At 54.6% G+C, this 115,343-nt stretch carries 112 protein-coding genes and 1 pseudogene (1 of these 113 running past the window's edge); 100 read left to right on the top strand and 13 right to left on the bottom strand.

Going from position 1 to position 115,343, the window contains the following annotated elements; translation table 11 throughout:
• Positions 1 to 57: 57 nt before the first annotated feature.
• The 55 genes from rimP to AAFN83_RS06110 all read left to right on the top strand — a co-directional run bounded on the left by rimP (position 58) and on the right by AAFN83_RS06110 (position 55,528).
• Positions 58 to 516 carry a ribosome maturation factor RimP gene (gene rimP, locus AAFN83_RS06375; RefSeq protein ID WP_347767967.1) on the top strand — a complete coding sequence of 153 codons (459 nt, stop codon included), beginning with the start codon at positions 58 to 60 and terminating at the stop codon, positions 514 to 516.
• 45 nt (positions 517 to 561) lie between these two features.
• Positions 562 to 1,659, top strand: coding sequence for a transcription termination factor NusA (gene nusA / locus AAFN83_RS06370; RefSeq protein ID WP_347768264.1), 1,098 nt, complete (start codon positions 562 to 564; stop codon positions 1,657 to 1,659).
• Positions 1,660 to 1,711: 52 nt separating this feature from the next.
• Positions 1,712 to 2,029: an RNase P modulator RnpM gene (rnpM, locus tag AAFN83_RS06365; protein WP_347767965.1), complete on the top strand. Its 318-nt coding sequence runs from the start codon at positions 1,712 to 1,714 to the stop codon at positions 2,027 to 2,029.
• Positions 2,019 to 2,348 (top strand): L7Ae/L30e/S12e/Gadd45 family ribosomal protein, encoded by a 330-nt coding sequence (locus AAFN83_RS06360; protein WP_347767964.1) that lies wholly within the window; start codon positions 2,019 to 2,021, stop codon positions 2,346 to 2,348. Before rnpM ends, AAFN83_RS06360 begins: the two co-directional genes overlap by 11 nt.
• A 179-nt stretch (positions 2,349 to 2,527) precedes the next feature.
• Complete coding sequence (locus AAFN83_RS22115; RefSeq protein WP_481810489.1) at positions 2,528 to 3,490, top strand: hypothetical protein; 963 nt, start codon at positions 2,528 to 2,530, stop codon at positions 3,488 to 3,490.
• Between the two features lie 92 nt (positions 3,491 to 3,582).
• Positions 3,583 to 5,475, top strand: a complete 1,893-nt coding sequence (gene infB / locus AAFN83_RS22110) for a translation initiation factor IF-2 (protein WP_481810488.1) — start codon at positions 3,583 to 3,585, stop codon at positions 5,473 to 5,475.
• Positions 5,476 to 5,482: 7 nt separating this feature from the next.
• Positions 5,483 to 5,839 (top strand): 30S ribosome-binding factor RbfA, encoded by a 357-nt coding sequence (rbfA, locus tag AAFN83_RS06350; protein ID WP_347767962.1) that lies wholly within the window; start codon positions 5,483 to 5,485, stop codon positions 5,837 to 5,839.
• The gene (locus AAFN83_RS06345; RefSeq protein WP_347767961.1) at positions 5,836 to 6,825 is read left to right on the top strand and encodes a DHH family phosphoesterase; all 990 of its coding nucleotides are present in this window, start codon (positions 5,836 to 5,838) and stop codon (positions 6,823 to 6,825) included. Before rbfA ends, AAFN83_RS06345 begins: the two co-directional genes overlap by 4 nt.
• A complete protein-coding gene (gene truB / locus AAFN83_RS06340; protein ID WP_347767960.1) occupies positions 6,816 to 7,769 on the top strand; it encodes a tRNA pseudouridine(55) synthase TruB in 954 nt (317 codons plus the stop codon). The genes AAFN83_RS06345 and truB overlap by 10 nt, the downstream gene beginning before the upstream one ends.
• Before the next feature lie 77 nt (positions 7,770 to 7,846).
• Complete coding sequence (locus AAFN83_RS06335; RefSeq protein ID WP_347767959.1) at positions 7,847 to 8,788, top strand: bifunctional riboflavin kinase/FAD synthetase; 942 nt, start codon at positions 7,847 to 7,849, stop codon at positions 8,786 to 8,788.
• 127 nt (positions 8,789 to 8,915) lie between these two features.
• Entirely contained in the window at positions 8,916 to 9,185 is a 270-nt protein-coding gene (gene rpsO / locus AAFN83_RS06330) for a 30S ribosomal protein S15 (protein WP_347767958.1), read from the top strand.
• A 435-nt stretch (positions 9,186 to 9,620) separates the two neighbouring features.
• On the top strand, positions 9,621 to 11,795 hold the full coding sequence (gene pnp / locus AAFN83_RS06325; RefSeq protein WP_347767957.1) for a polyribonucleotide nucleotidyltransferase: 2,175 nt from the start codon (positions 9,621 to 9,623) through the stop codon (positions 11,793 to 11,795).
• 173 nt (positions 11,796 to 11,968) lie between these two features.
• The gene (locus tag AAFN83_RS06320; protein WP_347767956.1) at positions 11,969 to 13,060 is read left to right on the top strand and encodes a polysaccharide deacetylase family protein; all 1,092 of its coding nucleotides are present in this window, start codon (positions 11,969 to 11,971) and stop codon (positions 13,058 to 13,060) included.
• Positions 13,057 to 14,322, top strand: a complete 1,266-nt coding sequence (locus AAFN83_RS06315) for a M16 family metallopeptidase (RefSeq protein WP_347767955.1) — start codon at positions 13,057 to 13,059, stop codon at positions 14,320 to 14,322. The genes AAFN83_RS06320 and AAFN83_RS06315 overlap by 4 nt, the downstream gene beginning before the upstream one ends.
• Entirely contained in the window at positions 14,300 to 14,749 is a 450-nt protein-coding gene (gene dut, locus AAFN83_RS06310; protein ID WP_347767954.1) for a dUTP diphosphatase, read from the top strand. The genes AAFN83_RS06315 and dut overlap by 23 nt, the downstream gene beginning before the upstream one ends.
• Before the next feature lie 373 nt (positions 14,750 to 15,122).
• Positions 15,123 to 16,988, top strand: a complete 1,866-nt coding sequence (locus AAFN83_RS06305) for an LTA synthase family protein (protein WP_347767953.1) — start codon at positions 15,123 to 15,125, stop codon at positions 16,986 to 16,988.
• Between the two features lie 173 nt (positions 16,989 to 17,161).
• Entirely contained in the window at positions 17,162 to 18,061 is a 900-nt protein-coding gene (dpsA, locus tag AAFN83_RS06300; RefSeq protein ID WP_347767952.1) for a dipicolinate synthase subunit DpsA, read from the top strand.
• Positions 18,058 to 18,648, top strand: a complete 591-nt coding sequence (locus tag AAFN83_RS06295) for a dipicolinate synthase subunit B (protein ID WP_347767951.1) — start codon at positions 18,058 to 18,060, stop codon at positions 18,646 to 18,648. Before dpsA ends, AAFN83_RS06295 begins: the two co-directional genes overlap by 4 nt.
• A 54-nt stretch (positions 18,649 to 18,702) precedes the next feature.
• A complete protein-coding gene (locus AAFN83_RS06290; protein ID WP_347767950.1) occupies positions 18,703 to 19,740 on the top strand; it encodes an aspartate-semialdehyde dehydrogenase in 1,038 nt (345 codons plus the stop codon).
• A gap of 72 nt (positions 19,741 to 19,812) precedes the next feature.
• Positions 19,813 to 21,027: an aspartate kinase gene (gene dapG, locus AAFN83_RS06285; protein WP_347767949.1), complete on the top strand. Its 1,215-nt coding sequence runs from the start codon at positions 19,813 to 19,815 to the stop codon at positions 21,025 to 21,027.
• 20 nt (positions 21,028 to 21,047) lie between these two features.
• Positions 21,048 to 21,938, top strand: a complete 891-nt coding sequence (gene dapA, locus AAFN83_RS06280) for a 4-hydroxy-tetrahydrodipicolinate synthase (RefSeq protein ID WP_347767948.1) — start codon at positions 21,048 to 21,050, stop codon at positions 21,936 to 21,938.
• Positions 21,939 to 22,192: 254 nt separating this feature from the next.
• Positions 22,193 to 23,869, top strand: a complete 1,677-nt coding sequence (locus AAFN83_RS06275; RefSeq protein ID WP_347767947.1) for a ribonuclease J — start codon at positions 22,193 to 22,195, stop codon at positions 23,867 to 23,869.
• A gap of 148 nt (positions 23,870 to 24,017) precedes the next feature.
• On the top strand, positions 24,018 to 24,743 hold the full coding sequence (locus tag AAFN83_RS06270; RefSeq protein ID WP_481810487.1) for a ClpP family protease: 726 nt from the start codon (positions 24,018 to 24,020) through the stop codon (positions 24,741 to 24,743).
• Positions 24,740 to 24,970 (top strand): YlzJ-like family protein, encoded by a 231-nt coding sequence (locus AAFN83_RS06265; protein WP_347767944.1) that lies wholly within the window; start codon positions 24,740 to 24,742, stop codon positions 24,968 to 24,970. The genes AAFN83_RS06270 and AAFN83_RS06265 overlap by 4 nt, the downstream gene beginning before the upstream one ends.
• Before the next feature lie 68 nt (positions 24,971 to 25,038).
• Positions 25,039 to 27,573, top strand: a complete 2,535-nt coding sequence (locus AAFN83_RS06260) for an FtsK/SpoIIIE family DNA translocase (RefSeq protein WP_347767943.1) — start codon at positions 25,039 to 25,041, stop codon at positions 27,571 to 27,573.
• 174 nt (positions 27,574 to 27,747) lie between these two features.
• Positions 27,748 to 28,560, top strand: a complete 813-nt coding sequence (gene sleB / locus AAFN83_RS06255) for a spore cortex-lytic enzyme (RefSeq protein ID WP_347767942.1) — start codon at positions 27,748 to 27,750, stop codon at positions 28,558 to 28,560.
• Between the two features lie 115 nt (positions 28,561 to 28,675).
• Positions 28,676 to 29,959 carry an EF-P 5-aminopentanol modification-associated protein YfmF gene (gene yfmF, locus AAFN83_RS06250; RefSeq protein ID WP_347767941.1) on the top strand — a complete coding sequence of 428 codons (1,284 nt, stop codon included), beginning with the start codon at positions 28,676 to 28,678 and terminating at the stop codon, positions 29,957 to 29,959.
• A gap of 3 nt (positions 29,960 to 29,962) precedes the next feature.
• Entirely contained in the window at positions 29,963 to 31,249 is a 1,287-nt protein-coding gene (yfmH, locus tag AAFN83_RS06245) for an EF-P 5-aminopentanol modification-associated protein YfmH (protein ID WP_347767940.1), read from the top strand.
• On the top strand, positions 31,246 to 31,998 hold the full coding sequence (ymfI, locus tag AAFN83_RS06240) for an elongation factor P 5-aminopentanone reductase (protein WP_347767939.1): 753 nt from the start codon (positions 31,246 to 31,248) through the stop codon (positions 31,996 to 31,998). Before yfmH ends, ymfI begins: the two co-directional genes overlap by 4 nt.
• Before the next feature lie 114 nt (positions 31,999 to 32,112).
• Entirely contained in the window at positions 32,113 to 32,370 is a 258-nt protein-coding gene (locus AAFN83_RS06235) for a DUF3243 domain-containing protein (RefSeq protein WP_347767938.1), read from the top strand.
• A 180-nt stretch (positions 32,371 to 32,550) separates the two neighbouring features.
• Positions 32,551 to 33,309, top strand: coding sequence for a DUF3388 domain-containing protein (locus AAFN83_RS06230; protein ID WP_347767937.1), 759 nt, complete (start codon positions 32,551 to 32,553; stop codon positions 33,307 to 33,309).
• Between the two features lie 129 nt (positions 33,310 to 33,438).
• The gene (locus AAFN83_RS06225; protein ID WP_347767936.1) at positions 33,439 to 34,323 is read left to right on the top strand and encodes a helix-turn-helix domain-containing protein; all 885 of its coding nucleotides are present in this window, start codon (positions 33,439 to 33,441) and stop codon (positions 34,321 to 34,323) included.
• A gap of 11 nt (positions 34,324 to 34,334) precedes the next feature.
• Positions 34,335 to 34,826 carry a YajQ family cyclic di-GMP-binding protein gene (locus AAFN83_RS06220; protein WP_347767935.1) on the top strand — a complete coding sequence of 164 codons (492 nt, stop codon included), beginning with the start codon at positions 34,335 to 34,337 and terminating at the stop codon, positions 34,824 to 34,826.
• 130 nt (positions 34,827 to 34,956) lie between these two features.
• Positions 34,957 to 36,285 (top strand): 30S ribosomal protein S12 methylthiotransferase RimO, encoded by a 1,329-nt coding sequence (gene rimO / locus AAFN83_RS06215; RefSeq protein WP_347767933.1) that lies wholly within the window; start codon positions 34,957 to 34,959, stop codon positions 36,283 to 36,285.
• On the top strand, positions 36,282 to 36,863 hold the full coding sequence (gene pgsA / locus AAFN83_RS06210) for a CDP-diacylglycerol--glycerol-3-phosphate 3-phosphatidyltransferase (protein ID WP_347767931.1): 582 nt from the start codon (positions 36,282 to 36,284) through the stop codon (positions 36,861 to 36,863). The genes rimO and pgsA overlap by 4 nt, the downstream gene beginning before the upstream one ends.
• Positions 36,864 to 36,967: 104 nt before the next feature.
• Entirely contained in the window at positions 36,968 to 38,221 is a 1,254-nt protein-coding gene (locus AAFN83_RS06205; RefSeq protein WP_347767930.1) for a competence/damage-inducible protein A, read from the top strand.
• Positions 38,222 to 38,240: 19 nt separating this feature from the next.
• Positions 38,241 to 39,122, top strand: a complete 882-nt coding sequence (locus tag AAFN83_RS06200) for a PhzF family phenazine biosynthesis isomerase (protein WP_347767928.1) — start codon at positions 38,241 to 38,243, stop codon at positions 39,120 to 39,122.
• Between the two features lie 217 nt (positions 39,123 to 39,339).
• Entirely contained in the window at positions 39,340 to 40,392 is a 1,053-nt protein-coding gene (gene recA, locus AAFN83_RS06195) for a recombinase RecA (RefSeq protein WP_347767927.1), read from the top strand.
• Between the two features lie 127 nt (positions 40,393 to 40,519).
• Complete coding sequence (locus AAFN83_RS06190) at positions 40,520 to 41,254, top strand: RecX family transcriptional regulator (RefSeq protein WP_347767926.1); 735 nt, start codon at positions 40,520 to 40,522, stop codon at positions 41,252 to 41,254.
• Positions 41,255 to 41,543: 289 nt separating this feature from the next.
• Positions 41,544 to 43,085, top strand: a complete 1,542-nt coding sequence (gene rny / locus AAFN83_RS06185) for a ribonuclease Y (protein ID WP_481810486.1) — start codon at positions 41,544 to 41,546, stop codon at positions 43,083 to 43,085.
• A gap of 80 nt (positions 43,086 to 43,165) precedes the next feature.
• Positions 43,166 to 43,963 (top strand): TIGR00282 family metallophosphoesterase, encoded by a 798-nt coding sequence (locus AAFN83_RS06180; protein WP_347767923.1) that lies wholly within the window; start codon positions 43,166 to 43,168, stop codon positions 43,961 to 43,963.
• 81 nt (positions 43,964 to 44,044) lie between these two features.
• Positions 44,045 to 44,305, top strand: a complete 261-nt coding sequence (locus tag AAFN83_RS06175) for a stage V sporulation protein S (RefSeq protein ID WP_006286829.1) — start codon at positions 44,045 to 44,047, stop codon at positions 44,303 to 44,305.
• A gap of 310 nt (positions 44,306 to 44,615) precedes the next feature.
• Complete coding sequence (locus AAFN83_RS06170; RefSeq protein WP_347767920.1) at positions 44,616 to 46,364, top strand: 2-oxoacid:acceptor oxidoreductase subunit alpha; 1,749 nt, start codon at positions 44,616 to 44,618, stop codon at positions 46,362 to 46,364.
• Entirely contained in the window at positions 46,352 to 47,218 is an 867-nt protein-coding gene (locus tag AAFN83_RS06165) for a 2-oxoacid:ferredoxin oxidoreductase subunit beta (RefSeq protein ID WP_347767918.1), read from the top strand. Before AAFN83_RS06170 ends, AAFN83_RS06165 begins: the two co-directional genes overlap by 13 nt.
• Positions 47,219 to 47,469: 251 nt before the next feature.
• Positions 47,470 to 48,039, top strand: a complete 570-nt coding sequence (gene pduL / locus AAFN83_RS06160) for a phosphate propanoyltransferase (RefSeq protein ID WP_347767917.1) — start codon at positions 47,470 to 47,472, stop codon at positions 48,037 to 48,039.
• Between the two features lie 224 nt (positions 48,040 to 48,263).
• The gene (miaB, locus tag AAFN83_RS06155; protein WP_347767915.1) at positions 48,264 to 49,817 is read left to right on the top strand and encodes a tRNA (N6-isopentenyl adenosine(37)-C2)-methylthiotransferase MiaB; all 1,554 of its coding nucleotides are present in this window, start codon (positions 48,264 to 48,266) and stop codon (positions 49,815 to 49,817) included.
• Entirely contained in the window at positions 49,810 to 50,205 is a 396-nt protein-coding gene (locus AAFN83_RS06150; RefSeq protein WP_347767913.1) for a YlbF/YmcA family competence regulator, read from the top strand. Before miaB ends, AAFN83_RS06150 begins: the two co-directional genes overlap by 8 nt.
• Before the next feature lie 151 nt (positions 50,206 to 50,356).
• On the top strand, positions 50,357 to 51,163 hold the full coding sequence (locus tag AAFN83_RS06145) for a hypothetical protein (protein WP_347767911.1): 807 nt from the start codon (positions 50,357 to 50,359) through the stop codon (positions 51,161 to 51,163).
• Between the two features lie 89 nt (positions 51,164 to 51,252).
• Positions 51,253 to 51,804: an RNA polymerase sigma factor SigY gene (gene sigY / locus AAFN83_RS06140; protein ID WP_347767909.1), complete on the top strand. Its 552-nt coding sequence runs from the start codon at positions 51,253 to 51,255 to the stop codon at positions 51,802 to 51,804.
• The gene (locus AAFN83_RS06135; RefSeq protein ID WP_347767908.1) at positions 51,788 to 52,171 is read left to right on the top strand and encodes a YxlC family protein; all 384 of its coding nucleotides are present in this window, start codon (positions 51,788 to 51,790) and stop codon (positions 52,169 to 52,171) included. The genes sigY and AAFN83_RS06135 overlap by 17 nt, the downstream gene beginning before the upstream one ends.
• Complete coding sequence (locus AAFN83_RS06130) at positions 52,168 to 52,440, top strand: sigmaY antisigma factor component (protein WP_347767906.1); 273 nt, start codon at positions 52,168 to 52,170, stop codon at positions 52,438 to 52,440. The genes AAFN83_RS06135 and AAFN83_RS06130 overlap by 4 nt, the downstream gene beginning before the upstream one ends.
• Before the next feature lie 13 nt (positions 52,441 to 52,453).
• The gene (locus AAFN83_RS06125) at positions 52,454 to 52,669 is read left to right on the top strand and encodes a PLD nuclease N-terminal domain-containing protein (protein ID WP_347767904.1); all 216 of its coding nucleotides are present in this window, start codon (positions 52,454 to 52,456) and stop codon (positions 52,667 to 52,669) included.
• The gene (locus AAFN83_RS06120) at positions 52,669 to 53,583 is read left to right on the top strand and encodes an ABC transporter ATP-binding protein (protein WP_347767903.1); all 915 of its coding nucleotides are present in this window, start codon (positions 52,669 to 52,671) and stop codon (positions 53,581 to 53,583) included. The genes AAFN83_RS06125 and AAFN83_RS06120 overlap by 1 nt, the downstream gene beginning before the upstream one ends.
• Complete coding sequence (locus tag AAFN83_RS06115; protein WP_347767902.1) at positions 53,580 to 54,377, top strand: ABC transporter permease; 798 nt, start codon at positions 53,580 to 53,582, stop codon at positions 54,375 to 54,377. Before AAFN83_RS06120 ends, AAFN83_RS06115 begins: the two co-directional genes overlap by 4 nt.
• Positions 54,378 to 54,478: 101 nt before the next feature.
• Positions 54,479 to 55,528, top strand: coding sequence for a hypothetical protein (locus AAFN83_RS06110; RefSeq protein ID WP_347767901.1), 1,050 nt, complete (start codon positions 54,479 to 54,481; stop codon positions 55,526 to 55,528).
• Here AAFN83_RS06110 and AAFN83_RS06105 read toward each other — a convergent pair.
• Entirely contained in the window at positions 55,500 to 56,051 is a 552-nt protein-coding gene (locus AAFN83_RS06105) for a GNAT family N-acetyltransferase (RefSeq protein ID WP_347767900.1), read from the bottom strand. The two genes, AAFN83_RS06110 and AAFN83_RS06105, sit on opposite strands and share 29 nt — an antisense overlap.
• Before the next feature lie 31 nt (positions 56,052 to 56,082).
• Positions 56,083 to 56,982, bottom strand: coding sequence for a DMT family transporter (locus AAFN83_RS06100; RefSeq protein ID WP_481810485.1), 900 nt, complete (start codon positions 56,980 to 56,982; stop codon positions 56,083 to 56,085).
• A gap of 488 nt (positions 56,983 to 57,470) precedes the next feature.
• On the opposite strand from AAFN83_RS06100, the gene AAFN83_RS06095 reads away from it, so the two are divergent.
• Positions 57,471 to 58,133, top strand: coding sequence for an SGNH/GDSL hydrolase family protein (locus AAFN83_RS06095; protein ID WP_347767896.1), 663 nt, complete (start codon positions 57,471 to 57,473; stop codon positions 58,131 to 58,133).
• Between the two features lie 361 nt (positions 58,134 to 58,494).
• Positions 58,495 to 58,890 (top strand): immunity 22 family protein, encoded by a 396-nt coding sequence (locus AAFN83_RS06090; RefSeq protein ID WP_347767894.1) that lies wholly within the window; start codon positions 58,495 to 58,497, stop codon positions 58,888 to 58,890.
• Positions 58,891 to 59,294: 404 nt separating this feature from the next.
• Here the strand turns inward: AAFN83_RS06090 and AAFN83_RS06085 are convergent, their stop codons facing one another.
• Positions 59,295 to 60,587: an MFS transporter gene (locus AAFN83_RS06085; RefSeq protein WP_347767893.1), complete on the bottom strand. Its 1,293-nt coding sequence runs from the start codon at positions 60,585 to 60,587 to the stop codon at positions 59,295 to 59,297.
• A 170-nt stretch (positions 60,588 to 60,757) separates the two neighbouring features.
• On the bottom strand, positions 60,758 to 61,837 hold the full coding sequence (xerS, locus tag AAFN83_RS06080; RefSeq protein WP_347767892.1) for a tyrosine recombinase XerS: 1,080 nt from the start codon (positions 61,835 to 61,837) through the stop codon (positions 60,758 to 60,760).
• A gap of 155 nt (positions 61,838 to 61,992) precedes the next feature.
• Here xerS and AAFN83_RS06075 point away from each other — a divergent pair, with 155 nt between their 5' ends.
• Positions 61,993 to 63,201, top strand: a complete 1,209-nt coding sequence (locus AAFN83_RS06075; RefSeq protein ID WP_347767891.1) for a CapA family protein — start codon at positions 61,993 to 61,995, stop codon at positions 63,199 to 63,201.
• 160 nt (positions 63,202 to 63,361) lie between these two features.
• On the opposite strand, the gene AAFN83_RS06070 is transcribed toward AAFN83_RS06075, so the two are convergent.
• On the bottom strand, positions 63,362 to 63,619 hold the full coding sequence (locus AAFN83_RS06070) for a GlsB/YeaQ/YmgE family stress response membrane protein (RefSeq protein WP_347767889.1): 258 nt from the start codon (positions 63,617 to 63,619) through the stop codon (positions 63,362 to 63,364).
• 339 nt (positions 63,620 to 63,958) lie between these two features.
• Positions 63,959 to 65,935 carry a stalk domain-containing protein gene (locus AAFN83_RS06065; RefSeq protein WP_347767888.1) on the bottom strand — a complete coding sequence of 659 codons (1,977 nt, stop codon included), beginning with the start codon at positions 65,933 to 65,935 and terminating at the stop codon, positions 63,959 to 63,961.
• A 163-nt stretch (positions 65,936 to 66,098) separates the two neighbouring features.
• Here AAFN83_RS06065 and hrpB point away from each other — a divergent pair, with 163 nt between their 5' ends.
• The 14 genes from hrpB (at position 66,099) to AAFN83_RS05995 (ending at position 77,879) form a co-directional block, all read left to right on the top strand.
• Positions 66,099 to 68,621 (top strand): ATP-dependent helicase HrpB, encoded by a 2,523-nt coding sequence (gene hrpB / locus AAFN83_RS06060; protein ID WP_347767887.1) that lies wholly within the window; start codon positions 66,099 to 66,101, stop codon positions 68,619 to 68,621.
• Between the two features lie 41 nt (positions 68,622 to 68,662).
• Positions 68,663 to 69,484: an AraC family transcriptional regulator gene (locus AAFN83_RS06055; protein WP_347767886.1), complete on the top strand. Its 822-nt coding sequence runs from the start codon at positions 68,663 to 68,665 to the stop codon at positions 69,482 to 69,484.
• A gap of 37 nt (positions 69,485 to 69,521) precedes the next feature.
• Positions 69,522 to 70,151: a DUF1694 domain-containing protein gene (locus AAFN83_RS06050; protein WP_347767884.1), complete on the top strand. Its 630-nt coding sequence runs from the start codon at positions 69,522 to 69,524 to the stop codon at positions 70,149 to 70,151.
• Positions 70,152 to 70,428: 277 nt separating this feature from the next.
• Positions 70,429 to 70,701, top strand: a complete 273-nt coding sequence (locus AAFN83_RS06045) for a hypothetical protein (RefSeq protein WP_347767883.1) — start codon at positions 70,429 to 70,431, stop codon at positions 70,699 to 70,701.
• A 161-nt stretch (positions 70,702 to 70,862) separates the two neighbouring features.
• The gene (locus AAFN83_RS06040; RefSeq protein ID WP_347767882.1) at positions 70,863 to 71,663 is read left to right on the top strand and encodes an RcpC/CpaB family pilus assembly protein; all 801 of its coding nucleotides are present in this window, start codon (positions 70,863 to 70,865) and stop codon (positions 71,661 to 71,663) included.
• A complete protein-coding gene (locus tag AAFN83_RS06035) occupies positions 71,660 to 72,880 on the top strand; it encodes a CpaE/TadZ family protein (RefSeq protein ID WP_347767880.1) in 1,221 nt (406 codons plus the stop codon). Before AAFN83_RS06040 ends, AAFN83_RS06035 begins: the two co-directional genes overlap by 4 nt.
• Before the next feature lie 23 nt (positions 72,881 to 72,903).
• A complete protein-coding gene (locus AAFN83_RS06030; RefSeq protein WP_347767879.1) occupies positions 72,904 to 74,328 on the top strand; it encodes an ATPase, T2SS/T4P/T4SS family in 1,425 nt (474 codons plus the stop codon).
• Positions 74,318 to 75,310: a type II secretion system F family protein gene (locus AAFN83_RS06025; RefSeq protein ID WP_347767878.1), complete on the top strand. Its 993-nt coding sequence runs from the start codon at positions 74,318 to 74,320 to the stop codon at positions 75,308 to 75,310. The genes AAFN83_RS06030 and AAFN83_RS06025 overlap by 11 nt, the downstream gene beginning before the upstream one ends.
• A gap of 31 nt (positions 75,311 to 75,341) precedes the next feature.
• Positions 75,342 to 76,265 (top strand): hypothetical protein, encoded by a 924-nt coding sequence (locus tag AAFN83_RS06020; protein ID WP_347767877.1) that lies wholly within the window; start codon positions 75,342 to 75,344, stop codon positions 76,263 to 76,265.
• Positions 76,266 to 76,296: 31 nt separating this feature from the next.
• A complete protein-coding gene (locus AAFN83_RS06015; RefSeq protein ID WP_347767875.1) occupies positions 76,297 to 76,437 on the top strand; it encodes a hypothetical protein in 141 nt (46 codons plus the stop codon).
• A gap of 37 nt (positions 76,438 to 76,474) precedes the next feature.
• Positions 76,475 to 76,651: a hypothetical protein gene (locus AAFN83_RS06010; RefSeq protein WP_347767873.1), complete on the top strand. Its 177-nt coding sequence runs from the start codon at positions 76,475 to 76,477 to the stop codon at positions 76,649 to 76,651.
• On the top strand, positions 76,652 to 76,807 hold the full coding sequence (locus AAFN83_RS06005) for a hypothetical protein (RefSeq protein ID WP_347767872.1): 156 nt from the start codon (positions 76,652 to 76,654) through the stop codon (positions 76,805 to 76,807). It abuts the gene before it with no gap.
• A 77-nt stretch (positions 76,808 to 76,884) separates the two neighbouring features.
• Positions 76,885 to 77,307 (top strand): hypothetical protein, encoded by a 423-nt coding sequence (locus AAFN83_RS06000; protein ID WP_347767871.1) that lies wholly within the window; start codon positions 76,885 to 76,887, stop codon positions 77,305 to 77,307.
• Positions 77,304 to 77,879 carry a hypothetical protein gene (locus AAFN83_RS05995; protein ID WP_347767870.1) on the top strand — a complete coding sequence of 192 codons (576 nt, stop codon included), beginning with the start codon at positions 77,304 to 77,306 and terminating at the stop codon, positions 77,877 to 77,879. Before AAFN83_RS06000 ends, AAFN83_RS05995 begins: the two co-directional genes overlap by 4 nt.
• A gap of 72 nt (positions 77,880 to 77,951) precedes the next feature.
• Here the strand turns inward: AAFN83_RS05995 and AAFN83_RS05990 are convergent, their stop codons facing one another.
• Positions 77,952 to 78,938, bottom strand: coding sequence for a DMT family transporter (locus tag AAFN83_RS05990; RefSeq protein WP_347767869.1), 987 nt, complete (start codon positions 78,936 to 78,938; stop codon positions 77,952 to 77,954).
• Positions 78,939 to 79,161: 223 nt separating this feature from the next.
• Here AAFN83_RS05990 and AAFN83_RS05985 point away from each other — a divergent pair, with 223 nt between their 5' ends.
• Entirely contained in the window at positions 79,162 to 81,825 is a 2,664-nt protein-coding gene (locus AAFN83_RS05985) for a calcium-translocating P-type ATPase, SERCA-type (RefSeq protein ID WP_347767868.1), read from the top strand.
• Between the two features lie 197 nt (positions 81,826 to 82,022).
• Here the strand turns inward: AAFN83_RS05985 and AAFN83_RS05980 are convergent, their stop codons facing one another.
• The 4 genes from AAFN83_RS05980 to AAFN83_RS05965 all read right to left on the bottom strand — a co-directional run bounded on the left by AAFN83_RS05980 (position 82,023) and on the right by AAFN83_RS05965 (position 91,399).
• Complete coding sequence (locus AAFN83_RS05980; RefSeq protein ID WP_347767866.1) at positions 82,023 to 82,649, bottom strand: hypothetical protein; 627 nt, start codon at positions 82,647 to 82,649, stop codon at positions 82,023 to 82,025.
• A 31-nt stretch (positions 82,650 to 82,680) separates the two neighbouring features.
• Entirely contained in the window at positions 82,681 to 89,016 is a 6,336-nt protein-coding gene (locus AAFN83_RS05975; RefSeq protein ID WP_347767865.1) for an RHS repeat-associated core domain-containing protein, read from the bottom strand.
• A gap of 33 nt (positions 89,017 to 89,049) precedes the next feature.
• Entirely contained in the window at positions 89,050 to 90,258 is a 1,209-nt protein-coding gene (locus tag AAFN83_RS05970) for a fibronectin type III domain-containing protein (protein WP_347767864.1), read from the bottom strand.
• Between the two features lie 346 nt (positions 90,259 to 90,604).
• Positions 90,605 to 91,399, bottom strand: a complete 795-nt coding sequence (locus tag AAFN83_RS05965) for a fibronectin type III domain-containing protein (protein ID WP_347767862.1) — start codon at positions 91,397 to 91,399, stop codon at positions 90,605 to 90,607.
• A 323-nt stretch (positions 91,400 to 91,722) separates the two neighbouring features.
• On the opposite strand from AAFN83_RS05965, the gene AAFN83_RS05960 reads away from it, so the two are divergent.
• The 15 genes and pseudogenes from AAFN83_RS05960 (at position 91,723) to AAFN83_RS05890 (ending at position 103,188) form a co-directional block, all read left to right on the top strand.
• Positions 91,723 to 92,751, top strand: coding sequence for a phosphotransferase enzyme family protein (locus tag AAFN83_RS05960; RefSeq protein WP_347767861.1), 1,029 nt, complete (start codon positions 91,723 to 91,725; stop codon positions 92,749 to 92,751).
• A 125-nt stretch (positions 92,752 to 92,876) separates the two neighbouring features.
• Complete coding sequence (locus tag AAFN83_RS05955) at positions 92,877 to 93,425, top strand: GNAT family N-acetyltransferase (RefSeq protein WP_347767860.1); 549 nt, start codon at positions 92,877 to 92,879, stop codon at positions 93,423 to 93,425.
• 3 nt (positions 93,426 to 93,428) lie between these two features.
• Entirely contained in the window at positions 93,429 to 93,875 is a 447-nt protein-coding gene (locus tag AAFN83_RS05950; RefSeq protein ID WP_347767858.1) for an aminoacyl-tRNA deacylase, read from the top strand.
• 53 nt (positions 93,876 to 93,928) lie between these two features.
• A complete protein-coding gene (locus AAFN83_RS05945) occupies positions 93,929 to 94,894 on the top strand; it encodes an MBL fold metallo-hydrolase (protein ID WP_347767856.1) in 966 nt (321 codons plus the stop codon).
• A complete protein-coding gene (locus AAFN83_RS05940) occupies positions 94,872 to 95,462 on the top strand; it encodes a YdcF family protein (RefSeq protein ID WP_347767855.1) in 591 nt (196 codons plus the stop codon). Before AAFN83_RS05945 ends, AAFN83_RS05940 begins: the two co-directional genes overlap by 23 nt.
• Positions 95,463 to 95,479: 17 nt before the next feature.
• On the top strand, positions 95,480 to 96,295 hold the full coding sequence (locus tag AAFN83_RS05935; protein ID WP_347767854.1) for a GNAT family N-acetyltransferase: 816 nt from the start codon (positions 95,480 to 95,482) through the stop codon (positions 96,293 to 96,295).
• 24 nt (positions 96,296 to 96,319) lie between these two features.
• The gene (locus tag AAFN83_RS05930; RefSeq protein WP_347767852.1) at positions 96,320 to 96,892 is read left to right on the top strand and encodes a GNAT family N-acetyltransferase; all 573 of its coding nucleotides are present in this window, start codon (positions 96,320 to 96,322) and stop codon (positions 96,890 to 96,892) included.
• Positions 96,893 to 97,076: 184 nt separating this feature from the next.
• Positions 97,077 to 97,457: pseudogene (locus AAFN83_RS05925) on the top strand (VOC family protein); the annotation flags it as partial.
• A complete protein-coding gene (locus AAFN83_RS05920) occupies positions 97,434 to 97,988 on the top strand; it encodes a GNAT family N-acetyltransferase (protein WP_347768263.1) in 555 nt (184 codons plus the stop codon). The pseudogene AAFN83_RS05925 and the gene AAFN83_RS05920, both read left to right, overlap by 24 nt.
• Before the next feature lie 65 nt (positions 97,989 to 98,053).
• Positions 98,054 to 98,317 (top strand): hypothetical protein, encoded by a 264-nt coding sequence (locus AAFN83_RS05915; RefSeq protein ID WP_347767851.1) that lies wholly within the window; start codon positions 98,054 to 98,056, stop codon positions 98,315 to 98,317.
• Positions 98,318 to 98,353: 36 nt separating this feature from the next.
• The gene (locus AAFN83_RS05910; protein WP_347767850.1) at positions 98,354 to 99,295 is read left to right on the top strand and encodes an MBL fold metallo-hydrolase; all 942 of its coding nucleotides are present in this window, start codon (positions 98,354 to 98,356) and stop codon (positions 99,293 to 99,295) included.
• Positions 99,296 to 99,308: 13 nt separating this feature from the next.
• Positions 99,309 to 100,151, top strand: coding sequence for a type II pantothenate kinase (coaW, locus tag AAFN83_RS05905; protein ID WP_347767848.1), 843 nt, complete (start codon positions 99,309 to 99,311; stop codon positions 100,149 to 100,151).
• Positions 100,152 to 100,260: 109 nt separating this feature from the next.
• Entirely contained in the window at positions 100,261 to 101,199 is a 939-nt protein-coding gene (locus tag AAFN83_RS05900) for a metallophosphoesterase family protein (protein ID WP_347767847.1), read from the top strand.
• A gap of 51 nt (positions 101,200 to 101,250) precedes the next feature.
• A complete protein-coding gene (locus tag AAFN83_RS05895) occupies positions 101,251 to 102,216 on the top strand; it encodes an MBL fold metallo-hydrolase (protein WP_347767845.1) in 966 nt (321 codons plus the stop codon).
• 87 nt (positions 102,217 to 102,303) lie between these two features.
• A complete protein-coding gene (locus AAFN83_RS05890; RefSeq protein ID WP_347767844.1) occupies positions 102,304 to 103,188 on the top strand; it encodes a PPK2 family polyphosphate kinase in 885 nt (294 codons plus the stop codon).
• A 119-nt stretch (positions 103,189 to 103,307) separates the two neighbouring features.
• On the opposite strand, the gene AAFN83_RS05885 is transcribed toward AAFN83_RS05890, so the two are convergent.
• Positions 103,308 to 104,462, bottom strand: a complete 1,155-nt coding sequence (locus tag AAFN83_RS05885; protein WP_347767842.1) for a conserved virulence factor C family protein — start codon at positions 104,460 to 104,462, stop codon at positions 103,308 to 103,310.
• Positions 104,463 to 104,719: 257 nt separating this feature from the next.
• On the opposite strand from AAFN83_RS05885, the gene AAFN83_RS05880 reads away from it, so the two are divergent.
• Positions 104,720 to 105,259 (top strand): hypothetical protein, encoded by a 540-nt coding sequence (locus tag AAFN83_RS05880; protein ID WP_347767841.1) that lies wholly within the window; start codon positions 104,720 to 104,722, stop codon positions 105,257 to 105,259.
• Positions 105,260 to 105,335: 76 nt separating this feature from the next.
• Here AAFN83_RS05880 and AAFN83_RS05875 read toward each other — a convergent pair whose 3' ends face one another.
• Positions 105,336 to 106,862 (bottom strand): MDR family MFS transporter, encoded by a 1,527-nt coding sequence (locus AAFN83_RS05875; RefSeq protein WP_481810480.1) that lies wholly within the window; start codon positions 106,860 to 106,862, stop codon positions 105,336 to 105,338.
• A 537-nt stretch (positions 106,863 to 107,399) separates the two neighbouring features.
• On the opposite strand from AAFN83_RS05875, the gene AAFN83_RS05870 reads away from it, so the two are divergent.
• The 11 genes from AAFN83_RS05870 to lipA form a co-directional block, all read left to right on the top strand.
• Positions 107,400 to 109,718, top strand: coding sequence for an anaerobic ribonucleoside triphosphate reductase (locus AAFN83_RS05870; protein WP_347767838.1), 2,319 nt, complete (start codon positions 107,400 to 107,402; stop codon positions 109,716 to 109,718).
• The gene (locus AAFN83_RS05865; protein ID WP_347767836.1) at positions 109,711 to 110,343 is read left to right on the top strand and encodes a 4Fe-4S single cluster domain-containing protein; all 633 of its coding nucleotides are present in this window, start codon (positions 109,711 to 109,713) and stop codon (positions 110,341 to 110,343) included. The genes AAFN83_RS05870 and AAFN83_RS05865 overlap by 8 nt, the downstream gene beginning before the upstream one ends.
• Before the next feature lie 86 nt (positions 110,344 to 110,429).
• Positions 110,430 to 111,170 carry a hypothetical protein gene (locus AAFN83_RS05860; RefSeq protein ID WP_347767834.1) on the top strand — a complete coding sequence of 247 codons (741 nt, stop codon included), beginning with the start codon at positions 110,430 to 110,432 and terminating at the stop codon, positions 111,168 to 111,170.
• Positions 111,167 to 111,883, top strand: a complete 717-nt coding sequence (locus AAFN83_RS05855) for a class I SAM-dependent methyltransferase (protein WP_347767832.1) — start codon at positions 111,167 to 111,169, stop codon at positions 111,881 to 111,883. The genes AAFN83_RS05860 and AAFN83_RS05855 overlap by 4 nt, the downstream gene beginning before the upstream one ends.
• An 87-nt stretch (positions 111,884 to 111,970) precedes the next feature.
• On the top strand, positions 111,971 to 112,183 hold the full coding sequence (locus tag AAFN83_RS05850) for a spore germination protein GerPB (protein ID WP_347767830.1): 213 nt from the start codon (positions 111,971 to 111,973) through the stop codon (positions 112,181 to 112,183).
• Between the two features lie 130 nt (positions 112,184 to 112,313).
• Positions 112,314 to 112,940, top strand: coding sequence for a spore germination protein GerPC (gerPC, locus tag AAFN83_RS05845; protein WP_347767828.1), 627 nt, complete (start codon positions 112,314 to 112,316; stop codon positions 112,938 to 112,940).
• Between the two features lie 93 nt (positions 112,941 to 113,033).
• A complete protein-coding gene (locus tag AAFN83_RS05840) occupies positions 113,034 to 113,306 on the top strand; it encodes a DUF3886 domain-containing protein (protein WP_347767826.1) in 273 nt (90 codons plus the stop codon).
• Positions 113,307 to 113,332: 26 nt separating this feature from the next.
• A complete protein-coding gene (locus AAFN83_RS05835; RefSeq protein WP_347767824.1) occupies positions 113,333 to 113,674 on the top strand; it encodes a histidine triad nucleotide-binding protein in 342 nt (113 codons plus the stop codon).
• Positions 113,675 to 113,785: 111 nt separating this feature from the next.
• Positions 113,786 to 114,292 carry a ferritin gene (locus AAFN83_RS05830; RefSeq protein ID WP_347768261.1) on the top strand — a complete coding sequence of 169 codons (507 nt, stop codon included), beginning with the start codon at positions 113,786 to 113,788 and terminating at the stop codon, positions 114,290 to 114,292.
• Positions 114,293 to 114,463: 171 nt separating this feature from the next.
• Entirely contained in the window at positions 114,464 to 115,219 is a 756-nt protein-coding gene (lipB, locus tag AAFN83_RS05825; protein WP_347767823.1) for a lipoyl(octanoyl) transferase LipB, read from the top strand.
• On the top strand, positions 115,177 to 115,343 hold the 5' end (the start) of the coding sequence (gene lipA / locus AAFN83_RS05820) for a lipoyl synthase (RefSeq protein WP_347767821.1). It continues 727 nt past the right edge of the window; the window shows 167 of its 894 coding nt (coding positions 1-167); it begins with the start codon at positions 115,177 to 115,179; the stop codon falls past the right edge of the window. The genes lipB and lipA overlap by 43 nt, the downstream gene beginning before the upstream one ends.

Below are 115,343 nucleotides of genomic sequence, written 5' to 3'. Positions count from 1 at the left end.
CCGAGCGGCTGCGGGAACGGACAGTGAACAAGAGGGGTATAAAGGGGGTAAAACTCTTTGAGCGCGAACATCAAGTCCATCGTAGAAGACTTCGCTCTGACGTGGCTGACCGAGCACGGCTTTGAGCTGGTGGATGTGGAGTATGTAAAAGAAGGCAGCAATTGGTTTCTGCGCATCTATGTGGACAAGGACGGCGGAATCGACATTGACGACTGCGGCAGGATCAGCGAATTCGTAAGTGCGAAGCTGGATGAACTCGATCCCATTTCAGACGCGTACTTCCTGGAGGTCTCTTCTCCCGGAGCCGAGCGTCCGCTCAAGAAGCCGCAGGACTTCGTAAAAGCAGAAGGCAAAACGGTGTTCATCACGACGTATGAGCCGATTCAGAAGCTAAAGGAATTTGAAGGGCTGCTCACCAAGGTTACCGATGAGCATCTGACCGTTCGAGTGGGGAAGAAAGAATACGAGATTCCGCGCGACAAGGTCGCCGGAGCACGGCTTGCCATCGTCTTCTAGTCGTAGGAGAGCTGTCACACCATGGAAGGGGGAATCAACAGCGCCATGAACACCGATTTTATCGACGCGCTGCAAGAAATTGAAACAATGAAAGGCATCAGCAAGGACATCTTGATCGAAGCGATCGAGGCGGCCTTGATCTCCAGCTACAAACGCAATTTTAATACAGCCCAGAATGTTCGCGTGGATGTAAACCGTCAAACCGGCGTTATCAAGGTCTACGCGCGGAAGACGGTGAGCGAGGAGGTCCTCGATCCGAGGCTGGAGATCTCCCTGGAGGCGGCTCGCGAAATCAGCGGAAACTTTGTGCTCGGCGATATCGTCGAGATTGAGGTAACCCCTCGTGATTTCGGCCGCATTGCAGCGCAAACGGCAAAGCAGGTGGTCACCCAGCGCATTCGGGAAGCCGAGCGCGGGCTCATCTACAATGCCTTCATCGAAAAGGAAGAGGACATCGTGACGGGGATTGTGCAGCGCCAAGACACCCGGAGCCTGTTCGTCGACCTGGGCAAGGTGGAAGCCGTGCTGCCGCTTACCGAGCTGATGCCGGGTGAGAAGTTCAAACACAACGACCGCATCAAGGCCTACATCACGAAGGTAGAGAACACGACGAAGGGACCGCAAATCTTCCTGTCCCGCACCCATCCGGGCCTTCTCAAGCGACTGTTTGAACTCGAGGTTCCTGAAATTTACGACGGAGTCGTCGAAATTCGCTCGGTTGCACGGGAAGCCGGCCTTCGTTCGAAGATTGCGGTTCATTCCCGCAATTCCGAAGTGGATCCCGTCGGGTCCTGCGTCGGACCGAAGGGCATTCGCGTGCAAACGATCGTGAACGAGCTGCGCGGCGAGAAGATCGATATCGTCCGCTGGTCCGATGCGGTTGAAGAGTACGTAGCGAACGCCCTCAGCCCTTCCAAGGTGCTGGAGGTTAACGTATTCGAGAATGAAAAGATGTCTCGTGTCATCGTCCCGGATCATCAGCTGTCGCTGGCCATCGGCATCAAAGGGCAAAATGCCCGCCTGGCCGCCAAGCTGACCGGTTGGAAGATCGACATCAAGAGTGAAACCCAAGCCGAGCAGGAATACGGCCGGCCCAGATCGTTAACAGACGAAATGCAGCAGGACTCGATCAGCATCGACTGATCAGCCAGGCTAAAGGTTCGGCAGCAAGGGAATTGAACAGGCGGTGGTACGAATGAAGCAGCGAAAAATCCCCATGCGCAAATGCGTGGCGTGTCAGCAAATGATGCCCAAGAAGGAATTGATCCGGGTCGTCCGTACGCCGGAAGGCGAAACCGAGATTGACCTCAGAGGCAAAAAGTCGGGACGCGGCGCTTATCTGTGCGGCAAATTGTCCTGCTTCAAGCTCGCATCGAAGAACAAGGCACTCGACCGGGCGCTGAAGGCGCCGGTTGGGGCGGACATCTACCGGAGGCTCGAGCAGGACTTCATCAAGTCGGAAGAGGAGTTTCGGGCTGTGCAAGCAGAGGTGGGTGACGACGATGGAGAATAACAAATTCTACAACCGGATGGGGCTTGCGATGAGGGCGGGCAAGGTGGTGCACGGAGATCAAGCCGTGCTCGATGCCGTTCGTTCCAAGGAAGCGAAGCTGGTTGTCGTCGCAACCGATGCGTCGGACAACACACGCAAGAAGGTAGCCGACAAGTGCAGTCATTACCAGATCCCGCTTGTGGAATACGGTGTCCGAGATGATCTGGGCGCCGCGATCGGGAAAGAATCTCGGGTTGTCGTAGCCGTGACAGACGCTGGATTCGCGCGGCTGTTAACCGAGAGCCAGGGAAAACCTGCGGAGGTGGAACGATTTGAATAAACAAGACAATAATAAAGATAAGCTCAGGGTGTACGAATACGCCAAATCCTTGAATATGAGCAGTAAGGAGATTATTACTATTCTTAAACGACTGAATATATCCGTTAATAACCACATGAGCGTCATGGAAAATAATTCTGTTCAAGCGGTGGAGAAATTCTTCCACGATGTGAAGTCGAATGCGGCAGCAAAGCGGGCGCAAGAAGGCGGCTCCAGCAACAAGCAAGGCCAAGGTTCCTCGAACAACGGACCGAAGGGCCAAGGAGGAGACCGTCCTCGTTCGGGAGGCAACGGGGGACAATCCGGCAATCGTCCGGCAGCTCCTGCAGCCGCTGAAGGAGGAAGCTCGGCAACTGCTGCGCAAGGTTCTTCGCAAGAAGAACGCGGAACGGCGGAACGTCAAGGGCAAGCGAACAGCGAATCCCCGCGTCCGCAAGGCGAACAGCCGGCTCGCAGCGATCGTCCGCAAGGTCAAGGCCAAGGCGGATACAACCGTGATGGCGGGCAAGGCCGTCCGCAAGGCCAAGGTGGCGGCGGATACAACCGCAGCGGCGGTCAAGGCCGTCCGCAGGGTCAAGGCGGCGGCGGATACAACCGTGATGGCGGTCAAGGTCGTCCGCAGGGTCAAGGCGGCGGCGGATACAACCGTGATGGCGGTCAAGGTCGTCCGCAAGGTCAAGGCGGCGGATACAACCGCGATGGCGGTCAAGGCCGTCCGCAAGGACAAGGCGGCGGATACAACCGCGATGGCGGCCAAGGTCGTCCGCAAGGCCAAGGCGGCGGCGGATACAACCGTGATGGCGGTCAAGGCCGTCCGCAAGGACAAGGCGGCGGCGGGTATAACCGCGATGGCGGTCAAGGCCGTCCGCAGGGTCAAGGCGGCGGGTACAACCGCGATGGCGGCCAAGGCCGTCCGCAAGGCCAAGGCGGCGGTCAAGGTCGTCCCGGCGGTCAAGGCGGCGGCGGATACAACCGCGATGGCGGTCAAGGCCGTCCACAAGGCCAAGGCGGATACAACCGTCCCGGCGGTCAAGGTGGCGGTCGCCCGCAGGGTCAAGGCGGCGGCTACGGCCAACGTCCTGCTTCGAGCACACCGGCACCGGCATCCACGACGGCCAACCGTCCGGAACCGCGCCGTCTGAAGGAGAAGGAAAAGGACACCAAAACCCCGGCTCGCGCACATGACGCTGGCGGACGTCCGAACCGTAACGCTTATGTTCCAGGCGTAGACGAAATGGATGTCAAAGCGAATGAAGGCGTAGCCTCCAAACGTCAAAAAACCGGCAAACGGTATGACGATCGCAGTGGAGGCCGCAATAACCGGAACAGAGGCCGCAATCAGGCTCCTATGGTCCGCAGGGAGAAGATTGACAACACGCCGAAGAAGATTATCGTGCGCGGTGCGATGACCGTCGGTGAAGTTGCCAAGCTGCTTCACAAAGACCTTTCCGAAGTCATCAAGAAGCTTCTGCTCATGGGAACGATGGCTACGATCAACCAAGAGCTGGATCTTGATGCGATCCAACTGCTTGCTACCGAGTTCGGCGTTGAAGTCGAACTGAAGATTGCGGTGGATGAAGACAACTTTGAAGCCATTGAAGAAGTGGACGCTGAAGCTGATCTGCTCGAACGTCCGCCGGTTGTCACCATCATGGGTCACGTCGACCACGGCAAGACGACGCTGCTTGACGCCATCCGCGAATCCAGTGTCACCGAAGGAGAAGCCGGTGGCATCACCCAGCACATCGGGGCCTACCAAGTCGAAGTCAATGGCAAGAAGATCACGTTCCTGGATACCCCGGGCCACGAAGCCTTCACCTCGATGCGGGCACGCGGCGCTCAAGTAACGGATATCACCATTCTTGTGGTGGCAGCGGACGACGGCGTTATGCCGCAAACGGTGGAAGCCATCAACCATGCGAAGGCAGCAGGCGTTCCGATCATTGTTGCCGTCAACAAGATCGACAAGCCGGGCGCGAATCCCGACAAGATCAAGCAAGAGCTGACCGAATATGAGTTGGTTCCCGAAGAGTGGGGCGGAGACACGATCTTCGTCAACATCTCGGCGAAGCAGCGCACGAACCTGGAAGAGCTGCTCGAGATGATCCTTCTCGTCTCCGAAGTCAAGGAACTGCGGGCGAACCCCGACAAGCGGGCGAGAGGCACCGTTATCGAAGCCGAGCTCGACAAGGGCAAAGGTCCGGTTGTTCGCGTCTTGATTCAAAATGGTACGCTCAAGGTTGGGGACAGCTTCATCGCTGGCGTAAGCTTCGGCCGTGTCCGTGCCATGGTCAATGACAAAGGCAAGCGTCTCAAGGAAGCGGGACCTTCCACTCCGGTGGAAATTACCGGTCTTACCGAAGTGCCGCATGCGGGTGACCCATTCCTGGCATACGAAGATGAGCGCAAAGCACGCGCAATCGCAGAACGCCGTGCCAGCACTCTCCGTCAAACGGAGTTTGGGGCGAATGTACGCGTAACCCTTGATGATCTCTTCAAGCACATTCAAGAAGGCGAGATCAAGGACCTGTTTGTCATCATCAAGGCAGACGTACAAGGCTCTGCTGAGGCCCTTCGCAGCTCGCTGGAGAAGATCGACATCGAAGGCGTTCGCGTCAAGATCATCCACACGGGTGTAGGTGCGATCACGGAATCCGACGTTTCGCTCGCATCCGCTTCGAACGCGATCATCATCGGCTTCAACGTTCGTCCGGAGCCGCAAGCCAAGCTCACGGCAGATCAAGAGAAGGTTGACCTTCGCCTGCACCGCATCATCTACAACGTCATCGAGGAAATCGAGCAGGCGATGAAGGGAATGCTGGATCCGGTCTTCAAGGAAAACATCATCGGCCATGCCGAAGTCCGGAACGTCTTCAAGGTTTCGAAGATCGGCTCCATCGCCGGTTGTATGGTAACGCAAGGCAAGATCAGCCGTTCGGCAGAAGCGCGTCTCATTCGCAACGGCATCGTGGTTTACGAAGGCAAGATCGATTCCTTGAAACGGTTCAAGGATGACGCGAAGGATGTAGCCCAAGGCTACGAATGCGGTATCACTCTCGAGAAATACAACGACCTCAAGGAAGGCGACGTCATCGAAGCCTTCGTCATGGAAAAGGTAGAGAGGTGATCAGAAATTGGCCAGAATTCGTACCGGCCGGGTAGCGGAAGAGATCAAGAAGGAACTCAGCCAGATTCTGCAGCTTGAATTCAAGGACCCGCGTCTCGGGTTCCTGACAATTACCGGTGTAGAGGTCACCAATGACCTCTCGCAGGCCAAGGTCTATCTCAGCGTCCTCGGTTCCGAGGAACAGCGGGAAGCGTCTCTCAAGGCGCTTGCCCGCGGGAAAGGCTTCCTTCGCTCCGAGCTTGGCAAAAAGATACGGCTCCGAATCGTTCCGGAGCTCATCTTCAAATTCGACCATTCCATCGATTACGGAAGCAAGATAGAATCCTTGCTTGCGGATCTGAACGATGGAAAGGCAGAGGAATGAGCGGCAGCTTGCCGCTCTTTTCTGAGCAGCTAAAAGAAGCCGCGCGATTTCTTCGCGAGGGGAACGATTTTCTGGTGGTGTCCCATGTCAGTCCTGACGGGGACGCCATCAGTTCTACTTTGGCGCTTGGAGAGATTCTGACTCAGCTTGGCAAACGGTACACGCTCATCAACGAATCCGGCAATCCGGCGAAATTTGCTTTTCTAGCCGGGGATCGAGTCATACTCAATGACGCGGAGGAGCCGGAGGTTTCCTTTAGCCAAGTGGTCACGGTCGATTGTGCGGACTATGCCCGTCTTGGACGCGTTCGCGACCGCATTGCCGAGGAAACACCGCTGCTCAACATCGATCATCATCCGACCAACGATGCGTTCGGGACCGTTGCCCTTCTTCGGCCGGATGCCGCTGCTACGGCTGAAGTCCTCTATGCCCTCATCGAAGAACTGGGGCTCACGTGGAACCGGGATCTCGCCACCTTTATCTATACCGGACTTCTTACCGATACCGGTGGATTTCGCTATTCCAATACCACCTCTGGCGTAATGAAGATTGCCTCGAAGCTGCTTGACGAAGGGGTTCCCGCCAACACGTTGGCGGAACGGCTTCTGGAGCGGCTGACCTTCACCCAGGTTCGCCTTCTCCAGAGAGGGTTGTCGACGCTCGCGCTTTCGCCGGACGGCAAAATCGCTTGGGTCAGCATCACTCATTCGGATATTGAAGAGCTTGGGGCGACGAGTGACGACCTGGATAACCTCGTCAGTTACCCGCGCAACATTGAAGGCGTGGAGCTGGGGATCTTATTTAAGGAGACGAAGCCTGGGATCTTCAAGGTAAGCCTGCGATCCAATGGGGAAGTCAACGTGGCTCAATTGGCACAAGCTTTTGGCGGAGGCGGCCATGTTCGCGCGTCGGGTTGTTCCATTCCCGGAACGCTCGATGAGGTTGTGGCTCGCGTCCTGGAGGAAGCGGGGAAAGCATGGGCATGAATGACCACGAGTTGAAAGAAGGGTATGAAGGCGTTCTTCCGGTTTGGAAGCCGGTCGGCTTCACCTCGCATGATGTCGTGGCCAAAGCCCGGCGTCTGCTCGGTGTCCGCCGGATCGGACACACCGGAACGCTCGACCCGGCCGTAACCGGGGTCCTCCCGCTATGCGTGGGACGAGCTACCCGGGTTGTGGAATACATCCAGGAGTTACCCAAGGAATACGAAGCCGAGCTCACCGTGGGCTATTCGACGGATACCGAGGATGCTACCGGTGAAGTGGTCGAGAGCGTGGAGCACGTGCAGCTGGATCGGGAACAGGTGCTTCAGGTTCTGGACCGCTTTCTAGGCGTGATTGAGCAAGTTCCGCCGATGTACTCCGCCGTCAAGGTGGAGGGCAAGAGGCTTTATGAGCTCGCAAGAGCAGGCGTGGAAGTGGAGCGAAAAGCAAGGAAAGTGGAGATTTACGGATTGGACGTGCTCTCCATGAACCTGGAGGATCGACATCCGAGCCTTCGTTTCCGCGTTCGCTGCTCGAAGGGGACGTACATTCGAACCCTTTGTACGGATATCGGCCGAGCGCTTGGCTATCCTGCTGTTATGTCCGAGCTTGTTCGGACGAGCACCGGCGGCATTCGCCGTGAGCAGTGCTTGACGCTCGAAGAGATTGCGGAGCGAGTGAGCAACGGCAGCTTGGCTGCCTGCTTGCTGCCAGCGGATGTTGCCATTTCCCACCTGCCTGAGGTTCATCTTCCCGCCCGTGAGGCCCAATTCGCTTTGCAGGGAAGAACGGTTCGTACGAACCCTGTTCCGGGCCACGAAGCATGGGCAGAAGGGCTGTGCCGGGTTTACGGTCAGCCGGATTCAGAGGAAGCAGAACGGTTCCTCGGTCTCTTCTGCTATGATCCTTCCGGCAAGCTGTTAAAGCCCGAAAAGGTCTTCGCCTGACGACGGAATCACGCATTTTATTCAAAGGGTATTTTGCCTTCTAAGGCATCATTCTTAAGAACCGGAGAACGACGATCATGCATGTCATTGAGCTGAACCATCCCTATCAACCGACACAGGAGCTGGCTCATTCCCCGGGACTCGTTCTCGCGATCGGCGATTTTGACGGAGTCCATCAAGGTCATCGGGAAGTGATCCGACGCGCGATTTCACGAGCAGCTGAGCGCAAGCTGGCTTCTGCCGTGATGACCTTTCATCCTCATCCGCGTGAAGTTCTCGGACGAGAGATGTACCGGCATATCCTGACTCCGCTCCCGGACAAGCTTCGCTTGATGGAGGAGCTGGGGCTGACCTATACTTTCCTGGTCAAGTTCGATCAAGCCTTTTCCCAACTGACTCCCGAGGAGTTCGTGGAACAAGTGCTCGTGAAGCTGAACCTGGACACGGTCGTGGTTGGCTTTGATTTCCGCTTCGGCCGGGGAGGCGCAGGAACGCCTGATTCCCTCGCAACGCTAGCCCATGGCAGGTTTGCTGTCGAAGTGGTTCGACCCTTTCAGTCCGATGGACAAAAGGTGAGCAGCACGCTCATTCGAGAGAGCTTGACGGAAGGGCAGCTGGAGCAGGCGAACCGTCTTCTTGAGCGACCCTATTCGATCAGCGGGGAAGTCGTAACCGGAGCAGGGAGAGGTCGAACGATCGGCTTCCCGACGGCGAACATTCAGCCGGCTCACAAATATGTCATCCCGGCTAATGGGGTTTATGTCGTTACGGCTGAGACCGATTCGGGTACGTACGGCGGCGTCATGAACATTGGAGTGAAGCCCACCTTTCATGTAGACGAAGGGCGCACGCTGGAAGCCCACCTGTTCGACTATACCGGCTCTCTCTACGGGGAGAAGCTGCGGGTTCATTTCCATGCCATGCTCCGCCCGGAAAAGAAATTTTCGTCTGCTGAGGAACTGATCGCTCAGATCAAGCTCGACGCGGAAGAGGCCAAGTCTCGCTTGAAGTCTTTGTAACATCTATGCTATACTAATCAACGGTATTGCTACAGAACCTTTGCTTGGATGCGCGCACTCACCGGCGGCTTCTGGGCTCATGGGGATGGAATACCGAACCATTATGGCTAAAAGGAGGTGAGCGTACATGGCATTGACCCAGGAACGGAAACAAGAGTTGATTTCCGAACATAAGGTTCACGATACGGACACGGGTTCCCCCGAAGTTCAAGTTGCGATCCTGACGGAAAACATCGTCAACCTGAACAACCATCTGCGCATTCACAAGAAAGATCACCATTCTCGTCGAGGACTGCTTCAAATGGTCGGACAGCGCCGCAAGCTGCTGGCTTACCTGAAGAACAAAGACGTGAAACGGTACAGCGCGTTGATCGAAAAGCTCGGTCTCCGCAGGTAATATGGAACGCGGGAAGCAACCGGTGCTCCCCCATACCGCATGGTTTGGGGGACGGGGTTGCTTTTTCTTGGATTATTCGCCTTTCCAGATTGCGCCGATTGAGTCAGCTATTGCCTGCTCAGGTGCAAGCGAAAACAAGCTTGACCCCCACAACGTGTTCTCCCGTGCGCAAGCGAGACGTTTTCCTACATAAGGTGACTGTCGGTTGCCGATGCGTCGAAACCTCCCTTGCCCGCGGTTTCTATAAGGAATTTGTAACCGCTTCTCCCATCCGTACAAGGGTGGAGGAAGCGACATTTGCTGTTTCAAGGGATGAAGCATAATAAGTAGAAGAAACAAGCCTTCCGGTTATCGGGACGAGCATACTCATCGTTATGCTCCAGATGTGGAAGGATTAAGGTACGGCCCATTGTTAGGTTAGAGTAGGAGGCAGACATGGAAAAAATCATTCAGTTCGATTTGGCGGGAAGGACGTTCAGTCTGGAGACCGGCAAATTGGCCAAGCAAGCCAACGGAGCCGTAATGGCTCGGTACGGAGACACCGCTGTTCTGTGTACGGTAACCGCATCGTCTGAGCCGAAGGATCTCGACTTCTTTCCGCTTACCGTAAACTACGAAGAACGGATGTATGCGGTAGGCAAAATCCCGGGGGGTTACATCAAGCGCGAAGGCCGCCCCACCCAAAAAGCGATTCTGGCGAGCCGGTTGACCGACCGCCCGATTCGCCCGCTCTTCCCTGAGGGGTTCCGCAATGACGTACAGATCGTAAACCTCGTCATGAGCGTGGATCAAGACTGCGCCCCCGACATCGTAGCGATGATCGGGACCTCGGCTGCCCTGTCGCTGTCCGACGTTCCGTTCAACGGACCGATCGGCGGCGTCATCGTAGGCCGCATCGACGGTGAATTCATCATCAACCCGACGGTGGAGCAGGCGGAGAAGACGGAGCTGTTCCTCGTCGTAGCCGGCACGAAGGACGCCATCATGATGGTGGAAGCGGAAGCACACGAAGTGCCGGAAGAGATCATGCTCGAAGCGATCATGTTCGGTCACGACGAAATCAAGAAGATCGTGGCGCAGATCGAAGCGATGGTGAGCGAAATCGGCAAGCCGAAGATGGAGGTTAAGCTCCATCAAGTCGATGCCGAGGTTAACCGTGACGTTCGCGAGTATGCGCAAGGTCGCTTGGTGGAGGCGGTTCGCATCAGCGAAAAGCAAGCCCGTCAAGAAGCGATCGATGCCATCAACGCAGAAGCCGTTGCCCATTTCGGAGAAAAGTACGAGCTTGACGGGGACAAGATCGACGATGTCAAGGAAGTGCTGTACGACATCGTGAAGGAAGAAGTTCGCCGCTTGATCACGCACGACAAGGTGCGTCCGGACGGCCGCGCACTCGACGAAATCCGTCCGATCAGCTGCGACACATCACTCCTTCCCCGCACGCACGGCTCTGCGCTCTTTACGCGTGGACAAACCCAGGCGCTCAGCGTTTGTACGCTTGGCGCGCTCGGCGATGTTCAAATCCTGGACGGACTCGACCTTGAAGAGTCGAAGCGGTTCATGCATCACTATAACTTCCCGCCGTTCAGCGTTGGCGAAGCCCGTCCGCTCCGTGCACCAGGCCGTCGTGAAATCGGTCATGGCGCCCTCGGCGAACGCGCGCTCGAGATGGTGCTGCCGGATGAAGCGGAGTTCCCGTACACGATCCGTCTCGTAGCCGAGGTTCTGGAATCGAACGGTTCCACCTCTCAGGCCAGCATCTGCGCAAGCTGCATGGCCATGATGGACGCCGGGGTTCCCATCAAGGCGCCGGTTGCCGGTGTCGCCATGGGGCTGATCAAGGACGGCGAGCACGTGTCGATCCTGACGGATATCCAAGGCATGGAAGACCACCTGGGCGACATGGACTTCAAGGTAGCCGGAACCAAGAAGGGCGTCACCGCCATCCAGATGGACATCAAGATCGATGGCATCGACCGTCGGATTCTGGCCGAAGCGCTGGAGCAAGCCTACAAGGGTCGCCTGCACATCATGGACAAGATGCTCAGCACCATCAGCGAGCCGCGCAAGGAGCTGTCCAAGTACGCTCCGAAGATCATCATCATGCAGATCAATCCGGACAAGATCCGCGATGTCATCGGTGCTGGCGGCAAAATCATCAACAAGATCATCGAGGAGACCGGCGTCAAGATCGACATCGAACAGGATGGCAAGGTATACATTGCCTCCTCTAACCAAGAGATGAACGAGAAGGCACGCTCCATCATTGAAGGCATCGTCCGCGATGTCCTCGTGGGTGAGATCTATGTGGGTACCGTGAAGCGCGTAGAGAAGTTCGGGGCATTTGTCGAAGTGCTTCCTGGCAAGGAAGGGCTCGTTCACATTTCCCAACTGTCCACGGAACGCGTAGCCAAGGTGGAGGACGTCGCCAACATCGGGGATACCCTCACGGTGAAGGTAACCGAGATCGACCCGCAGGGAAGAATTAACCTTTCCCGCAAGGTTGTCCTTGACCCGACAGCTTCTGCTGAGGTCGTCCGCACCCCTCGTCCAGAAGGCGGCCGTCCTTCGGGTGACCGTCCCCGCGGTCCTCGCCCGGAACGGAGATAACTGAGACGTACTTCTCACAACGGAAGGCATAGCAAGAGGGAGACAGGTTCTCCCTCTTTTTTGTGTTCGGTTTCGGGCATACCCGGTGCTTCGCCAGACCTTCTAAGCTTGGCCTCCTCCGCATACGATGAAGCAAAAGAGGTCGGTACTGGCCTGAAACGGAGGCGGCTGTGGTGCGGAAGCCGAATGATCGTATCCTTATCTTCGCGTTTGTCTTAGTGGTGGCGATAATCGGGGCCTCGGGACCTTGGCTTGGTGTGGATGCTTTTGTGGCGTCCGTGAAGATCAATGGGGAGGCAGGAGAGGTTGCCGTTGCCTATCCGTCATCCGGTCCAGCCGATACCCCCATGAAAGAAGAGGCCCTGCGCATGCGAATCCAGACCGAGGCGGCCAATCGGAGCATTCCGCCGATCAATGCCCAAATTGATCGGGTATGGAAAGCCATCCCTGGCTACAACGGAGTCGAAGTCGACCAAGAGAAGACCTTAAAGCTTGCCCTTGCACGCAGAATAAGCGAGAAGGACCCTCTTCCTTTTGTGTTCAGCGAGACGAAGCCGTCCATTAATCTGAAGGACCTTGCGGTGGAGCCGATCTATAAAGGCAATCCTGAAAAACCGATGGTTGCCCTCATGATCAACGTTGCGTGGGGAGAGGAATACTTGCCGGGCATGCTGGAAACCTTGCTTAACGAAAATGTTCGTGCTACATTCTTCTTTGACGGTTCATGGCTGTCGAAGAATGTGGAGCTCGCCAAACGGATTGGTGCAGCCGGGCATGAACTTTCCAATCATGCTTACAGTCATCCCAACATGAGCCAGTTGAGCCGTACCCAAGCGGCTAATGAAATTTCGAAGACAGAGACCCTGCTAAAGGAAAAGCTGGGGGTGCAGAATGTTTGGTTTGCACCGCCATCGGGTGATTTCGACGAGGAGACGGTTCGCATCGCCAAGGAGCAGGGGCTGTCGACGGTCTTGTGGACCGTGGATACCGTGGATTGGAAGAAACCGGCGCCTTCCGTTATCGTGAGGCGAGTGAATTCACGTGTTGAGCCCGGCTCCCTCATCCTGATGCATCCTACTGCGCCGACTCGAGATGCCCTTCAGGAGGTCATCCGATCCATCAAGCGAAAGGGACTTGCACTTGGAACCGTGAGCGAGGTTCTCTCGACCAAGCGAGTCACCCAATTGGAATGGTCTGACCGTATCCCGCTTCCGGGGGCAGGAGAAGCCCCGGTCTCGATCAATGAATATGGAGGTACTCCGTGATCAAACATCAATTGTCCAACGGCCTGAGGGTCGTTCTGGAGCCGATTCCCACCCTGCGTTCCGTTTCATTCGGCATTTGGGTGAAGGCTGGCTCGCGCAACGAACGTCCCGAGCAGAACGGCGTTACTCATTTTATCGAACATATGCTTTTTAAAGGGACAGAAAAGCGGACGGCGAAGGACATCGCCGATATCTTTGACGGCATCGGGGGGAACGTGAACGCCTTTACGGCGAAGGAATATACCTGCTACTATGCCAAAGTACTCGATGACCACCTGCCCATCGCGGTAGAGGTGCTCGCCGATATGTTCTTCCACTCCCGTTTTGATGCTGAGGAATTAGACAAGGAACGCGGTGTGATTCTGGAGGAAATCTCCATGTACGAAGACACACCGGACGACCTGGTTCACGACCTCATCTCCAAGGCGGCTTACGGCACGCACCCGCTCGGTTCAACGATCCTGGGTCCGGAGGAGAACCTGAAACGCTTTACCCCCGATACACTTCGGCATTATATGAAGGATCGCTATCGTGTGGAGGATATTGTCATTGCCATCGCGGGCAACTACCCGGCTGACATTCTGGAGCTGTTGGAAGAGAAATTTGGTTCGTACCGCAATGCGGGAACTGCAGCCGAGACCGAGCCGCCGACCTTTTTATCCGGCCTTGAAGTGCACAGCAAGAAAACCGAGCAAACCCACCTTTGCCTTTCTCTTCCGGGATGTTCCTTGAAGGATGATCGCCTCTATGCGATGGTGCTGCTTAACAATGCCATTGGAGGAGGCATGAGCTCCCGCTTGTTCCAGGAGATCCGTGAAAAACGCGGGCTTGCATATTCTGTCTACTCCTATCATTCCGCTCATGCAGACAGCGGGATGTTCACCATCTACGCGGGCACCGCGCCCAAACAGACGGAAGAGGTGCTTAAGCTTACCTTTGAGCTGCTTGGCCAAGTGGTGGAAGAGGGCTTAACCCCGGAAGAGCTGAAAAGATACAAGGAACAGCTGAAGGGCAGCCTCATTCTCGGACTGGAAAGCTCCGGGAGCCGTATGAACCGCGTTGGCAAAAACGAGCTCATGCTCGGCAAGCACGACACCATCAATAACATCCTCGCGCGGATTGAAGCGGTCACGCTGGAGGAGATGGGGGAGCTCACTCGCGAGCTGTTTGCCCATCCGTTCGCAGCCTCGCTCGTCGGCGCAAGCGACAAGGCTGTTCAGGCCGTCAGGAGGGATTGCTTTGTCTCATCAAGTGCTCATTAAAAAACTTTCGGGCCACGAGGATTTACCGCTTCCCGAGCGGATGTCGGAGCTTGCTGCAGGCTTCGATCTATATGCGGCAGTAAGCGAGCCGGTTGAATTGAAGCCGGGAGAGCGAGCGCTCATTCCCGCCGGGTTTCAAATGGCCATGCCGCCCGAGCTGGAGGCGCAAATCCGTCCTCGCAGCGGGCTCGCCTTGAAGCACGGGATCACCTGTTTGAACTCCCCTGGTACAATCGACGCGGATTATCGCGGAGAAGTGAAGGTTTTGCTTGTGAATCTCGGCAGTGAACCCTTTCTCATCAATCGTAGGGAGCGGATCGCCCAGATGGTGTTCCAACGGGTTCCTCAAGTCACATTGTCAGAAGCGGACGAGCTTCCCGAATCGGGGAGAGGCGCTGGAGGATTCGGGCATACGGGAACTCGATAAACCCCTGGCAATGATGCTTTCCGGTTATTGGAGAACGAGCAGGGGCTGCCCCTACGGGTGGCCCTTTTGCGTGGAATCGGATATCGGTCATTGAAAAATTAGGAAACCCGGAGTAAGCTTATCCCGTATTAGGAATTTGGCGGAAAAAGCGTGGTTCGACCAGAACGTGTTTTCAAATGGAGGGCTCATGGTCCTATGAGCTTTCGACTTAAAAACAGGCTCCGGGTGAAACTAGACTAAGGAGCTGCGAGGAAATGACTATCCGCTTTTGCTGACAAGAGCTCACGAGTCTGGGGGTTTGTCAGCCAATTCGCGGTACGTTTCGTCGCAGTCTTTAACAAGCACCGCCTAACGGCCGGGAGGAACTTCAATCATGCAGCTGGAACAGAAGCAATCTTTTTATAAGAAGCCATTCTTCGTCTTCACCGTTCTCGTGGTTATCAAGATTTATTTGTCGTGGTTCGTCATCTTCGGTGCGGAACCCGAGGCCCTTCCGCTTCTCATCTCATTGATCTCCGTGTGGGTGCCGTTTTTTGGAATCGAGCTCCTGGCTTCCAAGCGAAAGTACTTGGCTTACTTGATCGTGAACATCGTGCTGACCTCGATCTATTTTGCCGCCATTATGTATTACAAGTACTATGGGGTTATCGTGACATACCGAGCCCTGCAGCAGGCCAATCAAGTCACGCAGGTAAGCGGCAGCGTCATGCATCTGATGCACCCCTATTTCCTTTTGATTTATGTGGACATCGTGGTCATGCTGCTATTGCAGCTATTCGTTCGTCCCTTCCGTACCTGGGGGAGAGAGCGGGAGAGGACCGCGCTTCGCAAATGGGCAGCGATTGGACTTGCGCTTTCCTTTGTCATCTCCGTTACAGCGGTTAGCGTCCATCGGAACATTGTCAATGAAGTCAAACGCGCTCAACAGATGGGCATCCTCAACTATGAGGTATACACCATCGCCTCTGACCTGGTAAAAGGACCGGAGAAGGCCGTTCCCGTTACCCCGCAAATGGTGCAGGCGATCAAAGGAACGAGCCCGATTGATCCGACAACGGCCAATACCCTCGCCGGAATCGCGAAGGGCCGCAACATCATCGTTATCCAGTTGGAAGCTTTCCAGGACATCCTGATCGGCAAGTCCATCGACGGCATCGAGCTGACGCCAACCATGAACAAGCTTGCCAAGGAGAACGTCTACTTCAATAATTTCTTCCAGCAGGCGGGGCAGGGCAATACATCCGATGCGGAATTCCTGCTCAACACTTCGCTGTTTGTTCCGCCCAATGGAGCGGCGGCCCAAACCTATGTGGGGAAGCAGCTTCCCAGTCTGCCCAAGCTGTTCAAGAAGGAAGGCTACGAAACGGCCACCTTCCACACGAACGATGTGGAGTTCTGGAACCGCAAAGAGCTGTATGCTGCACTCGGCTTCGATAAACATTATGACAAAACCTTCTTCCAGGATGAGGACTTCCTGTTCTTCGGGGCATCGGACCCGGTGCTCTATAAGAAGACAGCGGACGAGATGGCGCGCATGCAGAAGAGCGGGCAAAAATTTTATGCGAATGTGATCTCCATGTCCAGTCATCACCCGTTCAACATGCCGGCAGAGCGTCGGCTGATCCAACTGCCGGACAAGTACCAGGACACCTTCGTCGGGGACTACATCACCGCTGAGAATTATGCGGATCACGCCCTCGGCCAGTTCATTGATGAGCTGAAGGCAAACGGCGTCTGGGACAACAGCTTGATCGTTCTCTACGGCGACCACATGGGGATGCCTATCTATTCCCTGACGGACTACGAGAAGGACTTGTTGAAGGATTACCTGGGTCGTGAATACAATTATCAGGATATGATGAACATTCCGCTCATCATTTCGGTTCCCGGGAAGCTGGAAGCGAAGACCTACGGCCACATTGGCGGGCAGGTCGACCTTCTGCCGACGATCGCCAACCTGAGCGGCCTCCCTCTGGGGAACATGGTCGTATTCGGCCAAGATATCCTGAACAACCGCAGTGAGCTTCTGCCTGAGCGGTATTACTTGCCTTCCGGCTCGTTCATCAACAACAAGGCCATCTTCGTTCCAGGCAAGGGCTATGAGGACGGAGAAACCTATCCGCTGCCGGAGAGCGAAGAGCCGACGAGCGGAACATTGACGACCAAAGAAGAGTACGACCGCGCCTTGGATTTGATTAAGCTGTGCGACGAGTACGTGCAGTCGCTTCCGAATCGATAAGAGGATGGAGAATTGAAAAGCCGCTATGTGCTGACCGTGCACAGCGGCTTTTTGCTGTTCAGGGAAGAGGAGGCAAAGCACCCATCCGGCAAGGCGGGCATAAGATACGTTATCGACGCGCTTAAAGATTGTGTCTCTCTGCACGTTATACGGTCTAAAAAGGGTGTGACCTCATGCTTACCGGTACCCGGGTAACCATCATTGGCGGGGATGCCAGACAATTGGAGGTGATCCGACATCTCAGTGAGCTGGATGCTACCGTTCAGATGGTCGGATTTGACAACTGGGAATGCCGCCTGAGCGGTGTGCGGCATGCAGAACTGAACGCCGAGACGATCTCGCAGACCGATGCCATCCTGCTCCCCGCAGTGGGAACGGATGACACCGGACGGATCGATTCGGTCTTTTCAGCGAAACCGCTCGTCCTGACGGATGAGCTCGCCAAGACGGCTTCTCCGAATGTGCATCTCTTTACCGGTATGGCGAAGCCTTATCTCCGAACGCTGTGCGAGCGTCATTCCATTCGCCTGACCGAGCTGTTCGATCGCGACGATGTCGCCATTCTCAATTCGATTCCAACGGCGGAAGGCGCGCTTATGATCACGGTTCAAAATACGGACTTCACCATTCACGGTTCTCGCAGCCTCGTACTCGGCTTCGGTCGAACAGGAGCGACAATGGCTCGTGTCCTGCAAAGCCTGGGCTCCAAAACGGCTGTCATGGTCCGCCGGCCCGAGCATTATGCGCGAGCGCTGGAGATGGGGTTCACTCCGTTCTATCCCGATTCCCTGGCGGATGAAGCCTGCCGGGCGGACCTCGTCTTCAATACCATTCCCTCGCTGGTGCTCACCGCAAATGTGATCGCCAAGCTCCCGGCTCATGCCTTCATCCTTGATTTGGCAAGCAAGCCGGGCGGTACGGATTTTCGTTTTGCGGAGAAGCGCGGGATTAAGGCGATGCTCGCTCCCGGTCTGCCTGGTATCGTAGCGCCGCGAACCGCAGGGAAAATCATCGGGGAGACCCTCAGTCAATTGTTAGTGGAAGACCAAGGAAACGGGAGGGACTCCTCATGAATTGGCAAGGATTGACCGTCGGCTTTGCACTTACCGGTTCCCATTGCACCTTTGCCGAGGTGATGCCGGTGATCGACCGGCTGGTCGCGCTGGGAGCCGCCGTCGTTCCGCTCGCTTCGCAAACTTTGATGACCACGGACACCCGTTTTGGAACAAGCGCTTCCTGGCAAAAAGAGTTGAAAGAACGTACCGGAAATGATATCATTTCTACAATTGTGGAGGCCGAAACGTTAGGCCCGTCAAAGAAACTAGACGTGCTAGTGATCGCGCCCTGTACCGGGAATACGACGAGCAAGCTGGCGAACGCGATGACAGATGGTCCGGTGCTGATGGCAGCCAAAGCGCAATTGCGCAATCAGCGGCCGCTCGTACTCGCCATCTCCACGAACGATGGCCTTGGGCTGAACGCGGCGAACATTGCGCGGCTTCTCATCACGAAGAATGTGTACTTCGTACCGTTTGGCCAGGATGCCCCTGAAGTGAAGCCCAATTCCCTTGTCGCGAGGATGGAGCTCATTCCCGAAGCCTGCGAGGCGGCTCTGGCCGGCAAGCAGCTGCAGCCGCTCCTCATCGAGCGATTCCACTGATGTCTACAGCTTTCATACGATAGAAGAATCATAAAAAAAGGGAGTGTCGGAAGCATGTCGGAACAAAAGCTGTTCAATGTTGCCGTTGTCGGGATCACCGGAGCGGTCGGCCAGCAGATCATTCGTCTGTTGGAGGAGAGGGATTTCCCGGTGGGTGAGCTTACATTGCTCGCGAGCGCCCGTTCGGCTGGCAAAACGGTTCGCTTCAAGGGAAAAGACGTCACCATTGAGGAAGCCACTCCGGACAGCTTTCAAGGCGTTCAGATCGCCTTTTTCAGTGCCGGCGGGGACATCAGCAAGGAGCTGGTTCCGGCGGCGGTGAAAGCGGGTGCCGTCTGCATCGACAACACCAGCGCGTTCCGCATGGATCCGGAAACCCCTTTGGTCGTACCGGAAGTAAACATCGAAGAAGCTTTCAAGAACAAGGGCGTTATTGCCAACCCGAACTGTTCGACCATTCAGATGGTCGCTACGCTTAAGCCGCTTTATGACCGGTATGGAATTGATCGCGTCATCGTTTCGACTTACCAAGCGGTATCGGGTGCAGGCGCGAGCGCCATTAATGAACTGACCCGCCAATCCGAGCAGGTGGTCAAAGGCCTGGAAGTGGACCCGCAGATCCTGCCGGTCTCTTCCTTGGCGGTGAAGCATCAGATCGCCTTCAACGCCATTCCGCAGATCGACAAATTCCTCGATAACGGCTTCACCAATGAAGAGATGAAGATGGTCCGGGAAACGAAGAAGATCATGGGAGACGAAAGCATCAAGGTTACGGCGACCTGCGTGCGCATTCCGGTCTATTACGGCCACTCCGAATCCGTTTATGTGGAACTGAAGAGCGATTTCGAAATGGAAGAGATTCGCGAGCTGCTCGCGAATGCGCCGGGCATCGTGCTGGAAGACGAACCGGCCGAACAGCGGTACCCGCTCGCATCAACTGCCGCCGGGAAGATTGAGACCTTCGTCGGCCGCGTCCGTCGGGATTTGGATAATCCTCGGGCATTAAACCTCTGGATCGTATCGGATAACCTCTTGAAGGGCGCTGCCTGGAATGCGGTTCAGATCGGGGAACATTTGGTGCAGCAGGGCTAAAATAAGGATGAGACAGCGGACCGATGTGTCCGCTGTTGAAGTTCAATCCGAAGAGTGGAAAGAGGGAGAACCGTGCGGATTCTTGTGCAAAAGTTTGGCGGCACATCCGTATCGAATGCGGAAGCGAGAACACACGTCATCCGGCACATCCGGAAGGCGCTTGATGAATCCTATAAACTGGTTGTAGTCGTGTCTGCTATGGGGCGCAAGGGTGAGCCTTATGCAACCGATACGCTGCTTGAACTGGCCCATGGGGCGGGCGGGACGTTGCCCGAACGCGAAAAAGATCTGCTGCTCTATTGCGGAGAGATGATTTCGGCCGTGACCCTGTGCAGCCTGCTTCATGCGGAGGGGATTTCCGCCACTGTTTTTAATGGAGGACAAGCGGGAATTTTGACGAATGACGCGTTCGGCAACGCACAAATTCTATCGATTAATCCGGCTCGGATCGTCGAGGCGCTGGAAGAGGATCAAGTGGTTATTGTAACCGGCTTCCAAGGCCGAACCGCGACAGACGATATCACGACGCTTGGTCGCGGAGGAAGCGACACGACCGCCACGGCGCTTGGGGTTGCCCTCCATGCCGAGATTGTTGACATCTTCACCGACGTAGACGGGATTTTGACTGCGGATCCGAAGATCGTGCAGGATGCTCGTCAACTGCCGCAGATTTCGTTCACGGAGATCTGCAACATGGCTTATAATGGGGCCAAGGTCATTCACCCCCGCGCCGTGGAGATCGCGATGCACGCGAACATGCCTGTCCGCGTCCGTTCGACCTTTTCCGATACGGAGGGAACGTTGGTCACGAGCATCTCGGAAGCGCGGGAGAATGGGGGACGGGTAGGCGATCGCACGGTGACGGCGATTGCCCATGTCGCGCATGTTACGCAAATCCAGATCGTGCAGGAGGAGGGGCAATACGACCTCCAGCTTAGAGTCTTTAAAGCGATGGCGCAGCAGTCCATTAGCGTGGATTTCATTAATGTCTATCCGTCCGGCCTCGTCTTTACGGTCTCCGACCAAGTAGCCGAGCGAGCAGTCGACACGCTGCAGGCTATGGGGTATGCGCCGAAGGTACTCCAGAACTGCGCCAAGGTGTCCGTTATCGGCGGCGGAATCAATGGGGTTCCCGGTATTATGGCTCGGATCGTCGAAGCGTTAACGGAGCAGGATATTACGATCCTTCAATCGGCCGACTCCAATATCACCATCTGGGTTCTCGTGGGCGGTCACGATATGGTTCGAGCGGTGCAGGCTCTTCATTCATCATTTTTGCAATGCTAGTACGGAACGGAGGAACTGCTTTGGATTTCGGAAGATTGATTACGGCGATGGTTACCCCTTTTGATAAAGATCTTCAAGTGGATTATAAGCAGTTGGAAAAGCTGGTGGAGTACCTCATTGTGGAACAAAAAAGTGAAGCCCTCATCGTTAGCGGTACGACCGGGGAGTCCGGTACGCTGACCGACGACGAGAAGGAGAGTTTGTTCCGCGAGACGGTAAGACTCGCGAACGGACGCTGTAAGGTTATCGCGGGAACCGGAAGCAACGACACGGCTCACAGCGTGGAGATGACCAAGAAAGCGAAGGCGGTTGGGGCAGACGGCATCCTTGTCGTAGCTCCTTATTACGTACGGCCGACTCAGGAAGGGATCTACCAGCACTTCCACGCGGTTGCAGAGGCGTCGGACCTCCCAGTAATGCTCTATAACATTCCAGGTCGTACCGGCGTTAACGTAGAGCTCGAGACGGTGCTTCGGATCGCCGAGCTGCCGAATGTCGTTGCGACGAAGGAAGCTCACGAAGACCTGAACTTCATCACCCAGCTTACCCGCGAGCTGCCGGACGACTTCAAGATTTACTGTGGGGAGGATGCCCTCACCCTTCCGTACCTGTCCATCGGAGCGCACGGTGTCGTCAGCGTAGCAAGTCATGTGATCGGAGCGAAGATGAAGGAGCTCATCGACACCTACTTGTCCGGCGACATCAAGGGAGCGGCGGAGCTTCATCGTAAGCTCTACCCTGTCTTCAAAGGCTTGTTCTTCTGCCCGCATCGGGTAGCGAGCCCGGCACCGGTGAAGAACGCCTTGATCCACCATGGATTCGAGGTCGGTGGCCTTCGCTTGCCGCTCGTGCCCTGCACCGAAACAGAGAGCGCCTATATCCGCGATCTCTTCCCCGAATTACAAGGCTAATCCGGATAACCAATTGAATCCATACCATCCAAAACCGGTGCGATACGCGCCGGTTTTTTCCATATAGCCGGAGAGGGGACACTGCGAAAATTTCCAATAGGGACGGCATGTTCGCGGCGTGAAAGGGTCACACTAGCTTCATCAACTTGTCATCGATGATTTCCATCATGTATAATGGAAACAAGTGACTGGTGCGGTTCATATACGGTTTGGCATATAAAATCGTCGTCCAAATCCAAGAAGGAGGAACTGTTTTGGCTAAAAAGAACGTAGACAAGCTTCAGGTCTTTGCCCTAGGCGGCGTGGGCGAGATCGGCAAAAACATGTATTGCATTCAATATGGCAACGATATCGTCGTTGTCGATTCGGGCTTGAAATTCCCGGAAGAGGATATGCTCGGCGTTGACATCGTCATTCCCGACATCTCCTACCTGATCGAGAACCGGGATAAGGTTCGCGCAATTCTGCTTACCCACGGCCACGAGGATCACATCGGCGGCCTGCCTTATGTCCTTCGCCAGCTGAATGTGCCGGTATACGGCACGAAGCTGACGCTGGGACTCGTAGAAGGAAAGCTGAAGGAAGCGGGACTCCTTGGGGAGACGAAGCGGATTCTGATCGATGCCAACTCGGAGCTTTCCCTCGGGTCGATCAAGGCTACCTTCTTCCGCACGAATCACAGCATTCCCGATTCGGTCGGGATCGTTCTGGAAACCCCGGAAGGCGTCGTGGTTCATACCGGGGACTTCAAATTCGATCAAACCCCGGTTAACGGGCAATATGCCGATTTGCACCAAATGGCTGAAATCGGCAAGAAGGGCGTTCTGCTCTTGCTGTCGGACAGCACCAATGCCGAACGTCCGGGCTACACGGGTTCGGAGAAGAGCGTTGGAGCCGAGCTGGTGGATGTATTCCGTCGCGCCAAGCAGCGCGTCGTGGTCGCTACCTTCGCCTCCAATGTGCACCGGATTCAGCAAGTCATCGATGCAGCGGAAGCGAATCACCGGAAGGTCACGGTTGTCGGACGAAGCATGGTTAACGTGGTTTCGATCGCTTCGGAGCTCGGCTATCTTCGGATCCCGGAAGGCATGCTGATCGAGCCGGAAGAAATCAATAAGATGGCGGCCGACCGCGTTGTCATTCTGTCCACCGGCAGCCAGGGCGAGCCGATGTCCGCTCTTACGCGGATGGCCCGCAATACGCATCGCAAGGTGGAGATTCTTCCGGGGGACACCGTTGTCATCTCGGCAACGCCGATCCCTGGCAATGAGAAGTACGTAGGCCGGACGGTCGACGAATTGTTCCGCCTCGGAGCCCATGTTATCTACGGCCCGGGATCTGTGTCCGGCGTCCACGTTTCGGGTCACGGCAGCCAGGAAGAGCTCAAGCTGATGCTTAACCTGATGCGTCCCCGCTACTTCATGCCGATTCACGGGGAGTACCGTATGCTTCGTCAGCACGGCAAACTGGCTGAATCGGTCGGCATTGAGCCGGAGGATATCTTCTTGACGGACAACGGCGATATTCTGGAAGTACAGAACGGCGTTGCCCGCAAGAGCGGCAAGGTCCAAGCCGGCAACATTCTCATTGATGGCCTGGGCATCGGAGATGTCGGCAATATCGTTCTCCGCGACCGCAAGCTGCTGTCCCAAGACGGCATCCTGGTTGTGGTCGTAACCCTGAGCAAGCAAGAAAAGACGATTTTGTCCGGTCCGGACATCATTTCTCGCGGGTTCGTCTATGTCCGCGAGTCCGAAGGCCTGCTGGACGAATCCAGCCGAATCGTCACAAGCACCCTTACCAAGTTGATGAGCGAAAATGTAAACGAGTGGGCTTCCCTCAAAACTCATGTGAAAGAAGCCCTTGGACGCTTTTTATATGAACAAACCAGAAGAAGGCCGATGATCCTCCCGATTATCATGGAGGTTTGAAGCCGGACCCATCAGTCAGTCACTTGACCGAATCCAGACCACTTGCTCCTGCTGAAACGGGTAACCCCGTTTTCACAGGAGCTTTTTTCATGTGCGAATGGGCATACTAGGGAGCATCCAAGAGAAGGAGGGACTTTCTGTGCCATTCGTGAGTGAACAAGCTCCGCCTGAAGTAGGTCCTGATCATCGGCGCAGTGCCGCCACCGACAACATTCAGCAGTTGGGGCAGATCAATGTACCGACCATGGAGAGCAATATCTTTTGCTTGTCTGTGATTGGGCAGGTGGAAGGACATATGATCCTGCCTCCGCAGAACAAAACGACCAAATACGAGCATCTGATCCCCCAACTGGTTGCGGCGGAACAAAATCCGCGGATCGAGGGCGTTCTGATCATCTTGAACACCGTCGGGGGAGACGTGGAGGCGGGACTTGCCATTGCCGAGATGATCGCGAGCCTGTCGAAGCCAACGGTCACCCTGGTTCTGGGCGGAGGACACAGCATCGGCGTGCCCATCGCGGTTTCTGCGGATCACTCCATCATCGCGGAATCGGCGACAATGACGATCCATCCCATTCGTATGACCGGACTCGTCATCAGCGTGCCGCAGACCTTCGAGTACCTGGACAAAATGCAGGAGCGCGTCAATCGCTTCATTGTCACTCATTCGCGCATCTCCGAGGAAAAGCTGAAGGAGCTTCTGTTCAAGACGGGGGAGGTCCCTCGGGACATCGGAGCAACGGTTGGCGGTCCGGATGCCGTTCGTTATGGACTGATTCATCAGGTAGGCGGAATCGGGGACGCGATCCGCGAGCTGAACCGGCGCATGGAGGAGCGACGGGCGGGCCGTCCGATGGAGGTGCCGCTTCAATGACCCTTTACACGGTGCTTCCTCTGGAGCATGTGCTGGCCGGGGTGGAAGAGATGGACTATGCCTTTGAGGATGTGGTCATCAACGGAATCTCCATGCAGGTGGAATTTTTGGGAGCCACAAGAGCGCGCATCGTGCGACTGTACAGTGCGGACTTGGCGGATTACTTGAATCCCCGGTATTCCCCAGGTTCCATTATTCGTTACCAGCCTGTCCGGGAATCCGATTGACCCCGCTGAACCCAAGCCTATCTGAACCTCCGGCGCTTGTGCTATAATGCAAGTCGGGGGTGAAAATATTGGCAACGAGAAGCAAGAAACGAAAGTCATCCAAGAACAAAGGCAAACCCTTTCTCAAGTACGAGCTATATGGGATCGGCATGCTGATATTTTCCATCATTGCTTTGTTTCGGGCAGGCTCTGTCGGCCGGTCACTCACGCTGCTCTTTCGCTTTTTGGTTGGGGTGCTGGACTGGGTCATCCCGTTAATCGTCATATATGTCGGATTGTTCGTGATGATCAATCGTGCGTGGCCGCGTAAATGGACACGGAAAAAATCCGGACTTCTCGTGCTGCTGATCGGGTTCGTTCTTCTTATGGAGATGGCGATGATCCGCAAGATTGTCGTTCATCCCGGGGATGTCGCGCCAGGCTTTATCTGGAAAGAGACCTGGAAGACCCTGTGGGAGGGTATTCAGGTTTATCCTTCGGCGGGTGATATCCTTACCCGGCAAGTGGGCGGGGGAATCATCGGTGCGGGGCTCTACTCGGTGCTGGATTATCTCTTCAGCTATGAAGGAACCGTGATCGTGGCGATCGCACTGTTCGCCGTGGGGATCATGCTCGTAACGGGCATCTCCTTCGTGGAGGTAGGCAAACGCATTCGTGAATTCTTCCGGACCCTCAACAAGGGAATTCGGCGCAAGCTGTTCGTGCCTCGCCGCAAGAAACCGGGGGGAGCCGGGAAAAAGCAGCCGGCTCTCCTGCACACGGATGAAGACTTCGATGAAGAGGACGATGACGAAGAAGAAACCGCATTGTCTTTGACGCGCAAGGGCAAGGGACGGAAAAGTCGAACCATCGTGGACGTGACGCCTCTGGCAACCGAGGAAGATCGGGATTCATCCTTAGGGATGGACGGCGCGGGGCTGGAGCCCATGGACCTTGATCGTTCCCCAGTGCAGGACACGCCGTTCATTCGCGACTTCCTGGATCATGTGGAGCCTGGAGTGGACCCGACTGCGGATCTGCAGGGGAACTCCATGCCGTCCGACAATCTTCCTCCTGTGGAAGTCTCGCCTTCCGCGAATGCCAAGAGTGGCGAGGAAGCGGGTTCCCCGGAAGGCCTGGATGCGGGCGAGGTGGCCTTGAACCTGCAGCAAGTTGCTCCGCCACCGAAGCCTTATCAGATGCCCGGCCTTCAGTTGCTCAGCCGCCCGGCGGCTTCCGGCAAGGGTTCCGAGCTGAGCGATTACAAAGCCAACGCCCGCAAGCTGGAAGCCACGTTGGAGAGCTTTGGCGTTCGCGCGAAGGTGTTGGAGGTCGTTCGTGGTCCGGCTGTTACGCGCTACGAGGTTCAACCGGATGTCGGCGTGAAAGTCAGCCGGATCGTCAGCCTCACCGATGACATCGCGCTCGCCCTCGCCGCCAAGGACATTCGGATGGAGGCGCCGATCCCCGGCAAGTCCGCTATCGGGATCGAGGTGCCCAACTCCGAGGTCTCGATCGTTACCCTGCGGGAAGTGATGGAAACTTCCCTCTTCCAAGACGCAGCGGCCAAGCTGTCCGTCGTTCTTGGCCGGGATATCTCCGGGCAGCCGATCGTCGGCAACCTGGCGAAGATGCCTCACGTGCTCGTTGCGGGAGCTACCGGCTCCGGGAAATCGGTCTGCATCAACGGCATCATCACGAGCATCCTCTACAAGGCGAAGCCGGATGAAGTCAAGTTCCTCATGGTGGACCCGAAGATGGTCGAGCTGAATGTCTACAACGGCATCCCGCATCTGCTTGCTCCGGTCGTCACCGATCCGCGGCGGGCATCGCTTGCGCTCAAGAAGATCGTCGTCGAGATGGAGAAGCGATACGAGCTGTTCTCCAAAACCGGTACGCGTAATATCGAGGGCTATAATACCCATGTAACCGACCCGAACAACCCGAATCCAGAGGCCCCGCTGCCTCTGATCGTGGTCATCGTGGACGAGCTTGCCGACCTGATGATGGTTGCCGCCGGGGATGTGGAAGATGCCATCTGCCGCCTGGCCCAAATGGCACGTGCGGCGGGCATCCACTTGATCATTGCGACCCAGCGTCCCTCGGTCGACGTCATCACCGGGGTCATCAAGGCCAACATTCCTTCGCGGATCGCCTTCGGTGTTTCGTCTCAAGTGGACTCGCGAACGATCCTCGATATGGCCGGGGCGGAGAAGCTGCTCGGCCGTGGCGACATGCTCTACCTGCCGGTCGGCGCCTCCAAACCCGTTCGAGTGCAGGGGGCATTCCTCTCCGATCAGGAGGTGGAGGCGGTTGTTGGCTTCGTGAGCCACCAAGAAAAAGCGCAGTACCAGGAAGACCTGGTGCCGCAGATTGATGAATCCGCGGAGCAGGAAGACGTCTTTGCGGACGAGCTTTATGATCAGGCCGTGCAGATCGTCGTGGAGGCGAAGCAGGCGTCTGTTTCTCTCCTGCAGCGTCGGATGCGCGTCGGCTATACGAGGGCCGCTCGTCTGATCGACGCCATGGAAGCGAAAGGCGTTGTCGGCCCCTACGAGGGCAGCAAGCCTCGCGAGGTTCTCGTCTCCCTGGAGCAATTCCAACAAATGCGAGCCAGCTCCTAACCGATTGTACGCGCTGTACTGTGCCGCCAGACGCCCGTTTGGCTATAGCCCCGCACATCCCGAACTGGGATGGCGGGGCTTTCTTTGTTGAGGGTCAAATGCCGAATAGAAAAGGCGAGGAGTTGAATACTAAGGCAGACAATGGAACCATGAACAGGAAGGAAGGGAATGCACATGTCTACTAAGAAGTATCGCTACCTCATCCTCTCCATGGCTTTGATTCTGGCTCTTCTCGCAGTCGTCCAGATCAAGCAGGGAGGAGCCCCTTCGCCCGTATCCAAGGGTCTCTCCGCATCGGAGCCGGCGCAAGAGGTATTCAGCAAGCAGACCGTTCGGTATGGATCAACGGGAAGCGATGTCTACGAGCTGCAAGGAAGGCTCAAATACCTAGGCTTCTACGCGAGCAAGCTGGACGGAATTTACGGCTGGCGAACCTTGAAGTCCGTCAAGTGGTTTCAAGCCGAGTTCGGTCTCAAGATCGACGGTGTCGTCGGATCGAAGACGAAGCTAAAGCTCTGGCAGGCTACGAAGAATTGGAAGCCGACCGGCGCCTACAAATCCGAATCCTCTACTGGCGGTGGGGGGGGAAGCAGCACCGACACGAGCACGACGAACAGCTCCCATCCCGGCATTAGCGAGAACGACATCAAGATAATGTCCAACGCGGTATTTGGAGAAAGCCGAGGCGAGCCTTACCGAGGGCAAGTCGCGGTGGCTGCCGTTATCTTGAATCGCGTAGGAGACTCCAACTTCCCGAATTCGGTCTCTGGTGTTATTTTTCAACCGGGGGCTTTTACGGCGGTAGCGGACGGACAAATCTGGCTTACCCCGAACGACACTTCGAGAAGAGCGGTTCAGGATGCGGTAAACGGGATTGACCCGACCAACGGATGTACGTACTACTTCAATCCCGAGACGGCAACATCCAAATGGATTTGGAGCCGCCCGCAGATCATGAAGATCGGCAAGCATATTTTTTGCAAGTAACAGGTGATGGAGATCTGCAGACAAGCTTGGGGAGAAGAAGTGGCCGCCTGGTTGCTTCTTTTCTTGCGCTAGGAATATAATGGATAGACCTGATGGATGAAGGAGAGTGCTCGGATTGACGGAAGCCAGCTTTCAACGAACGGCAGTCGGAAATGTCCGGCTGCATGTGCTGCCGACGGATCGCTTCAAAACCTACGCCGTCGCGCTGTACATAGGGAGCCCTCTCCGAGAGGATCGCGTGACGCGAAATGCGCTCGCTCCTTTTGTGCTTCGAAGAGGGACGAAGACGTACCCCACCACCCAGCTCTTTCGGGAAAAGCAAGCGGACCTGTACGGAGCGGGCTTCGGCTTTGATGTATACAAGCGGGGAGACTACCAGCTCGTTCAGTTCCAACTGGACATTGTGGACGACAAGTACGTAAGCGAATCGGATTCTTTGCTTCGCCAGGGCTTACACTTTTTGGGTGAGGCCGTCACCAAGCCTGCCTTGGAAAACGGACATTTTCTCGATCGGTACGTTCAAGACGAGAAGGAGACGGTCCGCAAACGGTTGGAAGCCATTGTGAATGATAAAATCCGGTATGCCGCCGAGCGGTGCATGGAGGAGATGTGCAAGCATGAGCCCTATCGTCTCCACCCATTGGGCAAGATCGCCGATCTCGCTTCCCTCACCTCGGATGAGCTGTACAACAACTACATCGAATGGCTGAAGGAATCGCCGATGGATCTCTACATCGTGGGCAATACCACGCTGGACGAAGTGAAAGCTTATGTAGAGGAAGCCTTCGCTTTCCCGGAACGGGCCTCCAGTCCGGATTATGTCCGGGCTATACCGACGAAGAAGGAAGGCAGCGTCAATACGGTAGTGGAGAAGCTGGATGTCAGCCAAGGCAAGCTTAACATGGGGCTTCGCTGCGACGTAACGTATGCGGATGACCGGTACCCGGCGGCTTTGATGTATAACGGTATTCTGGGGGCTTTTCCGCATTCAAAGCTGTTCCTGAACGTGCGGGAAAAGGCGAGTCTCGCCTATTACGCCGCCTCGCGTTATGACGGCCACAAGGGCATCCTGACCATCCAATCCGGGATTGAGGTGGCCAATTATGAACAAGCCTGCGCGATCATCCAGGAGCAGCTGGAGGAGATGCGAGCCGGCAAGATCAGCGAAACCGAGCTTACGCAAACCCGTGCGATGATCACCAATCAGCTGCGTGAGGGCAATGACTCCGCATTCGACCGCATCGCCTTTGATTTCAACACGGTGCTCTCCGGCAAAAAAAGAACGCCCGAAGAGATTGCCGAGGCGATCACCCGTGTAACAACGGATGAAATTCGGCAATTCGCTGAAACGGTCCAGCTCGACACCATCTATTTCTTGCGTGACCGGAAGGAGGACTGACCGATGGAGCCTATACAAATCGATCGCCTGCAGGAGAAGCTGTATCGTGAGGTCCTGCCGAACGGATTGACCGTTTACGTACTGCCCAAGCCGGGTTTCAGCAAAACGTATGCGACCTTCACCACGGACTTCGGTTCCATTGATAATCATTTCCGTCTTGCCGGCGGGGAGGACATCCGCGTTCCTGACGGCATCGCTCACTTCCTGGAGCACAAGATGTTTGAAGAACCGGAGGGGGACATCTTTGCCACTTTTGCTTCCCACGGCGCTTCGGCTAACGCGTTTACAGGATTTGAACGAACCGCCTATCTCTTCTCGGCGACGGACCATGTCTATGATAACCTGAAAACCTTGATCGACTTCGTTCAGAATCCCTATTTCACCGACCAGAACGTCGAGAAAGAAAAGGGAATCATCGGCCAGGAGATCAAGATGTACGAGGATAACCCGGATTGGCGCTCCTACTTCGGACTGATCTCCGCGATGTATCAGGAGCACCCCGTTCGCATCGATATTGCGGGGACGGTGGAAACGATCTCGCACATCGACAAGGAGACGCTGTACTCCTGCTACCATACCTTCTACCATCCGAGCAACATGCTGTTGTTTGTGGTGGGCGGCATCGAGCCGGAGAAGGTGTTGGAGCTCGTCCGTACGAATCAAGCGGCGAAGACCTTCCCGCCGCAGGGCCCGATCGAACGGCTTCAGCCGAAGGAACCGGCCGCTGTAGGGCAAAAGCAGCTGATCGTTCACTTGCCGGTCTCCATGCCTAAGATGTATTTTGGCTTTAAGGAGCCATCCGGCGTGCCGGTGGGCGAGGAGCTGGTTCGCCGCGAGCTGGCGGTCAAGGTGATGCTGGATACGCTCATCGGCTCCAGCACATCCATCTATCAGACGCTGTATGAAGAGCATCTCATCTCCGATTCCTTTGGACATGAGTACAACATTGCACCGGATTATGCCTTTTCGATCATCGGGGGGGATACCCCAGACCCGGATCGCCTGCTTGCCCGGGTGCGCGAGCTCATCGAGCCGGTGCTGACGGCTGGAGTCGCGGAGGCTGACTTTGAGCGCACGAGGCGCAAGCGAATCGGCTCCTACCTGCGGATGCTGAATTCGCCGGAGGCAATTGCCAATGAGTTTACGCGCATTCGCTTCGCGGGCGGCGACCTGTTTGAGCTGCTGCCGCTGTATGAATCGCTGACCCTGGACGAAATCAACAGCCTTCTGCGGGAGCATTTTGACTGGAGCCGCCTGGCCGTGTGCATCGTGCGAGGCGAAGACCAATGACGAAGGCTTTCCCCGAGCAGACGGTGCTGATCACGGGAGCGAGCCGGGGGATCGGCGCCGCGATCGCGGAACGCTTTGCCTCTGCCCGGCTGACACTTATTCTCCATTACCTGCATTCCCACGAGGCGGCCAACGAGGTTGCCCGGCGCTGCGTGGAGCGGGGCTCCCGCGTGCTGACCGTTTCCTGCGATATCCGATCGCGGGAGCAGGTCCAGCAGATGAAGGACAAGATCGCTTCTCATGGCTTTCAAGCTCCTGATGTTTTGGTAAACAACGCGGGGGTATCCCATTACGGTCTCCTGTCTGACCTGAAGGATGAGGACTGGGACCGCGTCATGGATACGAACCTGCGAGGAGCTTACCTCACGACCCAGCTCTTTATGGACGAGATGATCCGGAACAAGTACGGCCGGATCATCAACGTCTCCTCCATATGGGGAATGGCTGGAGCCTCCTGCGAGGTGGCTTATTCGGCCGCCAAGGGGGGGCTCAATGCCTTCACCAAGGCGCTTGCCAAGGAACTGGCGCCGTCCGGCGTAACCGTCAATGCGGTCGCTCCCGGCCCGGTGGATACCGAGATGATGGGAGGCTTCAGCGCCGAGGAGAAGCTCGCCATTGCGCAAGAAATCCCGGCTGGCCGTTTTGCTCAGCCCGACGAGATTGCATCGCTCATTTATTACTTATCTCTTCCCGAATCGGGATACATAACCGGGCAGATCGTCAGCGCGAACGGCGGTTGGATGACGTAGTGTGTTTCTTCAGCCCCTACACCGAAATAAACCATTTTGTCCTCATGCATACGTTGACTTCCCGTCGGAAATCCTAATCACTGCTTTCATCTATTCGAAAGAGGAGTGATCGAGATGGCGACGGTCTTGAAGTCGTTCGAGAAATGGCAGACCTTCCTCGGCAACCGAATCAGCGAGGCAGAACGTCTTGGGGTAAACGATCAGACGATCATCAAGCTGGCGACTGAGATCGGCGGCTACCTGTCGGACAAGATCGACCCGGAGAATGTGGAAGAACGCTTGCTGAAGAATATGTGGGACGCCGCGGACGAGAACGAACGCAAGAGCATTGCAAGCATCATGTTCAAGCTGTCCAAGAACCACGCTCAATGATCGTGAACCGACTGGCTTGATGCTTTCTTACGACGGTTCGAGAAGACCTCCTGGGCATTCGGGAGGTCTTCTCGCATGAGCAATCCTACGATTTCACTGGGCTATTGAAGCATCCTGTCTTATCCTGTAGAATAATGAGCGGAGCCTTTTTTTTGGTCCGGAACGGGAGTTTTTGCCAAGATGAAACAATGGTACATGGAATATAAAATTCACAAAAACCGTCCGGGTCTTCTGGGCGATATTGCTTCCCTCATGGGGATGCTCGAAATCAACATCATCACGATCAACGGGGTTGAGGACCGCACGCGCGGGATGCTTCTGCAGACGAATGATGATGAGAAGATCCATTTGTTGGGTAAGTTATTGCAGAAGGTCGACAACATCACGGTGAACGCTCTTCGGGAAACGAAGCTGGTCGACATTCTGGCCGTGCGCCACGGTCGCTATATCGAACGCGATTCGGATGACCGCAAAACGTTTCGTTTCACGCGGGATGAGTTGGGGCTCTTGGTTGACTTCCTGGGCGAGATCTTCAAGAGAGAAGGCAATCAGGTGATTGGTCTTCGGGGGATGCCGCGTGTAGGCAAGACAGAATCAATCATCGCGGGAAGTGTCTGTTCGAACAAGCGCTGGACGTTTGTGTCCTCTACGCTGCTTCGCCAGACCGTTCGCAGCCAGCTGTCCGAGGACGAGATGAATCCCGGCAACGTGTTCATCATCGATGGGATCGTCTCCACCATCCGTTCGAACGAGAAGCATTTTGCCCTGCTGCAGGACATCATGAAGGCTCCGTCCACAAAGGTCATCGAGCATCCGGATATTTTCATCCGGGAATCGGGATACCAATACAGCGACTTCGATTACATCATTGAGCTTCGCAATACGGAGGATGAAGTGATCTCCTACGATGCGTTCGCCGATCAATATGAAGGATTTTGAATCCAATCGGCAGCGAGCATCGTCTATCTACTAGAGCATGTTTGCAGATACATTCAAGAAAAATAAGCCCATTCGCGAACCCCGGACCCTTGTTCGGGGATTGCATGATGATATAAGGAGGTGACTTGCGTGTTCGAACTTGGCCAAATGCTGAAAAAGGCGAGACTCGACCGGGGCATCACCATGGAGGATCTTCAGGAAATGACGAAGATTCGCAAACGGTACCTGGAGGCCATTGAAGAAGGCAATTTTAAGGTCTTGCCCGGCAATTTTTATGTCCGTGCCTTCATCAAGAGTTATGCAGAAGCGGTGGGGCTTGATCCGAACGAGGTTCTCGGCCTGTACAAAAACGTAATTCCAACTGCCGTACCGGAGCAAACCCAGGAGCCGCTGCGCAGGAGCCGGAGCAAGCCCAAGGTGCCGATCAAGTGGGCAAGTTGGGTGACCGGGCTGCTGTTGTGGGCTTTTTTCATCCTGATTGTCGGGGTGATCTATTACTTTATCGCCCGCAACGGGAGCGACCCCTCAAAGACGGTTACGGACCGCGATCAAAATCGGATTACCGAAAGTACGCCAGCGCCTACCGTGTCCGGAGCAAGTGCGGCATTGCCGAGCGAAACGCCGACGCCTTCCCTTGCGCCGACCCCGACGCCGACCCCGGAAGCCAGCGTGAAGCTGGTCAAATCGGAAGGCTCAACCGATTTCTATCTGATCAGCGGCCCTCCGTCCATGAAGCTTGACTTGGAAATCGTCGGAGATGCTTGCTGGTTCAGCCTGGAAACGTTAGAGGGCGGCAAAAAGCAGCAGGTTGAGCAAGGCTCCCTGACTCATGCAGACAAGCGAAGCTGGGAATCGTCCAAGGCGCTCTTCCTTCGGTTAGGCCGCGCCAACGCAGCCAAGGTAACCGTTAACGGCCAGGAGCTTCCTGTCGGCCCCAACCCCAGTACGAAGAAATTTCAGCTTGAGTTCGGAAGCGCCGCGATTTCGCCGTCTCCGAGCACAGGCGTCCAATAAGGAGTGGAACCATGGCTAGTGATAATTCGTTTGACGTTGTATCGAAGATTGATATGCCCGAATTGAACAATGCGATGAATCAAGCATCTCGTGAAATCGAGACTCGCTTCGACTTCAAGGGCAGCAAGAGTGAGATTACGCTGGATAAGGAAGAGATCATCATTCTGTCGGACGATGAATTCAAGCTCCAGAACGTTCTGGACATTCTCATCGGCAAGATGGCAAAGCGCGGCATTTCCTTGAAGAACCTGGACTATGGAAAGGTGGAGCCGGCTTCCGGCGCTATGGTCCGTCAACGGATCAAGATTCGCCAAGGCATCGACCAGGAGATTGCGAAGAAGATTAATATCATGGTTCGTGACTCCAAGAAGAAGGTCACCAGCCAGATCCAGGGCGATCAAATTCGGGTGAGCGGCAAGAGCCGCGACGACCTGCAGGCGATCATGCAGCTGCTCAAGCAAGCGGATTTGCCGGTCGAGCTTCAATTCGTCAATTTCCGATAAGTAGGGTTCATATCGGCATACGCGCCTTCGGTTCTGGTCAGGAACCGAAGGCTTTCGCTTGTTTTGACACGATTTCGGGCTTGTATTATACTTGTAACGAAAGTTTAGGGACACCATTGGAGGCTCCGCCATGACTGAGAAAATCAAGGTGGTTACGCTGGGGTGCGAGAAGAACCTCGTCGACTCGGAGATCATGTCCGGACTCGTCCATGAGCGCGGTTTCCAGCTCACGGACGATGCGGAAGAGGCGACCGTAATCATCGTTAATACCTGCGGATTTATCGATGCGGCCAAGGAGGAATCCGTCAACACGATACTCGGCCTGGCGGATTTGAAGGAGACCGCATCCCTGAAAGCACTCATTGTATCCGGCTGCTTGACGCAGAGGTACAAGGAAGACCTGATGAATGAGATGCCGGAGATTGACGGAATTGTCGGTACCGGTGATTTCCATAAGATCAACGAAATCATTGACCAAGCATTAGCCGGACAGAAGCCCGCTTATGTCGGGAATCCCATCTTCAACTACGAGCAGAAGCTTCCTCGAAAGCTCTCCACACCTCGGCACACCGCTTATGTCAAAATCGCAGAGGGCTGTGACAACGCTTGTACCTTCTGCAGCATTCCGATTATGCGGGGCGCGTTCCGCAGCCGCTCGATGGAATCGATTCTTGAAGAAGTACATAGCCTAACCGAGCAGGGAGTGAAGGAGATCAGCTTGATCGCCCAGGACTCTACTCACTATGGCATGGACTTGTTCGGCGAGCATCGGCTTCCCGAATTGATGCGCCGCGTGAGCGAAGTCGAAGGTGTTCGGTGGGTCCGCCTTCACTATGCTTACCCGGGCTTTTTCACGGATGATCTGATTGAAGAGATGGCGTCCAACTCTAAGATATGCAAGTACATTGACCTTCCTTTGCAACACAGCGAGGATACCATTCTGAGACGGATGAGAAGACCGGGACGCCAGCGTGATGCCCGCGAACTGATTGCGAAGATTCGCAGCAGCATTCCGGAGGTTTCGCTTCGCACCTCTCTGATCGTGGGATTCCCCGGTGAAACCGAGGAGGATTTCGAGCGACTGGTTGAGTTCGTGAAGGATGTGAAATTCGACCGCCTCGGGGTATTCACGTACTCGCAGGAGGAAGACACGCCCGCTTCCCGCCTCCCGAATCAAGTTTCGGAGGATGTGAAGGAGCTTCGCGCGAACAGGCTGATGGAAGTCCAGCGAGAGATTGCGAAGGATCGCAACGAGCGCTTGATCGGGCATGAGATCGACGTTTTGATTGAAAAGTACGACGGACGCAATGACATTTACGTTGGGCGCTCCCAATTCGACGCTCCAGAGATCGATGGAGAAGTTTTTGTTGCGGGATGCAAGACCAGCATCGGGGAGATAGCCAAAGTGCGCATTACACACTCGTTTGAATATGATCTGTCCGGGGAGGAGATCGCATGAACCTGCCCAACAAGATCACATTGGCACGGATTTTCCTCGTGCCAATCATTGTCATTATCCTGCTCATTAATGTGGATCTTCCGATACTGGAGTTTAAAGATTTTGAAATAACGGTTAACCAGATCATCGGCACATTGATCTTTATCCTCGCGGCGAGTACCGACAGCCTCGACGGGTACATAGCTCGCAAGAACAAGCTGGTCACCAATCTGGGCAAGCTGCTTGACCCGCTTGCCGACAAGCTGCTCGTAACGGCGGTTCTTATCTGCCTGGTACAACTCGGTAAGTCCCCGGCCTGGATGACCATCATCATCATCAGCCGGGAGTGGGCCGTTACGATGCTGCGGCAGATTGCTGCCCTTGAAGGACAGGCCCTGGCCGCCAGCAAATGGGGCAAGTGGAAGACGGCGACGCAGATTACGGCGATTATCGCACTCCTGCTGAACAACTTCCCCTTTGCGTTTATTAACTTCCCCTTCGACGAAATTTCCATGTGGGTAGCAGTTGTCATTACGATCTACTCCGGTGTGGATTACTTCGTCAAAAACAAGGAATTGTTTAATATGGATCACAAATAACGTTCAATTGCTCCTTGCCATCGATCGGAACCGTCTTGCGCTGCACGCAGACGGCTTCCGGGAGAGGGAAGGGGTTTTTGCTATGACCAGAGGAGGATTTACGCATGAAAGCCGAACTCATTGCCGTGGGAACCGAGCTTCTGCTTGGTCAAATCGTCAACAGCAATGCCCAATACCTATCCGGGGAATGTGCAACCATCGGAGTGGATGTCTATTTCCAGACGGTCGTTGGGGACAACCCCGAACGCCTTGTTCAAGCACTCGCAATTGCGGAATCGCGTGCTGATCTTATCATCTGCACGGGAGGGCTGGGACCGACCCAGGATGATCTCACCAAGGATGTGCTGGCCGAGCGGCTGAACCGGAAGCTGGTGGTTGACCGTCCCGCGATGGACAAGATGACGAGCTTCTTTAAAGTTCGGAAGATGGAGATGGTTGCGAGCAACGCTCGTCAGGCCATGACCCTCGAAGGAAGCGTCACGCTTGTGAACGACACGGGGCTAGCCGTCGGAACCGCCGTCAGCCAAGAGGGCAAGCACTACATTCTGCTGCCGGGCCCTCCTAAGGAAATGAAACCGATGTTTCGGGATTATGCGCTCCCCTGGATTCGCAGCATCATGACCGATGAGGTCCCTCTCTTCAGCAAGATGTTGAAGTTTGCCGGGATCGGCGAATCGAACCTCGAGCATGCCCTGCTTGACCTCATTCATGAGCAGACAGACCCGACCATCGCTCCCTATGCCAAGGAAGGGGAAGTGACGATTCGGCTGACGAGTCGTGCCAAGACGGAGAGCGAAGCCTTCGCCAAGATGGAGCAGGTGGAGGAGATGATCCAACAGCGGGTCGGCGAATACCTGTACGCCAAGGAAGATGTCACCATGGAGCAGGTGATCTATACCACACTAAAGCAGGAAGGGAAGACGCTGGCGGTGGCGGAGAGCTGCTCGGGCGGGCTGCTATCGGACCTTTTGACCGCAATACCGGGCAGCTCTGCTGTCTTTCGCGGGGGTGTTGTCTCCTATTCCAATGAGCTCAAAAAGGTGTTTCTAGGCGTCCCTGCCGAGCTTCTGGAAGGGGAAGGAGCGCCGGGGGCGGTTAGCCGCGAGACCGCAAGAGCCATGGCGGAAGGCCTGCTGGCAAGGGCCGGAACGGACTATGCCGTCTCGATCACCGGCGTGGCAGGACCGGAGCCCTCAGAGGGCAAGCCGGTCGGGCTTGTTTACTTCGGGATTGCTTGCCGCGGACAAGATACGGAGGTTATGGAAGCCCGGTACAATGGCAGCCGCGAAACGATCAAGCTCAAAACGGCCAAAGCCGCTCTCTATCACCTTTGGAGAAGGCTTGGCACCTCTCATTGAAAAGAAGGGATAGAGACAAATGGCGGCAAAACCAGTTCAGGTTCATCATTATGATGCGTTCAGCGGCACTCCTCACAAGGGAAATCCCGCAGGCGTAGTCCTGGAGGGCGAGTCCCTGACGGAGGAACAGATGCAAGAGATCGCTCGTGTGGTTGATTTTAATGAGACGGCGTTTCTCCTGAGCTCCGACAGGGCGGATGTCCGCATTCGCTTTTTTACCCCCGGCCACGAAATCAACCTGTGCGGCCATGCGACGATGGCCACGATCTTTGCTATGAGGACCAAGGGAATGCTTGACGGCAAGACAGAATGGACCATCGAGACAAAAGCAGGCGTTCTGCCCATCAAGCTGGCGGAGAGGGAAGAAGGGCTCTTCATCACGATGAGGCAGGCTGCTCCTCAATTTGCCTCTTTCGATGGCTCAAGGAAGCAGCTTGCCGCATCGATCGGACTCGAAGAGAGAGACTTGGCAACGGAACTGCCCATTGTGTACGGGAGTACCGGAACCTGGACGCTGCTGGTACCGGTGAGATCTCTTGCGGTTATGGAACGGATGAACCCGCAAAACAAGCTCTTTCCCGCGATTTTAAGCGCGATGCCGAGCGCGTCTGTCCATCCCTTTTGCTTGGAAACGCTAGACCCTGCTGCGAATATGCATGCCCGACATTTCTCTTCCCCTTACTCCGGCACCGTGGAAGATCCCGTTACCGGTACGGCCTCCGGAGTGATGGGGGCTTATTATGCGGCATACATTCAGGATGGTCCGGTTCTGGAGCTGCTGATCGAGCAGGGACAAGAACTGGGGCGAGACGGCAGGGTTCAGGTTACGGTTACGAATGGCGAGCAGATTGAAATTACGGGGACGGCGGTTTATGTGGAATCGTTCGAGGTTTCGATCTAGTCGCTCATCAACGCTCATTGACAGATTTCATAGGCGCCTTTTATAATAGGGAGTATCCATTAGCGGAAGCACCGCAGCGAAAGCCCATCTTTCGTTGCGGTGTTTTGTTGTTTGCAGGCATTTCGAAAAATGCGAATATATGTTCGAAAAAAGCTTGGCAAATGCCTCCGAATCGAGTAAAATAAACTTATCAAGTTGAGAGAAGGATGTGAGTCGATTGTCAGATCGTCGCGCTGCGTTGGAGATGGCATTACGCAACATTGAGAAGCAATTCGGCAAGGGGTCCATTATGAAGCTCGGGGAATCCACCCACATGCAGGTGGAGACGGTACCGAGCGGTTCCCTCGCTCTCGATATAGCTCTTGGAACCGGCGGGTTCCCAAGAGGAAGAATCATCGAAATCTACGGACCGGAATCTTCCGGTAAGACGACGATTGCGCTGCATGCCATCGCCGAGGTACAGAAGACCGGCGGACAAGCTGCTTTCATCGACGCAGAACATGCGCTCGATCCGCTCTATGCCCGGAAGCTCGGCATCAACATCGACGAACTGCTCCTGTCCCAACCGGATACCGGTGAGCAGGCGCTGGAGATCGCGGAAGCGCTCGTACGCAGCGGTGCTGTCGATATCATCGTCATCGACTCCGTTGCAGCCCTCGTGCCGAAGGCTGAAATCGAAGGGGAGATGGGCGACTCTCACGTCGGGCTTCAAGCTCGTCTGATGTCCCAAGCCCTTCGGAAGCTGTCGGGTGCCATCAACAAATCGAAGGTCATCGCGATCTTTATCAACCAGTTGCGGGAGAAAGTCGGCGTTATGTTCGGCAACCCCGAGGTTACGCCGGGCGGTCGCGCCCTCAAGTTCTACTCCACTGTACGGCTGGACGTTCGTCGGATCGATTCGATCAAGCAAGGCAATGATTTGGTTGGCAATCGCACCCGGATTAAGGTCGTCAAGAATAAAGTAGCTCCGCCTTTCAAGCAAGCAGAGGTCGATATGATGTATGGCGAAGGCATTTCGAAGGAAGGCAGCCTCGTCGATATCGGGACGGAGATGGATATCGTCGACAAGAGCGGTGCCTGGTATTCCTACGAAGGCGAGCGACTTGGCCAAGGGCGTGAGAACGCCAAGCAGTTCCTGAAGGACAACCCGAAGATTGCCGAGACAATCGAACGGAAGATCCGCGAGAACAGCAACCTGTCCACGATTGTTCCTTCGGCCCAAGAGGAAGAAGACGACGAGGATGCGCTTGAATTCGAAGAGAACGAATGAATAAATCCAGCCTATGAGCTGGTGGAATCTCGTGCCGCACCGGTGTTGAACCGGCGCGGCATTTGCCTATTGTGCGGAAACCCAAGGGGAGGAAGCGTGTGCGAACCCGACGAAAGGAGGCGGCTGCATGGACGACCAGGCGCCGAAAGCGAGAGAAACAGAGGGGCCGGATGGGCTGGCCGAACAAACCCCAAACAAGACCGCGATGATCACCCAGGTGGAACAGCAGAAGAAGAATCGCAGCCGATACAACCTTCACCTGGATGGGGAATATGCCTTCTCCGTTCATGAGGATCTTCTTGTTCACTATCGCCTCTTGAAGGGGGAGACGGTGAACGCTTCGACCTTGCAAGAGATTTTGCACGCAGATGAACGGCATCGAGCCTATTTGGATGCGGTACGCTTTCTGGGTGTGCGCTCTCGTTCGGTCGATGAAGTACGCAAGAAGCTGAAGAGCAGAGGGTATGAACCTCCTCTGATTCAACAGGTCGTCGCTCAATTGACCGAGCAGGGGTATTTGAACGACCGGGATTTTGCGGATTTGTGGACACGGGAACGCATCTCCCTTCAGAAGAAGGGGAGGAAGTGGGTGGAGCAGGAGCTTCGCCACAAGGGAGTCGACAAGCAGACCGTGGCCGAGGCAATCGGGCGCATCAACCCGGAGGAAGAAGAGGAACAAGCCTTGGTGGTGGCTACCAAACGCTGGAAGCTGCTCAAGGGAGAACCCGCTGATAAAAAAAGGAAGCTGTATGCCTTCTTAGCCCGGCGCGGGTATGCCCCACAGCTGGTAGGGAATGTGGTTCGACAAGTTAGCGCGGCTGAGCCGATGGACTCCGAAGACTGGGATTGGGAATCCCTGTGAATGGGTTTGTCACAGATGCCTTGCTTCGTTTGTCCGGAAACTTGACAACAATCTGAACAAAAAGATAAAATATTGATAACTCTTTGTGACAAGAGGAGATTCGCAAAGTAAAATCGCCAATTTTTACTTTTTATTCTGTACCATGCGAATCGTGAATCGGTGCTGTCGCAGTACTGATGAAAACATGTTAATCCAGAACTTCCTGGAAAATGGAATGGGCTAAAAACCGAACAAATCCCAAGCTACTCTACAGGGAATAGCGAGGAGGTGAAACAGGCAGATGTCGAGCATGCCAATATGGCTTGCGGCATTGATCTCCCTTCTCGTTGGCCTTCTTGGCGGTGGGATTGGCTATTTTATCCGGAAATCTCTTGCTGAAGCGAAGATTTCAAGTGCCGAACGTGCGGCCGAATTGATTGTCGAACAGGCGAAAAAGGACTCCGACGCCTTGAAAAAGGAAACGGTGCTCGAAGCGAAGGACGAAATTCACAAACTTCGTACCGAAGCGGAAAAAGAAATTCGCGAACGTCGAAACGAAACTGCTCGTCAAGAGCGGCGGTTGTTGCAAAAAGAGGAATCACTGGATAAAAAACACGATTCTCTGGAACGCAAAGAAGAACTTATGGCCAACAAAGAGAAGCGGATCGATGAAACGCAAGCGCAAATCGATCAGCTTTTGAAAACGCAAGTCGCCGAGTTGGAACGGATCTCTGGCCTCACCATGGAGGATGCGAAGACGATCATCATCACGAACGTCGAGCAGGAAATCCGTCACGAGACGGCGCAGATGATCAAAGAGATCGAAACGCAAGCCAAGGAAGAAGCAGACAAGAAAGCTCGGGAGATTATCTCCCTTGCCATTCAACGTTGCGCTGCCGATCACGTCGCCGAAACGACCGTATCGGTGGTTACCTTGCCCAATGAGGAGATGAAGGGCCGCATCATCGGACGCGAAGGCCGGAATATCCGTGCCTTGGAAACGCTCACCGGGATCGACCTGATCATCGACGATACGCCTGAGGCAGTCATTCTGTCCGGCTTCGACCCGATTCGCCGCGAGGTTGCTCGGAACGCACTCGAGAAGCTCGTTGCAGACGGCCGGATTCACCCGGCTCGCATCGAGGAAATGGTCGAGAAGTCCCGCAAAGAAGTGGACGAACGGATTCGCGAATACGGAGAACAGGCTACCTTTGAGGTGGGGGTTCACGGGCTTCACCCGGACCTCATTAAAATCTTGGGGCGTCTGCGTTTTCGGACCAGCTATGGTCAAAATGTACTCAAGCACTCGATGGAAGTGGCTTACCTGGCGGGACTCATGGCAGGAGAGCTCGGGGAAGACGTTACTTTGGCGAAACGTTCCGGACTTCTGCATGACATCGGCAAAGCGCTTGATCACGAAGTGGAAGGTTCTCACGTGGAAATTGGCGTGGAGATCGCCCGCAAGTACCGGGAACATCCGGTTGTGATCAACAGCATTGCTTCTCACCACGGAGACACGGAGGCAACCTCGGTTATCGCGATGCTCGTTGGCGCAGCAGACGCTTTGTCTGCAGCAAGACCGGGAGCACGCCGGGAGACCTTGGAGACGTACATCAAGCGGCTGGAGCGGCTGGAAGATATCTCGGAATCCTTCGAAGGAGTCGAGAAGTCTTACGCCATTCAAGCTGGACGCGAAATTCGCGTCATGGTACAGCCCGAGAAGGTCGACGATACCGAAGCTTTCCGGCTGGCTCGGGATATCACGAAGAAGATCGAGAACGAACTCGATTACCCGGGACACATCAAGGTCACGGTCATTCGCGAAACCCGCGCCGTGGAATACGCCAAATAATTCACGTTCGAAAAGTGGCCGTTACGGCCACTTTTCATCGTTATAACCGAAATGAGCGCACGAAAGGAGCTACCGCAGCTATGAGAATTCTGTTTATTGGGGATGTCGTCGGATCTGTGGGCCGGGAAGCGCTGCGTAAGCGTCTACCCGCACTCAAGGCCAAGCATCGGCCGGATTTCATCGTCGTGAACGGGGAGAACGCCGCACACGGCCGAGGCATCACGAAGCCGATTGCCACCAGCTTCTTCGAATGGGGAATCCACGGCATCACGATGGGCAACCACACCTGGGATCAGCGGGAGATCTATGAGTTTATCGATGACGAGCCCAGGCTGATTCGGCCGGCGAACTTTCCGGACAACAACCCGGGAGCCGGATGGGCCATTCTGAAGGCGGGCTCGAAGGAGATGGCGATCATCAGCCTTCAAGGCCGGACCTTCCTGCCCCCAACCTCAGATTGCCCGTTCCGCAAGGCAGATGAAATCCTCGAACAATTGGAAGGACGCAACATCCCGATCCTCGTTGATTTCCACGCAGAGGCGACATCGGAGAAGATCGCCATGGGCTGGTATTTGGATGGACGAGTCTCCGCTGTCGTCGGCACGCATACCCATGTGCAAAGCCATGATGACCGGGTACTGCCGGATGGAACCGCCTATGTGACGGATGTTGGGATGACCGGGCCTTTGAACGGCATTCTGGGTATGGAAAAGGATGCGGTCATCAGCAAGTTTCTGAGCGGGATGCCCGTTCGTTTTGTAGTGGATGAAGGCAAATGGCAGTTGAATGGAGCCTTTATTGAAACGGATGATGCCACGAACCGGGCGAAAGCCGTCCGCTTGATCCGGGAGGACGAGGACCGAACCATCATCGAATAAGGATCACAAGGCATGAACGATCTCCTCAGCGAATAGGATGATTATTGGAAGCCATTCATCATTCCTGAGGAGGTACCTTTCATGGAAGTATTGAAAGTTTCAGCAAAATCCAACCCCAACTCCGTAGCCGGAGCTCTGGCCGGTGTCCTTCGGGAGCGCGGGGCCGCTGAACTGCAAGCGATTGGAGCCGGTGCGCTCAATCAAGCCATCAAGGCTGTGGCCATAGCCCGGGGGTTTGTCGCTCCGAGCGGGGTGGACTTGATCTGCATCCCGGCCTTTACCGATATTGTCATCGACGGGGAAGACCGTACGGCCATCAAGCTGATCGTTGAGCCCCGTTGACGGGACACCCCAAAGGACTGTGGAATGAAGAAGGGCCCCCCTGTTTACTTTCGAGTAAACAGGTTTTTCTTGCTTGGGGTGATCGGGATGAACGGAATTTTTTATTCTCATCCATTGGAAACGGTTACGCATGTCGAAACGTTCTCAATATGATATGAATTCAATCGAAACTTACTATACCTTTTCCGGGTCAATCCCCTTGCCTTTTGATAATAATTCTCATAATCTTGAAGTAGAGAATGTGACCAAATTGTTACAATCATCTTTCCCGAACACCAAAGCAGGATCATTCAAAGGGGATGAACGATCTGTGAAAAGGGAGCTGTCATGGAAGATCGGCGGTCAGCAGGGGGAAGGCGTAGAAAGCACGGACCGCATTTTTTCCACTGCGTTGAACCGATTGGGCTATTATCTGTACGGATACCGTCATTTCTCCTCGCGTATCAAGGGTGGTCACACGAATAATAAAATCCGCATCAGTGTCGAGCCGCTGCGAGCCATATCGGATGAGCTGCATCTTCTGGTCGCGTTCGACCAGGAGAGCATCGACCTGAACGCAGCCGAGCTGACAAGCGATGGGATTATTCTAGCCGATGAGAAAGTTCATCCGGTCATTCCGGAGGGAGCCCAAGCTCGGTTGTTTGCCGTTCCCTTCACCCGCATCGCGGAGGAGCATGGAACGTCCTTAATGAAAAACATGGTGGCGACAGGCGCATCTTGGGCGCTGCTCGGCCTTCCTCTCGACTTGTTGAATCAAGCGGTCGAGGCGGAATTCGGGCGAAAGGGAGAGAAGGTCGTTCTGAAGAATCAGGAGGCGGTTCGCCGTGGGGCCGAGCATGTGCTTCAGCTGGCAGGAGGACCTGTGGAAGAATTCCGACTTGCTCCGGCAGACGGCAAACGGAAGCTTTTTCTGATCGGCAACGAGGCCATCGGGCTTGGAGCTGTTGCAGCCGGCTGCCGTGTCATGGCTGCCTATCCGATAACACCCGCTTCAGAAATCATGGAGTACTTGATCAAGGAGCTACCGCGTCTAGGCGGAACGGTCATCCAAACGGAGGATGAGATTGCTGCGGTCACCATGGCGATCGGAGCGAATTATGCGGGAGCCCGTTCGTTTACCGCATCCGCTGGACCGGGGCTGTCCCTGATGATGGAGGCGATCGGCCTTGCCGGGATGACGGAGACCCCGCTCGTGATTGTGAATACCCAGCGAGGAGGCCCTTCAACAGGGTTGCCGACCAAGCAGGAGCAGAGCGACATCATGGCCATGATCTATGGAACCCATGGGGAAATTCCGAAGATCGTCATTGCGCCTGGTACCATAGAGGACTGCTTCTACGACACGGTGGAAGCGTTTAACTTGGCGGAGAGATATCAATGCCCTGTCATTCTGGTCACCGATCTCCAGCTCAGCTTGGGCAAGCAATCGGCAGAACCCTTTGACTATCGAAAAATCTCGATCGATCGGGGAAGGTTGATTGAGGACCCGGCTCCCCGCAGCGAAGGTGGCTTGTTCAAGCGGTACGAACACGCGCTGGACGGTATTTCACCGCGTACGATACCCGGTCAGAAGCACGGCATCCATCACGTTACAGGGGTTGAACATGCGGAGGACGGACGGCCTTCGGAGAATTCTCGCAATCGCCTGACGATGATGAACAAGCGGATGTCGAAGCTGAGCACCTTCCAGCTGGATAGTGCGATTCGAGCGGATGCCCCGCATACGGAGCCGGATCTGCTAATCATCGGTATGGGCTCCACAGGCGGAACGATTGCCGAAGCGCGAGAGCGCCTGCAACAAGAGGGGATCAAGGCCAATCAAGTGGCGGTGCGCCTCCTGCATCCTTTTCCAATAGCTGAGCTGAAGCCGCATCTTGAGAAAGCGCGGAGAGTGATAGTCGTTGAAAACAATGCAACGGGGCAGCTCGCCAGTCTGATCCGAATGAACCTGCCTGAGTATGCCGGGAGGATTCGCCATCAATTGAAATATAACGGCAAGCCGTTTCTTCCTTCGGAAATCTATACGGGATGCAAGGAGATGTTCGTATGGCAACCGTAAAGGACTTTCGCAACGAGGTAAAACCCAACTGGTGTCCGGCTTGCGGCGACTTCTCTGTGCAGGCGGCCATTCAGCGTGCGGCAGCGAATAGCGGCCTGGAACCGGAACAAGTCGCTCTGGTGACGGGAATCGGCTGTTCCGGCCGCATCTCCGGCTATGTTCATGCTTACGGGTTCCATGGCATTCACGGACGCTCTCTTCCGATCGCACAGGGCGTCAAGATCGCCAACCGGGAACTGACGGTCATTGCTTCGGGAGGCGACGGAGACGGCTTTGCCATTGGCATCGGGCATACGATTCATGCCATCCGCCGCAACATCGACATGACCTATATCGTCATGGACAATCAGATTTATGGGCTGACCAAGGGGCAGACGTCACCGCGGAGCGGGGCGGGCTTCCAAACCAAAAGCACACCGATGGGTGCCATCGAACCGGCTTTGTCCCCCATGGAGGTCGCACTCGCCTCTGGTGCAACCTTCCTGGCGCAGTCCTTTTCCAGCAACATCAAGCAGTTGACCGACCTTATTGAACAGGCCATCCGACACAAAGGGTTCTCGCTGGTCAACGTGTTCAGCCCATGCGTGACCTTCAACAAGGTCAATACGTATGACTGGTTTAAGGAAGTGTTGAAGGACGTGTCCGAGATTCCGGGCTATGATCCATCCAACCGCGTGGCGGCGATGACAACGCTCATGGAGACAAACGGACTCGTCACCGGCCTGCTTTATCAGAATGAGCAGCAGCTTCCTTATGAAGAGCGCATTCCCGGGTTTCGCCAGGAGCCGCTCGTCAGGCAGCCGATCGCGCTGGAGGAAGCGGAGTTTGAGAAGATGATGAATTCATTCGCCTAAAAAATCTATAATAAATGACATTAATAAAGTGGAATCGAAAAATTTGACAGGTGTGTGATGCATCTGTCTTTTCTTTTGGGTAAAAAAGAGTACAATAGGAAGGGGATTTTTGCAGAACGCTTTGCGTTCCCATCCTTGCGGCGGAGTTCGCTTCGGACAAGCCCGCCTTGATCCCTGCATGGCCAATACGGGGCCGGTTTTCGAGCCATTTGAAGATGAGAGCCCTTATTATCCAAGGAGTGAAGAAAACGATGAAACAAGTTCCTGTCGGTGTATCTGCACGACATATCCATGTGAGCCAGGCAGACCTGGAAACGCTGTTCGGACCGGGTGCCGAGCTGCACGTCATGAAGGACCTGTCCCAACCGGGGCAATATGCAGCGGAAGAAACCGTTGCCGTCATCGGCCCGAAGGGCAAGTTCGACAAGGTTCGGATTCTCGGACCGGTTCGCAAGGCAACCCAGCTTGAAATCTCCCGTACCGATTCCTTCGCCATCGGCGTGAAGGCACCGGTTCGCGAATCCGGCGATACCGCTGGAACGCCCGGCATCAAGATTGTAGGACCGGCTGGCGAAGTCGAAATCTCGGAAGGCGTCATCGTGGCTGCCCGCCACATTCACTTCCATACGAGTGATGCCGAGAAGTGGGGCATCCAGGACAAGCAAAAGCTGAGCGTCCGCCTGAACACCGAGCGTCCGCTGATCTTCGAAGACGTGGTAGCCCGCGTGTCGGACAGCTTTGCTCTCGACTTCCATATCGATACGGATGAAGCCAATGCAGCGGGTGCGAAGACCGGCGACTTGGCTGAAATCATCGGCTGAGAATGAGGGAATGCCTTCGTGAGAAGGTGTTCTGCAGATGAATGGGCACCAAACCAAAGGAGCTGCGTGTGAACCCCATACGCGGCTCCTTTGGTTTTTAATAGACGGTCGTGAATAGCCATGCCCATTCGCAAGGCTTCCTTTCCGTATGGTATAATACATCCATATGTTCTTGAAGAGTGGCTATTAGCTTAGCTAAGAACGAGTAAGGATGTGTCATCTACATGGACAAAGAACAAAAGGACTTTTCCAAGTATTTCGACTTCTCAGATGCGAAGATTGTGGCGGAAGCGGAGGGGAAAACCACCTACCGAATCAAAGGCCGCAATGTGCAGATCAATTCACGCCCAACATATAAGGAAGGCAAGCGCCGCGGCAAAGAAGCGGTGGAGGTGCACTACGATTTCGACATCCCGGAACCCATGCGCAAGGCGGGGGAAGGCAAGCTGTACCATTTGACCACGTACGGCTGTCAAATGAACGAGCACGATTCCGAGACGATGCGCGGACTGCTGGAGGCCATGGGCTACCAGCCGACCGAGGATCGGCGGGAAGCCGATCTCATCCTGCTCAACACCTGCGCCATCCGCGAAAATGCCGAAGATAGGGTGTTCGGCGAACTGGGCCACCTGAAGCACCTGAAGACCGAGAAGCCATCGCTGCTCCTCGGGGTGTGTGGCTGCATGTCGCAGGAAGAAGCGGTAGTTGGACGCATTATGAAGACGTACCCCTTCGTCGATCTCATCTTCGGAACGCATAACATTCATCGGCTTCCGGAGCTGCTCCGCGATGCGATGTTCAACAAAGAGTTGGTCATTGAGGTTTGGTCAATGGAAGGGGACATCATTGAGAACCTCCCCAAGAAGCGCGAAGGCGTCAAGGCTTGGGTCAACATCATGTACGGCTGCGACAAGTTCTGTACGTATTGCATCGTTCCCTATACACGGGGCAAGGAGCGCAGCCGCCGTCCAGAGGACATTCTGGCGGAAGTCCGTGATCTCGCCCGTAAGGGCTTTCAGGAGATCACCTTGCTCGGTCAGAACGTTAACGCATACGGCAAAGACTTTGAGGATCTCGACTATCGTTTTGGGGATCTGATGGATGACATTCACAAGATCGACGTCCCGCGGGTTCGGTTTATGACCTCGCATCCGCGCGACTTTGACGATCACCTCATCGAGGTGCTCGCCAAGAAGGGCAACTTAATGGAACACATCCACCTGCCCGTCCAATCCGGCAGTTCGGATGTTCTCAAGAAGATGAGCCGCAAATACAACCGGGAGCAGTACCTGGAGCTTGTGCGAAAGATTCGCGCAGCGATACCCGATGTGGTGCTCTCAACCGATATCATCGTCGGATTCCCGGGTGAAACCGATGAGCAGTTTGAAGACACCCTGTCCCTCGTTCGAGAGGTTGGCTTCGACAGTGCTTATACCTTCATCTACTCGCCGCGTGCCGGGACTCCGGCTGCAGGAATGGAAGATACGATTCCAGAGGAAACGAAGAAAGAGCGGCTCTACCGCCTGAACGACACGCTGAATGAATTCAGCCGCATCGGCAATGAACGGATGAAGGATCAGGTGGTGGAGGTATTGGTGGAGGGAGAAAGCAAGATGAACCCGGACATTCTCTCCGCACGGACCCGCTCGAACAAGCTCGTTCACTTTGCGGGACCGAAGGAGCTGATCGGCAAGCTCGTCACCGTACACATCACCGATCCGCAAACATGGCTTCTAAAAGCAGAACTTATTGAGGAGGCGGTGTTGCGTCATGCATGAAGAGGATAACCGCCCGGAGGGCGACAAAGTCGGACGTGAGGAAATTCTGAACAAGGCTCGCGAGCTGGCTGCGATCATCGCTCGTTCCGAAGAGGCCGAAACCTTCCGAAAGGCAGAGGCGAAGATTGATCAAAATGGGCATATTCAGACGCTCATTAACGCCATTAAGAAAAAGCAAAAAGAAATCGTAGCCTTCGAATCCCTTGGAAACACGACCATGGTTGGCAAGATCGATCAGGAGATCGCCGTTCTTCAGAAGGAACTGGACGATATACCACTTGTTCGGGAGTACCAGCAGCTTCAGGTGGACATGAACGATCTGCTGCAATCCACGGTGGGGGCAGTCAAGGACATCGTCTCGGCTCACCTTGAGCTGGAACGAAGCTAAGACGGAAGCGGCGCTCGCCGCTCGGGATACTCCCGAGTGAGCGGCGCCGTTTTTTGATGAGTTGCAAAGCCAGGGCTGTATCCAAAGAAGACCGAGAAGCGTCTACTTCGGTAGAGTAGATCCCCACGGCATTCGATGAAGGAGAGAGAACATGCGAATTTCAACTGCCCTTGCCCACCTGAAGGAGAAGAGCTCGCTTGGAAAGTCTTTTGCTTATATTGCGCTTGGCTTACTGCTGTTGGGACTTATCCTGTGGACGATCCTGAAACCCGGGGAACCTGAGATCGATCTGCCCACTCAGTATACCTATGAAACCTTCCAGGCAACCAACGGCCTTGTTCTGCATGCCCTCATAACCGATCCAGAGAATATCCGCCTGGAAGCCATTGAACAAAACCTGCTGGACCTTCCTCGCTATGGCATGAACGGGGGGTTCTTTTATGAGAGCAGCCTGCTCAGCATCGCCGTTAATGACGGGCAACCGGTGATCGGCAAGCCGGGCGGGTATGGATCCGGCTGGAGCAATGTCAAATACGCTCGCGGGACGCTTGTCTGGGACCGGGAAAGCAAGAAATTTTCCGTGCAAGTGGTCACGAGCGCAGACAAGCTGACGGTCACCCAACCCGAACGCTATTGGGCGCAGGGAGGCATCAGCATGAACCTGCAGGCAGGTGAGAGCTGGCATACCCTAGCGGAAGCGGAGCATATGCCGGGCATCGACAACTTGCATATGAGAACGGGATTGGTATATACCAAGGACGGGCAGCTTCAGCTACTGGTAACCAACGATTTGTGTACGGCAGGCGACTTCCGAGCGGCAGTGCTGGAGTGGGGCGGAGAGACGTTCGTGGACGGCATTTTCCTGGACGGAGACGGCTCTTCCCAATTGAAGGCCAAGGAAGTAGAACTGGCCGGTGACCGGCGTCTGGTCAGGCAGATGATTCGCCTGATTCGCTAGAGCGTGGCATCAAAAAAATAATTCAGCGTGAACGAAATTAACCGGTTCGACGTCTCATTCAGCAGACAGGAAGGGAAGGGGGAGGACGAGTGGATCTGGAACGCCAGCTTATGGAGCGCGCCCAAGGCGGCGATATGGATGCCCTCGCCGAACTTCTTCAAGAGCATTATCGCTTCCTGTATCACTACTTGCTCAAAATCACCTTGAACCCGGATAAAGCTCAGGATTTCACCCAGGACACCCTTTTGCGCTCGGTGGAGAAGATCCATACGTTTGATGGGCGGTCCAAGTTCTCGACCTGGCTGATCACGATCGCGACCCGACTCGTCATCGATGCCGATCGCAAGCGCAAGAGAGAGTGGAGATTCCTGCAGCGGCAAGCGAAGGAGCAGGAAGATTCCTCGCGGCTTCTGCGCTGGAGGCTGGAGAGTCAAGGAGCGGAATGGACGGATGTTCTGGAGGGGCTGTCAACCTTGAAGGAAGAGCAGCGATTCGCTGTCGTCTTGAGGCATTATTATGGATATTCCCAGCAGGAGATTGCCGCTATCACCGGTGTTCCGGAAGGAACGGTAAAATCGCGTGTGCACCTCGGTTTGAAAAGTTTGCGGAAGGAGCTGACCACCCATGACGAAGAATCCTGAACATCAGGAGCCCATGCCGAAGAAGCAAACGGTTGAATTATCCTCATCTCTGACGGAGGAGGAACTGTTGAGTCGCCTTGTGAAGGATCTGACTCGGGTGGAGGAGTCCTTGCCTGCGAACGTTCCGGACCTCCGCAACCTTCAAGCGATGCTATCCGCCGAGAAAGAAGCGGTTCGCCGTCGCTCCTTAAGTGAGCTGGTCGGCTTTGTCTTCGCTGCAATGACGATCGTCGGCGGGTTTTTCCTCCTTCTCCTTCATGCGACAGCTGTGTTGATCCCTATTCAGATTGGAGCCATGGTCGTACCGCTTCTTTTGCTTCTCTGGCGAAATGGGGCCAGGGGCCGCCGAAGGAAGGCGAAGCCATGAAGACGGTTCTGGACTGGTTGATGACTCCTTATCCAACCGAAGGGAATGGCTTGGCGCTGTGGGCATGGCTCTTCCTCGCGGCCATCTTGCTTACTCAAGGAATCTGGCTCTTTCGAGATGCGAGGAAGCGCGGCGCTTGGTATTGGTTCTGGGGCTTATGGGGCTGCATTCAGGCCCCGACACCGCTCCTTGTGTACTGGCTTACCGTCCGGGGTGGAGCAAGGCTGATCCGAACGTGGTTCCGACGGTTCAAACGGAACCGAACCTAAGGAGAGATGCCGAATGAAAGAGTGGAACGATATGCTTGGCTTTGATTGGCGGCTGTTGCTGCCCCTTGTTGTCCTCCAACTGATCTTGATGATCATCGCCGGGCTGGATTTGCTCCGGCAGGACAAGGGGAGGATTTGCGGACCGAAGTGGGCATGGGCGCTCGTCATCGTGTTTGGAGAGCTGATCGGGCCGGTTGTTTACTTTGTAGCGGGCAGGAGGAACGATTGATGGATTCGATCTTGTCTGTCAAGGGACTCTCGAAACGGTATGGCGAGTTCGAAGCTGTCCGCAGCCTCGACTTCGCTCTAGTCAAGGGAAGGGCAACCGGGCTGCTTGGGCCGAACGGGGCGGGCAAGACGACGACGCTGTCCATGCTGAGCGGACTCCTTCCTGCGACATCCGGGAGTATCCAAGTCGCTGGAGATGCAGGGGGAGACCGCCGGGAAAGAATTGGCTATTTGCCGCAGCATCCGGTCTTCTTTAACTGGATGACTGGGCGTGAATATATGAAGTTCGCCGGAGAATTATTTGGGCTGAAGGGGACGAAGCTCCGTGCACGAGCGGGAGATCTCCTCGAACAGCTCGGCCTGGCCGATGCAGCCAGAAAGCGAATCGGCAGCTACTCCGGCGGGATGAAGCAACGGCTGGGCATCGCCCAAGCGTTGATTCATCGACCGGAGCTGCTCATTCTCGACGAACCGGTATCGGCGCTCGATCCGGTCGGACGAAGGGAATTGATCGACCTCCTTCAAGGAATCAAACGGGAGACGACCCTGCTCTTCTCCACGCACGTGCTGCACGATGCGGAGCAGCTGTGCGACGACATCCTGATCCTCAACAAGGGGGAGCTCGCCGTACAGGGACAGCTGGCCGAGCTGCGCCGCCTTCACGGCAAGCCGCACCTCACCGTTGAATCGGAGGAATCCCTTGTTGAGTTCGCCGAAGCGGTAAGGCGCAATCCAGCGATTCGGCGGATTGAACTGAGCGAGGATCAACGCAGGCTTGTCCTAGAGGCGGATCACGTGGCTCAGGCAAGGGATTATCTTTTCGCCGAGATCGCTCAACGGCGCTTGCCCGTACAGCGGTTTGATGCGGCGAATGCCTCGCTCGAAGCGCTCTTCTTGGAGGTGGTCGGCGCATGAGAGGATGGAGCGTACTCTTTCGCAAGGAGTGGCGGGAATCCCTCCGCAACTTCAAGCTGATCTGGATTCCGTTGGTCTTTCTCCTGCTCGGTGTGGCCCAACCCGTTACGTCCAAGCTGCTGCCCGATCTGGTCAAACAAGCTGGCAATCTTCCGGAAGGAGCCGTCATGGTGATCCCGGTTCCCCAGCCGATGGAGGTACTGGCCGGGACGCTGTCCAACTACAGCACGGTCGGGCTGCTCGTGCTTGTACTCGCGACCATGGCAGCGGTAGCCGGGGAGCGCAGCCGCGGTGTTACCGGAATGCTGATGGCAAAGCCGATATCAGCCGCTGCTTACCTTAGCTCGAAATGGAGTGCAACGGTTCTGCTGTCCACCGGGTCGCTTGTTATCGGCTATTTGGGAGCCTGGTATTACACCGAGATTCTCATCGGTCCCATCGATGCAGGACTGGCTTTGCAGGGCCTGGCCTTGTACGCTTTGTGGTTTGCCTTCTACTTGACCGTCACCCTGGTGCTGAGCGCCCTTATGCGCTCTGCGGTAGCTGCTGCGGCCATCACCCTGCTCTCCGCGGCCTTGTTGGCGGTGCTGGGATCAAGCTTGCCCCAATGGATGAAGGCAAGTCCCGGCATCCTGACGGCGCGCGCTCAAGAGCTTTTGCTTGGCGGACTCGCTCAGGGAACGGGGGGATCCGTGCTGCTTCCCGTCTGTATAACGGGAATAGGGCTTATCCTGCTTATGGTTGTCGGGATCGCTGTATTCCGTCGGCTCCCCCTGACTCCTCAAGATTCCTAATCGTGAAGCTCAGCATTTGCTTTTCTCCCGGCTCTATGATAAATAGGAAGAAGACCGAACAAGGCCTTTTCCTATCAGACAGGCCGACAAGGAGGATGCTCATGCGATCGGCAGTTTCGATTTTGGTTTTGCTGATGACGATCTCGCTCGTGGGTTGCACGCAAGCTACCCAAGATCATGCGGTGAAGAAGATCAAGCCGGAGCAGCTACAGGTGGACTTTGCGACCGAGCCAGACAAGCTGCTGGTTGGAGACGAGGTTACCATGACCCTCCGACTGAATGGGCCGATCACCTTGTCCGACACCGAGGTCTACATCGAAGTAAAGAAGCTGGTGGACACCGGGAGCGGGGAACGCATTGATTTTAAGCCGATCGCGGAGAATCCGGCAGTCTTTACGGCAAAGGTCACGTTGGACGCAGCCGGTACTTATAATTCGGCGATTCATATCTACAGCCCCGAGGTTCATAAAATGCAGGACGCGGTCTTCTACGTCGAGGAAAAGGCCAGCGCTCAGGCAGGGGATGGAGAGAACACCGCCCTTGCCGCCGCCACCAACGCCATCACCGAGCCCGTTGTTCTGGGGGAAGCATGGCTGAACCGTGAGACCAAAGAGAAGCAGGCGAGCATTCGCCTGCTTCTTGTCAATGGTGTAGAATCCTCTGATCCAAACCCGGGCTCGCTGCAAGGAACCTTTTACAGCGGAGCGTGCCAGCTGGTTTATTCAGAAGGGGACGAGGTGCGGGCCAGCCTTGACTTAGGAGATGACTACACCTTCCGCAAGCTTGAGCTCCCCTTCGAGGTCAAGCTTGACGATTACAACGCCGACGGCTTCCCGGATTTCACAATCGGGCAGTGGATCGGCAGCAACGGAAGCCAGTATTCGCTCTATACCGTGAAGGAGAACCGCATCGAGGAGTTGATTCCAACCCTTTATTCCGCCAGCCGGGAGGAGTCGCATCGGTTTCCGCTGGAGGGCAGCGGATTTCGGAATCTCTATTATGCTATGGAGGGTGAGGCGGGCTATTACAAGACGAATTGGAGCTGGGACGGCAGTGCTTTTCACCGATCAAGCCCTGTCGCGGCGACCGAAGACGAGGTTGCTGCCTTTCAATCTGCTTCCCTCAGTTCTCCTTCGATAGCCTCCCCATGAGGATGGTGTTGTAATAGGCTCCATCCGATAGAAGCTTGTCCCTGCGCAGCAAGCCCTCCCGTTCAAATCCGAGCTTTTCATACAGCCGAATGGCCTTCTCGTTCGTTTCCAGAACGGATAAGGCCATTTTTTTGATTCCGGTCTCGTCTGCCCATGCGATGGACTCGGTTAGCAGATGCTCCCCGATCTTGTGTCCCCAGTAGGCCATGGGAACCCCTACGCCAAATTCCACTTTGTGCGCGAGGCGCTTAAGCTCGCTTCCCTGGCAGCGGGAATAGCCGGCGAGCTGTCCATCGGCGACCGCTACCAGAAACAGATTGCTGTGGGCATCCGCATCGGCTTGGATCAGCTGCGCAAACCGGATCGGGTCGATCACGGCTTCGCCTCGTTCCCGATCCATGAATTCCGTCTCCCCGTCGATTTGAAGGCGAAGGGCAGCGAGAGGAGAGGCATCTTCTTCTTTTGCCGAACGAAGGACATAGTGCAGCCCGCGAACGGTATAAGACTTTTCGGATAGAATCATTAGATCGTCTCCTATCATTTATGGATATTAATCAAGAAGGAGTGGCTTCCACAGGAATATCTGCACTCTGAGAGTGTGTCTTTGCGGCGTCAGATTGGCGGGAGCTGCCCTTGAGGAACACCCAAACCCCCGCCAGCAGCAGGAGACCGGCGATGCCTTGCAGGAGAGAAACCGATTCCCCCAGCAGATAGTAGGCCAACACCGTAGAGCCTACCGGTTCCCCGAGAATGGACATGGATACGGTGGAAGCTCGCAAGTATTTGAGCAGCCAATTGAAAAGATAGTGGCCGAATAACGTAGGCACGGCCGCGAGCAGGAAGAACAATCCCCAATTACGGCTGGAGTAGTCCGTGAACGAGTACCCCATCCCTGCATTGTAGACTCCCAATACTAGGGAGCCGATTAAGAAGACGAAGAAGCTGTAGACAAACGTGGACATCGTCTCCCGAAGCTTGGAGCCGAGAAGCATATGAACGACCACGGCCACGGTGCCCAGGAAGGACAGGAGATCGCCGTACAGATTTTTTGCGGCGAGGCCAAAATCACCCCATCCGATCAGCACCGCTCCGACGATGGCGATGGCCATCCCCAAGATGGCGAGCGGATGATTCCGTTCCCGGAAGGCCCAATAGGAGCCAAGCATGACCAGCACCGGTTCTAAAGCGATGATGGCGGTGGAGCTGGCCACTGAGGTATAGCGGAGCGAGCCCATCCAGAATAGAAAATGCAGCCCGAGCGCAAGACCGGAGACGATGAGCAGAAGCCATTCCCTGGTCGTGATTCGGCGAATTTCCTCCTTATAGCGAAACAGGAAGGGAGAGAGCATCGCACAGGTCATGAGGAGGCGGTACATGCCGATGACGGATACCGGAGCATCTGACCATTTGATAAAGATAGAAGAGAACGAGATGGCGATCACTCCGACGAGCATGAGCAGCCCATAGACGGCGCTGTTTCTCTTAGCGGATGACGTTGAGGAAGAGGAGGTCACGAAGGCAGGCATCCTTTCGGGAAATGATAGCAGGTATACAGCATACCTAGAGCGTGTCTTCTTTAACCCGATCGGCCATGCCTTGGGGTTGAGGACACGCTCTCATCATTATACTCGTGCCGGCGTGATTGTCACGGTTCATTTGGTCTTTTGGACGTCTTCGGGAAATGAAACCATTTCCCAGGCAACCGCACAATCCGAGCCATTTCAATTCCTCTCGCTACGCGCAGCGTTCCAGAAAAACGGACAGACCGACAGAAGTCTCGTTCTTTTTCCAGAAGGTAGATTGAAACAAACTTAGTTTCATGATAAAACAAAGTTAGCGTCAGCCTGAGCGTGCGAAAAACCCAAGCGATCCTTGGGTCGAACCGTTCTTCAAGTTGGTCCGGTGTTATGGCACGCTCCAGAGAAGAGAGGAGAACACAACCATGCTCTTTGCAGATCACGACAAGCTTCTGATGATTGGTGATTCGATAACAGATTGCGGCCGCGCACGTCCGGTGGGAGAAGGGGTCTATGAAGCGCTGGGGAAAGGCTATGTCTCCCTGATCGAGGCTTTGATTGGAGCAACCTATCCGGAGCGCACCATTCGCATCGCCAATATGGGAACTAGCGGCGACACGGTGCGCCATTTGAAGGAACGCTGGGAGACGGACGTCCTTGCGCTCAAGCCGCACTGGCTGTCCATTCTGATCGGGATCAATGATGTATGGAGACAATTCGACAACCCTGCCATGAAGGAATGGCATGTTTATATCGACGAATATGAAACCACCTTACATGAGCTGGTGGAGAAGACGCGGCCTCTCGTAAAAGGGCTGGTGATCATGAGCCCCTTCTACCTTGAGTCCAACGAATCCGACCCGATGCGCGCCACGATGGACCTTTACGGTCAAGCAGCCAAAAGGATAGCCGAGAGCCATGACTGCATCTTCGTGGATCTGCAGGCGGCCTTTGATCACATGCTGAAGCATGTTTATCCCGCTACCTTAACCTGGGATCGCGTCCATCCCAATGCTCCAGGGCAAATGGTCATCGCCCGGGCTTTCCTGAATGCCGTCGGCTACGAATGGGATCGCTCGGCTGACTGAGGGGACGGGTGAAGGTAGCACTGCTCCTAAACCAGGTTTACGCCAAATGGTTCAACGATTTAAGTGTAGAAGAATTTGAATTAGCTTGGGCTATTCCGAATTTAAGGAGCATTATCGAGGATAGAATTCGTTATCCTGGTGGATTTCATGAATGGTACTAAGTTTCCCGTGCTCCTATCCACCAGGGAAACATGGTTTTGATGGTTCAGGAGCTGCACACAAGAGAACTATTGGAGATTATTGATGATTCTTTTGATTGTGATACATTTAAGAGAAAGTTGCGTAACTGGGCGCAATAGGTTAAAAGGTGGATTAGGTTCTTTACCCGAGGGTTTACAATAAATGAGGAGGGTAGTAATAGGTGAATAATCCTGGCGCTGTATCAGTATGGTTAGGGAATTGTAAAAGCGAAAATATCCTAAGAGATTATGTCGATATAAAATTTGATAATAATGGAAATAGAATTCCATCAAAATTTATGAATGACTTTTCACTTGATTTTATTAATTATAATCAAGATTTGCTAGAATGGACTTTTGTTGAAACCGCTACCTCTTCCTTATCAAAACTTTTAAATAATGCGTCTTACTCTGATGCAATCATAAGTGAACTAATAGACTTTTATGGTGATGAATTATCAGATGAATATAATGTAGCCATAAGATTATATGATTTTGAATACGAAGAAGCTGTTGAGGAAGCAATGCTAGACGGTAAGAAACTATCTTTTATAGGCTCTGTGATGTACGAGGAATGACCCGCCATTTAACGAATAACACGTATAACCCATGTAATACGCCACAATCGAGCTAGCCGCCCGTGTTGTGGTCTTTTTTTTGTCTCATGGCGCTATCGCGGCGGCTATTTGGGACAGCCCCAAATCCCCTCTTCTACGAGTATTATCACCGGAAGCTAGCGGAAGGCAAGACAAAGAAGCAAGCCTTCATATTCGTCATGCGAAGAATTGTAGCATCATCTACAGCGCCTTCTTTATTCCCCAGTTTAAGATTACAACTGAGCGAATGGTTTGTTCATGGCTTGACCAAGTGCGGGATTGCCAACACGCCTTAACGATAACACAACACCTCCAGCTCGCCTTTCCGATTGATTCGGAAGGGCGCTTGTCTGGAGGTGTTGTGTTGTTTGGGGTAGAGAAAGTCACTACGCGGAGAGATTCTTCTTCCTCGTCAAGAAGCGCTGAACGACGGGCAGAAGAATGATCAGCAGCGTGAGCGCTCCGAAGGTACGAGCGATGCTGGACACGACCAGCATGGCGTCCAGATCAATCCATTCGTAGAGCTTCATGCCGAAGATGGGAGCAACAACGGCGGCCATCTGGGACAGCGTGGTGTAGAAGGCAATGGCCTTCTGGCGGGAAGGAGGCGGCAGAAGCTCAAGTTGCCGGTTGAAGAGCGACTGTGTGAAGCCGGCCGTGACGAATGCGCCGAGAAGGTCCGCGATGTATACGGCCTTCATGGAAGAAGCAAAGATCCACATGAGCGGATTGCATGCAATTCCGAGTGCGGAGAGAAACAGGGTAAGCGCGTTGCCCTTGCGGTCGGCGATCCGCAGCCAGAAGCGAAACCCGAGCAGGGAGCCGATGGCGGCGGCAACCGTGTCAATGCTGATCTGGCTGTTCGTGGCGTGAAGCATGTCCACCTTCACCTTCGTGAAGACCGGCCACGCCATCATCCACGTAAAGGAGAAGATGACGGCTGCGGCACAGAACAGGTAAAAGTCGCTGCCTGCCTGAAATTGAAAGGTTCGGGCGAAGGCTTTCAGTCGCTCGGAAGCCGTTGCCCGCCGCGGGTTCCCCGAGAGGACTGCCGGTTCATCCATGCACGAGCTGCCTGCATTCTCACTCGGGACATACAGCTTGATAAAGTAGAAGCATTCAATCAGGCCGCAAGCAGTTCCCAGAATGAACGCGGTCTGGTACCCGACCGGAAAGGAATAATGATCGATATACCAGCCTGCGATGAGAACGATGCCCATGCCGACGAAGCTGGAATAAACATTGCGCTGGGCGAATACCTTGTTTCGGTATTGCAGCGGAATGAGCTCTCCCATTATGGCTTGCCAGCTCACGGTAGAGATTGTGTTCGCAGCCGTGTACAAGCCCACGAGCAGAATGAGCAGCTTCACCTGGCTGCCCGAGAAGATCGGCAGCAGCGCCATGAGCGGGAAGCACAATCGACTCGCGAGCATGATACAGGCGGCGATCCGTTTTTGCTTACGGAAGCGTGCGATGATGGCGGATGCCGGAAGCGTCGACAGAATCGTCAGCAGGGCCGGGATGGAATTCAACAAGGCATAATCGGTGTTCGTAGCCCCGAAGCGAGCCGCTATGACGGGGAAGAACGGAACCGTAAAGTTAATGCTGGACGTGGAAGCGATGCCCATGTTCAGGTTACGGCGAATGTTTTGACGCAAACAACGATAAGAGGGGTCCATGATGGATGATGGCCTCGGCTTTCACGCATAGGGATTGGAAAAACACAAGCTTCATTGTAACGCACGGCCTCTTTTCGCGCATCCTGGGAATTGTGAACGAATGATGACAATGAAAGGGAATCGTCGGGAGGCCCTGCGGGATTGCACAACTCTTCTCTCGAAGGAAACGTCTATTCTTTGCGGTTGTCGATCGCATCCGACATCGTTTTGTCCGTCAAGTGAGCATAGATTTGGGTGGTGTCAGGAGATGCATGGCCCAGCTGCTCTTGCGTGCGGTACAGATCATTTTGCAAATAATAATCCGTGGCGAAGGAATGCCGCAGCTTGTGAACGGTTAGATAAGGCTTGCCAAACCGTTTGGCGTATTTGATCACCATCTCCTGAATGGCGCGCCGGGTCATTCGCTTCCCGTCCTTCTGCCCGTTGGGAACGGTGAGGAAGAGCGCTTTTTCTTTTTTGGGAGCGTGGTAGTGCGTGGATCGCTGCTCCAAGTATTGAGTCAAATCCTCAAGAGCGCTTTCCCGGAAGTAGACGGGGGTTTTGAAGGTGTCGTCATTTTTCCCCTTGCGGTAGACATGCAGAGTCTTTTTCTTCAAATCGAGGTCATCTCCGTTGAGGTTGACCACCTCCGAGACGCGGAGTCCAGAGTTCAGAATCAAGCTGACGATGCATGTGTCGCGAATCCGGTTCAAATGGTAGGCGTACAAGGCTTGCTTGTTTCCCGCAATGTCTTCTTCAAAGCCGGTGCGGATGTAGGCGATAAACTCGGCGATCTCGGATTCCTGGAGCAGCTTGCCCTCCAGCTTTGCCGCTGTATCTTTGGGCCGATGGGTTCGCTTGATCTCCACCTTCGCCATCACATTGCGCTTCAAGAGGGGATAGAAGTCGTCGTCCTCGGCAATTTGACTCAGGTAATGAAACAAGGAGCGCAGAGAAGACAGCTTGCGGGAGATGGTGGTCTTCGTGTTCGCTCCGTCCTTCTTGGATGCGAGAAACATACGAAAATGATCAATCGTCTCCATATGCAGCCGTTCCAGAACCTCCAAAGGCACGTCCTGCATGCGTGAAGCGTCGGTCAAGCCTTCCGCCATCAAAAAGTGGAAGAAGGTTTCGTAATCCCGGGTGTATTCCAATAGAGAGGAAGGGGACAAGTCAGGCAGCTTGTACATGAGGAACTTTTCCACATACCAAGGCATGAGGGGAATGCGTTTCTCCAGTTCTTCGCGGTCCTTCGCTTTGATGATGTTCATGGGGCACCTCGCTGCATCATGGAAAAATGGGGAGTCGCCTCTTATTGTACAGGATGCCGAGACTGCGGGGAAGCACGAGGGGAACAGAGGGGACTGTTCGGAAGTGGGTTATGGGAGTACAATGGGAACCGAACTAGAAAAAGAGGGGTCATGAAATGAAAAAAAGAGTTCACAAAAAGCGTTGGGCGGCGGGGCTCATGCTCATGCTGGCAGCAGCCCTAACGGGGTGCAGTTCTTTAGCCGGCCCAACGGAATCGTCCGCACCGATATCCGCTCCGGTTGAGTCTCCTTCTGCGGAAGCCTCTTCGGCACCTGTATCAACGCCGGAGCCATCTGTTGCGGAGACCGAGACCCGGTTATCGCTCGTTGCGATTGGGGATGTCCTCATTCATTCATCCGTTTGGAAGGATGCCAAGCTGGCCGAGGGCGGGTATGACTTTAAGCCGATGTTGAAGACCGTGAAGGAAAAGCTGGAGAACGCGGACATTACCTTTGCCAACTCCGAGAGCATCATCGGCGGTGAAAGCCTGGGCTTGTCCAGCTACCCGGCCTTCAACAGCCCTCATGAGGTTGGGGATGCCTTAAAGGATGCCGGGGTGGACGTGGTTTCGATGGCCAACAACCACACCTTGGATTTCCGGGAAAAGGCCATTCTACAGGCAGCCGATTATTGGGAGAAACTTGGCATCCCCTTTGCTGGAGCCAATCGGAACGCAGAGGAACGAACCAAGATTCGGATTGTGGAGCGCGATGGGGTAAAGGTAGCGTTTCTAGCCTACACGTATGGCACAAACGGCATTCCGATCCCGCAGGGCAAGGATTATCTGGTCAACCTCCTGGACCGGGATCAGCTTACCGCCGACATTCGCCAGGCGAAGCAGGAGGCAGATGTGGTCGTGGTGAGCATGCATTGGGGCATCGAATACGCGCAAACCCCGAACGAAGAGCAGCGCCAGTGGGCCCAACTCGCAGCGGATGAAGGAGCGGACGTCATTCTGGGCCACCATCCCCACGTTCTCCAGCCGGTGGAATGGGTGGAGGGCAAGGACGGGCACCGGACACTCGTCTTCTACTCCTTGGGCAATTTCCTCGCGGCTCAGGAGCAAACCAATCCTCCTTACCGTCAAATCGGGGCAATCGCCCGCATGGAGCTTTGTGTGAAGCGTTCGTCCGCTGGTACGGAAGTAACGGTAGAACAGCCTAGCATGCTGCCGACTTACATCCAATTCCGTAATTGGAAAGGCTATCGGGTCGTTCCGCTGAGTCAGGCGTCAACCGAGATCCTTCCGAACAAGAGCCGGTATGAGCAAGAGATGAAAAAGCTGCTGACCTCGCTTATGCCGGAGCTGACGGTCGAGGAGTAGCCCCATACCTGCTTAACCCAAAAGAAGGCTTCCGTCAGTGGTGAGGACGGAAGCCTTCTTTTTGCTTTTCTCTTTTTTACCGATTGGTCAAAGGCCTGACGGCAGGACAGGCAGGACCCCGCTCGGTTCTATCCACTCCGGTTGCTTCTTCTTCGAGCGATTACGCTCGATTTCGTCCCATGGAGCGGAGAATCAGGCTGACGATAAACACCAGCACGACAGCTCCGATCAGTGCAGGGACGAGGTAGAAGCCACCCATGTTCGGGCCAAAGTTGCCGAGAATGAGGCTTCCCAACCAGGCTCCGATGAAGCCTGCGATGATGTTGCCGATAATCCCGCCGGGAATGTCACGCCCCATGATGAGGCCTGCCAGCCATCCGATAATCCCGCCGATAATGAGCGACCAAATAAATCCCATGGTAGGTTCCTCCTTTGTCTGTGTTGCGTTTTGTTTTGGTATAGCTTACTTGGTGATGGTAAGTATTAACCGGACCGATCCGATGCGAAACAGGAATTCTCAGGAAATGCGAAGAGCACAATCGGACCCGTTTTCTTACCGGTGTCTGTAGTATGGGCATTTCTTCCGTCTGTTATGCATGAGGCTAGAGAGAAGAGAGCACTGGACTTACCTCTTTTGAGTTTCTTGGGCGTAACAAGATCGGGCGGGAAAACAAAGCTGCCCCGATCAAGGAAGAACCTCGGGTCGGGGCAGGATTCGCGTGGCTTTTATTCGTTTGGTTTCGTACCTTCAGATGAGTTAGGGATGATAGACCTTTGCCGCATCACGGCTGGGCAGCGGCAGGAACAGGAGGTTCACGGGAAGGTTGGACCCCAACCCTGTCATGAATGTGATCTCCACGTCCTCATCCTGATTCCCCGTCCGGTAAAGGACACAGACCTGGTTCGGATTGGTCAGCATGCTTTCGTCGGTGACGGAGACGACTTTGCCGTTCACTTCCGTTACCCCGGCGAACAGGCCGCCGCGGGCATTCATGGCGATCATGGTGTTGGCTTTGACCTTAAGCTTGGCTCGGTACAGGATACCGTAATTGCCGCCGCTGTTCTCGATGCGATCGGTCAGCATGTCAACCCCAAACATATACGGGTCACGCTTGTTGTCACCGTACAGGATGCGGTCAGCTACTTCCCCGAGGGTCTGTTTCACGTAGAAGGTCCGGTCTGCTCCCATAAAGGTTCCGCGCACGTGACCGTCACGCGGGAGAGCTTTCAGGGTAGGAAGCGTCTTGAGGGGATCATCGCCGTCCTTGATCACGAATGCCGTGAGGCGCACCGGCGAGGTCGTGTGGAGGTCCGCATGAATGGAAAGGACATCCTTGTAATTCAGGGCTACAGAGCCGATCGAAGGCATGATGATCTTGGTTTCTCCCGGCTTCAAGACGGTCTCCGTCTCGGTTCCCGTCAGGCGGTTCTCGAAGTAGCGGGCTGCCGCCACTTTCCCCGTATAGGCTCCAACCGGATTAGGGCCGGCTTTGCCCGTTGCTCCCAGGGTGACGGTCTCCGTGGTCTTGCCTTCATTGGTAGCGGCGAGGAAAATGCGAAGCGGCTGTTGAATTCCGCTTTCGTGATAGATGAACATGCTCAGGTTGCCTTCCTGAGAATCGCTGTAGAGAATCCCCGGCTCCATAATCTTCTCGGGGCTGTCCGAAATCATGAGCACCCGTTCCGTGTCGGAGTATTGGTAAGGAACGTCGGTCATCTTCAGCACGCTGCTGCCGACGATATCAAACTTTTTGCCGACGGGGGTGAACATGAGGTTGAACTCATCCTTCGTGTACATAACGTCGGAGGTAACCGTTACAATCCGGCTGTAATCCGAGGACAAGCCGTGCTTGTCGGTTACACGGAGCGTAATGAGGTGCTCGCCTTCCTCAAAGAAGGCCGGGTTGTTATTGGTCCACTCCGTCTTCGTAATGGCGTCTTCATCATCGGTGGACATGTCCGTCAGGGTGACAGGCTCCCCGATCTGATAGGTAGTCTTGTTGGTTTCAAAGTAAGCGACCGGCGGTTGGTTTGGCGGTCTTACCTCGAAAGTAACGGTGTAAGGCTGGCTCCAGCCCCCCGTCATGTCGTATACCTCGCGAGTGACGGTGTAAATGCCGGCTTCTGGGAAGACGGTTTCATTGCCGCTCCAGCGCTCGTCAAGGATGCGGCTCGGATTGATGGACTTGCTGTCATAGCTTACCGCCGTTTGGGTCGCATAGATCACCTTCGGGTTCACGACGAAGTCGGCAGTCGCTTTCTTTTGTCCCCAGGAGAGGGTGATCGTTTTGCCGGAAGCAGCGAGCTGAGACCCGGTAGCATTGGCCCAAGCCCTTACGGGAATCATGGTTACTCCAGACTTCTCATAAACCTTCCCAAGAAAAGTCGAAGCTTTGCCATCGACCTTGTAGCTTGCTGTACCGGACTTGAAGCGAATCTCTTTGCCATCTCCCCGTACGACGGCTTCCTTCGTCGTGCTGTCGAAGCTTACGGTGTATCCGTAACGGGCGGCAAGGGTTTTCAACGGGGCATAAGTGACTCCGGAACGCAAGGTAGTCGGCAGAGCGGACGAATAGGTGGTTCCATTCACCGTAACTTTTGACTGGTTGAGCGTGAGGGTCATTATGTACTCGGGTACAATGCCCGCAGCAGTGGCAGGTAGGCTGGATAGCAGCAGGGACAGTAGCATGAGGGCAGGCAAGGCACGTTTGAGGAATCTGGCTGTAACGTTCATCATACTCTCCTTTTTGTCAATTAAGATGGATGATTGAGGAAATGAAGCGACACTGGATAGACGAATACGGGAAGAAAAAGTTGCGTTTTTGGTAAAATTCCATCAAAGTGATAGACAAGATGGCGACCGTCTTTCATTATAACGGTTGCTTTAGGGTGGAGGGATGATCGTGTCGGCCATGCCGATTGAACCGGTGCTGCCGGAGGTGCGCCGCATACTCCGCGAGCACGGAATGGGGGTGCTGGTGGCGCCTCCCGGAGCCGGGAAGACCACCTGCGTGCCTTTGGCTCTCTTGCAGGAGCCTTGGCTAGCAGGCAAGAAGCTCCTCATGCTGGAGCCCAGAAGATTAGCTGCGAGAAGCGCAGCTCGCTATATGGCAGCACAAAGGAAGGAACCCGTAGGAGAAACCATCGGCTATCGCGTACGTAATGACACCCGTACAGGTCCGAAGACTCGGATCGAGGTGGTGACCGAAGGGGTACTCACCCGCATGCTGCAGGAAGACCCGAGCCTGGATGGCATCGGGGCGGTCTTGTTTGATGAATTTCACGAGCGGCACCTGCAGGCCGACCTCGGTCTGGCGCTCTGCTTGCAGACCCGCGAACTGTTCCGGGAGGACCTCCGGCTTCTGGTGATGTCTGCTACGCTAGAGCCGGAGCCTGTCGCTCAGCTTATGGGCGGCGCGCCCGTGCTCGTGAGCGAAGGGAGGTCCTATCCCGTTGAAACGGTGTATGCCGATCGCTCGACGGGCCATGAATTCGGCGCGTTGGAAAGTGCTATGACCCGGACCATCCTTTCGGCGCTTGACCGCCACTCCGGGGATGTGCTCGCCTTCCTGCCCGGAGTCGCCGAGATCCGCCGAACCGGAGAGCGGCTAAGCGGGGCACTCGCTGACGGGCGAAGATCGGGTATTCAGCTGGCCCCCCTTTATGGGGATTTGAGCGCGGAGGAGCAGGACGAAGCCATCGCCCCGCCTCCGCCTGGGCTGCGTAAGGTCGTCTTAGCGACCTCGATTGCGGAGACGAGCCTAACGGTGGAGGGCATTCGCATCGTCGTGGACAGCGGGCTCATGCGCGTTTCGCGCTTCTCCCCTCGCACGGGCATGACCCGCCTCGACACCGTGGCGGTGACGCGGCCGGCGGCTGATCAGCGCCGCGGGCGCGCGGGCCGCGTGGCGGAGGGCGTCTGCTACCGGCTGTGGACAGCCGAGGAGGACGCCCGCCTCGCCTCGCGAAGCACGCCCGAGCTGCTGGAGGCCGACCTCGCGCCGCTGGCGCTGGAGCTGGCCGCTTGGGGCGTCCAGGACGCGGCGGAGCTCGCGTGGCTGGACGTGCCGCCTGCGGCCGGCCTGGCGCAAGCCCGCGAGCTGCTGCAGCAGCTCGGCGCGCTTGACAGCCGCGGCGCGCTCACGCCGGACGGGCGCCGCATGGCCGCGCTCGGCCTGCACCCGCGCCTCGCGCGGCTGCTGCTGGCGGCGCAGCGGCTCGGCCTGGGCCGCGTTGGCTGCGCGCTGGCGGCTCTCCTCGGCGAGCGCGACCCGTTCCGCGGCGGCCGGGAAGCCGGCTCGCCCGAGGCGGACCTGCGCCCGCGCGTCGCCGCCGTGCTGCGCGCGCGGAGCGGGCAGGGCCCGCTCGGGCGGATCGCCGCCGAGGCGGAGCGGCTGGCCCGCGCGCTCGGCCTGCCCGCCGGGAGCGCGTCGGCGGCCGCCCCGGCAGGCTCGGAAGAGGCGAGCGGGCTCTTGCTCGCCTTCGCGTACCCGGACCGGATCGCCGAACGGCAGGAAGGCGGCCGCTACTGTTTGTCGGGCGGCCGCGGAGCCGTTCTCGCCGGTCCGCAGGTGCTCTCCGCCGCGCGCTACCTGGTCGCGGCGGACCTGGACGGCCAGGGGAGCGATGGGCGCATCCGCCTGGCCGCTCCCCTGACGGAGGCGGAGATCGCGGAGCATGCCGCGGATTTGATCCGCGAAGAAGCCGCGATCTATTGGGACCCGGACGCGGAGGCGGTTCGCGCCCGTAAGCGCCGCCTGCTCGGCGCGCTCGTGCTGCGCGAGACTCCGCTCGCGGACCCGGACCCCGAGCAGGTGACGGCCGCGCTTCTCGCGGGCATCCGCCGCCTGGGGCTCACCGCCCTGCCCTGGACGAAGGGGGCTCGCCAGTGGCTGGCCCGCGTCCAATTCGTCCGCTGGCACAATGCCAGCTGGCCCGATGTCTCCGAGGAGGGACTCCTCGCTACGCTGGAGGAATGGCTCGCTCCGCACCTGAACGGGATGAAGAGTCGTACCGACTTGTCCCGGCTCTCGCTGCAGAGCGCATTGGAATCGCTTCTCCCTTGGGACAAGCGGCGCGCTTTGGAAGAGCTGGCCCCTACGCACCTGAGTGTCCCAAGCGGTTCCTGGATTCCAGTCGACTATTCGAATCCCGAAGCGCCAGCGCTGGCCGTGAGGCTGCAGGAGCTGTTCGGGTTGACGGATACCCCGCGCGTTTGCGGCGGCCGCGTCCCCGTGGTGCTGCATCTTTTATCCCCCGCTCAGCGCCCTGTACAGGTCACCCGCGACCTGGCGAGCTTTTGGGCGAACGGCTATTTTGAGGTAAAGAAAGACCTGAAGGGCCGGTACCCCAAGCACTACTGGCCGGAGGATCCGATGGAGGCAGTGCCGACGAATCGCGTTCGCCCAAGACCCTCCTGACCGAATCAGCTTGCCGCTATCAGCAGAAGGGAGAGGGTCCGATGGACCGGATGTCCTTTTTGATTTTGACCGAGCAGGAAACCCAGCTCCCGGTCTATACACGCAGTGTCGGGCATTGGGATCATCAGGAGAAGACGGTGCGCAAGGAAGGCTACCCCTCCTTTCAATGGCTTTATTGCAGCTCGGGGGTTGGAACCCTTCGGGTTAGGGGGGAGGAACTGCCCGTCACTCCGGGAACCGGAATGTTCCTCTATCCGCATGAGCCCCATGAATATGAGGGACTGGAACCGTGGGAATTGGACTGGATCACCTTATATGGGTCGCAGGTAGAGCCGCTTGCCCTGCTGGCAGGTCTCACCGAATCCGGGGTCTACAAGGTTCCTCACCCGGAGCCGCTGCTCGCCCACCTTCGTCATGCGCAGGCGATCGCACTCTCCAATCGCCCGCTGGTTGGGCTGGAGTGCTCCAAAGCGGCCTACTCGCTGATGCTGGACTTAACCCGCTATTTGAGCCAGGGGTCGGGGGCCATCCAGGAGAGCGGCTCCGATCGCTTGCAGCCTGTATTCGATTATATGGAGACGCATTACGCCGAGACGGTCACCCTGGAGGAGCTGGCAGAGGTGATCGGCGTGTCAGCCAAGCACCTGTGCGTCCTCTTTCGGCGGTCGATCAAGCTGCGGCCGATGGAGTATTTGAATTTGCTGCGCATCCGCAAAAGCAAGGAGATCATGCTCCAGGAGCGGACCGTCACCGTGAAGGAAGTTTCTCGACGCGTCGGCTTTGAGACTCCCGGGTACTTCAGCTTGCTGTTTAAGCGCTCGGAAGGGACGACGCCGGATTTATTTCGCAAATGGAACGGGTAGAGAAGAAAGAAAAACCGATAGAAGGAAGGTGTTTGGGTTGTCCAACGAGAACGACGAAAGGAAAGGGTCTGGAAGATCGCTTGCCGATTCCGCACTGGAAACCGGAGCTTGGGCGGCGGGGCAGAGCGCCGTGGAACGGACGCTTATGGCCGGGATTCACGGTGCTCCGGAGCTCGGTCATGAGGAGAAGATGCGCTACTTGGGCGAATTTCGCGAGCGGGTGCTGAAGGTGCTTACGCGCAAGCAAGTGGCGGAGCCGGAGGTCTACGACGAGATTCGCTCCGCACTGTCCGATCCCCGCGCTGACAAGCTCATCGTGGACGCCACTAGTCCTGACCGATTCAATCTCAAATACGAACATCTGGCAGCCGAGCTTGGCAAGCAAAGCACGCGCAGGCGCGAACCGGATTTTGTAGGCGACATCGGTCTGGTTGTCGTCAGTGACCGGGCGGTAGACCTGCCTGACGAAGCCATCGGGGTGAAGACTCGGGAGGAGAAATTGACCGACAAAGGGCTGCCCAAGCAGCTGATCGACGCCGTCGGCCAAAAGATCTGCTCCGCCTGCTTCACTCTCCTGGAGGAGAAGGCACCGGAGGAGAAGCGTCGCTATCGCCGGATGTCCCTGATGGATCGCATGTTTGGGGAAAAATGCCCTGGTCATGAGTAGAACAGCAGGGTGAAACTGCTGGTACAGATGGTTGGGAAAATGTGCTTCTTTCGTCCCGCCGGGACGCGATTTGTCCCTGTGTTGTGATGGTTTTCACAAGATTTTGGAGTCTTTTTTCTCATTGCTCCACCAAGGAGAATGCGCGTTTCTGGAAATTCAATGGAAATGCGCATTTTTGCGATTTTTCGTTTGATAACGTTTTCTTTTTCGGCGTGATCCTTCTCATTTCGAAGCGCTTTCTTTTTGCTTTACAATAAGAAACAGGAGGCGATCAAATATGAAACAGTATTTCATTCACGCCGATATGTTCGACGAAGAATATCAACAACTTTACATTCGGGAAGAGAACGCCGTCGTCACGGAAACCGCCTTTGAACTGGTCCGTCACGAAACCGGCTCGATTGTTTTGGTTTCCAAGGCGGCTTGCCTGGAAATTACGAGCGAGGAGTTCGAGCATCTCTCGCAGCTTGGAGAAAGCTCTTCCTATGGGCGGGAAGCCTTCGCCGTCATTACCTCCAAATTGGGCCAGGAGCAGCTCCAATCGGTCTAGTGTGTCGATTCTTGACAGGAAGGTATTTACAGAGACGGAGGATTCCGCTATAATCGGTCACAGATAATCTACACTGCGATCAGGAAGCACCTGAATCTGCCTACGGGCGATTCAGGTGCTTTTTTGCATATGCATGTGTCGGCAGGAAGGGGGAATGATCCATGGGCAAGTGGATCCGGGCGGGAGTCGGGTTCTTCTTGATGGCGGCTTCGGTAATCGGCTATTTGCTCTTTATGGTGCAGCTGGATCGCAGCCGGAGTACGGTTGAAACCTGGATGCCAATCCGTACGTTGACGAGCGGAGAGGTGGTTCACGCTGCTCTGCTGCGCCGTGTATCCATACCGGTTGAGGCTCATCGCCAAGATGCGCTGACGGACCTCTCCCAGCTGGAGGGCAAGCAGGTTCTCGTGCCGATCGGACGCGAGGAAGAGCTTGCTGCCTGGAAGCTGGCCAACGTGAAACTGGCACCCGATGTTGGCGAGAGGTATTACAGCTTCAAGACCGATGCGGTAACCAACGTGAATAACATGGTTCGCCGAGGCGATCGTGTTGACGTATGGCTGGAATGGAAGAGACCCGCTGCCGATGGGAATGAAGAGCAGGTGCTGGCCTTAAAGGTGATCGAAGCCCTTCCAGTAGCAGGAGTCAAGAGTGCAGAAGGTGTAGAAGTGGGGGATAAGCAAGGGCTTGATGTTCTATTGACCGACAACGCCGCGCAACTTGCCGCATCGCGTGGTCGAGCACCCGTTAAGCCCGAGCTCAATACGTTCATCATGAGTGACGAAGTATACGAAGCCTACGCCGCTGCGGCTGCTCATGGAACCCTTCGGCTTGCCTTGCCGAACTTGACGGTGAATGAGCAGGAGCCGGCTCGCGTCACCGATCAATTCCAAGCTTGGTTGAATGAGATGGCCCATACATGGGGGCATTCTGACCCCATAATGAATGGAGGCAAGCCATGAGGCTGTTAATTGGAACTCCTTACCCAGAGACGTATTCCCGTCTAGCCGCGGCAGTACCCGGTGGGCTGACTCTTCAGTGCGTCGGATCTCGCGAACAGCTGCTTTTTCGGATGGAGGAGGCATTTGACCACATCGCTGTGGATCTTTCGCTGTTTGAAGATGTCTATCCATGGGATGTTGTTCGCGAGTTGGAGAAGCGGAGGGGAACGGCGGACATTAGCTTGATTTTGCAGGAATCGGTCTATGACTCTCTTTACCTTGAAGTGCTAACTCGTCTGACGGATGAGACGGGAATGGCCTTGCTGCCGCACAGTGTTACACCAGATGAAGGAGCGGCCGCCTTGCTCGGGAGGCTCTCCAAGCAGTCCGGGAAAGCATCCGAGAAAAAGGTTGAGGAGGAAGGGAAGATTGTTGCGATCTGGTCGGCCCATCATGGAGATGGAGCTTCTACGGTAGCAGTCAATACAGCCCTTGCCCTTGCGGCTCACAGCGAGCTGTCCGTCGGTCTGCTCGATCTCAATCTGAAGAATCCGGCTTTGGGCGTCAATTTAAATCTGAGTACAGGTGGACTGTCGAACGTCAAGCTTCGGCCTCGCTTGCACACCCACTCGCTCACCCCAGACGAACTGCTTTCTTCCTGTGTTGTCCACCATCGACTCCATGTCTTGCCGGGCTCGCCAAGAAGGGATTCTGCAGGTGATTTCACTCCCGAGATGATCGATTGTCTCCTGCAGGTGGCGAGGAGCACCTTCGACCTCACTCTTGTCGACTTGGACAGTTATCCCGACAATGCGGCAACCATCTGCGGGGTGCGCGGTGCGGATGAACGATGGCTGGTTGTGCGCCCTCGCTTTGACTCCTATCAGAGCAGTTGGAGGGAGTGGTATAGCTGCTATTGGAAGTATTGCGGTCTCGCTCCCTCGGATATTCATTTTGTGATGAACCAGGCGGGCAGTCGGGATGACTCATCCGCTGCGGCTCGCTTTCTTGGAATGGAAGGGGTCGGGGAATTTCCGTTGCTCCCTACCGAGCTTGGTGTAAAGGCGGTCAATGAAGGCATCCCATTCTGGGAGCTGCCGGGAGCAGAGCCTTTCCGCCTTTCCGCGGATGAATTGGCAAGCCGGGCTGCTTCGCTGGTTGGAGTTGAATGGAAGGAGAAGTCGGTCCGCCGCAAGTCATTCTGGCGCGGCTTCGAAAGGCGTTTGGCGTGGCGATAATGGGGGAGAGGAGGACAGAAGCCGTGCAGCAGCGGACAAGGTTGGAGCGGATGAAGCCCAGGCGTGTGTTTCGCGCCAGTCAATACCTGGAGGAAGTGAAGCAAAAGGAATGGAGCCGCTCCAGCGGAGTGCGGCTGGTCCGACCAACTGCGGGCAATCGTTTGAGCTTGCAGCAGGCGGCTGCCCTGATCCATGAGCATCTGACCGCGCGTGCCTCCAAGGACCCCACCCTGCATCGCGACATTCTCCAAGCCGGACTTGGCGATCCTCATGCGCGAGAAAGCATGAAGGCGCTGATCGACACCTTGATCATGGAATACCGGATTCTGGTGGACCCTTCCGGCTTCATTGATGGCTGTTCCCTCACAGAAAGCATTTATGCCGAAACGTGCGGAGCAAGCCTGATCGAGGACCTGATTCAACTCCCCGACGTAGAAGAGGTCCAGGTGATCGGCCAAGACATCTACCTGATAAGAAACGGGGAGCAGACCCGGCATCATCGCTCCTTCGCATCGTTGGAAGAGGTTCGCATCCTCCAGGATCGCTTGGCTTTGTGCGGTAAGAAACCGATCCATGAGCGGCAGCCCGTTTTGCAAACTTATCTGTGGAACCGATCTCGTCTGGTCATGACGCGGGAGCCCTACACGGATGTCCCCAGCATTCACATCCGCAATTTCATCGTAAAGGATGTCACGCTGGATAAGCTGGTGGAGCTGGGCACTCTCAATGCACGGATGGCGGAACTCTTGAAGGTATTCGTACGCTATCATGCCAGCTTCCTCATCGGAGGTTCCACCAATACCGGAAAGACCACCTTTCTGTTTGCGTTAGCACAGGAGACAGGAGAACACGAACGCATTCGCACCTTGGAAAAGGACTTCGAAATTTCATTGCGCGAACGGTTGCGAGGCAAACGCAACATATTGGCCGCTCGGGAAGCCGAAGAGCTGAGGCTGACGATGGAAGAAGCGTACAAGCCCCTCCTGGTCATGTCCCCTCATTGGGTCATCCTCGGGGAAGCAAAAGGAGCCGAGGTGGCGCAAGCGGTCCAAGGAGCCTTGCGCGGCCATGACGTCATGGCGACGATGCATACCAAATACCGAGAGTCGTTCCTCTCGGATGTAGAGGACATGATCCGTCAGGATGGTCGGGACCATGAGCATCGCGACACGCAAAGCCGTATCGCTCGGGCATTCAATCTGGTTATCTTTTTAAGGTTATTAAAGATTAATGGAGTTAACAAAAGGGTGGTTACGGAGATCACGGAGCTTTACGTGGATGAACACGGAGAGGCCAAGGCCAGCCCGCTTGTGGAATGGTCCTATGCGGAGGAAGGATGGCGGGAGACGGGGCGGAAACTCAGTAAACCTCTCATTAACCATCTCATTGCGAATGGCGCTCCTTCTGTGCTGCTCAAGGAATTGGGGGTGGCGGGCGATGAGGCTTGATGTTTCGACAACCTCGCTTTTTCACGGAGCGGCAAAGGGTCTTTTTCTCAGCATGTGGATCATCGGATTTGCCATGCTGCTTCTTGCGGCGGTCCCCCTTCTCTCCCGCGGCATGGCCAGGCGAAGACGGATTCGCCGCTTCCAAGAAACGATGGAGGAGGATACTCCAAATCTCCTATATCGATTTCGAATGGTGCGCCAACTGGCGGACGAGATGGAGTTTGCTGAGTGGAAAGCTTCGCCTGAATGGCTGCTTGGCAGCATGATCGCGCTCTTCCTGATCGGCATTTTCGGCTCCCAAGCCGGGATTCATCTCTTACAGGAACGGTTTTCATCTGGTGCGGATCGGTTCATCCGCGCAGCGCCTTGGGTGCTTAACGGCTTTCTCGGCTGCCTGTTGGCCTCGCTGCCCTATTTCTTCTTGAAATTTCGGGTTCAGAAGAAGAGGCATCGCATTGCCCTGCGGATGATTATGCTGGTGCAAAACATCATCGGCAATTACCGACCATCCTTGACCTTGACCGAGGTGCTGGTCAAGTCGTCCGGAACGATGCCGGTGGACGTCAAGAAGGAGTGGAGTCGGCTCGTTCTCAAGCTCCATATGCAATCCCCTCAAGAAGCGCTCCATGATTTTGCAGCACGCATCGACAACCATTGGGCAGACGACCTCGCGGATCTTCTCTTAATGGGTGCTCACTACGGGACGGATGTGACAGAGGCTTTGCATAAGCTGGTCTCTCGAATGCAAACCGCCAAAAGCAATGAAGAGAAGCGAATGGCCATGATCACGGCTTACCGCATCGGGACCACGCTCATGGTGGGATTTGCTGCATTCGTTGTCCTGTTTAACATCTATGCGGATGCTGCGAATTTTCGCCATTATTTTCTGGAGCCCGGCGGCAAACGGTTGATGAGCAGCGCGGTTGTTATTCTGTTTTTGTCCCTGCTCATGGTTGTTCGATCCGGTCGCAAGCCGTTCTAGCAGCAAATGGTGAGGGAAAGGAGGAAGATCAATGGATCGGTTAGCAGCCTGGACCCAAAGCTCCTTGCCTGCTGCGTTGCTCATACTCTTCATCGCGGGAGCCGCTCTGCTGTGGCTGCCTCTTGTGAGCCGATTTCGAATAAATCGGATGAGCCGGCTCGGCATGTTGAAGGGAAAGCTGTGGAATGCGCGTGAGTCGCCTTCTGCTAAAGCGGCAGGCCCCGAGACCGAGGCATCCCCGCGCGCCAGAGCGTATCGTGATCGAGCTCGTTTGGCGGGCCTTGATCCCGGGTGGACGCTTCAACGGTTTCAACTTCTCAAGCTGGCGGTCGCTGTCATGATGGGACTCCTTCTGCTCGTGCTGAGAGAAGCTCGCGAGGGCTTTGCGCTGACAAGTTCGCTTGGGACAAGCCGTACACTGTTGGGAGGAGTCGGATTCAGCTTCATGGGTTGGTGGCTTCCAGAGCTATGTCTCTATTTTCTCGCCAGCCGATCCAAAAGCCGATATCTGCTGGAGATCGCAAAGCTTGCGGAGCGGCTCGCCTTGTGCGTGACCGAGAATGCAGACATTCGAGACGTTCTGCTGCGAGCCGCACGACCGCTGGTGTTGCTAAAGCCTCCTATCCTGGAGCTGGCCACCATGTGGGGGAAAAACCAGCAGCAGGCCATCGAGCGATTTCAAGAAGCGGTGGGAATCACCGAGGTTTTTCCCCTTGTGAATGCGCTGCATGCTCTAAGCCGTGCGGAAGCAGAGGATGTGGTTAAGGTTTTGCAGGAGCAGACCAAAAGCATAGAGGCCACGCTCGAGTCCGATATAGCCCGCAGGCTGGAGAATGCGCCGATCTGGATCAGCTTTTGCATCATGGTTCCCTTCAGTTGTGTGGTTCTATTGTTTCTCTATCCGTGGGTGGTTACCGTACAGACTCAATTGTGGAGCACCTACAGCTTATCGTAAAGGAAAGATAGCAGAAGAAGAGGGGGAGATCATGAGTAAGCTGGTTGTGACTATTCTTCTCACCGTCCTGATGGCGGGCGCGGTGCTCGCTGTATTCGGCGGCCAGCTGATCCCAGGCGCCCAGACGGCGGGGACTCGCACGAATCAACAGATTCAAGATGCATTTCCTTGAACCTGAACAATCCTTTCATGAAAGAAGGAATGATGATATGGCAAAGTTGATCGTAACCATCTGCCTCACCGTTTTGCTTACGGGCGCCGCCCTCTACGTCGGTGGAAAGCAAGTGGCTCCGGGGGTTGTGAGCAAGGGAGGCAGCATCAATACGACGCTGACCACGACGTCCGTGAATACGAGCACGGGTGCCGTTACCATGCCGGCTCCATAAATGAGCAAGCTGATAACGGCTCTTCTCTTAACGATTTTGGTGTTTGGATTGGCCCTTGCCCTGTTCGGAAACGGAAGGGATCTGCCGGAGACGATTCGAACCGGTCATGATAAGGTCAGTCATACGCTGAGGAGCTTTGATTATGTAACGGATTAGGGAGAGGGAGAAGAATGAGCCGTTGCAAGACTGTATTGTGGAAGCATGGGAACCGGCGTTTATCGAACGAGAAAGGTATGTCCAACCTGTTGGTCATGCTCCTGATCATGCCCCTTCTGCTGTTCCTAAGCTTGCTCATTGTTCCTTTCTTCGTGTATACGATGAAGCTGGATCATTTGAATGCCATTGCAAACCACGCCATGAAGGAAGCAGAAGCCGTCGGCTCGTTCACCCCGGCTATCGCCCAGTCCACACGGGAACGGCTCACCAAGCTCGGAATGGGCGAAGTGACGGAAGGCGGCATTGACTATCCGGATTTCACCGGCAGTACCGTGGATAAGGTGCTGCGGGATGATCCCGATCCGGTGATCACGGTAACCATCCGGTACCCGGCACCGCGCCTTGCTACGCTGCTCAGCGCGATCGGGGGAGGGTCCGCCGACCGCAAGTCGGGAAAATTTCGGGTTGTCCTGCAAGGGCGAAGCGAGGCTTACGAATGAAACAAGCGCGGGAGGGGAGAAGATCGGCTGGTTCTCGGCTAAGGAATGAAAAGGGCGGGGTTGCTCTGCTGCTTCTGGCGCTTTTGGCGGTCGTGAGTCTGACCCTCCTCTGGTTGGCTAGCGTTAACTGGAGCAAGCAGACGCTTGCGGTGGACAAAGCAAAGCCGATTCTCGATCTCGCTACCCGCGCGGCTTCGCTTGATATTGACGAGGAACAACTTGCCGAAGGAAAGCTTCTGTGGAACGAGGCGGCAGGTCGTGCGACCTTTTATGAATATTTGCATCGCAACCTGTACTTGGACGGGGAAGGCGATCCTCTTCCAGGGAGCTTCCTCTCAGCAAAGCCTAACGTTCTTGCCTTGGAATTTGTATCAGCGCCGGCTTACCCGTCAACCCTCCATCGCCAGGTTCCCCACTATGTTGGAACCAAGGATGCTGTCCTGCGAACGGTCGATGTTACCATCCATGGTCCTTCTGTTCTTGCTGTTGTTGAGTTTCGCATCTCTTCTATTGGTCGAGGTGGGGAGGAAGGGCTCCTCATCAGCAGTGTGTCCAGCATTCGGTTTCGATGATGATGACTAAAAACCGCCTACTCCACTTTACGAGGAGGGGCGGTTTTCGTTATTGTTTGCCCTTGCTTGTTTTTACGAAGCGGAACCCGCCTCGGTTTGCTGCGTAGGAGGAGGAGAGAGGGGCGCATAACCGTCCATGTCTGGTTTTATCACGAGAGTGGTCTCCGAAACTGTCTCCTCGGGGCGCTTGATCTCTGTGATCAGGATTCCCACCAGAATGAGGCAGGCGCCGATCACGGCTTGGGTTGTCATTCGTTCGCCTGCGACCCAATAGCCGCCCCATGCGGCAAAGATCGGCTCGGTGGCGAAGATGAGGGCGGTATGGCTCGGCGATGTATACCGCTGGAAGTGGGTCTGCGCCCAGTAGGCAAAGGTTGTGGCGACGAGCGATCCGATGACGAGGGCGAGCAGGACCTTGGGCTCGAAGAGAACTTCCCATCGATAAGCGCTCCGCCAATCGTCGTTAAATAAGGAGGTGAAGAAACACAGGATCGAAACCGTCGCAAGCTGCATGAGAACGAGCGGATACGTGTCATGCTTTGCCGTTAATCGATCCGTAAGCACAATATGTATGGCAAAAGCGAGCGCACCGGCCAAAATGACGGCGTCTCCCCATTGAAAAGGTTCTGCTTTATCGATGGAGAGCATACCCAGCCCGATGAAGGCAATCGTGATGCCCAGCATCATGAGCTTTGAGATGCGGGTTTGGAACAGAAGCCTGGAAAGAAGCGGAACCAGGATCACGAGAAAGCCGGTCAAAAAGCCAGCCCGCGAAGCGGTGGTGTACAGCAAGCCGATGGTTTGGCCGGTAAAGCCTCCGTAAACAAAAAAGCCGAGCACTGCGCCGGAGAGCGCCGTTTGTCCCGTTAAGCGGCCCCTCTGTCGGGCTGGGAGTAACCTCCACACAACAAGCAGGAAGAGAGAAGCGAGTCCGAAGCGCACCGCCAAATAAGAAACGGCCGGAATGACATCGAGAGCAACCTTGACCACAATGAACATCAAGCCCCAGACCAAGGTCACCCCTAATAAAACAGCATCCGCCACATACGATTTCTTCACGTGCCATGCCCCCGCCTCAGATGATTCTCCCGATTGTAGCATAGCCTATAAGGATGCGACAAGGAAATCACCTTCTCTGGAGCTCTCTTCGGAGGGTTAGGAGCTTACCGTTGGGATACCCTACAGACAAGAGGTTCCCATTGAGGCATTCCTCACTTTTGGGGTAAGTAAGAAGGAGAAAGACGGATTATTGGAGTTCGACTTTACCAAGGGAGGGACTTCGTTGAAATCAGATCGCTATCATGTCCTACAGGAAGAAGAAGTGCTTCGCGCGCTGGAGACGAAACCGGAAGGCTTATCCGACTCGGAAGCGGCCGCCCGCTTGACCCGCTACGGCAAAAACGAGCTGAAGGAAGGAGAGAAGAAAACCTTTCTGCAGAAATTCCTTGAGCAGTTCAAGGATTTCATGGTTATCGTTTTGCTGGCGGCGGCGGTTATTTCCGGCGTATTGGGTGAGCTGGCAGATGCCATCATCATCTTTATGGTGGTGATTCTCAATGCTGCCCTCGGGGTCTTTCAGGAAGCCAAAGCCGAAAAGGCACTCGATGCCCTGAAGCAAATGTCGTCCCCTCACGCCCGTGTACGAAGAGGGGGGCGCGTCCAGGACATCCGGGCGGATGAACTGGTGCCTGGAGACGTCGTGCTGATGGAAGCGGGGGACTACATACCGGCAGACCTCCGGCTGATCGAAGCCGCTAGCCTCAAGATCGAAGAGGCGGCATTGACCGGTGAATCGGTTCCAGCCGAGAAGAATACCGCCAAGCTTGATCGGGAGGATGTCGTCATCGGGGACCGGGTGAACATGGCTTACCTGGGCAGCAGCGTGACGTACGGTCGCGGAGTCGGCATCGTCACCGCTACCGGGATGGACACAGAGGTCGGTAAAATTGCCGGCTACTTGACCGGCGGTGAGCCGGAGACCACGCCCCTTCAACGAAAGCTCGCCGAGCTGGGCAAGGTTCTCACAATCGGGGTTCTGATCATCGCGGCGATCATTTTCGTCACGGGGATTTTGCAAGGCCGCGGCTACCTCGACATGTTCCTGACGGCTGTCAGCCTTGCCGTCGCCGCTATACCAGAAGGGCTTCCCGCCATCGTGACGATCGTCCTCGCTATGGGCGTTCAGAAGATGGCGAAGCAGAACGCCATCATCCGCAAGCTTCCTGCCGTGGAGACACTCGGCAGCACGGAGATCATCTGCTCCGACAAGACGGGAACACTCACCCAGAACAAAATGACCATCAAGCGTTTGTATACCCCCTCCGGTTGGCTGGAGGAAGGCAAAACGGAAGGAGACGCTTCGGAACGCGAACGCCTCCTGCAAATCATGAGTCTGTGTAACGATGTCAAAGTGGATGAAACCCAAGGCTCTACGGAGCGAGGCGAGCCTAAGCTGATCGGCGACCCGACCGAAACCGCTTTGGTGGCTTATGCAGAAACCCATGGGGTTCGCAAGAAAGCCGAGGAGGAAGAGCTGCCCCGGGTAGCGGAAATTCCCTTTGACAGTGACCGGAAGCTCATGACGACCTTCCACAAGACGAAGTCGGGCAAGGTTCTCGTCTTTGTCAAAGGAGCCCCGGATGTATTGGCCGAGAGATGCAGCCACATCTCCTTGAACGGCCGTGAAGAAGCCTTCGATGGGGAGAGGCGGAAGCAGGTTCAGGAGGCGAATGCCGAGATGGGGCATGCGGCTCTGCGCGTGCTTGCACTCGCCTACAAGGAGACGGACGCCGTTCCCCAAGACCCGAAACCGGAGGAATGGGAACGCGATCTGGTTCTGGTCGGCTTGGCGGGCATGATCGACCCGCCTCGCGAGGAAGTGAAGGCCGCGGTGGAAGTGTGCCGAACAGCGGGCATTCGCCCGGTCATGATCACCGGCGACCACAAGGACACGGCTTCGGCCATCGCCCGCGAGCTGGGAATCCTGGCACCCGGAGACGAAGCGATCACAGGCCGGGAACTCGACCAAATCCCGCCGGAGGAATTCAAGGAGAAGGTGGACCATTACTCCGTCTACGCCCGCGTTTCGCCCGAGCATAAAGTTCGCATCGTCCAGGCCTGGAAGGATCGAGGCAAGGTTGTGGCCATGACCGGGGACGGGGTCAACGATGCTCCCGCTCTGAAAACAGCCGACATTGGCGTCGGGATGGGCATCACCGGGACAGATGTTTCAAAGGGCGTCTCCGACATGGTGCTGTCCGACGACAATTTTTCCACGATCGTGGTTGCGGTGGAGGAAGGCCGCAAAGTCTACAGCAACATCAAGAAGGCGATCCAATACCTGCTGTCGGCTAACATCGGTGAGGTGCTTACCTTGTTCGTCGCCACCATGTTCGGCGCTGTGATCCTCTTCCCGATTCATATCCTGTGGATCAACCTCGTCACCGATACGTTCCCGGCATTGGCGCTGGGCGTTGAGAAAACCGAGAAGGGGGTCATGAAGAGGCCGCCTCGTCCGGCGAAGGCGAGCGTCTTTTCCGAAGGAGCGGGATGGACCATCCTCTATCAAGGGGTCCTGGAAGCGGCCATCGTGCTCGGCGTGTTCTTCTACGCACTGGATCGCTACACCTCGCCGGAAGCCATCACCATGGCGTTCGGAACGCTTGGCTTCATCCAGGTGACACACGCCTTCAACGTCCGCTCGCAGCGGGAATCCATTTTCAAGATCGGCCTTTTCAGCAACCGGTACATGCTGCTGGCCACGGCTGCTTCCACGCTGCTGCTGCTTGCGGTCATGCTCGTTCCGTTCCTGCAGAACGTGTTCAGCTTGACCACGCTGAGTGGGGAGCAATGGAGCCTCATCATTGGAGGCTCGCTGCTCATGGTTGTCATCGTCGAAATCATTAAGGTCTTCAAGAAGAAGGAACCGATTCCGCCGATTAGCTAATGGATGGAAGAGGAGGGCCGGCCAAAATCATCGCTGATGATGGAGGGCCTTCCTCAATAACGGAAAAAACGAACAAACAGCTACTCCGTTAATCGCGAGTAGCTGTTTGTTGGTTATCCGCAGTCCCATCCCAGAAAATGCTTCAGGACAGATGATGCTCTTGCTTGCTATTGGCTGGTGGTGCAACGAAATACTGTTTAATTCAATTTTCTTGAAGTTCCAGCCTTGATATCAATTTCGAATACTTCTTTAGGTATAGGAAGATCTTCTGTCGTAGAGAGGATGTAATGTGACTTGTCATCTGTTGGTTCTAGTTCTATCCAATGATTAGTCTTACTAATTCTGATTCCAGAAATCTTATATGTTTGAATGCCAACAGGGATAATTTTCTCTTCCCCTGAACTAGCATCCTTAACATAAAGACGCGCGGTACTATTCCTTTGAAATAAATTAATAATGTCAATTCGATATTCATACTTGCCATCACTAGTGTTCTTTAAGGAATCACTATCGATTCTCCCCTTTGTCCAGCCGTGGGAATTAACACTATGAATGAGGGTGGTAGAGAGTAGTACTGATATCACAAGTCCGAAAGCAATTCCCGTGTATTGTATGTCGCTTGTGTGATTCCAGCTTTTAGTGAGTAGTGTCGTTAAATATGCAGCGCACAGAAGAACTGGAATACCTATTATCAATAAATAAGTTGTTCCAATAATATCCATACCCCTTTGGAAATATGCCGTAGACCCTAGGAGAAACCATATAAATGATAGTGCACCAACTAGTATTACTACTATAATTAATACCCTCAACCATATCGGCATTTGAAACCCTCACTTTAATGATTTAATAATTTTACTTTTTTAATAGTGGCTCAATATACTTCTTCCAAACCTTGATGTTACTATGCATAATTGAGTGACTGTCAATTGGCCTAAAATCCAAAAGACGCCAAATTGATATCTTTACTTCAACATTTTCAGCATTTTTAAACGTTCTCTTCGGAGCTTGTCCTAAACGCCATATACTTCCTCCATTAATTTGAACACCATCACCACGATTATAAAGATGGATATGTTGTCCAACATCTGCTTTTAGTTGATATTCTCTAACAGGTGTGGCGATTGTTATCAAGGTCTCCACTTTCATCCCTTTCTCTGCCAATAAATTGGCTAATAGTATAGCAACGTTTCCGCCATGACTATGACCAATGAGTCTGATTGGGTCGTCTGGATTTTTTAAGTGCCAGTTATAAACTTCTGTCAAAAATTGATCGGCAGCATCGGAACGAGCCTTATTTGTATTATCTCCAGTCCAAATTAATTTATCGCTCGACTCTTTAAATAGTCCCTCAACATATTTTATAAATTCAGGAGACCAGGTATTTCCATCAGACCAAGTCCCATGAATTAACCATGCTTTATGGCCACTCGGATCAGTATAAATTAGTGGGTTGTTAATGACATAAGAATACAAGTTCAAAGATTGTGGACTGTCTTCTTGCCCTTCATAGGTATCCTCGTTGAGGAACCGACCCATATCCGGATCATACCAGCGTGCTCGCAAATATTGCAACGAGGTTGCCTTATCCAAATACTCTCCTGAATACCGGAACAGATTGTCTACAGCTTCCGTTTGAACAACGGGATTCCCCCAAATGTCATAGGAATAACTGTTTTGGACATTTCCACTTCCATCTCGTAGCTCGGTTACATCACCATGTCCATTGAACTGGTAGTAGCTCTTCGTTCCATCGGCTCCGTAACGAGCAATCAGCTGATTGCCACGCAGATAAGCGGCCTTGGCTACCGGCTGCCCGTTGACGAGGGTAGCCTCTGCTACGATGTTCACTCCATCGTAGTAATACCGAGTGGTTGTACTACCTTCTGAACGTTCAACAAGCAGGTCATCTCCGTTGTACTTGTAACTCACGTTCTTGTTGTCACGAACCGCTTTCGTCAGGCGATCCCACTCGTCGTATTCATAGCTAACTTCTGACAGATTGGGTGTCCGGTCACTGATGAGGGTTTGTCGGTTACTCCTACCATCATAAGCGTATTGTTCCGAAAAAAGGCTTGAGGTGGATATTCGACTGTTCGCATCATAACCGAACGCATCCGAGGTACCGTTTGTCTTTCGACTTAGCATATTTCGGTTCAGGTCATAGCCGTATGCGTATGCATTCGTGTTCGTTCCATCGGCTTTTTGCTGCAAGATTGCCGTCAAGTTCATTCCGGTGTAAGACCGGGTGTCCGTCATTCCGTTCCCCAATGTAGTGGAGGAAAGCAGGCTGTTCTTCTTGTAGGTATAGGATGCTTCGATCTTGTTGTTAACATTGACTGTTGTTAGACGATTGAGTCCATCATAGCTGTAGTTAGCTGTTGCCGAGAAAGGCGCCGTCATACTAATCCGATTGCCCTTGTTATCATAGGTGCTGGTCAAGGTCTGTCCATCCGGATAGGTGACTTTCTTCAATTGACCCAGTTCCGTGTAATCGTATTTTGTCGTACCCGTAGAATCCTTCATGCTGCTGCGTGCACCATCTGGATTATAGGTATACGTTACACTAGAGTTCGCTCCTGTCTTGCTTAATAGCATATTACGGCTTGAGTACGTATAGGAGAACGTTGTTCCATTGCGGTCAATCATTTTTATCCGGTTGCCGTTGCCATCATACTCAAGAGTTGCATTGTTTCCGAGTTGATCGGTTTGACGAATCAATCGATTCAATTCGTCATACTGTTTGGTTTTGATGTTACTCCCAGGATCGATTTGCTGGGTGAGGTTCCCCAGACGGTCATAAGCAAAGCGGTACGTTTCTTTCATTGGTGTGGTAGAACTGGTTACCTGACCGAGCGCATCGTAGGTATAGCTGGTTGGGTTGCCGTTTGCATCCCATTGAGTGGTCACATTGCCAGCAGCATCATAGGCTACTTTGCCTTGAATTGTGAAAGTCCCGTTTACACCTTCTTCGGTCTGAACGGTACGGCCCAGCAGATCAAGCGTAGTCCGAGTGACGATTCCTTCTCCATCGAAGCTGGTTGCAATACTAGCAATATCGTCATATTGCGCAAGGTTTTGGCTACCGTCAGAGAATGTCGTGCTGGTTGTCCGACTGAACGGGTCATAGGTGAAGGTAGTTCGATTGCCGTCGGCGTCCTCTGTCCAAAGAGCGCGTCCTGCTGCATCGTAACCGGTGCGGCTTTTCTTTTTATAAACTCCGCCTTCGTAGAGGCCTTGTTCCGTTTGAAGACCAACCGGATTGTACTTGCTGACAGAACGAAGTCCGGCTTCATTGGTTTGAATTACTTGATTCGCGACATCATCGTAGTCCACTTTTACGGTTGTTGCATCTGGCTGGGTAACAACTCGAACCCGATTCAACAAGTCGTATTGATAAGATATTCCTTTACCATTGCCATCGATGGATTTCAGGATATTTCCGCTGGTTCGATCATATTCACCGCTGACGGCTTGAGATTTCGCATATCCATTAACATCGGTGAAGAAAGATGTGATCTTTGTTAAGAATGCGGAGTTGTACACGGATGAATACTCATAACGACTCACAGCGTCGCGGTTCACATCTTTACTTCGCGTTTCAATTACGTTCCCATAGGAATCATAGCTCATTTGAGTTTGCCTCAGAATGGTGCCACTAGCGTTATTCTCGCGCGCAATAACTTCTGTGGCATACCCTTGAGCATTTCGACTATATTGCGTGTAACGAGACAAGGAACTAGTTATCGGTTCAATGACAGCAGACAACAAATGGGTTGAGTTATCAAAGATGAAGGTGCTGGTTGTTCCAAGCGGGTCTGTCACGGAAGTAACATTTCCGTAGTCATCGTATTGTTTACTTACTTGAGCGGGAGCAGAAGTGGCACTTGTGATCGAATTCCGACTATATGATTTTGTTGTTACCGGGGCAGGGCGCTTTCTCGCTTCATCATAGGTGTACTCGCTGATGTGCTCGATGTTATCTCCCTTCTGAGAACTTTTCGTCAGGTAGTAGGATGGGGAGGAGGAAGAGTCGGTTAACTTCTTGTAGTCGAAGATCGATTCCGTGATGCCATTAGCAAGTTTGGTAGAGAAAGAATAGCTTCCTGAGGAACTTGCCATATCGCCATTGTACGCGAGTGAGGAAGGGTTGAATTCCTCCTTGCTTCCGTTGGAGTAGGAGACAACATCCTTTCGGCTCTGCAGACGATATGCCTGATTAACCATACCAGAACTAATGGATCGGGTAACAGGAGTAGGTTCATACGTATACTCGGTTCGTGCTCCTGTGGGGAAGGTAATCCCCGTAAGAAGGGCATACGGGTTACTCGTATCGGGGACGGTTCCCACGAGGTTAAACTGGGCTTCCTTGATGTTGTAGTCAAAGGTTGTTAGCCTTCCTGCAGGGTCCGTAACGCTGGCTAGCATCTCTTTGCCATTGACGGCAGTCTTGGTGTAAACGACCGTTTTGTTCCCTTGGGTAAGCGTAACCTTTCCTGCACTATAGGCGATGGTTATGGCATTGCCTATATCGTCTTGTACCGAGGTTAGCACCAGACCATACGGACTGACATTCGTATACAGGAAGCGAATGGCGTTCCCATAGGCATCAGAGATTTGAATGAGATTGCCGGTTGCATCGAAATAATGCTTCGTCCCTTGGATCGACTTGAGCACATAGGAGGATTGAGTGGCATTGACGTTGACATTGGTGTCATTAGCAAAGCTCAAATCCTGCCAAGGATAGTCCTTCAGTGTACTGCCGTTTACTTCGTAGGAGCCTTGCCCTGGAAGGTTAACTCGCCATGCTCCGTTCTTTTGCTCCAGATACGGAATGTTCCAGGACCAGCCCTTACCGATGGGGAACCGCTTCTCTTCTGCAGGTGTGGCGATGGTGTTGTAGTAACTGCCGCTGGTCAGCAAGTCCTTAACCGTTGCATTGGGGTTGCTACTAAACTGATAGGAGTCCACATAATAGCCGCTGGATTCTGATCCCTTCGGTGTAGAAGCGTCGTACGTAACACCCGGAATAATGGTTGCTTTTACATTATTTGCTTCCACATAGCTGGTATAAAGCATACTGTAGTCGGTATCCGAGCCAACGTAAGAGGGCGTCCCATAGGAGGAGTCGGTATTGTTGCCTTGGTACACCGTTTTCAGAATGTATTTGCGATCCGGTTCATCCTTGATGGAACCACATGCATGAGCAACTGTATCGGTAAAGGATTGAGGAGTATTTCGAGCTCTGACAAAATCGGTATAGCTTGAGAAGGAGGAATTGAGCGTAGGGCCTGATCCTTGCCGCCCATTCGCTACTTCTTTTCCGGTGGTGCAATTGTATTTCACCCAGAACACATCATAATACTGGGTCAGGTAGTAGGTTAGGTAGGATCGATAAATATCCACATTAAAAGAAACGTAGTAGCTATATGATCCACTAAAACCCAAATCGGGTTCATTCAACTGAGAGGCGCTGGAATCGTACGTCCGTTGCAGAGTAAAGGAAAGGCCGCCACGCCCCGGGAGAGACAGGTCCGATTGAGCCAAAGACAAGGCGCCGGACAGTGGGGACACCGTTTCCCCTGCAAGCGAAACTTTGAAAGGGGCTTCATTGTTTTTCAGGTTGGGAAGGTTCAGCTTTGTTACGCCTTCATTTCCTGGATTGCTTCCGCCGTTTTGGCCGGTTTGTCCAGACTGATGATCACCTCCGGATTGTGAAGGTAATACCGATGGCATGGGTAGCGGTTGATTTGCCGTTTCATTGGTTATATCACTGGTAGCTGTAGAAGAGCCATTTGTTGCTTGCTTATACAGCGAGGCTTTCGCCTGTGGGTAAGAGGTTCCGTCCACTTGAGCTTTGCCGAGCGCCGAATTAATCTCTTCGAGCGTCAGCCCTTGATTCAACTCAGCTTGAATAAAATCAGTTGTGACGTTAAATTCCGACTTAATCAACTCAATCGTTAATACGGTTGGAGATGATTCGGATGAACCTTCGGACAGGAGAGAGGTACGCGCTGCTACTCCAACCGCATTGTCTCCATTTGCAGCTAACGATGTGGTTTGAACCATTAATAAGGAATCATCAGTATCCTCACTTGCTTGTTCCTCATTGATTTCATCGATGGATGCGACTTCACCTTGGACGAGCCTCATTAACTCGGATGGTGTAAGTCCTGGATTTTGGTTCCGGTACAAAATGGTCTGAATCACACGATTGCCAAGTCCCGTTGAATTAAAAATGATCGATTGTTGATCCAGTAACGCTTCCTTGTAAACGGATTCGGTAACCGATGAATTCACGTCGGATGCAGATTGATCAACACTACTATTCTCTGGAACAGATTGGGAGTTAGCAGATGGGAGAAGGGGGTCAGAAGAAGAATCACCCACGAGAACAATGCCGTTATCTTCTGCCATTTGGGCGACCTTGTTCCAGGCAAACGAATCCTCTGGGAGATGGAAAACGGCTGCGACCAGACCGACATGCTGCTTAATGGCCCATTCCAGTCCACGAACAGCATCGCTTAGATACCCTACGCCGTTATCATGTAATACTTTTGCAGCATAGAGGTCGATGAACGGAGAAAGGGAGGAAGCCTGGTCGTTTAGCTCGGTGAGCTGAGCCGCGAGTTGGTTCCCCAGCCCATACCCATCAGCATAGGATTCTCCTCCAACAAACGAGATTCCATCCATAGGGGACAGGGTAAGGGTGTTGGAGATCCCAGTTCCGAGAAGAGCAACAGGAAACCGATTCAGACGGGTCCCGTTGCTTGTCGGCAGGGACTGCATTTGATCCTTCAGGATATTCATACTGGAAAGTGGGGTGGAGGTTAGTCGATACACAGCCTCATCCACTGAAGAGTAGGTTACACCCGTAACACTTTCTGAAGATAACGTGATCCCGAGCGCGGAGATTTGATAATCCGGCTCCAGGCTTTCGATATTATCATCGTTTGCCCAGAGAGCCAATTGGGCTTCATTTAATTCAACCACGTAACCGGGAATAGAACGGAATTGCTCCACTGGATGAATGTTTTGTTGATCAAGTGTTGCCTTCCCCTTTAAAGCATCCTTGAAGATAACGATGTATCTCCCCGTTTGAGCTCCTTCCGAATATGCGAACTGAGGAGAGATGCCGCTCTGAATGAGCAGGATAAAGACCATGAGCAAGAGCAGTGCTTTTTTCTTCATGAGAGTCTCCTTTATTGGATTTAATCAAGGAAATTAATAATAGCCACCAGGGCCAACAGGTGTTGGAATCAAGGTCTGAACAACCCATTCCGAACTTCTGGCTACAACATTATCTGAAGCATCAAGGCCTTCAACTGTTATGGTGTGGTTATACCTTCCGATCTCATAATAAAAGCGGTAGGTTGGACTTGTTGTGTAGTCTACGGTAGAAAAGGACTTTCCCCCACCTAACCCGGGAAGAGCATAGGTTCCATTCCCTGGTCCACCACCACCTCGACCGCTGTCAATATAATCCGATTTTCTCGAAACTCGGTATTTAACAATTTTTTTATTATTGGACCACCATTCTAAGACAAACGTGTCTCTTGAATTATCATTTTCGCTAACCTTTTCGATCTCGTTGGATGGAATTAAATACACGGTAGGGGATGTTGAGGTCTCCGATGCGTATTCGTAGATATCAATTGCTTGAACTTTTATAACCATGTTTGATCTGAAGGGAAGATTGGTTAACGTAACGGAAGTGGCTTTTGTTCGGAGATACTCATTCCCATTAAGAAACAAGATATATTCTTTTATGCCATCCGGATCCGAGGAAGGGCTCCAACTTACGGATAGCGTCGGGCCGTCACCAACTAGTGAGGTAAGTACGGGTTTAGTAGGAATGGTTAGATCCTTTGTACGAATAGTGATCGAGCTGACCGAAGAACTTCTTGCAGCAATGTCAACTGCCTTAATGGAGAAAGTGTAGGTGGTCGATGGAATAAGTCCGGTTAAATGAATGGAAGTAGCAGTTGGTGAAAGCCGCCCTTTCTTTTCTTGTCCGTTTGAGGTGAGGGTGTACTCATAGTAATCAACCCCCCTGTCGTCACTTGACAGGTTCCAATTCATAGTGGCGGCATTTTCCCTAATGAAGCTTGTAATCACTTTCCCTGGTGCAGTAGGAGGAGCCGCATCGACCTTTCGAGAGATTAAGTTTCCGTTTTTATCATAAGAATAAACAATGACCAGGTTTTTATCGGTTACTGTTTGTCTGATCAGCCGACCAGCTGAATCATAATTGTTGATAACCGATTTGGCTGAATATGTTCCGATATTGCTATAAGTCGGTATACTTACAGATGAGATAAGTGATGGACTCGTTTGTAATGGGGTTGCTTGAACGATATGGAGCCCTTCTCTTGGCAGGGGAGAGGCTGCACAAAATATAACTAAGCCTATACCGATAATTTTTCTTGCCATAATGGATCTACCTTTCGTCTGGGTATGTATAGTAAATGAAGAGGTACTTAACGGTCATTCCGTTCTTACACCGCCGGTCCCGGAGGGTTTGTCGATTCTCCCACTTCCGTTTCAAATTTGAGGTGAGGACTAGTCGCGATGACATTCCCTTGGCTATCCAGGCCTTCTACTAAAACGTCATGAGAATAGAGGCCAAAATCCAATGAGAACGACTCACTCTTTGTAGTGGAATAGGTTGTATAGACCGTGCTGTGGCCACCGCTTGAGCCTTTGGTTCCGCCGCCTTTGTTTAAACTGACTCTTTTGATGCGATAGGAAGCAATCGTTTTGTTATTGGATGCCCAAGCTACCGTGTACCAATCCCTGCCCGGTAGGAACCGGCAAAGTCAATTTGATCTTTCGGAATGAGGTTGATGGACCCGTTGGAGGCGTCGGACACATATCCGTAGTTATCGATCGCCCTCACTGCAAAAGAGAGGGACTGGCGGTAAGGCAAATTGGATATGGTATAGGTGGTGGAAGAAGTGCGTCCTTTCTCCACTCCGTTAAGGTAGACAACATACTCCTTGATTCCTTCAGGATCTGTAGACGCTTGCCAGCGTAACGTGACTACAGGCCCGTCACTATCCAATGATTGCAGGGTGGGGCGAGTTGGAATTGTGATGTCCTTCGTTCGAAACGTAAGGGTACTAGAAGTGGAGAGTCTTCCGGCCACATCAACGGCTTTAATAGAGAAAGTATAGGTAGTGGAGGCTTGCAGTTCAGAAAATGGTAACGTTGAACTAGATTTGTCCAGTGTTCCCGATTTCACCGAATTAGGGGAAGCAAGCGAAAACTCGTATTTCTCAATACCTCGATCATCGGTGGAAGGTGTCCATGTCACAGTGGCTGCGTTTTCTCTGAGGAACGAGAGTGAAAGATTACCCGGAGCGGTAGGCGAACTCACATCAGCCTTTCTTGCAATCAGGTTCCCATTACGATCATAGGTGTAAAGGAAGATAAGATTTTTGTTGGGGATCGTCTGCTTGATTAATCTCCCTGCGCCATCATAGACATTGGTAACGGATTGTGCGTACGCAGGAACGGATGAATATAGTAAAATAATGGCTGTAACTGATAATAATGCGCTCTTTTTCGCCATGAAACGCCTCCATTTCACAATTTGGTAGGAATCATAACACCGAATGGGTATTAATGTCTCTTGGAGGTTTTGTCACAATAGTTCGATTTGTGTCGGATTATGACAATAATGAATTAATCTTTTTTAGAGATAAAGCGATATTTTCTGATTAGACATTCTGAGTCTGCTGTTTGTGGTAGAAGACAGTGGGAACCGACTCCATTCTGATTTGCCAAGCCTACCCCAACCCTCAACTTCCTTATAATAAAACCCTCCCTTGTACCCGGAAGGCCCAACCTCTACAATGAAGACAAAGAAAATGTTGGAATAGGATGAAGAAAGCAATGGAAAAGCAAGTGGAACAAGTGTTTACCCAAGCGATAATCGATGGGGCCCTGATCGGCTTTGGATTGACCCAGGAAGGGTGGAAGCAGCTCGGAGATTTTGAGAACTACGTCTATCTGGCGCGTCGAGACGAGCAGGAGGTGATCCTGCGGTTCACGCACAGCAGTCACCGCTCTCCGCTTGAAGTGGAGAGTGAGCTGGATTGGATGAATCATCTCGTTCGTGAAGGCGTCGCGGTCATGGGACCTCTAGCCGCCAAGGACGGACGATATGTTCTGCCGTTGACTGCAGAGGATGGTACGGTGTTCAGTGCGGCTCTTTTTGAAAAAGCCGAAGGCCGGCATGTGCGGTATCAGGATCCGAACGAGTGGAACACGGCGTTGTTTGAGGAATGGGGGAGGCTTACCGGCCAGATTCATCGTGCCACCCTTTCCTATGAGAAGCCGGAGCATCTTCCGTCACGTCCGCATTGGGATGATGACGAGCTGCTGGAGCACGCTCGCGACTATGTGCAAACGGGTGATGAGTTTGTCCTGGACCGTCTGTCTGCCCTGCTGAGCTACTTCCAGTCACGTCCGAGATCGAAGGATAGCTACGGACTCTTGCACACCGACATGCATTCGGGAAACTTCTTCGTTGATGGCGGACGCATTCACCTTTTTGACTTTGATGATTGCAGCTACACGTGGTTCGTGCATGACCTGGCGATTCCTTTGTATTATTCGGTCTCTTGGGGACTTCCGGAGGCCTATGAAGGAGATGCTAACCGATTTGCCGCTGACTTCTTCCAGGCGTTCTGGGAAGGGTACCGGAGGGAGTACGCCCTTGATCCTGCCTGGCTTCAAGATATGGAGGCCATGCTCAAGCTGCGGGACCTGACCTTGTATCTGGTGATCTACAAAAAGGTGAGCCCGGAGGAGTTGACCGAGGATCAGCATCTCGGTCGGCTGATAAAGGACATTCGCTGTCGTTTGCAGCAGGATGTTCCGATCGTCACCCTTTCCTGCCCCGACATTGTCGCTCCTTAACCTGCATGAACAAGCTTCCTCACGGAAGCGAGACAACCAGATGGAAGCCCGGGTGGCTTCCATTTTTTCGTAAGCGGGAATGTGATCTGCTTCACGATCTTTTCTATGGAAGGGAGGGCTACCCCATGACGCAAGTTTTATCTCTCCACCTCCTGATGCCGGAGGATCGGGATGCTGCTTTTCGGGTGTTTGAAGAAGCCATTCCAGCTGCCTTTGAAGAGCAAGAAATCGGACATGAGACGTATGCCATCGAAAGAGAAATTGAAACGAAGAAGGAGCTAGTCGAACGCTCACTGGATGCAAGCGAGACCTCCGTCACCTTCTTGGTTGCAAAGCGCGGCGGAGAAGTAGTGGGTACGATCTCGTTCGCACCCTGCGGTCATGAAATTCAGGTCTGCACGGACCATGAGCTGGACGCGGTTGGCGAGCTGGGGAGTCTTTATGTCCGACCGAATGTTCAGAATCAAGGAATCGGTTCCGCACTCATTCGTGAATTGCTCACCCACCTCCGGGAAAGAGGAATTGAACGGTTTTGCCTGGACAGCGGCTACTGGGCTGCCCAGAAGCGATGGCGCAGAAAGTTCGGTGAGCCCTACAAGGTGGTAGATGATTTCTGGGGGCCGGGTTCCCCGCACATGATCTGGTTGTGCCATGTAGATGAAATGGGAGGATGAAGAATGGAAAAGCTGCGTCAGGTTTTGGATGCCCATGAGGTGGACTATGAAATCTTCCACCATGAGCGCCCTCTTCGTTCGGCAAAAGAAGGGGCTGCTTACTTCGGTATTTCGATCGGTCAAACCGCGCCGACCTTACTTATAAACACAGAGCGAGGTTATCTCGCCATAATCGTATCCGGCGATTATGGGAGAGTAGATCTGGAAGCTTTGAAAGCGGAGCTAGGCGAGCCGCAGCTTCGCATGGCAACGCCTGATGAAGTCGAGCAAGCCACCGGAAGCAGGATTGGAGCGGTCGGCCTGGTTTTGCCGAAGCTTCCGGTTATTCTCGATCGAACCTTGTTCCGCTACCCTTTCATCTATGGAGGAACGGGTGTGGAACAGACTACGTTAAAGATCAAGCCGCAGGAGCTGGAAAAGCTCAACCGGGTGGTTCATTACTTGAGATGAAACGCGCCTATACTCAAACGATGAACGATCAAAGCAGGGGAAGGGGCTAGAGCATGTCCGACTTCTTTCACATCCACCCCGTCGCCAATGGGGTGTGGGCTGCGGTAGCGATTCCGGGAGCAGGGGCGCTCGGGAATGCGGCGATTGTGGACTTGGGGAATGCGACGCTTGTCGTGGATACCTTCTTACTCCCTGAGGCGGGCGAGCAGCTGCGGCAAACAGCAGAACACCTGACTGGCCGTAACGTCCGCTACGTGGTGAATACCCACCTTCACGGGGATCATCATTACGGCAACCAAGCGTTTCCCGGCAGCCTTCGCCTTTCAACGGCTCTGACACGAGAAATGCTGGCGTCATACGCAGATTTATCTCCAGAAGAGTGGCAAGCAGGAGTAGCCTCCCAGATCGAAGGGTTAAGAAAGACCCGCTCCGTTCAGACCGATAAGCGAATGATACAAGCCCTCGATTCCGAAATAGCAGACAAAGAGCACCTTCACGCGGCGATTCCTACGATTCGATGGGAGCTGGCCGAGCTCACTTTTGAAGATCGGATGGTCCTGCATGGCTCCACTCGATCTGCGACGGTGCAGACGTTTGGAGGCGGCCATACGAAGAGTGACGCTTTCGTTTACCTTCCAGAGGATAAGGTGCTGATTGCGGGCGATCTTGTACTCAGCCGTTCTCATCCCGCCATGCTGCAGGGAGACGTCTTGGCTTGGCAAGGCATTCTCACCCGAATGGAAACGGAGCTGGACATTCGCACCGTCATTCCGGGACATGGAAGTCCGTCAGGTGCGGAAAGTCTTCAGGAAATGAGCCACTATTTGAACGAGCTAAACGATTTTGCCAAGAAGGCAGCTGCAAGCGGAGAGAACGTCGAGGATTGGCTGAGTCGGGGCGTGTTGACACCCTATCAGGAATGGGATTTACCCCATGTTTTCGAATGGAATTTCCGCTGGCTGTACCAAAAATGGTCTGAAGGTGGAGGAGGAGCTCATGACAAACATGAAGAAGGCTAGTACCCCGTCGGAGCTCGCCCAGCATCCTTTTGCCTGCATCACGGAATTGATCTTCGTGAGCACCGAGCTTTCGCCTGCGGACCTAATTCTGGTCCCCGGAGGAAGTCACCCGCAGCAAATGAAGCGGGCAGCCGAGCTATATCGTCAAGGATTCGCGTCTTACGTGCTGCCATCCGGCGGCTTTAACCCCAAGCTCGGGGAAACGGAATGGAGCTACTTCCGACGAATCGGAGTCCAGGGCGGGATTCCGGAAGAGGCTATCCTTCGAGAAGACCAGGCAGCGAATACGTTCGATAATGCACGGTACTCCTGGGCTCTCATCCAAGAGAAGAAGTTGAAGGCAGAGCGGGTCATCTTGATCTGCAAAAATCAACACGCAAGGCGTGCGCTGTTGACGTACCAGACGGTTTTTCCCAGAACAACAGAGTTCCAGGTGTGTGGGGTTCCCGACTCCAGAGGAATCCACCGGAACAGCTGGTATCAGGATGAAGCCAAGATTCAAGCGGTGATGAGAGAAGTGGAAAAGATCGGGGCCTATTTCGGTCCTCATATCCCCAAATGGGTGTAACTAAGGAGGAATCATACATGAAAGACATTATCCAGATGGGAGAAACCTTCCCCTATAGCTCGATGAAATATGCAGAGGAAGAAGAGCTTGCTCTTCAAGAGGGAGACTTCACCTTGACCCGCACCGATGCAGGTCTGATCGTGAAGCAGGACAAGGACGGGTATCACCTCCATTGGGCTGCGAAGGATGTAGATGCTTTCCTGGCGATCCTGCAGGATGTCCTGGCTCGCATTCAAGAGCCGGCCTCTCACGAAGGGAAACGGATTTATCTCGAATTTATTGAACCGGAATGGATTGCACGGCTGGAGCAGCTGAAGTTTCGGGTGGTCAGCCATTTTGAGGACTATTGGATTAAAGACCTCTCGAAGCCTTATCCGAAAGGGAAAGAAGAGATTCCGGTCCGCTTGGCCGTCGAAGCGGATCAAGCACGCCTTTCCCAGATTACGAAAGCTTGCGCAGATCAGTCGAGAGGCTTTCACGGAGAAGACGAATCGTTCGTTAAGGAATGGCTGGAGACCGAGCATTGTTGGATTCTGGCTGCTGAGGTGGAGGGGCAAGTGGCAGGAGCAACCTTTGTCTCGGTCTATGGACATGACCGGGAAGCGGGAACGGTACTGTGGCTTCGAGAACTTGCGGTAAGCCCCGATTTCCAAAAGCGGGGAATCGGCCATCGACTCGTTTCGGCCAGCTTGGATTGGGGGAGGGCTCAAGGAGCCAAGCAAAGCTTTCTCGCTGCGGATAAGCTCAACGATAACGCCATTCGAATCTATCAAACGTTCGGGTATGTTACGCAAGACCCGAAGGGCCAAATCAACATGGCTTTGAACCCGTAGGACATGGAAGAGGAGGATACAGCCTTGCCAATCGAGCTCTTGCAGGAATCAGAGGAGGTTTACCCGGAAATCGAACGCATGACTCGGGAAGCCTTCTGGGATGTGTACAAGCCGGGCTGCGACGAACACTTGATGGTTCACCAGCTCCATCAATCTCCTGCTTACGTGAGTGAGTTATCCCTAATCGCCAAAGACAGTGACCAGATCGTGGGCCATGTGCTGTACACGAGAGCCAAGGTCGTGAATGAGCAGGGAAAGTCCTTCGAACTCTTGTGCGTAGGCCCGCTGTCGGTTCGGCCCTCCTACCAGAGGCAAGGCATAGGGGCCAGGCTCATGAGGACGTCTATCGAAAAAGCAAGAAGCCTGGGGTACAGGGGGATTGCCATCTTCGGCAGCCCAGCCTATTACGGCCGATTTGGCTTCGTCAATGCCGAGAAGTACTCCATTCAGACCTCATGGGGAGCGAACTTCGATGATTTTATGGCGCTGGAGTTGAGTGCCGGTTCGCTTGATGAAGTATCCGGTCGGTATGAGTATGACGCCGCATTCGAGATCGACAAGACGGAACTGGAGGCTTTTGATCGGCAGTTCCTGTAAGCCAAAAGAGGAAGCGCCGATGATTCCATAGAGACACCACTATGCGGATTGTGGTAAATTTGTCTGGTGTTCAATGGTGATCCAAACTAAATACTCGCGAAAAGGGCTCAGATCGGAGCGGTATCGTTCCGTCTGCTGCCCGTTCTTTTTTCCTGTCCATTTGAAAACGAAAGGTTGTGAGGGGATGCTGCATCATGTGGAGATATACGTTTCGGATTTAGAGCGGTCGACCACCTTCTGGAGATGGTTCCTGGAGGAGTTGGGTTACGAGGAATATCAAAAATGGGCAAGCGGTATCAGCTGGCGGCACGAAGAGACGTACCTGGTGTTCGTCCAGACAGAGCAGAACTACCTCGACATTCCCTATCATCGGAAGCGGGTAGGGTTGAACCACCTTGCCTTCCATGCCAAAAGCCGGGAGCAGGTCGATTGGTTCACGGAGGAGCTCACCCGAAGGGGGGCTTCGATTCTGTATCGGGACAAGCATCCTTATGCGGGGGGAGAAGGGTACTACGCCGTGTTCTTTGAAGACCCCGATCGCATGAAGGTGGAGATCGTAGCCCCTTCGCTTTCGGATGAACGGTCAGGAGATGTGATCGTGAAGCCGCTGGACACGCAAGAGGAGGCCATTCGATGCTTTCAACAAGCGCAGATTCATTGTCCTTGGTACCCGAAGGAGTACTTTGAGGGCTGGCTGACAGCGAATCGGGAAGGGAACCGACTCACGCGACTCGTCTTTCACGAGGGTAAGCTTGCGGGGTGGTGCCATTTGCTGCGTGTTTCGGATTACCCCTCCTTTCAAGAGGAACAGATTCCAGAAATCAACGACCTGGTGATCTTTCCCGAGTTTCGCCGGAAGAAGCTGGCAAGCCGTCTTCTGGAAGAGCTGGAACGAGCAGCAGCGGCCTGGAATTGCGCGAGAGTTGGCCTTGGAGTGGGCCTTTATGGGGATTACGGTCCCGCTCAACTCTTGTATGCCAAGCGTGGGTACCATTTAGATGGAAAAGGAATGAGCTACAAGAATCAAAGGGTCAAGGCAGGGCAAGAGGTGCCGATCGATGATGAGCTGCTGGTTTATCTCGTGAAGGATTTGTGACTGCCGAAACCAACGTGGGGATGATTCGTTTCATATACCAATCCCTATAATAAGGAAGTGGCAGGATGGAAATCATTCTTTTCTTGATTTTGCTTGTGGTGAATATCCCGGTCTACAAATACCTGTTCCGCGTGTTTTTCAGCAGCCGAGAGGATTTCAAGGAAGCGGTCAAGTTTTCATTTACACCCGATCTCCTTTCCCTTTTCCGCGGGCGTTACTGGAAAGACCAGTTTGGGGAAGCGAAGCTCTCCTTCTTTCTCTTTTGCTGCTTTCTCGTGGTAGCCTGCGAGTTTGGTCTCCTTTACGCATTAGCACGCGCGCTGTTCTAGTCATTTGAATTGATTTTCTTGAGGAGATGACGGAGAATGTCTGCATGGGTTTCCAGGCATTTTGGATTGGAAAAGGTGGCGGAAGGGGTATACGCGGCCATAGCGACTGAGCATGGAGGAGCCATGGGCAATGCGGGCTTTGTCGATTTGGGAGATCGTGTCGTAATCTTCGACACCTTCAATGCGCCGCAAGCGGCCCAGGATTTAAAGGAGGCTGCGGTCCATTTCACCGGCCATGATCGGTTTATCCTGGTGAACAGCCATTGGCATGGGGATCACATTCGCGGCAATCAGGCATTTGATGCCAAGGAGATCTACGCCTCCCCGATAACGCGGGAATGGATCGAGCGGGAACATCCAGGCCGCATCGAACGGCAGCAAAGCATGCTCCCGCAGCTTGCCCTGGATATTGCGGAGTTGGAAGGCAAGCTGGCGGCCCTCCACGGAGAAGAAACACAGGCTGAGCGAATTACGCTCCACCAGCAAGTGAGCTTCTTGCGGGAAATGCAGGAGGCGCTGCCCCAGCTCCGGCTCGTGCCGCCTACTCATTCGGTTGAGCATGAACAGGTCCTTACCGGTTCGGCTCGGTCCATCCGTCTTGTGACATGCGGAGCCGGGCACAGCCCATCGGACCTCGTGATGGAGGTCCCGGACTGCGGTATCCTGTTTGCAGGCGACCTGGTCTCGATCGACAATCACCCCATGCTGGACGGAGGAGACCCATGGAACTGGGTCAACATTCTAGAAATGCTGGAATCGAACGGCTATACCACCGTGATCCCTGGACACGGACCAGTGGGAGCAGCGGATTCCATATCCGTGCAACGGCAGTATCTGAAGACGCTAATCGATCTGGCATCTCGCATTTCTGAGGAAGAGTCCATGCCGGAGCCGTACATGGCTTGGAAAGCTGATTTTTTGTACAAGCCGAATCTGGCATACATACGAGCGAAAGCCGCGCAAAGCGTGCAGCAATGAAGGAGTAGAACGAATGTCTGAATGGAATCACAGGAAGATCGGTGTGGATGCAGGGGGAACCCTGATCAAGGTGGCCTATAGCAATGGCGAGGTAGCGGAGCCGGTAACCTTGAAATTCGCGACCTCGCGGATCGAAGAAGCCGCCGAATGGTTGAATCGGTATCCGGAAGCGCAGGTTTGCCTCACGGGAGGCAAGAGCCGTGTGTTGACGGCGCTGCTGCAAGGAAGAGTTACGGAGCTGGGAGAATTTGACGCAACGGTGCAAGGGGCCCGATTCTTGCTGCGGCTGCAGGGAGTGGAGCTGGACAACTTCATCCTGGCGAACGCCGGGACCGGAACGTCCATCCACCATGTCGGTCCGTCAGGTTCGCATCGCGTGATCGGCACCGGTGTAGGCGGTGGAACGGTGATGGGGCTTTCCGCACTGCTTACGGGAACGCATGATTTTGACTCGATCATCCGAGAATCCGCAGCCGGCGATCGCGAGCGGGTCGACTTGCTGGTTCGCCATATTTATGAAGGTTCGAATCCTCCGATCCCCGGTGATCTGACCGCGAGTAATTTCGGGAACGTGCTGCACAGCCCTCAACCTCCTCAACCGGCTGACGCCCTCGCTTCTGTGCTTGGGCTGGTCGGGGAGACGATCACGACGGTGAGCGTGATGGCAGCTGCCATGTCCGGGACAGACCGAATTGTGTACGCGGGCTCTCTCTTTGAAGGAAACGAGCCGCTCTCGGAGATCGTCGCCCGCTATACCCGTATCCGCGAATGTGAACCGTTCTTGTTGAAGAATGGAGGCTTTTGCGGCGCCATCGGGGCTTGGCTCGCGTTAAACCAAGCCAGACACCTTTTATAACAAGAGAAAGTGGGACCCGTTTTTATCCGTTATCGATGATGAGATCGGAATAGGCGGGTTTTTCTTTTTTACAACACGGTAGATATAACAATAGAAAGAAGGTAGCTGGATGGCGGATGTTCGCTTTGTGGTTTGTACGGATTTGCATGCAGACGCTGTGCCGGATGCGAAGGAGCGTCTCAGGGAATGCCTGGATACGGTTCGGAGGACGTCTCCAGATTTTTTGATGGTGCTGGGAGATTTGTGCCATCCGCACCCTCACAACCAGCCGCTCCTTGACATGATCGAAGAGAGCGGAGTGCCCTGCTATCACGCGGTAGGAAATCACGACAGCGATACCTGCACCCAGGATGAGGTGCTGGCCTTTTTGAAGCAGTCCCGTTCTTATTACTCGTTTACCGCAGGAATGTACAAGTTCCTTGTGCTGGACGCCTGCTACATCAAGACAGACGAAGGTACTGAGCCCTACGGGGGAAGGAATTATTCGACCACCTCCGGCGTATACCCGTACATTCCTGTGGAGCAACTGGTGTGGCTGGAGCGAGAACTGGCCGAATGGGACGGACATGCGCTCGTCTTTACCCATCACAGCCTGGTCAATTCGTTCGCCAAGCGGGGTGTGGCCAATCGGGATGACGTCCGCGCTTTATTGGAAAAAGGGACCCGAACCGGAAGGGTTCTCTTGTGCATGAACGGGCATGATCACGGGGATGAGGCCTCCGTCGTGAACGGCATTTGCTATTACACCCTGAACTCCATGACTTATATCTGGCAGAATGTGAAGCCTTTGTTCCCTTATCCGGTGGAGGTCCATGAAAAGTATCCGGGGCTCGCCAACCTCATTTTGTATGAAAATGCCCTTCATGCTGTTGTCACGTTGACAGAGAACGGTGAAATCTCAATTCAGGGAATGGAGAGCGATTATCGCCGTGTCACTCCGACAGATGCGGGCATCACCAATCAAAAATGGAACGATGTCTCCATCGATCCGGTGGTCACCTCCATTCGAGTCAAAGACGGCCGAATCCTGCCTTACTCGATTGTCTAACGCATGAATGTGGCCTATAATGGATTCCCATATTGGACGGGAGTGGTGACGATGAAAAACACAATAGAAACCTATAGGGGCTCCGAGCATTTTCGGCTGAATCGCATTACAGATTGCGTAATTGCAGCCATTGCGGTTCCAGGCACCGGTTCCTTGGGAAATGCAACGATCCTTGATCTAGGCGATACAACCGTTGTTGTGGATACATTTTCCACCATACAGGCTGCAGAGGATTTGAAAGCGGCCGCGGAGTACCTTACGGGAAATCCGGTATCCTATGTAATCAACACCCATTGGCACAGCGACCATACCTCTGGAAATCAAGTGTTTGTCCCTACCGCTCAAATTATTTCGACATCCACAACTCGTGAGATTATGGATACCTTCTCCCGTAAGCGATTAGCCCATTATCAGGAAAACACGGCGATGTTGGTTCAGGCAATCGACGACCTTGAAGAGCAAATCCAACAAGAGACAGATGAAAAGCTGAAGCGTGAAATGGTATGGGAAAATGCAACTGACCGTGAATTTGTGAACATGCTCCCCAATCTGGTCCATACGCTGCCGACGATCACTTATGATAAGCAAATGACCCTACATGGCCGTGACCGTAGCATTCAACTCCTTACCTTTGGCGGGGGGCACACACAAAGTGATACGATCGTGTACATCCCGGAGTACAAAATTGCCGTCATGGGGGATCTGGTGCTCTCCAACCATCACCCGGTTTTGGCGAATGCCAATCCTCAGGAATGGCTGACCATTCTGGAGCAGGTCGAATGGCTGGATGTAGAAACGATCGTGCCGGGACATGGGGAAGTATGCTCGTTGCAAGAACTTCACGCAGTGAAGGGATACATAACGGATCTATGGGCAATAGTGACAGAAGCCGTCCATAGCAAGAAAAACTTGGAGGAGATTGAAGTACCCGAAAAGTACCGTGACTGGTACTTTACTACCTATTTCAAGACGAATGTGAGCAAGGTTTCTGACCTGATCACGAAAGCAGTGGGGTAACAAAAAAAGAGTCAGAGTAGTCCTTGCCGCTTAAGCCATTGTTGAATTGGGGTAATCATGAAGATGGAAGCTTGAGGAGGGATGACCATGCTGAAGCACTATCGGTTAACCGGAAATGAGAAGGAAGCGCTTCTTCGTTTCGACCCGGAAGATACGAACGGGATCGAGGATCGGGAAGAGCTGGCTGACGAGTTCGAGAAGCTGAAGAAGGAGCTCTACGAAGAACAGGAGAAGCTGTTCGCCAGCAAGACGAACGGCGTCCTCATCCTGTTTCAGGGAATGGACTGCAGCGGCAAGGACGGCGTGATCAAGAAGGTGCTGGCGGAATTGAACCCGCAAGGGTTCCGCGCGGAGAGCTTCAAGGCTCCGACGACCGAAGAAGCCGCTCACGACTTCCTTTGGCGAACGCATAAGGTTACGCCGCCAAAAGGCTTTATCACAGCCTTTAACCGCTCGTATTATGAGGATGTGCTGATCACCCGCGTGCACAAGCTCGTGGATGATGAGGAAGTGGGGAGGCGCTTCAAGCACATTACACGCTTCGAGAAGCTGCTCGCGGACAGCGGCATTGCCCTCGTTAAGATCTTCCTCCACATCTCCCCGGACTTTCAATTAAAGAAGATCCGTGAGCGGATGGTCAATCCGGAAAAGCTGTGGAAGTTTGATCACAGCGACCTGGAGGAGCGCCGGTATTGGGATGAGTATCAGGCCGCCTACAACGATGTGTTCAAGCATACGGCGACCAAGCGTCATCCCTGGTATATCGTACCGGCCAATCACCGCTGGTTTCGGGATTACCTAGCACTTAAGATCATTGTGTCGGCGTTCAAGGAGTTGAACCTGACCTACCCGCAGGTGGATCTGGCGAAGTATAAGCCGCTTCTGGAGCATGATCCTCTGGCTCAAATCCGCGCCGAACAAGCCGTAAAGAGCGCGAAGGAACAGAAGAAAAAGCAAGAAGCGAAGGCGTGACACTTGGGGGATGCTTATCAATACCCCTTAGCGCTAGTGGGCATCCCTGCAAATGGGCATCAACAAAAGGCGTATGAGAGAGGACGAGCATCCTTCTCTCCTACGCCTTTTTTAGACGATTACCGATCCCTTGCCGTCATTTGCTGCCAGACGGAACCGGCCGCTTCCTCGCCGCCTTCGATGCGCTGAATGGCCATTTGAATCTGCATGCGCACCTCGAACTCCGGGTCGTCCTCCGCCATCCGCAGGGCAGGCAGCGAGCGCTCGTCACCGGCTTCAAAAAGAAAGCGAGCGGCCCGCCAGCGAACGAGCTTGTTGCGGTCGCGCAAGGCGGCTGTCATCGGCCCGGCTGCCTCCGGGTCGCCGATGTCGGACAGCGTGTCGCCTACCGTCCGGCGAACGATTGGGGAGGCATCCGTCAGCGCCTCATACAGCAGCATCATCGCCTCGGGGGTTCGCACATCCCCGAGGTAGACCGCGGCCAAGCGGCGGATGGATACCTTCTCATCCCGCACCGCCGATGCGAGGAGAGGCACGGCCGCTTCCTCGGGCTTCAAGCGCTCCAGGGCAGCATAGCGGACTCTCCAGTCCGGGTTGCTGAGCGCCTCGTGGAGCTGGACCAGCGAGGAGCTCTCTTCCGCAGGAGCTTCTCCCGGGGCTACGTCGCCTGCGCTTGCAACGAGAGCGGCGAGCCGCTCGTCGGGGTAGGCCGCGTCCAACTCCGTGGCCACCTCCTCCAGCACCTCCTGGGGCTCGCCATACCGGACGCCGTGCTCTTCGAGCTTGCGCTCCTTGATGAGGTTAGGGGAGGCGAGGCCGGCTTCCATTGCCGCCTCGGCGAACCGCTTGGGAAGACCGAGCCTCGCTTCCTGCTCGCCGGAATAGACTCGGATTTGCATGGGGATGCCGCGGAACACTTGAATGGCGACACGGACCTCGCCCCAGCCTTCCGTGGGAAGCGCGGATTCGATCCCAGCGCTGTCTGAATCGAGTGGAATGGGGAGAGCTGCATTCTCGGCTTCCCCGAGAATGGCGCGAACCTCCTGCAGGATCGGCTGCCAATCCCCCTTCGGGTGGCGGTCGATCGCCATGAAATCGGCGACATGGAAGAGACTGGTGACGCCGGGGATGGCAAGCAAGCGTCGGACGATATCCGGAGCTTGGGCTGCATTATCCGGGGTGTAGGTTTGTCGTTCGCCCGCCGGGAGCGTCACATCCAGGTTCAGCTTCATGGAGTTGGGACTTGGCGTCGGTTCGATGGAGATGAGCTTCATTGGGACACTCCTTTCGGTTTCTGAATCGTTATTCTTATGATAGCACAGGCCTCACGGAGAGAAAAACTCACCGGCCCCCGCAGCGATCATCCAGGTCAGGAAAGATTTTCTATAGTCAAATGGTACGGCTTGTAAGGCTTCTCCGATGATTGCATTTCCAGATAAAGTGGAGTAAAGTATGTACTTGTGCGTGCGGTGAAGGGCGATACATTTTCTTTTGTCCTAGCCGCCAACCGATAGAGAGAGGGGTATACCATATGTACAAAAAACTGGCATTATCCGCATTGATTCTGACACTTTCCATCTCGGCCGCCGCTTGCTCGAGCGACAACAAGACGAGCGAATCGGCCTCCCCGGCTGCAACGGTTGCTCCAACCACTGCATCTGCTGAGGATGCAAGCCTGTACCAAGCCAAAGCTTACATTGCCGGCCGTCTGGCTGAAGAGAAGATCACGCAGCTGTTCACCAAGGAAACGACGGAAGACGGCAAACCGGTTCTGACTTCGTCCATCGCCAAGAGCAAGGAAGAGGCAACCGAATTCTTGAATGCTTACCTGGATCCGGCTCTGACGGAGAAAGTGCTTGCCCATTACCTGACGGAAGAAAAAGCTGGTGAAGCCATTGTAGTTAAGGCGGATCCGTTCGTACCGGCTTCCATCCTCGCCACGGCTTCCCAGGAAGAAGTCACGTTCTCCGGAACGGCTGACGAAGTGAAGATGACCCTGAAGGACGGCGGCGTCTACACGGCCAAGAAGAATGCCGAAGGAAACTATATTATCAGCGACATCGCAAAATAAGTCTTTTCAATAGAAAAGCCGAAGCTCCTCGTAAGGGGGAGCTTCGGCTTTTTTGCCGTGCAGGTATTCCATTCCATCAGGTGGCTTCCGGTTTCCCGGCTTCCGGCGCTACGACGCGCTCCTTGCCCATGAAGAAGGTGGCAACGGCTGCAACAGCCAGCGGAATGAGCGCAAGCAGGAACAGGTACGTAATCGAGGAGGACATCGCCGCCACGATCTTGTCGAGCACCTGCGGCGGAATCTTCGCTCGTCCCGCATCCGTAAAGAGCGAGCGGGTGTCTTCCGAGTTAAAGGGCATGCCGCCGCCCATTCCACCGCCCATGTCCGCAAATTGCTCCTTCAGGTTCGAGAGGAACGTCCGGCTCTGAATGCTGCCAAACAGCGTGATGCCGATCGTCATTCCAAGCGACCGCAGGAAGGAGTTGGTCGAATTCGCGGTTCCGCGATAGTGAGGCTCCAGGTTGTGGGTAGAAGCCGTGGGCAAGAGCGAGAACGAGAAGCCGGTCCCGAAGCCCGCTAGCGTCATGTAGAGCGTCAAGTAGAGGCGCGGCGTATCCGGCGTGAGCGTGCTGAGCAGGTACATCCCCGCCAGAAACGCGAAGATCGAGATGATCATCAGGTTGCGGAAGCTGGTCTTCGTCTGGAAGACGCCGCCGATGGCGCTGCCGACTACGGAGCCAAGCATCATCGGCGTCAGGATCAGCCCGGCGGAGGTTGCACTGCCTCCATAGATCGCCTGCACGTAGATGGGAATGTACACGGTCAGGATGATAAAGGTGGCGCCGTACAAGAGGGCGAGAATCTGCGAGACGGCAAACAGCCTCCGGCGGAACAGCCAGAAGGAGATGACAGGCTCCTCTGCCTTTCGCTCCACGAGGACGAAGATAAGGAGGAACACCGCAAAGGAAGCGAACAGGCCGAGCAGAGGCAGGGAATCCCAGGCGAGCTTCTTACCCCCGAGCTCAAGGGCAAACATGAGGCTGACGACGGAGAGGACCAGCGTGGAAGCTCCCCACCAGTCGATTGCTTGCTTCGTATGGATCTTCGACTCGTGGTATTCCCTCCAAATCAGCAGGAAGGAGAGAATGCCGATAGGGACATTGACGTAGAAGATCCAATGCCAGCTTATGTACTCTGTGATATAAGCGCCGAGCAAGGGGCCGAGTACGCTGGATGCGCCGAATGTCGCGCCGAGCAGAGCGGTCATCTTGCCGCGTTTTTCCGGGGGGAACAAGTCGAAGACAATCGTGAAGGCGATGGGCATGAGTGCTCCGCCGCCGATGCCTTGAAGGGCCCGGAACAGGCTCAACTGCACGATGTTTTGGGAAATGCCGCACAGCATGGAGCTCACGAGAAACAGGATGAGCCCGAAGATGAAAAACCGCTTGCGGCCGTACATGTCCGACAGCTTGCCGAAGATGGGCATCCCGGCCATATTGGCGACCATATAGGCCGAGGTCACCCACACAAATTGATCGTAGCCGCCGAGGTCGCCCACGATCGTGCCCATGGCGGTCGCGACGATTGTATTATCCATCGCAGCCATCAGGATGGACAGCAGCAGGCCGGTAATGACCAGTTTGATGTTTCCTTTTGATTCCATCACAGGCTAGGACTCCTTTCCTAAGGGGGGGGTTCGTTCAATAGAAGGAAACTGTATCCAGTGTATGAAGGCGGATGAAGGAAGTCAAGGGGCAAGCTTTTATACAGAGAGGACTAAGCAGAAGGCGGCTGCGGATTCAAGAGTTGACATCAAAAATGACGAAAAGGATTCGAGAATTCGTGACAGCTTCTAGACAGTTTTGTCACATCTCCTGTTCATTTCGGGGGTGAAATCCTCATTTTCCCGCGTCATTATCCGCAAATCAGGGGATCGATCTCTTGGAAAGGAGGGCAGGAGACAATCTTGACACCTACCATATCTTGAAGTAATCTTTGATCTGCGTCTATATCTAGTGCATATGGACACGCCAAGCTACTCGATCCGGATCGGATCACCTTATGAGGCAGATCGCCTGTAATGATGCGGTAAACTCGCTGGTTTCATACAGAAAGCGCCTTGGGTGCCAAGGATTCCGGTTGGTTACATAGCCCCTCAAGGGCCTGAAACGAGATTCTAACAAGTAAGGAGACGGTAGGTATGTTGATGAAGATTCGGAAGAGAGATGGGCGCGAAGCGCCGTTTACTTTGGAGAAGATTGGACAAGCCATCCTCAAGGCGGCAGCGGCTACGGGCGAAGTGGGGTATGAGCAATCGCTGCGTCTCGCCGAGCAGGTCGTGATGGAACTGGAGCAGGAGAGAGAAGGACGCATTCCTCATGTTGAGGAAATTCAAGATATGGTCGAGCGGGTGCTGGTGAAGTCCGGCTTGGCCGAAACGTCCAAGGCCTACATCTTGTATCGTGCGGAGCGTACCCGGGCTCGTGAGATGAACATGCGGCTCATGAAGGTCTATGAGGATTTGACTTATCAAGATGCCGAGAACAACGACCTGAAGCGGGAGAATGCCAACATCGACGGCAACACCGCCATGGGCACAATGCTGAAATACGGGTCGGAAGGTGCGAAGCAATTCTACGAGCTGTTCGTCCTGAATCCGGATCATGCGCAAGCTCACAAGCAAGGCGACATTCATATCCACGACCTCGACTTCTTGACCCTGACCACAACCTGCTGCCAGATTGACATTCAGAAGCTGTTCGAAGGCGGCTTCGGGACCGGACACGGCGAGCTGCGCGAGCCCAATGACATCAACAGCTATTCGGCATTGGCCTGCATCGCCATTCAATCCAACCAGAACGATCAGCATGGCGGCCAAAGCATTCCGAACTTCGATTACGGTATGGCGCTCGGCGTTGCCAAGACCTACAGCCGTCTGTACCGCAACAACCTGCTTAAAGCCGTGGAACTCTTGAGCGATACGCCGGAAGCGGTGAAGGTCCCTCTGTCTGCCCTGCTGGAGGATTGGAAGGCGCGCGCCCCTTACCCGCGTATGGTTCGGACGGAAGCGGAGCTGGAAGCCGAACGCACGGAGCTGGCGGGAATCGTCGGAGATGCGTCGATCGCAAGCCGGATGCAGCAATTTGCCCTCACACAGGCACAAGCGGAGACAGAGCGGAGCACTTTCCAAGCGATGGAAGCCCTCATCCATAACCTGAATACGATGCACAGCCGGGCAGGTGCGCAAATCCCGTTCAGCTCGATCAACTACGGAACGGACACGTCCCCGGAAGGACGGCTCGTCGTTCGCAGCATTCTGCTCGCTACCGAGTCCGGGCTTGGGAATGGGGAAACCCCGATCTTCCCCATCCAGATCTATCGAGTGAAGGAAGGCGTGAACTACAATCCGGAAGACCCGAACTACGACTTGTTCCAATTGGCTTGCCGGGTAAGCGCCAAGCGGCTGTTCCCGAACTTCTCGTTCATCGACGCTCCGTTCAACCTTCAATATTATAAGGAAGGCCGTCCGGAGACGGAGATTGCTTACATGGGCTGCCGGACTCGCGTCATCGGCAACGTGCATGATTCGGATCGCGAAGTAACACATGGCCGTGGCAACCTGAGCTTCACCACGATTCCGCTGCCGCGTCTTGCGATCAAGCACGCCCACGATGTGGACGGCTTCTTCCAGGAGCTGGATCAGAAGATTGACCTCGTGATCGGGCAGCTTCTTGAACGCTATGAGATTCAAGCGGCGAAAAAGGTAAAGAACTTCCCGTTCCTCATGGGACAAGGGATCTGGATTGACTCGGACAAGCTGGGCCGGGAGGATACGATTCGCGAAGTGCTCAAGCACGGAAGCCTGTCGGTCGGCTTCATCGGCTTGGCCGAATGCCTCAAGGCGCTCATCGGGGAACATCACGGGGAATCGGAGAAGGCTCGCGAGCTAGGGCTGAAGATCATCACCCACATGCGGGAACGGATGGATGCAGCTGCTGAGCAATACAAGCTGAACTTCACGCTACTGGCTACGCCGGCAGAAGGAACAGCCGGACGCTTCGTTCGCATGGATAAGAAGAAATTCGGTACGATTCCGGGCGTGACGGACCGTGATTACTACACCAACGGATTCCACGTGCCGGTGTATCACAAGCTGACCGCCTTCGAGAAGATTCAAATCGAAGCTCCGTACCATGCACTGACGAACGCCGGCCACATCACTTATGTGGAATTAGACGGCGACCCGACCTTCAATCTGCCGGCTTTCGAGAAGATCGTGCGGGCCATGAAGGAATCCGGTATCGGCTATGGCTCCATCAACCATCCGCTCGACCGCGACCCTGTGTGCGGATACAGCGGCGTCATTGAAGAAGCTTGCCCGAATTGCGGACGGACGGAAGCCGATGGCCGCGGTAAGTTTGAGCGTATCCGCCGCATCACCGGCTACCTGGTCGGAACCCTCGACCGTTTCAACGATGCCAAGAAAGCGGAAGAACGGGATCGGGTTAAGCATGGATAAGCTGGAGATCCGAGTAGAGTCGCCTGCCGCAACGCCTGCTCAGGGGCCTTCGGCTGAACCGCAGCCGCAGTCGCAGCGATTCACCGAGGATTCCCTGATTCGGATTGCCGACTGGGTGGAGGATTCCATCACAGACGGTCCGGGTCTTCGCTTCACCCTGTTCACCCAAGGCTGTCCCCATGCGTGTCCGGGCTGTCACAATCCGCAGACGCATGCTGTGGAAGGCGGACGTGTCGTTACGCTTGGCAGCATCCTGGACCGAATTCGGGCCAATCCGCTGCTTGACGGCGTCACCTTAAGCGGGGGCGATCCGTTCGAGCAAGCAGCTCCGCTCGCCTTTTTGGCGGAGAAGATTCATGAGTTGGGCCTGAATGTCATTACCTACACTGGATACCTGTACGAACGGCTCTGTGCACCGGTAGGGATTGAAAGGGGCTGGGACAAGCTGTTGGACCAGACCGACCTGCTGGTGGATGGCAAGTACATCGCTCGCCTGCGCGATCCCTTGCTCTTATTCCGGGGATCCTCCAACCAACGGATTCTCGACATGGCCGAGACCCGTCGAACCGGGGCGGCTGTGGTGGTGGAAGAGGATCGACTTCGCAGCGGATGTTTTCTATACTAGGAGAAGCTGGAGAACCCTGTCCGCAGGGTTCTCTTTTTTTGAGAAGGAATTCAAGAGTTCAAGTGTTCAAAGGAAAGGAACTTGTGATGGAATACCGATACGCGACGACCAAACGTAACGAAGAGGACTTTGCGAGCGGCCGCTTGCTGTACGGAGGGCATGGGACGACGGCATTTCCGGTGCGCCTGGCGAGTGAGCTTGTGCAGAGGGGACTCGCTCATCTTGAGCGGCTGGGCAAGAAGGCTCCGTACCGCTTGTATGATCCCTTTTGCGGGGGTGGGTACTTGGCCACCCTGCTTGGGTTCTTGCAGCCGGGGGTATTCGCAAGAATAGAGGGCTCGGATCTGAATGAAGGAGTGCTGAGCGTAGCGGAGCGGAACCTGTCCTTGCTTACCCCAGCAGGACTGGAGGAGCGGACCCATCAGCTTCAGGAGCTGGAGCGCTTATACGGAAAGCCTTCCCACCGGGAGGCACTGGAAAGCGCGAAACGGCTGGCCGCGCTCACTGAAGAACAGCATGCCTCGTTGGAATGCCGCGCATTCTGCCATGACAGCACCGGCCTCGTTCCCCCGGCAGAGGTGAGGGAGGTGGACCTCGTCTTCACCGATCTCCCCTACGGCGAGCTCGTCTCCTGGCAGGGAGAAGCCCGGGACCCGATTCCTGCCTTCCTGGAGCAGCTGGGAGCTTGTCTTGCAGCGGAAGCCATTGTTGTCGTGGTGGCGAACAAAGGGCAAAAGCTCGTCCATCCTGCCTACGAGAGGAAAGAGGCAGGCAAGATCGGCAAGCGACAATTTGCGATTCTGGAGTGGAAGGGGAGGCCTCAGTGAATCCTTGGAATAAGGAAGAGAAGCTTGAGCACCCGCAGGACGAGGAGCGGATCGGCGCTTATTGGGAGCGGCGGTTTGTGGCTGAGGGCCTGATCTGGAGCGACGTTCCCAGCCAAACGGCGCAGGATGCTTCTCATTGGTTTCAGCAGGAGGGGCTGCGCACGCTGTTGGTGCCGGGCGCGGGGTATGGGCGCAATACGCGGTTCTTTTCCTCTTCATATAAGGTGGATGCCATCGAGCTGTCGCCGTCTGCCGCTAAGCTGGGCGAAGCCTTCGATCCGAAGACCACGTTCTACGTAGGATCTGCCTTCGACCCGATAATAGGGGGCCGGGATCGGTACGACGCCATCTATTGCTACGATCTGTTGCATCTCTTCCGGGAGGCCGATCGGAAAAGGCTGCTGCAGAGCCTGATCGGTCGATTGCGGGGGGGCGGCATCCTGTACCTCACCGTCTTCTCCAATGAAGACCCCCACTGCGGCAAGGGAGACCTTCTCGAACCGGGAACCTACCTCTACAAGCCGGACAAGTTTGCTCATTTCTACGAGCAGGAAGAGCTGCTCCGGCTTGTTCCGGGGTGGAACGTGCTGGAGACGCGAAGCTGGCGGGAGCCCTTTCCCCCGGAGGACGGTCGGCAACGGGAATATACCATTCGCAGTTTGGCTGCACGCAAGCCATCGGGAGAGTTCCAGCTGCCAGCCGCAGGACAATAGGGGAAGAGGAACCTCCGGTTGGATAGGCGCATACCCTTCAGTAATGAGAAGGATGGGCTATTCCATCTCCAAAAGGAGGGCTTGGGCATGATCGTCTACCAATCGATCGCCATCCACTATCTCCACATCGATTCCGTTAGCCAAGCATCCGTTGTGCAAGTAGGTGCGGCCGGAGCGCTTGGCTCGCAAGCATTCCAGCTCTCGGGAGGAGAAGCCGCGGCCGAAGCACCTGACGGGAATACTGAGACCGAACCCGCTGCTGGTTCTCCTCTCGTTCCCTTGCCTTTGCCCAGCGGGTGAGGTTCCCTTATGACCTCCATAGGCCTCGGATCTAAAGGAGGTTCTGTAGGAGGAGCTGCTTCTAAGCTTCTCCTGCTTGTATGCTTCCTTGGACCGCCGCATACATATGAGGGTGTGGGGGGGAGCGGACATGATGCCTTGGGAGGTGCAGCTCTGCCGGCTGGAACAGCAGCTTGCCTGGCAGAGCGGGATGATTCTGGAGCTGCAAAGAATGGTTCAGCAGCTTATGGAGCAAGTGGAGAAGCTTCAAGCAGTTCCGCATACGAAGATCGATCGGATCGAGTACCAGTTCGATCAGTTGAAGGTGGAGAAGCTGGAAGGCGCCCTGCATATCGGCATCTCTCCCCCCGGCACCTCCGATTTGCTTGCGCAGCAGCCAGGGGGAGGATGGGAAGCGGTGGGCTGGAAGGGGGGAGTCTCCCCGGAGGCATCATTTGCTTCAACGGATTCCACGCAGGAACCGTACCGCTCCATTCGGCGCTATATGGAGGAAGAGGTTCCGCACCTGATGAATCAGTTAGCGGAAGAAAGTCCCTACGTGTTCCCGGATGCCTACCTTCATCAGATGAAGCGTTCGCTGGAATCCCAGATTGAGGAGCGAGTGGCTCACTACCTGCGCCAGACCCCGGAGGAAGCATTGAATGCGGATGAGATTTACCTGGATCGCATTGCTGCGCAGGTACAGCGAGATGTTGAGGCAGCGATTCGCATCCATTTTGCTGAGCGAAAAGAGGAGAACCGGGGAAATCCGGGCTAAGGGGATAGAAGAGGATATGCAAAGAACCCGGACGGTAAAGTTCAGTGCCGACCGGGTTTCTGTTATAATGATAGCGATTGAAGAGGTGAGCTTATGGCCAAGAAGAAAAAGACAGCGCCTGCTCCGCGTCCCGCGCAAGCGGACAAGCCGACCACGCTTGCCGACCTCATCCGGCCGGAGATTCGCGAGAAGCTTCAGGCAGATGCCAAGGAGCAAGCGGAGACGCTGCGCAAGACGGAAGAGACGAAGCGGCTCGAAGAGCGACGCAAGGCGGAAGAAGCGCGCAAGGCAGAGGAAGATCGGCGAAACAACGATTTCGCCTATTTGCTGGAGAACAGCAAGATGGATTGGAAGACGTACAAATAGGCTGCTGAAAGGATGGAAGAACGCGCATGACGGATTGCTTGTTTTGCAAAATTATTCGCGGAGAACTGCCTTCCCGGAAGGTATACGAGGATGAGGATGTCGTGGCATTTTGGGACATCGCCCCGCTCGCTCCCGTCCATGTGCTGACGATCCCGAAGAAGCACATTCAATCGGCTATGGAGCTGGGAGACGAGGATGGAGAGCTTCTGGCGAAGCTGCATCACGGGATCCGGGAGGTCGCTCGTGCAACGGGAATAGCCGAGAGCGGATTCCGCATCATCTCCAATGTCGGGTTTGACGGGCAGCAGACCGTGCCTCATCTTCACTTTCACGTGATCGGCGGCCGCGAGCTGGACTGGAACGCCTAAGAGAAGCAGATGGAGATGAACGGACCTTTTCCCGAATGGCGTGCGGTGGTTAGGAAAGAAATGGTATACTGAGAGGAAACCACTCTATCGAAGAAAGGCGTGTGCATGCCCATGGTAAGTGATCAACTGCTAGCGAAATTGAATGATCAGATGAATTTTGAATTCTATTCGGCGCAAGCCTATCTGGCTCTCGCTGCCTACTGCTCCTCCGAAAGCTGGGAGGGCTTCTCTCACTGGTTTATTCGCCAGGCAGAAGAAGAGAAGGCGCATGGCATGAAGATTTTCCACTTCATCAACAACCTGGGTAAGCGTGCGATCGTAACGGGTATGGAGTCCCCCAACAATGAGGTGAACTCCCTTCTGGATGCTTTCGAATCGGCTTATGCTCATGAACAAGAAGTGACTCGCCGCATCTATGAGCTGTCCGATGTGGCTCTCAATGAACGCGAGCATGCCACCTACCAGTTCCTGAAATGGTTCGTCGATGAGCAGGTCGAAGAAGAATCCACCTTCGACAGCCTGGTGCAGCGCCTGCGCAGAGTCGGCAACGACAGCAATGCCTTGTTCATCCTGGATGCTGATCTCGGCAAACGCGGTGCGGTACCTGCTGCTGAATAAAAGAGATGATGGTGAATCATCCTAACGAACAGCTCTCCAACCGGAGAGCTGTTTCTTTATATCTGGATGGAGTTGGAATTGAACGGTCCGAATAGATGGGGTATACTTTGAAACGAGATTTATTATCAATTTAGAAAAATAATAACCGAAACCGATGGGTGGGCAGGACACATGGAACGACCAAACGTACATAAGACCCTCCGTGTCGCTTGGCTCGGCAGAGTCGATTACCAACAGGCATGGGACCTGCAAAAGAAGCTTGTTGCCGCCGTGGATAAGGAGCAACGCCCGGATTGCCTGCTGCTTTTGGAACATCCGCCTACGTATACCATCGGAACCCAACGGCACCCCGAGCATCTGTTGTTGAATGCAGCGGAGCTTGCCGAACGAGGGATCGCCCTCTATGAGATCGATCGTGGGGGGGACATCACGTACCATGGACCCGGCCAGCTGGTGGGGTACCCGATTCTCGCCCTTACGGGTCCCAAGGTCGACCTGCACGGTTACCTTCGATCGCTGGAGGAGGTGCTGATCCGGTACCTGGCTCATCTCGGAATTGACGCAGGACGCAAGCCTGAGTATACCGGGGTATGGGTCGGGCCTCGCAAAATCGCCGCGATCGGGGTCAAAGCGAATCGGGCTCGAAGCCGGGGAGGGTTTGTCACGAGCCATGGCTTTGCTTTCAATGTCCGTAAGGGAATCGAGCACGAAGGCTTTACTGGCATCGTTCCATGCGGCATACGCGAGTTTGGAGTCACATCACTGGAGGAATGCTTGGGGAGAGCGGTGACTGTGGAAGAAACCGCGCGCGAACTGCTGCCGTTTTTTCTGGACGAGTTCGGGTATGCGCCGGGCTTTCAACACATCCAAGAGGAGGAAGAGGAGTGGAAAAGCTTCAAAAGCCAGATTGGATCCGCATCAAGCTGAACAAAGGGGAAAATTATCAGGATATCAAGGATATGATGAGAGGAAAGGCGCTGCATACTGTTTGTGAGGAAGCTCGCTGTCCGAATCTATTCGAATGCTGGGCCAATCGAACCGCCACTTTCAT

This window comes from Gorillibacterium sp. CAU 1737, assembly GCF_039888655.1.
Lineage (GTDB): Bacteria > Bacillota > Bacilli > Paenibacillales > NBRC-103111 > Gorillibacterium.
This window is presented reverse-complemented; position numbering and strand designations above follow the sequence as displayed.

Bases quoted from the DNA above. Each gene is read 5' to 3' on its own strand.
- pnp (WP_347767957.1), top strand. From the start codon at position 9,621: ATGGAAAAAATCATTCAGTTCGATTTGGCGGGAAGGACGTTCAGTCTG.
- AAFN83_RS06360 (WP_347767964.1), top strand. From the start codon at position 2,019: ATGGAGAATAACAAATTCTACAACCGGATGGGGCTTGCGATGAGGGCG.
- AAFN83_RS06265 (WP_347767944.1), top strand. From the start codon at position 24,740: ATGACCCTTTACACGGTGCTTCCTCTGGAGCATGTGCTGGCCGGGGTG.
- AAFN83_RS05975 (WP_347767865.1), bottom strand. From the start codon at position 89,016: ATGAAGAAAAAAGCACTGCTCTTGCTCATGGTCTTTATCCTGCTCATT.
- AAFN83_RS05940 (WP_347767855.1), top strand. From the start codon at position 94,872: ATGACAAACATGAAGAAGGCTAGTACCCCGTCGGAGCTCGCCCAGCAT.
- AAFN83_RS06190 (WP_347767926.1), top strand. From the start codon at position 40,520: ATGGACGACCAGGCGCCGAAAGCGAGAGAAACAGAGGGGCCGGATGGG.
- AAFN83_RS06230 (WP_347767937.1), top strand. From the start codon at position 32,551: ATGAAACAATGGTACATGGAATATAAAATTCACAAAAACCGTCCGGGT.
- truB (WP_347767960.1), top strand. From the start codon at position 6,816: ATGGGCATGAATGACCACGAGTTGAAAGAAGGGTATGAAGGCGTTCTT.
- AAFN83_RS06305 (WP_347767953.1), top strand. From the start codon at position 15,123: ATGCAGCTGGAACAGAAGCAATCTTTTTATAAGAAGCCATTCTTCGTC.
- AAFN83_RS06345 (WP_347767961.1), top strand. From the start codon at position 5,836: ATGAGCGGCAGCTTGCCGCTCTTTTCTGAGCAGCTAAAAGAAGCCGCG.
- rpsO (WP_347767958.1), top strand. From the start codon at position 8,916: ATGGCATTGACCCAGGAACGGAAACAAGAGTTGATTTCCGAACATAAG.
- AAFN83_RS06145 (WP_347767911.1), top strand. From the start codon at position 50,357: ATGCGAATTTCAACTGCCCTTGCCCACCTGAAGGAGAAGAGCTCGCTT.
- hrpB (WP_347767887.1), top strand. From the start codon at position 66,099: ATGATCGTGTCGGCCATGCCGATTGAACCGGTGCTGCCGGAGGTGCGC.
- AAFN83_RS06020 (WP_347767877.1), top strand. From the start codon at position 75,342: ATGGATCGGTTAGCAGCCTGGACCCAAAGCTCCTTGCCTGCTGCGTTG.
- AAFN83_RS06010 (WP_347767873.1), top strand. From the start codon at position 76,475: ATGGCAAAGTTGATCGTAACCATCTGCCTCACCGTTTTGCTTACGGGC.
- AAFN83_RS06115 (WP_347767902.1), top strand. From the start codon at position 53,580: ATGAGAGGATGGAGCGTACTCTTTCGCAAGGAGTGGCGGGAATCCCTC.
- AAFN83_RS06220 (WP_347767935.1), top strand. From the start codon at position 34,335: ATGGCTAGTGATAATTCGTTTGACGTTGTATCGAAGATTGATATGCCC.
- AAFN83_RS06335 (WP_347767959.1), top strand. From the start codon at position 7,847: ATGCATGTCATTGAGCTGAACCATCCCTATCAACCGACACAGGAGCTG.
- AAFN83_RS06015 (WP_347767875.1), top strand. From the start codon at position 76,297: ATGAGTAAGCTGGTTGTGACTATTCTTCTCACCGTCCTGATGGCGGGC.
- AAFN83_RS05895 (WP_347767845.1), top strand. From the start codon at position 101,251: ATGAAAAACACAATAGAAACCTATAGGGGCTCCGAGCATTTTCGGCTG.
- AAFN83_RS06085 (WP_347767893.1), bottom strand. From the start codon at position 60,587: ATGGACCCCTCTTATCGTTGTTTGCGTCAAAACATTCGCCGTAACCTG.
- gerPC (WP_347767828.1), top strand. From the start codon at position 112,314: ATGATGCCTTGGGAGGTGCAGCTCTGCCGGCTGGAACAGCAGCTTGCC.
- AAFN83_RS05955 (WP_347767860.1), top strand. From the start codon at position 92,877: ATGACGCAAGTTTTATCTCTCCACCTCCTGATGCCGGAGGATCGGGAT.
- AAFN83_RS06295 (WP_347767951.1), top strand. From the start codon at position 18,058: ATGAATTGGCAAGGATTGACCGTCGGCTTTGCACTTACCGGTTCCCAT.
- AAFN83_RS06290 (WP_347767950.1), top strand. From the start codon at position 18,703: ATGTCGGAACAAAAGCTGTTCAATGTTGCCGTTGTCGGGATCACCGGA.
- AAFN83_RS05885 (WP_347767842.1), bottom strand. From the start codon at position 104,462: ATGAAGCTCATCTCCATCGAACCGACGCCAAGTCCCAACTCCATGAAG.
- AAFN83_RS06055 (WP_347767886.1), top strand. From the start codon at position 68,663: ATGGACCGGATGTCCTTTTTGATTTTGACCGAGCAGGAAACCCAGCTC.
- AAFN83_RS06165 (WP_347767918.1), top strand. From the start codon at position 46,352: ATGGCAACCGTAAAGGACTTTCGCAACGAGGTAAAACCCAACTGGTGT.
- miaB (WP_347767915.1), top strand. From the start codon at position 48,264: ATGGACAAAGAACAAAAGGACTTTTCCAAGTATTTCGACTTCTCAGAT.
- AAFN83_RS05865 (WP_347767836.1), top strand. From the start codon at position 109,711: ATGGATAAGCTGGAGATCCGAGTAGAGTCGCCTGCCGCAACGCCTGCT.
- rnpM (WP_347767965.1), top strand. From the start codon at position 1,712: ATGAAGCAGCGAAAAATCCCCATGCGCAAATGCGTGGCGTGTCAGCAA.
- nusA (WP_347768264.1), top strand. From the start codon at position 562: ATGAACACCGATTTTATCGACGCGCTGCAAGAAATTGAAACAATGAAA.
- AAFN83_RS05920 (WP_347768263.1), top strand. From the start codon at position 97,434: ATGAAGGTGGAGATCGTAGCCCCTTCGCTTTCGGATGAACGGTCAGGA.
- AAFN83_RS06105 (WP_347767900.1), bottom strand. From the start codon at position 56,051: ATGATTCTATCCGAAAAGTCTTATACCGTTCGCGGGCTGCACTATGTC.
- xerS (WP_347767892.1), bottom strand. From the start codon at position 61,837: ATGAACATCATCAAAGCGAAGGACCGCGAAGAACTGGAGAAACGCATT.
- AAFN83_RS05950 (WP_347767858.1), top strand. From the start codon at position 93,429: ATGGAAAAGCTGCGTCAGGTTTTGGATGCCCATGAGGTGGACTATGAA.
- dpsA (WP_347767952.1), top strand. From the start codon at position 17,162: ATGCTTACCGGTACCCGGGTAACCATCATTGGCGGGGATGCCAGACAA.
- AAFN83_RS05900 (WP_347767847.1), top strand. From the start codon at position 100,261: ATGGCGGATGTTCGCTTTGTGGTTTGTACGGATTTGCATGCAGACGCT.
- sleB (WP_347767942.1), top strand. From the start codon at position 27,748: ATGTCTACTAAGAAGTATCGCTACCTCATCCTCTCCATGGCTTTGATT.
- AAFN83_RS06175 (WP_006286829.1), top strand. From the start codon at position 44,045: ATGGAAGTATTGAAAGTTTCAGCAAAATCCAACCCCAACTCCGTAGCC.
- AAFN83_RS05860 (WP_347767834.1), top strand. From the start codon at position 110,430: ATGGAATACCGATACGCGACGACCAAACGTAACGAAGAGGACTTTGCG.
- lipB (WP_347767823.1), top strand. From the start codon at position 114,464: ATGGAACGACCAAACGTACATAAGACCCTCCGTGTCGCTTGGCTCGGC.
- AAFN83_RS06130 (WP_347767906.1), top strand. From the start codon at position 52,168: ATGAAGACGGTTCTGGACTGGTTGATGACTCCTTATCCAACCGAAGGG.
- AAFN83_RS06070 (WP_347767889.1), bottom strand. From the start codon at position 63,619: ATGGGATTTATTTGGTCGCTCATTATCGGCGGGATTATCGGATGGCTG.
- infB (WP_481810488.1), top strand. From the start codon at position 3,583: ATGGATGTCAAAGCGAATGAAGGCGTAGCCTCCAAACGTCAAAAAACC.
- AAFN83_RS06150 (WP_347767913.1), top strand. From the start codon at position 49,810: ATGCATGAAGAGGATAACCGCCCGGAGGGCGACAAAGTCGGACGTGAG.
- AAFN83_RS06075 (WP_347767891.1), top strand. From the start codon at position 61,993: ATGAAAAAAAGAGTTCACAAAAAGCGTTGGGCGGCGGGGCTCATGCTC.
- AAFN83_RS06180 (WP_347767923.1), top strand. From the start codon at position 43,166: ATGAGAATTCTGTTTATTGGGGATGTCGTCGGATCTGTGGGCCGGGAA.
- AAFN83_RS05980 (WP_347767866.1), bottom strand. From the start codon at position 82,649: ATGCCGATATGGTTGAGGGTATTAATTATAGTAGTAATACTAGTTGGT.
- AAFN83_RS06000 (WP_347767871.1), top strand. From the start codon at position 76,885: ATGTCCAACCTGTTGGTCATGCTCCTGATCATGCCCCTTCTGCTGTTC.
- AAFN83_RS06205 (WP_347767930.1), top strand. From the start codon at position 36,968: ATGAAAGCCGAACTCATTGCCGTGGGAACCGAGCTTCTGCTTGGTCAA.
- AAFN83_RS06125 (WP_347767904.1), top strand. From the start codon at position 52,454: ATGAAAGAGTGGAACGATATGCTTGGCTTTGATTGGCGGCTGTTGCTG.
- AAFN83_RS05870 (WP_347767838.1), top strand. From the start codon at position 107,400: ATGTTGATGAAGATTCGGAAGAGAGATGGGCGCGAAGCGCCGTTTACT.
- AAFN83_RS05945 (WP_347767856.1), top strand. From the start codon at position 93,929: ATGTCCGACTTCTTTCACATCCACCCCGTCGCCAATGGGGTGTGGGCT.
- AAFN83_RS05830 (WP_347768261.1), top strand. From the start codon at position 113,786: ATGGTAAGTGATCAACTGCTAGCGAAATTGAATGATCAGATGAATTTT.
- AAFN83_RS06040 (WP_347767882.1), top strand. From the start codon at position 70,863: ATGGGCAAGTGGATCCGGGCGGGAGTCGGGTTCTTCTTGATGGCGGCT.
- rimO (WP_347767933.1), top strand. From the start codon at position 34,957: ATGACTGAGAAAATCAAGGTGGTTACGCTGGGGTGCGAGAAGAACCTC.
- AAFN83_RS06035 (WP_347767880.1), top strand. From the start codon at position 71,660: ATGAGGCTGTTAATTGGAACTCCTTACCCAGAGACGTATTCCCGTCTA.
- AAFN83_RS05880 (WP_347767841.1), top strand. From the start codon at position 104,720: ATGTACAAAAAACTGGCATTATCCGCATTGATTCTGACACTTTCCATC.
- AAFN83_RS06100 (WP_481810485.1), bottom strand. From the start codon at position 56,982: ATGCTCGTCGGAGTGATCGCCATCTCGTTCTCTTCTATCTTTATCAAA.
- AAFN83_RS06005 (WP_347767872.1), top strand. From the start codon at position 76,652: ATGAGCAAGCTGATAACGGCTCTTCTCTTAACGATTTTGGTGTTTGGA.
- AAFN83_RS06095 (WP_347767896.1), top strand. From the start codon at position 57,471: ATGCTCTTTGCAGATCACGACAAGCTTCTGATGATTGGTGATTCGATA.
- AAFN83_RS06235 (WP_347767938.1), top strand. From the start codon at position 32,113: ATGGCGACGGTCTTGAAGTCGTTCGAGAAATGGCAGACCTTCCTCGGC.
- yfmH (WP_347767940.1), top strand. From the start codon at position 29,963: ATGGAGCCTATACAAATCGATCGCCTGCAGGAGAAGCTGTATCGTGAG.
- AAFN83_RS05935 (WP_347767854.1), top strand. From the start codon at position 95,480: ATGAAAGACATTATCCAGATGGGAGAAACCTTCCCCTATAGCTCGATG.
- AAFN83_RS06065 (WP_347767888.1), bottom strand. From the start codon at position 65,935: ATGAACGTTACAGCCAGATTCCTCAAACGTGCCTTGCCTGCCCTCATG.
- AAFN83_RS05915 (WP_347767851.1), top strand. From the start codon at position 98,054: ATGGAAATCATTCTTTTCTTGATTTTGCTTGTGGTGAATATCCCGGTC.
- AAFN83_RS05970 (WP_347767864.1), bottom strand. From the start codon at position 90,258: ATGGCAAGAAAAATTATCGGTATAGGCTTAGTTATATTTTGTGCAGCC.
- AAFN83_RS06200 (WP_347767928.1), top strand. From the start codon at position 38,241: ATGGCGGCAAAACCAGTTCAGGTTCATCATTATGATGCGTTCAGCGGC.
- pduL (WP_347767917.1), top strand. From the start codon at position 47,470: ATGAAACAAGTTCCTGTCGGTGTATCTGCACGACATATCCATGTGAGC.
- AAFN83_RS06110 (WP_347767901.1), top strand. From the start codon at position 54,479: ATGCGATCGGCAGTTTCGATTTTGGTTTTGCTGATGACGATCTCGCTC.
- coaW (WP_347767848.1), top strand. From the start codon at position 99,309: ATGTCTGAATGGAATCACAGGAAGATCGGTGTGGATGCAGGGGGAACC.
- AAFN83_RS06045 (WP_347767883.1), top strand. From the start codon at position 70,429: ATGAAACAGTATTTCATTCACGCCGATATGTTCGACGAAGAATATCAA.
- AAFN83_RS06135 (WP_347767908.1), top strand. From the start codon at position 51,788: ATGACGAAGAATCCTGAACATCAGGAGCCCATGCCGAAGAAGCAAACG.
- AAFN83_RS05835 (WP_347767824.1), top strand. From the start codon at position 113,333: ATGACGGATTGCTTGTTTTGCAAAATTATTCGCGGAGAACTGCCTTCC.
- AAFN83_RS06025 (WP_347767878.1), top strand. From the start codon at position 74,318: ATGAGGCTTGATGTTTCGACAACCTCGCTTTTTCACGGAGCGGCAAAG.
- rny (WP_481810486.1), top strand. From the start codon at position 41,544: ATGCCAATATGGCTTGCGGCATTGATCTCCCTTCTCGTTGGCCTTCTT.
- AAFN83_RS05875 (WP_481810480.1), bottom strand. From the start codon at position 106,862: ATGGAATCAAAAGGAAACATCAAACTGGTCATTACCGGCCTGCTGCTG.
- AAFN83_RS05965 (WP_347767862.1), bottom strand. From the start codon at position 91,399: ATGGCGAAAAAGAGCGCATTATTATCAGTTACAGCCATTATTTTACTA.
- AAFN83_RS05840 (WP_347767826.1), top strand. From the start codon at position 113,034: ATGGCCAAGAAGAAAAAGACAGCGCCTGCTCCGCGTCCCGCGCAAGCG.
- pgsA (WP_347767931.1), top strand. From the start codon at position 36,282: ATGAACCTGCCCAACAAGATCACATTGGCACGGATTTTCCTCGTGCCA.
- ymfI (WP_347767939.1), top strand. From the start codon at position 31,246: ATGACGAAGGCTTTCCCCGAGCAGACGGTGCTGATCACGGGAGCGAGC.
- AAFN83_RS06120 (WP_347767903.1), top strand. From the start codon at position 52,669: ATGGATTCGATCTTGTCTGTCAAGGGACTCTCGAAACGGTATGGCGAG.
- AAFN83_RS05995 (WP_347767870.1), top strand. From the start codon at position 77,304: ATGAAACAAGCGCGGGAGGGGAGAAGATCGGCTGGTTCTCGGCTAAGG.
- AAFN83_RS05910 (WP_347767850.1), top strand. From the start codon at position 98,354: ATGTCTGCATGGGTTTCCAGGCATTTTGGATTGGAAAAGGTGGCGGAA.
- AAFN83_RS05850 (WP_347767830.1), top strand. From the start codon at position 111,971: ATGATCGTCTACCAATCGATCGCCATCCACTATCTCCACATCGATTCC.
- AAFN83_RS22115 (WP_481810489.1), top strand. From the start codon at position 2,528: ATGCGGCAGCAAAGCGGGCGCAAGAAGGCGGCTCCAGCAACAAGCAAG.
- AAFN83_RS05960 (WP_347767861.1), top strand. From the start codon at position 91,723: ATGGAAAAGCAAGTGGAACAAGTGTTTACCCAAGCGATAATCGATGGG.
- AAFN83_RS05890 (WP_347767844.1), top strand. From the start codon at position 102,304: ATGCTGAAGCACTATCGGTTAACCGGAAATGAGAAGGAAGCGCTTCTT.